This window comes from Rhizorhabdus wittichii, from assembly GCF_017607425.1.
Lineage (GTDB): Bacteria > Pseudomonadota > Alphaproteobacteria > Sphingomonadales > Sphingomonadaceae > Rhizorhabdus > Rhizorhabdus wittichii.
The window spans coordinates 2,644,073-2,758,103 of record NZ_CP059319.1 but is presented as its reverse complement, the minus strand read 5'-3'; the positions used below and the strand labels follow the sequence as shown (position 1 = coordinate 2,758,103).

Below are 114,031 nucleotides of genomic sequence, written 5' to 3'. Positions count from 1 at the left end.
CTCGGCCTCGCTCGCGACGAAGGCGTTGATGTCGAGATAGATGCGCTGGCGCTGCTCGACCGGCGCGTCCTCGGCGACGTCGGGCGCGGCGGCGACCGCGAACAGCACCTCGACGTCCTTGTCGAGCCGCGGGACGACGGTGTCCATGACCCGCGTGACCGCGTCGAGCTCGCCATAGGCGAAGGTGTAGCTCGCGCCCCAGATCACCTTGGGCGCGTCGAAGCATTGCAGGTGGAAGCGGACGACCACGCCGAACAGGCCGGGCCCGCCGCCGCGCGCGGCCCAGAACAGGTCGCGGTTCTCGGTCTCGCTGGCGCGCAGCAGCCGGCCGTCGGCGGTAACGATGTCGACCGCCTTGACCGCGAACACGCTCATCCCTTGCGACCAGGCGTTGGTGTTCAGCCCGACGCCGCCGCCGAGCAGGAAGCCGCTGATCGGCACGGTGCCGCAATGGGCGCCGGGAAAGGCGAGATCGTCCTCCGCCAGCCGCTCGGCCAGCCCGCGCGAGAAGACGCCGGGGCCGCCCACTGCGGTCTTCGCGGCCTTGTCGACCGCGATCCCGTCGAGCCGGCTGACGTCGATCAGCATGCCGCGGTCCCGCAGGAAGCAGGCGGCCATGCTGTGGCCGCCGCAGCGGGTGGTGACCTTCATCCCGTTGGCGGCGGCGAAGCGGACGGCCTCCTGCACGTCCTCGACCCGCTCGACCTGGACGATCATGTCGGGCCGCCGGTCGGCCTTCGCCCGCTGCCAGATCATCGCCTCGCGCCAGGTCTCGTAGCCGTCGTCGCCCTTGACGACGACGGTGCCGGCGATCCGCGCCTGGAGCGCCGCGGCGTCGCTGCCCTTCGCCGGCGCGGCGAAGCCCTCGGCGCCGGACAGGGCCGTCGCCACGGGGATCGAGACGGCGGTGGCCTGCAGGAAGCGGCGTCGCGACCAAAGAGCAAAGCGGGACATGAATACTCCGGTTGTTCCTTCGGAACCTATGAAGCCAGGGGGAAGGGCAATACAACGCCCGCCCTCCGTCCACTTGTTGCGCAAGTGGCAACATTTCGCCGACATGTTGCGCGTCGGCGCGCGGGGGATCGGGACCGGCGCGATGCCGGCCGGTCCCGATCCCCCGCCGGCGAAGGGTCAGAAGTTCGCCGAGAAACCGACCCGGAAACGGCGCCCGAGGACGTCGTAGAATTGCGGGTTGGTCGGCAGCACCGAGGCGGGCACCGCCGGCGGGTCCTTGTCGAGCAGATTGTCGACCGTCGCGAACAGCTTGTAGCGGCCCGGCTCCTCCGCGGGGCCGATCCGATACTGGGCGTTGAGGCTCAGATAGGTCGCGCTCGGCAGCGTGTTGTCGGCGATGTCGCGGCCTTCGACGAAGCTCCGGTCGTACTTGCCCGCGCTGATGAAGCGGGCCTGCAGCGTCGCCGAGATCCGGTTGATGTCATAGCCGACGATCGCGCTCGCCGCCCAGGACGGGGTGCCGGCGCCGTTGTTCTGCCCGGCCAGCCGGGTGATGAGCGCGCCGTTGACCAGCGTCGACTTGATCGTGTGGTTGGCGAAGACGCGGAAGTCGAGCTTGCCCTCGCCCAGGTCGGTCCGGTAGCCGAGCTCGAGATCGATGCCCTTGGTGCGCTGGGTGGCGATGTTGATGCCGGTGCTGCTGATCTGGGTGATCGTGCCCGATCCGTCGCGGACGATCTGGCTGCAGGCGTCGTTCTGGCCGCCGAAGCACAGGTTGACGATGTCCTGCGGCGCGACGGTCGCGATCGCGTCGTCGATCTTGATGTCGTAATAGTCGACCGAGAAGTTGAAGCCCGGGATGAAGGAGGGCTTCAGCACCGCGCCGAACGACAGCGTGTTCGCGGTCTCCGGCTTCAGGTTGGGATTGCCCTGGACGAAGGGGAAGACCAGCGTCGCGGCATTGCCCCGGAACGGATCGAGGATCGTCTGCGTCGCGAGGCCGCGCGCCGGGGTGAACAGCTCGGGGATGTTCGGCGCGCGCACGTCGCGGGAGCGGGTGACGCGGAAGCGCAGGTCGTCCGACACGTCCCAGGTGGCGCCCAGCTTCCACATGCTGATGCCGCCGCTCGAACTGTAGTCGGCATAGCGATAGGCGCCGTTCAGGGTCAGCGCCTCGACGAACGGAAGGTCGGCGAGCAGCGGCGCCTCCAGCTCGATATAGGCTTCCTTGACGTTGAACTTGCCGTCGACGTTGCGCGCATTGCCGAAGGTGAACACGCCGGCCCGCGACAGCGGGTCCGCGACCGCGTGGAGCGTCTCGCGGCGATATTCGCCGCCCATCGCGACGCCCCAGCGGCCGGCGCCGATGTCGAACAGCTTGCCGGTGATGCCTGCGCTGGCCGCGATCTCGCGCTGGGTCTGGCGCAGGTCCTGGTCCGCCCGGAAATAATTCTGGACGTCGGCGGTGTTGCGGTTGGTGCCGAACGGGTTGAACGGGCGGCAGGCGGTCGACGGGTTGGTCAGCGCCACGCGGCAGACGACCGAGCCGTCGGGCGCGCTTACCGCGTCGATCATCTCGGCCGCGCGCGCCGCCATGAACGCGCCCAGGATCTGCTGGCGATACTTGTTCTGGCCATATTCGAAATTGGCGGCCCAGTTCCAGCTCGGCGCGAGCGAGCCCTTGGCCCCCGTCACGCTGCGCCAGGTCTCGGTGGTCGAGACCGGCACCGGCCGGCCCACGTCGGTCCACAGCCGCCCGAAGCCGAAGGAGGAGACGCCCGCGGCGTCCATCTGCGCCGCGACCGACGCCGGCAGGAACGGATTCTCGCGCTGGATCGTCAGGTTGCCATAGTTGAAATAATAGGGGGTCGATGCGACGCCCTTCGACCAGCCATAGGAGAAGTCCTGGCTCAGCTCGAGCGCGTCGGAGACCTCGTAGCCGGTGCGCAGATAGGCCACTCGCCGGTCGAGCTCGGGAAGCAGCGCGTCGCCGAGATAGAGCCGGGTGCCCTGGCCCTCGCCGCCGATCATGAGCTGGGCGCCGGGAAGCTGGCCATAGGTGAACGGCCGCGGCGTGCCGTCGGCATTGAAGGTGGTGCCGCGCAGCGGGCCCGAGGTGATGATGCCGTTTGGCGTCATCGTCGCGTTCTGGACGTTCGAGGCGATGATCCGCACCGGCGTCGCGCCGGCGACGTTGGTGACGAGGCCGTAGGAGCGCCGGCCCCAGTCGCGCGAATAGGCGTCCTTGGCGCCGTCGCTGCGATAGACGTCGACCGCCAGCGTCGCATAGCCGCGCCCGCCGCCGAACTGCACGCCGCCCAGGAAGGCGCCGCGATATTCCTTGCCGTCCGAATGCTGCGTCATGCCGACGTCGCCGCGCACCTGGAAGCCTTCATATTTGCGGCGCAGCACCAGGTTGAGCACGCCCGCGACCGCGTCCGATCCATAGACCGCGGAGGCGCCGCCGGTGACGACCTCGACGCGCTCGACGAGCAGCGAGGGGATGAAGTTGAGGTCGACCTGGCCCAGGTCGGACGAGGGCACGTGGCGGACGCCGTCGACCAGGGTCAGCGTCCGGTTGGTGCCGAGGCTGCGGAGGTTGGCGTAGTTGGCGCCGACATTCTTGGTGTTGTTCGTGGTGCTGGCCGGCGTGGTGGAACCGCGGAAGGCCGGAAGCTCGTTGAGCACGTCGGCCACGTTCACCGCCTGGCGCTTGTCGAGCAGGTCCGCGCCGACCACGGTCAGCGGGCTCGGCGCCTCGGTGCCGTCGCGGATGATGCGCGAGCCGGTGACGGTGATCTCCTGGTCCGCCGCCGGCTCGTCGGCCGCGCTGGCGGGCAGCGCCTGCGCCGACGCCGCCATCGGCAGGCCGACGAGGAGCCCGGCCATCGCGGCCATGGCAAGCGAACTGACGCGTGTCCTGAAATGCATATGAGACATGATGACCCCCTTTGTTGTTCCCGTGATGGATTGTGTCCCAATCGGAGCGGGGCTCAATCGCCGCTCCAGGCGAAGTTGTTGCGCAGGCCGCAACACGACGGACGAACCCAGGTCGAAGGCGCCCTCCGGGAAGACGCGATGCGTCCTCCCTCCTGTCGTCAGGCGGTCGTTTCGGCGTCGGCGCGGCCGCACCTGACCGTCATTGCGGCCGGGCGTAGACCTCGCGTCCCTCGAAGACGGTCGACAGGACCTTGGTCTCGCCGATGTCGGCGGCGGGGATCTTGAACAGGTCGCGGTCGAGCACGATCATGTTGGCGAACTTGCCGACCTCGATCGATCCGTTGACCTTGTCCCAGCCGACCGACTTGGCGCCGTTGATCGTCGCGATCTCGATCGCGTCCTTGAGGCCGATCGATTCCGGGCCGTGATCGAGCATGCCGCCGATCGCCGGGAACAGGTTCGGCGCCGGCAGCACGACCCAGTCGCTGCCCAGCGTCATCAGCGTGCCGCGCGCGAGCAGCGACTTGAACGGCCAGGCCCCGGCCAGGTTCTTGGTCAGCGGCCCCTTGATCTGCCAGATCGCCGGCGACATCTCGCCGACCGCGCCGAGCCTGGCCGGGCGATCGATGTCCTGCGGCGAATAGCGCAGGCTGTGCGCGACATCGTGGAGGATGCCCGAATTGCCGTTGGCGGTGCGGGCGGCCTCGATCGCGTCGAGCGCGGTGCGGATCGCGCCCGATCCGACGGCGTGCATCTTCACCTTGATGCCCATCTTGTCGAACCGGGTCAGCGCGGCGTTGAGCACGGCGGGCTTCTCGTAGAGGCGCGCGACCGCGACCTCGCCGTGATCGTCGAGCTCGACGTCGGTCGAATGGGGCTGCAACGGGCTGCCGTCGACGTAGATCTTCACGAAATCGGTGAAGATGTGCGACGTCGCATAGTCCTTGCGATGGGCGATCACCTCCTCGGTCTCCTGCGGCGGCATCAGCGCGCTCGCCGGGTTGCCCCAGACGATGTGGGTGGCGGTGCGCAGCGTCCATTTGCCGGCGAGGTCGAGCTTGCGCATCTCCTCGAGCATCTGGCGCGACGCGGTCGCCTCCTGCGCGGAGGTGATGCCATATTCGGCGCAGAGCGCGGCGGTGCGCAGCAACGCCTCGTCGACCGTCGCGGCGGGCAATGCGGGGATGTGCTGGGTGATCAGCCAGGTCGCCTTGGAGAGGAACTCGCCGGTCGGCTCGCCGTCGGCGCGGTGCAGCACCCGGCCGCCCTCGGGATCGGCCGTGGCGCGGTCGACGCCCGCGATCTGGAGGGCCTTCGTGTTGGCGAGGCCGTGATGATAGGACCATTCGCGGATGTAGACGGGCGTGTCGGGAAAGGCCGCGTCGAGATATTTGCGGTCGGCATGGCCATCGGGGAACAGGTCGCCGCGATAGACGTCGGCGACGATCCAGCCGCCATATTGCCGGTCCTTCGAGCAGGATTGCAGGCTGGCGACGATCTGTTCGATCCGGCTTTCCGGCGCGATCTGGCAATAGATGTAGCGCGCCTCGCCCTTGAGCATGTGCTGGTGCGCGTCGTGGAGGCCCGGCATCGCGAATTTGCCGGCGAGGTCGACGACCCTGGTGCCAGTGCCGATATAGGCCTGCACGCCCTTGTCGGTGCCGACATAGGAGAATTTGCCGTCCTTGATCGCGACGGCGTCCGCCCAGGGATGCGCGCGATCGACGGTGTAGATCCGGCCATGGCGATAGACGGTGTCGGCGACGGGCTCCGCCGACAGCTTCGCGCCGCTCGCCAGAAGCACGGCCAGAAGGGCCATCGAACCGATTTTCATGCTGTCAGCTCCCCATGTCGCCTGTGCCGATGTTTCGGCCGGATAGGGATGCTGTTTGACGGGATGGGCGACGGAGTCGCAATCCCCCTGTGGGCGGCAGTTGTTGCGCATCGTGCAACAAGCCTCGGGCCGTGACCGGTCTATCCGGTCGCGCGCGGCACGGCGGCGCGCCGTTCCTCCCAGTCGAGGACAAGTTCGCGCCGGGTGAAGAGCCAGCGGCCGTCGATCCGGCGCAGCCTGTCCTGGTAGCGGATCGCCCAGCTCAGGATCGAGCGGGCGCCGTCGGCTGCCTCGGTCATATGGTCGGCGACGCAATAGGTCTCGCCGGTCGCGTCGTCGCCGTCGATGATGTGGTGTTGGTTGAGCACGCGGTGCTGGGTCGCGGCGAAGGCCGCCGCCAGCCTGGGAAGCGCGGCCAGCACCCGTGCGCGGCCCTCGATCCGGCCGCGCGGGGTGACCAGCACCATCTCCTCGGCCATGATCGCTGTCCAGATCGCCGGGTCGCGGCGGTCGGCGCCGATCGCGTAGAGCGTCGCCGCGCGGCGGATCGCCTGTTCGTCGAGCAGGCGCCGGACCTCGGCGTCCACCGCGTTCATCCCCGGCCGCGATAGAGCGCGACGATCTCCCCGACCGCGGTGGCGATGTCGTTGCGGCGATAGCCGAGCAGCGCGGCCTCGGCCGGGTCGGGATCGAAATAAATCTCCCCGCCATGACCGGCGAAGCTGCCGATCAGCGGGTGCGGCTTGTCGAGCAGCGGCACCTCGACGTCCTTGCCGAACGCCCGGAAATAGAGCTGGAAATAGTCGCGGAAGCTCAGATTCTCGTCGCCGACCAGATAGGCCTTGCCCGACTCGCCGCGCTCGATCGCGCCCGCCGTCGCCTCGGCCAGCGAGCGGATCGACATGAAGTTGACGCCGCCCGGCGGGGCGTAGACCGGGATGTCGGGGAATTTGCCCTCGGCATAGGCCGCGACCTTCTCGAAGCCGCGCGGGTCGAGGCCGGGCACCGCGCCGAGCATATAGGGCGGGTTGAGCGAGAGGACGCGGAAGCCGGGCCGGGCCAGCGCGCGTACCCGCTCGTCCGACGCCTTGCGCGATCGGATATAGGCATTGCCCTCCAGCAGGTGCGGCGCCGCCTGCGGGTAGAAGCTGCCGATGTTGATCGCGCAGCCGACCCCGGCGTCGCGCGCCCGTTCGAACAACTGCGGCACCAGCTCGGCGTTGGTGCGCTCCCAATAGGCGGCGGCATCGTCGTCTTTGCCGACATGGCGGGTGTCCTGCCCGGCCGCGAACACCATCGCGTCGAACCCGGCCAGTTCCTCGCGGCTGTAGCCGCCCGCGATATAGTCGCCGGCGAGGAAGGGCATCGCCGCCATCGGCGTCGTGGCGAGCGGCGGCTTGCGCGACCCGATCGTCACCTTGTGCCCCAGCGCGGCGAGGTGGATCGCGGCGTCGCCGCCGATCATCCCCGATCCGCCGATCACCAATATTTTCATGCTTCTCATCCCCTCCCGATAAGGTCGCCGGCCGCGTCAGCCCGACGGATAGCCGCCGCCCTCGTAGAGGCGGTCGAGCGCGGCATAGTCGATCGCGGCGCCCGCGCGCGGCAGGGCGTCGGCGAAGACGACGCTGCGCGGCTTCTTGTAGGAGGCGATCGTCCGGCGGCAGTGGTCGATGACGGCAGCCTCGTCGATCGCCATGCCCGGCTTGGCGACGACGATCGCGCGGACGCTCTGCATCCAGACGGGGTCGGGCGTGCCGATCACCGCCACCTCGGCGACGCCGTCGATCTGGGCGATGCAGCGCTCGACCTCGGCCGGATAGATGTTCTCGGCGGCCGACTTGATCAGCCGGCCCTTGGGCCCGATGAAGCTGAGCGTCCCGTCGCTCTCGCGGCGGCCGAGGTCGTTGGTGCGGCGCCAGCCGTCGGCGGTGTAGCGCTGCGCGTTGATCTCGGGCCGGCGCCAATAGCCCGGGCTGACCGTCCAGCCGCGCACCCCGATCTCGCCGACCTCGCCGTCGGGCAGCTCGCGGCCCTCCTCGTCGAGCATCGCCAGCCGCACCAGCGGCGAGGGGCGTCCCATGCCGCCCTTGCCGGGATCGCCCAGCGCGCTGAAGGTCGAATAGCCCATCGTCTCGGTCTGGCCGTAGCCATAGGGGCGCTTGCCCCACAGGCTGTCGTCGATCGTGACCAGCGCGTTCCATTCGGGCTTGTAGGGCTGCGAGCGGAGCGAACCGAGGTCGGGGCGCCCGTCGCCCAGTTCGAGGATCTTCTCCATCGTCGGCGGCAGGATGAAGGTGTCGCTGACCTTCTCCGCCGCGATGATCGCGCACATGTCGGCCGGATCGGCCTGCCGCACGAACAGGTTGCGCCCGCCGACGGCGAAGGTCGCGAGGCAGTCGAGCAGGGTCGCGACGTGGAAGAGCGGCGTCGCGCTGAGATAGGTGGTGGCGTGGTTCCAGCCGCGCAGCGCGGCATAGTGCAGTGCCTGGAGCACCAGCGCCTGGCGGGTCAGGATCGCCGCCGCCGGCCGGCCCGAGAAGGCGGCGGTGTAGAGCAGGAGCTGGGGCGCGTCGGAGGGCATGGCGGCGGCCTCGGCCTCGGGCGCGCCGGCGATCGCCGTCTCATAGGCGCAGGCGGGATCGAGCGAATCCTGCCGCAGCCAGGTGCAGCTCCGCTCCCGCCATTCGGCGCGCAGCGTGTCGGGCAGGCTGTCGGGCTGCCAGACGACGACCTGCGGGTCGAGATCGTCGAGGACGAAGCGCAGCTCGTCCTCCGACTGGCGCCAGTTGAGGATCGCGAGCGCCGCGCCCAGCCGCCCCGCCGCGATCAGCAGTTCGAGCACGCAATGGGAGTTCTGGCCGAGCCACACCACCCGGTCGCCCGGCTTCACCCCGGCCGCGTCGAGCCAGCCGGCGAGCCGCCGCACCCGTCCGGCGAAGGCGGCATAGTCGTGGCCCCGGCCGCTCTCCATCTCCAGCACGGCGGGGCGGTCGCGCCACCGCCGGGCATGTTCCTCGAGCATCGCCGCAAGATCGAGTCCCGACACCTTGTCCCTCCGCTTGGAGCCGCTTCCCTGAGCGGCCGCTTGTATCCGCCTTCCCAAGCTAAGCTGATCTTTATTCGCAGTTCAAGCTTATTGATCAAGCGATCGCTTGGTATTATCTTGAGTCGCACGGATCGAGAGGAAAGGTATAGGATATGGCCGTGCCGAGACTGGTCGCCGAAAGCGCCGACATCTCGCCGATCGAGGAGATCATCGCCGAGGCGCGGGCGGGGCGGCCGTTCATCCTGGTCGATTCGGAGGACCGCGAGAATGAGGGCGACCTGATCGTCCCTGCCCAGTTCGCGACGCCCGAGGCGGTCAACTTCATGGCGGTGCACGGGCGCGGGCTGATTTGCCTGTCGCTGACCGCCGACCGCATCGCGGCGCTGCGGCTGCCGCCGATGGCGCAGGACAACCGCACCCAGCACGGCACCGCCTTCACCGTGTCGATCGAGGCGCGCGAGGGGATCACCACCGGCATCTCCGCGCACGACCGGGCGCGCACCATCCAGGTCGCCGCCGATCCCGATCGCGGGCCGGCCGACATCGTCTCGCCCGGCCATGTCTTCCCGCTCGCCGCGCGCGACGGCGGCGTGCTCGTCCGCGCCGGGCATACCGAGGCGTCGATCGACATCGCCCGGCTCGCCGGCCTGCGCCCCGCCGCGGTGATCTGCGAGATCATGAACGACGACGGGACGATGGCGCGCCTGCCCGACCTGCTCGGCTTCGCCGCGCGCCACGGGCTGAAGATCGGCACGATCGCCGACCTGATCGCCTATCGCCGCCGCACCGAGCGCCATGTCGCGCGCGAGCTGGAGCGCGACTTCGACACGATCCACGGCCGCTTCCGGCTGGTCGCCTATCGCAACCTGCTCGACAACAGCCTCCACATCGCGCTGGCCAAGGGGGTGATCGACCCCGATGCGCCGGTGACGGTGCGCATGCACCGGCTGGAGTTCGGCCCCGACGTGCTGGGGATGAGCGGCGACCGGCATAGTTGCCTGAGCAACGCGATGAAGACGATCGCGGACGAGGACGGCCCCGGCGTGATCGTGCTGCTCAAGGACTGGGACCCCGACTGGCTGCTGCGCCAGCTCGGCCCCGCCGACGCCCATACCTGCCAGACGCGCGCGCTGCGCGACTATGGCATCGGCGCGCAGATCCTGATCGACCTGGGGGTGCGCAAGATGGTGCCGATCACCTCGGCCCGGCCCAATCCGGCGGCGCTGCCCGGCTATGGGCTGACGATCGTCGGCTGGCGGCTGTTCGGCAAGGACGGCGTTCCCGAGGACGAGGTGACTTTGTTCGACTGAGCCGGTTCGCCGGATGACGGCGCGCGCCGCCGACAGATCCTTGCTTATCCGCGATTTCCGAGGCGGCGGATGTTTCCATCCGCCTAGAAATCGCTCTATATCCGCCGCCATGACCGACATCGCAGAGATGACCAGCGTGCCCAGCGTCTCGCTGGCGACCAGCCATTCCGATCCGGACGGCTTCGCCCAGGCGATCGGCCGCTCGTTCGAGCGCTTCGGCTTCGCCGTCGTCGCCGATCACGGCATCCCGGCCGAGCTGATCGCGCGGGCGGAGGCCACCGCCCGCGCCTTCTTCGCGCTGCCCGAGGCGGTCAAGCGCGCCTATTGCGTCGAGGGCGGCGCCGGCCAGCGCGGCTACACCCCCTTCCGGGTCGAGACCGCCAAGGACGCGACCGAGGCCGACCTGAAGGAATTCTGGCATGTCGGCCGCGAGCTGCCGGCGGGGCACCGCTTCGCGGGCGAGATGCCTGCCAATATCTGGCCGGCCGAGGTGGAGGATTTCCGCCGGGTCACTTTGGAGCTGTTCGACGCGTTCGAGGCGACCGGGCGGCGCATCCTCTCGGCGATCGCGCGCTATCTGGGCCTCGCCCCCGATGTCTTCGACGATGCGATCGAGGACGGCAATTCGATCCTGCGCCTGCTCCATTATCCGCCGATCGGTCCCGACGCGCCCGGCATCCGCGCCGGCGCGCATGAGGACATCAACGCGATCACCCTGCTGCTCGGGGCCGAGGAGGGCGGCCTCCAGCTCCTCGACCGCGACGGCCGCTGGCTCGCGGTCGGCATCGCGCCGGGCGAGCTGGTGGTCAACATCGGCGACATGCTCCAGCGACTGACCAACCGCAAGCTGCCCTCGACCAGCCACCGGGTGATGAACCCGCCGCCCGAACGGCGCGGCTTCGCGCGCTATTCGATGCCCTTCTTCCTGCACTTCCGCCCCGATTACCTGATCGAGACGCTGCCGCAGACGATCGACGCCGCGCATCCCAACCAGTTCCCCGAACCGATCACCGCGAACGACTACCTCCTGCAGCGGCTGCGCGAGATAAAGCTGATCTGAACCCCAATTAAGCCCCTCCCTTTCAAGGGAGGGGGGACCTGTTTGTGTTCGGGACTTCCACTCCTGTCAGCAGTTGGTCTAGCCTGACCCCATCTGAAAGGGGTTCCATCATCATGCGCTTCACCACCAGCCTGGCCGCCCTCGCGCTGGCCCTCGCCCCGCTGTCCGCCCACGCCGCCGACGAGAAGAAGAAGGACGATGCCGCCGCCGCCGCGCCGGTGCCGCCGCCCAACGTCTCGGTGACGAAGCACAAGGGCAGCTTCGGCGGGCAGTCGATCGCCTATACCGCGACCACCGGCGAGACCTATCTGACCGACAAGGACGACAAGCCGGTCGCGGCGATCTTCGCGACCTCCTATGTCAAGGACGGCGGCGATCCGAAGACACGGCCGATCACCTTCCTCTACAATGGCGGCCCCGGCTCGGGCTCGCTGTGGCTGCACATGGGTGCGTTCGGGCCGAAACGGGTCGTGCTGCCCGACGCGAAGGACGACGGCGCGCCGCCCTATCCGGTGATCGACAATCCCGAAAGCCTGCTCGACGTCACCGACCTCGTCTTCATCGATCCGGTCGGCACCGGCTTCTCGCACACGCTGGGCGGCAAGGACCCCAAGGATTATTGGGGCGTCTCGGCCGACGCCAAGTCGATCGCCGAGTTCATCCGCATCTGGCTGAACGAGAACGGCCGCTGGGCCTCGCCCAAATATATCGGCGGCGAAAGCTACGGCACCACCCGCTCGATCGCGCTGATCAACGAGCTGGAGGGCAGCTACAACGACGTCGCGGTTAACGGGATCATCCTGATCTCGACGATCCTCGATTTCGGCGCGGCGGCCGAGGCGCAGGGCAATGAGATGCCCTATATCCTCAACCTGCCGTCGATGGCGACGACTGCCTGGTATCACCACAAGATCGCCAACCCGCCCGCGACCGTCGCCGAGGTCGCGGCGCAGGCGCGCGCCTTCGCGATCGGGCCCTATGCGGCGGCGCTGCTCAAGGGCAACCAGCTCGGCGCCGAGGAACGCGCCTCGGTCCGTGCCGAGCTCGCCCGGCTGACCGGCCTGTCCGAGGCGTTCGTCGACAACGCCAATCTGCGCGTCTCGCCGGGCCGCTTCTACAAGGAGCTGCTGCGCGACCGGGGGCAGGTGATCGGCCGGCTCGACACCCGCTATACCGGCGTCGACTATGACAAGGCGGGCGAGGAGCCCGACAACGACCCCAGCTTCTACGGCATCGACGCGGCCTACACCTCGGCGATCAACAGCTATGTGCGCGGCGACCTCAAGCTGAAGACCGACCGCCATTATGTGACGATCGGCGGGGTCAACAGCTGGGACTGGAAGCTGGCCGACCAGCGCGGCCGCGACGGGGAGGTCTATGTCAACGTCGCGCCCTATCTGGGCAAGGCACTGCGCGAGAATAGCGGCCTGCGCGTGTTCGTCGGCCAGGGCTGGTATGATTTCGCGACGCCCTTCTTCGGCGCCGAATATTCATTGAACCGGCCGGGTTTCGACCCGTCGCGGATCAGCTTCCATTATTATGACGCGGGCCACATGATGTACGTCCGCCCCGACGACCTCCGCAAGCTGAGCGCCGACGTCCGGGCGTTCATCCGGGGGTGACGAACAATTTCCCCCTCCCTTTCAAGGGAGGGGGGCAGTGGGTGGCGAGCGCAGCGAGCCCCTCGCTCGTCCCTACCCGCCAAGAGTTGACCCCCTTGGCTGCGTTCTGACCCCTCCCTTGAAAGGGAGGGGATTTTCGCGAAGTTACCCCGCCCGCGATAGCCGGGGACGCCCTGGTCGGGGACCCACAGACCCTCGGGCGCGGGGCCCGATTGCCAGAAGACGTCGATCGGGATGCCGCCGCGCGGATACCAGTAGCCGCCGATGCGCAGCCAGACCGGCTTCATCTCCTCGGCCAGCCGCTGGCCGATGCCGACGGTGCAATCCTCGTGGAAGCCGGCATGGTTGCGGAAGGAGGCGAGGAACAGCTTGAGCGACTTGGATTCGACGATCGTCTCGCCCGGCGCATAGTCGATCACCAGATGCGCGAAGTCGGGCTGGCCCGTCACCGGGCAGAGCGAGGTGAACTCCGGCGCGGCGAAGCGGACCAGATAAAGGGTGCCGGGGCGCGGATTGGGAACATAATCCAGCACCGCCTGTTCGGGGGAAGCGGGCAGGGTGCTGGTCTTGCCCAGGTGGAGAGTGGACGCGGACATGCCGCCGCCCTTAGACCAGTGACGCCGGCTACGCCACGTCGGGCAGAAAATTATGCCTGATGATATTTTTATGAAACATACTTGCAATCAAACCTATCTGTAGATAATTAAAAGTCTCCTCCCCCGGATAATCTGATTCGCCAACGCAGTGGCGCGTTGGTACATGTGCGTCCGTAACGAGGAGGAAATGATGGACATGCTGGTTTCGACCGAATGGCTTGCTGGCGAACTCGGGGCCAATGATCTCCGCGTCGTCGACGCGACCTATTTCGCGCTCGATCCTGCGCGCGACGCCCAGGCCGATTATGAGGCGGGGCATATTCCCGGCGCCGTCTATCTCGACCTCGCCAATCTGAAGGACGACATGTCGGAACTGCCCGGCATGCTGCCGACGGCGGAGAAATTCGCCAGCCGCATGCAGTCGCTGGGGCTCGGCGACGGCAGCCGCATCGTCCTCTATGACAACAGCCCGCACCGCACCGCCGCGCGCGCCTGGTTCATGTTCCGCATGTTCGGCGCCAACGAGGTGGCGATCCTCGACGGCGGTCTCCAGAAATGGGTCGCCGAGGGCCGGCCGCTCGAACAGGGCAAGGTCGCGCTGCGCCACCGCCACTTCACCGTGTGGCGCGATCCGGCGCAGGTCCGCGACCTCGGCCAGATGAAGGCCAATGTCGCGAGCGGCGCCGAGGAGGTGGTCGACGCGCGGTCCGAGAAGCGTTTCACCGGCGAGGAAGGCGATCCGCGCGGCCTCGCCGCCGGGCACATCCCGGGATCGAAGAACCTGCCCTTCGATCGGCTGCTCGACGCCGACGGCACCTTCAAGGACAAGGGCGAGCTCCAGGCCGCGTTCGATGCCGCCGGCATCGACGGGGCGAAGCCGCTGGTCACGACCTGCGGTTCGGGCGTCACCGCGTCGGTGGTGCTGTTCGCCGCCGCGCTGCTCGGCCGCGAGGATATCGCCCTCTATGACGGCTCGTGGAGCGAGTGGGGCTTGCGGCCCGATACCGAAAAGGCCATCGGTCCTGCGTGACCGACGATGAAGGTTCAGCCCTGAAGCCCGGCACTCGGCTGGTGACGGCCGGGCGCCACGCGAAGAATCGCCGGGGGATCGTCAATCCCCCGGTCTGGCGCGCGTCGACCATCTTGTTCGACAGCGTCGCCGAATTGCGCGCCGGCGTCCGCAAGCCCGACGACGGGCTCTATTATGGCCGTCGCGGCACCCCGACCCAATGGTCGCTCGCCGAGGCGCTGACCGAGCTGGAGCCGGGCGCGGCGGGCACCGTTCTCTATCCGTCGGGCGTGGCGGCGATCAGCGCGGTGCTGCTGTCGCTGCTCGCGCCGGGCGACGAGCTGCTGATGGTTGACAGCGCCTATGAGCCGAGCCGGGCGATCTGCAACGGCCTGCTCAGGCGCTTCGGCATCGAGACCCGCTTCTATGATCCGGCGATCGGCGCCGGCATCGCCGACCTGATCGGCGATCGGACCCGCGTCGTCTTCCTCGAAAGCCCCGGCAGCCTGACCTTCGAGGTGCAGGACGTCCCCGCGATCGCCGCCGCGGCGCGGGCGCGTGGGGTGACGACGGTGCTCGACAACACCTGGGCGACCCCGCTGCTCTTCCCCGCGCTCGCGCACGGCGTCGACATCAGCATCCTCGCCTGCACCAAATATATCGTCGGCCATTCGGACGTGATGATGGGATCGGCGACCGCCGTCCCCGGTCATTTCGAGAAGCTGCGGCGGACCAGCCATGCGCTGGGCCAGTGCGTCAGCCCCGACGACGCCTATCTCGCCGCGCGCGGCCTGCGCACCCTGCAGCTCCGCCTGCGCCAGCATGAGGAGGGCGCGCTCGCCGTGGCGCGCTGGCTGGCCGAACAGCCGCAGGTCGCGCGGGTGCTCCATCCGGCCCTGCCCGACTGCCCCGGCCATGAACTGTGGAAGCGCGATTTTTCGGGGGCGTCGGGGTTGTTCAGCATCGTCCTGGACGGCGGCGACGATGCGGCGCGGGCGGCGCTGATCGACGGACTCGACCTGTTCGGGATCGGCTTCTCCTGGGGCGGCTATGAGAGCCTGGCGCTGCCGGTCGATCCGGCGGGCCTGCGCACCGCCACCTCGTGGCAGGCGGAAGGGCCGGCCGTCCGCCTCCACATCGGAATCGAAGACCCGGCGGACCTGATCGCCGACCTCGGACGCGGGCTGGCCCGATTCGAATCGGCGCGGGGCTGACCCCCGCCAGCGGGGCAGCGTCGGTCCGGGAAGCGCCCGGCCGGTGTTTTTCAGGCGGCGCGGGGCAGGACCAGCGCTTCGAGCCGGCGGATCGAGCCGCCGAGCGAATTGCCTAAAAAACGGGCGGCGGCGATCGTGCCGGCATCGGCCCGGCCGCCACGGGCCGCCATGAGCGAGAGGCCCGTCGTGCCGACCGCTTCCGCCTCGCGCAGGATCGCCTCGAAGCGGCGCCGGACGATCGGGCTGGCGGCGGCATAGCCCGACGCCAGCGCGTCCGGCGATCCGGCTTCGCGCGCGGTTTGCGGCGGGAGGTGTCCCGTCGTCGAGCCGGCGAGATCGTCGAGCGCCCGCGCCATCAGGCGGAGGGCGGCGACCCCGTCCATCTCCTCGATCGCGCCGCCGTCGATGGTGGTCATCTTCGCCTGGAACATCGGTCGATCCCTTTGTGCAGCGCCCGTCGAACAGGCAGATCATTGCCGAAACTGCTTAATATTCAGTCAATGGCGGCGGTGATCTCCTCTTTGGAAAATCCCAGAAATCAGCCGATTTTTACCTGTGGCGCAACGGCAACAGTTCGCAGCAAAGGAGCAATGTTTCGACATGATCCGCATTGTGCGATGCGGAATCGTGCTGCACAAATATCGCACTCGCATGCAGTCGGCTCGGCCCTGAAGGGCAATCAGAGAAGTCCGGCGCGGCGAGGCAGGGGAACGGAAACGCTTGTCATAAGGGGATTAACTATGCGCGCTTCCTTCATCGGCCTTTCGGCGCTCGCGCTGGCCGCCACCGCCACGCCTGCTTTCGCCCAGGACGACAGCCAGGAGTTCACGCTGACCGGCAGCGCCGCGCTCGTGAGCGACTATCGTTTTCGCGGCATCTCGCAGTCGGGCAAGCACCTCGCGGTCCAGGCCGGCGCGACGCTGACCCACGCCTCGGGCTTCTACGTCAGCTTCTGGGGCAGCTCGATCGACGATTATGTCGCGGCGGGCGCCGATGCCGAGCTCGACCTGATCGCCGGCTATTCGACCACGGTCGGCGCGGTCACCCTCGACGGCGGGGCGCTCTATTACACCTATACCTCGGCTACCAAGGGCGTGCCGACCGACTTCCTCGAACTCTACGCTTCGGCAAAGACGGCGATCGGTCCGGCGACCGTCAAGGTCGGCGCCGCCTATGCGCCCAAGTCGAACGCGCTCAGCGTCGGCTTCGGCAAGGAAGACAATCTGTACGTCTACAGCGACGTCTCGGTCGCGGTTCCCGACACGCCGTTCGGCGTCGCCGCGCACCTCGGCTATTCGCCCGACACCACCCTGATCACCGGCGACAAATATCTCGATTGGAACCTGGGCGTGACCTACACGTGGAAGGCCGCAACCTTCGGTGTTTCCTATGTCGACACCGATCACAAGAAGGGTTTCCTGACCTCGCCGACGTCCGGCAGGGACATCGCCAAGGCCGGTGTCGTGGTCTCGGCGACCTACGCTTTCTGATCCTGCCATCTGGGGGAGGCAGGGAGGGGCCGCGGTTCGCCGCGGCCCCTTTTCCGTTCAGCGGCTCGCCGTCACCAGTTTCGCCGTGATGGGATGGGCCGGCGCCGCGATCAGGCGCTCGGCCGGTCCCTCCTCGACGATCCGGCCCGCATCCATCACGACGATGCGGTGGCAGAGCCGCCGGGCGACGGCGAGGTCGTGGGTGATCATCAATATGGCGAGGCCGCGCTGCTTCTGGAGCTCGGCGAGCAGGTCGAGGATCGTGCCCGCGACGAGCACGTCCAGCGCCGAGGTCGCCTCGTCGAGCAGCAGCATCGCCGGATCGGGGCCGAGCGCGCGGGCGATCGCGACGCGCTGCGCCTGGCCGCCCGACAGCGCGGCGGGCCGCCGGCCGGCGAGCGCGGGGTCGAGCCCGACCTCGGCCAGCGCCGCCTCGACCCGCGCGGCGACCGCCGCATCGTCGAGGTCGGGGCGCAGCCGGCGCAGCGGTTCGGCGACGATGTCGCGGACCTTCCACAGCGGATCGAGGCTGGCGACCGGGTCCTGGAACACCGGTTGGAGCCCGGCGCGGTCGCGCGGGCGCATCGCCTTGCGCGGCGGCAGCGGGGCGCCGCGCCAGCGGACCTCGCCCGCGTCGATCGGGCCGAGCCGGGCGATCGCGCGCGCCAGCGTCGACTTGCCCGATCCCGATCCGCCGACGATCGCCACGGCCTCCCCTTCGGCCACGTCGATGTCGACGGCGTCGACCGCCTGGAGACGGCCGCGCCGCCAGCCCGGCCGCGCGAAGGAGACCGACACTTGCCGCGCCTCGACCAGCGGCGCGCCGACCGGGCCGAGCGCGGGTGGGGGGCCGTCGAGGCGGGGGCTCGCGGCGATCAGCGCGCGGGCATAGTCGCTCTTCGGATCGCCCAGCACCGCGCGGCTCGGGCCGGTCTCGACGATCCGGCCGGCGTGCATCACCGCGACGGCGTCGGCAAGGTCGGCGACGGCGGCGAGATCGTGGCTGACGAGCAGCAGCGCCATCCCCTCCTCGTCGCACAGCCGGCCGAGCAGCGCCATGATCTCGGCGCGCAGCATCGCGTCGAGCGCGGTGGTCGGCTCGTCGGCGACGAGCAGCTTCGGGCGATGGGCGATCGCCATGGCGATCAGCGCGCGCTGCCGCTGCCCGCCCGACAGGCGGTGCGGATATTGGTCGAGCCGCTCGCGCGGGTCGTGGAGCCCGACGCGTTCGAGCGCGGCGGCCATCTCCGCCCGGCTCGGGCGCGGCGCCCCGGCCTGGGTCCAGGCCTCGCGGAGCTGGGCGCCGATCGTCAGGTGCGGGGTCAGCGCGGTCAGCGGCTGCTGGAAGACGAAGCCGACGTCGCAGCCGCGGACATGGCGCAGCCGTGCCTCGCGTGCGCCGACCAGTTCCTCGCCGTCGAGCCGGAAGGAGCCCTGGACGGTCGCGGGCGACAGGCCGAAGGGGGCGAGGCAGGTCTGGCTCTTGCCCGATCCCGACGCGCCGACCAGCGCCAGCGAGCGGCCCGCCGCGATCGCGAAGCTCGCGCCCTCGACGATCCGCCGGCCGCCGATCCGGATGTCGAGATTGTCGGCGGCGAGCAGGGTCATTGGACGAAACGGTCGCGCAGGCTCTCCCCGATCCGGGTCAGGCAGAGCAGCAGGGCGACGAGCATCGCCGCCGGCAGCAGCAGCGCATACGGGGCGATGTCCATGTCGTCGGCGCCGTCCTTGAGCAGGATGCCGAGCGACGTCATCGGTTCCTGCACGCCGAGGCCGAGGAAGGACAGGAAGCTCTCGATCATCACCACCTGCGGCACGGTGAGCAGCAGATAGGCGATCGCGACCCCGGCGATGTTGGGCAGCATGTGGCGCAGGACGATCGCGACCGGCGGCGCGCCGGCGGCCTCGGCGGCGGTGACGAAGGGGCGGTCGCGCAGCGCGATCATCTGGCCGCGCACCACCCGCGCCATGGTCAGCCACTCCACCGCGCCGATGCCGAGGAAGACGAGCAGGATCGAGCGGCCGAACACGACCATCAGCAGGATCACGACGAACATGAAGGGCAGAGCGTAGAGCGCGTCGACGATCCGCATCATCGCCTCGTCGACCTTGCCGCCGCGCCAGCCGGCGATGGCGCCCCAGGCGACGCCGACGACCAGCGACACCAGCGCGGCGGCGAAGGCGACGCCCAGCGTCACGCGGGTGCCGACCAGCGTCCGCGCGAGCAGGTCGCGGCCGACGCTGTCGGTGCCCATCGGGTGGCCGGCGGTGAAGGGCGCCGCGCGCACCGCGTCCCAGTCGATCATGTCGTAGCGCCAGTCGAGCGTCAGCGGGCCGGCCAGCGCGGCGACGACGATCAGCGCGATCAGGATCAGCGCGGGCCGCATCGCCCTAGCGCCTCGCCCGTGGGTCGAGCCAGCCATAGGCCAGGTCGGCGAGCAGGTTGAACAGGATGATCAGCGCCGCGTAGAGCGTGACCACGCCGAGCACGAGCGGATAGTCGCGGTTGAGCGCGCCCTGCACGAAATAGCGGCCGAGCCCCGGCAGTGCGAACACCGTCTCGATCACCACCGCGCCGGTCAGCAGCCCGGCGGCGGCCGGCCCGAGATAGGAGGCGACCGGCACCAGCGCGGGGCGCAGCGCGTGGACGATCAGGATGCGCGGCCGGCTCAGCCCGCGCGCGCGGGCCATGCGGACATGGTCCTGCGCCAGCACTTCGGCGAGTCCCGCGCGCGCCAGCTTGGCGATCGCGCCGGTCGCGGGCAGGGCGAGCGCGATGACCGGCAGGATCATGTGCGGCGGATCGCCGTCGCCCCAGCCCGACACCGGTAGCCACCCCGCCCACAGCCCGAAGATCAGCGCGAGCAACGGGCCGACGACGAAGCTGGGCAGCGCGGTGAGCAAGGTCGCGCCGAGCATCAGCCCGCGATCGACGCGGCCGCCCGGACGCGCGGCGGCGGTCATGCCGGCGCCGAGGCCGAGCAGCAGCGCGAGCAGCAGCGCCAGCCCGCCGAGCGTCAGCGAGATCGGCAGGCCGCGCGCGATCAGGTCGGTGACGCTGAAGTCGCGATAGACCAGCGACGGTCCGAAATCGCCGTGCAGCAGCCGCCAGACATAGCGGCCGACCTGCTCGGGCAACGGCCTGTCGAGCCCATAGGCGGCCATCAGCGCGGCGCGGGTCTGCGGATCGAGCGGCCGTTCGCCGTCGAACGGCCCGCCGGGCGCGACCCGCATCAGCACGAAGGACAGGATCACCACCGCCGCCAGGGTCGGCAGCGCGGTCAGCAGCCGGCGGCGGATCAGGTCGAGCATGCGGCGCGCGCCTCTGGTGCGGGGGCCGGCTCACCAACGATCGTCATTCCAGCGAAAGCTGGAATCTCACTGGCCTTGGCGACGTCGAGAAGAAGGGAGATCCCGGCTTTCGCCGGGATGACGCTTCGGGCGGCTGGCCGTTGCCGCCTCAGTTGCCGATCGTGACGCTGGCGTCCGCGCTGTTCGTCGCGGCGGCGGCGAGGATGGTGCGGGTGGCGGGGCCCTTGTCGACCGTGTTCTGGCCGACTTCGGCGACCGAGGAGCGGATGCCGGGCTCGGGCACCGTCTTGGTCAGGCCGATGATGTCCTTCTCGGTCTGGCTCTTCGGCGCCTGGGTGTTGGCGAACATCGCCGACAGCGCCTGCTGGCTCGAATCGGCCTCCTGCGGGCGCGAGGCGCCGGGCTTCGGCGGGACCAGCGCGAAATCGGGCGGGATGGTCAGCGGCGCGCGCTTCGACACGGCGAAGGCGTCGAGGTTCGACGAGCGGCCGGCCATCACGCCCGGGCGATCGCCCCGGCTGCACGCCGACACCAAGGTCATGGCGACCAGCGCCGAACCGACAAGCAACTTAGACCGCATCGACATTCTCCGCAGGAACCTTGGGCTCACGCACCAGCAGGGCGCGCAGCACCAAGATCAACACACCTATCGTAATCGCGGCGTCCGCGACATTGAAGACCAAAAAGGGATGCCAGTCGCCGATATGGGGATCGAGGAAGTCGGCGACATAGCCGAGCCGCGTCCGATCGGCGATGTTGCCGATCGCTCCGCCCAGCACCAGGCCGAGCGCGACCACGTCGCCCTTCGCCTTTTCCCGCCAGATCCAGGCGACGATCCCGGCCGCGATCAGCGCGGTGCCGGCGACCAGCAGCCAGCGCTCGCGATCCGACCCGGCGATCAGGAAGCCCATCGACACGCCGTAATTTTCCACCCAGCGCAGGTCGAAGAAGCTGGTGATCTCGATCAGCCCGCGTTCGCGCAGCGCGACCGGGCCCATGATCGCCCATTTGCTGATCTGGTCGAGCAGCAGCACGATCGCCGCGACGCCGAAGCCCAGCGGCCGGTGCAGGGAACGCGCGTCAGCCATTCACCACCGTGTCGCAGCGGTCGCACAGCGCGCCGTCGCTCGCGACCTCGGGCAGGTGGCGCCAGCAGCGGCCGCATTTCTCGGCCTCGGTCTTGCTCACTTCGAAGGCGATCGGGTCGCTGCCCTCGGCGAGGCTGGCGACCGCCGGGTCGCCGTCGACCACCTCGACCCTGGCGACGATGCCGATCTCGCTGAGGTCGACCGAGCGCAGCAGCGCGGCTTCGCCCGGATCATAGCTGATCGCGGCGACGTCGACCTCGAGGCTGGAGCCGATCACCTTGCCGCGGCGGAGCGGCTCGATCTCGCCGGTCAGCTTGGTGCGGTAGCGGCGCAGCAGCTCCCAGCGCATCCGCAGGTCGTCGTCCTTCCAGCCGGCGTCGACCTCGGGCCAGGTCAGCAGGTGGACCGATCCGCCGTCCGGATAGCGGGTGCCCCACACCTCCTCGGCGGTGAAGCAGAGGATCGGCGCGGCGTAGCGGACCAGCGCGTGGAACAGCGTGTCGAGCACGGTGCGATAGGCGCGCCGCTTCGGGTCCGACGGCGCGTCGCAGTAGAGCGAGTCCTTGCGGATGTCGAAGAAGAAGGCGGACAGGTCGTTGTTGGCGAAGTCGCTCAGCGCGCGGGCGTAGCGGTTGAACTCGAACGCCGCGGTCGCGTCCTTCAACTCGGCGTCGAGGGTCGCGAGCAGGTGGAGGACGTAGCGCTCCAGCTCGGGCATCGCCGCCGGCGCGACCTTCTCCGCGTCGCTGAAGCCGTCGAGCGCGCCGAGCAGGTAGCGGAAGGTGTTGCGCAGCTTGCGATAGGCGTCCGACGTGCCGGCGAGGATCTCCTTGCCGATGCGGACATCCTCGAAATAGTCGGTCGAGGCGACCCACAGGCGCAGGATGTCGGCGCCGCTCTCGTTGATGATCTTGAGCGGATCGACGACGTTGCCGACGCTCTTCGACATCTTGCGGCCCTGGCCGTCGAGCGCGAAGCCGTGGGTCAGCACCGCGTCATAGGGCGCGCGGCCGCGCGTGCCGCAGCTTTCGAGCAGCGACGACTGGAACCAGCCGCGATGCTGGTCCGACCCTTCGAGGTAGAGGTCGGCGCGGGTGCCGATGCCGTAGCGCGCCTCGACCGTGAAGGCGTGGGTGCAGCCCGAATCGAACCAGACGTCGAGGATGTCGTTGATCGGCTCGTAATGGGCCGCGTCGTAGCCGGGGCCGAGCAGGGCCTGATGGTCGGCGGTGAACCAGGCGTCGGCGCCGCCGGCCTCGAATGCCGCGATGATCCGCGCGTTGACCGCCGGATCGCGCAGATAGTCGCCGGTCTTGCGGTCGACATAGAGCGCGATCGGCACGCCCCAGGCGCGCTGGCGGCTGATCACCCAGTCGGGGCGGCCCGACACCATCGCATGGATGCGGTTGCGCGCCTTCTCGGGCACCCAGCGGGTCCGCTCGATCGCGTCGAGCGCGGTTTCGCGCAGCGTCGCGCCGTTGCCGCGTGCATGGCCGACGGGGTCGCTCGCATCGACGATCGGGGTCGCGGCGTCGGCGTCGATGCTCCGGTCCATGGGGATGAACCATTGCGGGGTGCAGCGGAAGATCACCTTGGCCTTGGAGCGCCAGCTATGCGGATAGCTGTGCTGGAAATCGGCGCTCGCCGCCAGCAGCGCGCCGGCCTCGCGCAGGTCGGCGCAGATCGGGCCTTCGGGGCCGTTGAACTTGGGATTGATCACCGATCCCTGGCCGCCGAGCCAGCCCCAGTCGGCGCGGTACTTGCCGTCGCCCTCGACCGCGAACACCGGTTCGATGCCGTGCGCCTTGCACAGGAAGAAGTCGTCCTCGCCATGGTCGGGCGCCATGTGGACGAGCCCGGTGCCGGCGTCGGTGGTGACGAAGTCGCCGGCCAGCAGCGGACGCGGCCGGGCGAAGAAGCCGCCGAGCCGGTGCATCGGGTGACGGGCGACGGTGCCGGCGAGGTCCTTGCCGATGAAGTGACGATCGGTCTTCGTCACGTTGCCGATGCGCGCGCTTACCGAGCCGACCAGATCGGCGGCGACCAGCAGGCGGCGGCCATCCTTCTCGACCAGCGTATATTCGACCTCCGGCCCATAAGCGAGCGCCTGGTTGACCGGGATCGTCCAGGGCGTGGTCGTCCAGATCACCGCATGGGCGCCGACCAGCTCGGGGACCTTGCTCTCGACGATCTCGAAGGCGACGTCGATCTGGGTCGAGACGATGTCCTCATATTCGACTTCGGCGTCGGCCAGCGCGGTCTTCTCGACCGGGGACCACATCACCGGCTTGGCGCCGCGATAGAGCTGGCCGCTCTCGGCGAACTTGAGCAGTTCGCCGACGATCGCCGCCTCGGCCGCGAAGTTCATCGTCAGATAGGGATCGCCCCAGTCGCCTTCGACGCCGAGCCGCTTGAACTGCTCGCGCTGCACGCCGACCCATTTCTCGGCATAGGCGCGGCATTCGGCGCGGAACAGGACAGGGTCGACCTCGTCCTTGTTCAGCTTCTTGGCGCGGTAGGCCTCCTCGACCTTCCACTCGATCGGCAGGCCGTGGCAGTCCCAGCCGGGGACATAGGGCGCATCCTTGCCGAGCAGCGACTGGCTGCGGACGATGATGTCCTTCAGCACCTTGTTCATCGCATGGCCCATATGGATGTCGCCATTGGCGTAGGGCGGGCCGTCATGCAGGATGAAGCGGGTCTTGCCCGCGCGGGTCTCGCGCAGCTTGCCGTAGAGATCCTCGGCCGCCCACTTCGCCAGAATCGCCGGTTCCTTCTGGGCCAGCCCGGCCTTCATCGGGAAATCGGTCTTCGGCAGGAAGACGGTGTCGCGGAAATCGGGTGCGTCGGTCATCAATATCATCTCAAATCCGCGCATCCTGAGGAGGGACTGAGCCTTGGCGAAGGCCCGTCTCGAAGGACCTTCGAGACGCCATTTCGCCTGCGCTCAATGGCTCCTCAGGATGAGCGGTGTAAACGGGCGGGTCAGGCCCTACGCGACCGGGCTTGAGGCGGCAAGTATGCGCTTCGCCTCGGCGCAGTCCTTGTCCATCTGCGCGGTCAGCGCCTCGAGGCTGTCGAACTTCGCCTCCGGGCGGATATAGGCGATCATCTCGACCTCGATGCACTGGTCGTAGAGGCTTTCCGCGAAGTCGAAGAAATAGGCCTCGAGCAGCTCCTTGGGCGGATCGAAGGTCGGCCGGACGCCGAGATTGGCGGCGCCGTCGAGCACCCGCCCGTCGGGCAGCCGGCCGCGCACCGCGTAGATGCCGTATTTCGGGCGGAGGTAGCGGCCCATCGCGATGTTGGCGGTCGGGAAGCCGATGGTGCGGCCCAGCTTGTCGCCATGCTGGACCTTGCCCTGGATGCGGAACGGGCGGGTCAGCAGGCGCGCCGCCTCGACCGGGTCGCCGGCGACCAGCGCCTCGCGGATGCGGCTCGACGAGACCGGGCCGCCTTCGTCGCTGACCGGTCCGATCGCCTGCGCGGTCAGCCCGTGGGCGCCGCCGATCTCGGCCAGCACGCGGACATTGCCGGCGCGGCCCTTGCCGAAGGTGAAGTCCTCGCCGGTGACGACATGGGCGGCGCCCGCGCGGCCGATCAGCCAGTCGGTGACGAAGTCGGGGGCGGAGACGCTGGCGAGCTGCCGGTTGAACTCGAACACCAGCATCGCGTCCGCGCCGGCCTGTTCGAACAGCGCGGCGCGCTGGTCGAGCGAGGTCAGCCGGAAGGGCGGCGCATCGGGGTGGAAGAAGCGGACCGGGTGCGGATCGAAGCTGGCGACGAGCACCGGGCGCCCGGTCGCGCGGCCATGCGCCACCGCCGCGCCGACGACCGCCTGATGCCCCCTATGGAAGCCGTCGAAATTCCCCAACGCCACCACGCTTCCGCGCAGATGCTCGGGAAGCGGGCGGTCGCACGTCAGCCGATCCATGGGGGCGCTATAGAAAGTGCGGCGGCTTCACGCAATTAGCGGACGGGGCGATCGGCGATAATCCGGATATCGGGCAACGCCGCAACATTTCCCGACGTCGCCCCTGCGAAGGCAGGGGTCCATGTCTCTCACCAGCCAGAAGACATCTGAGAAGGCAACAGACATGGATGCCAGCCTCCGCTGGCATGACGGGAATGGGGAAGGGCGCTACCGCCGCCGCAGCGTGACGAAGGCGAAGGCGGGCTTCCCGTCCGCCGCCGGATGCGCCTCGCGGGCGTCCTCGCGCCAGACGGCGGGGTCGAAGGCGGGGACGACGGTGTCGCCCGCGGGCGCGTCGTCGACCTCGGTCAGCTCGATCCGGTCGGCGCGCGGCAGCAACAGAGCGTAGATCTCGGCGCCGCCGACCACGGACAGGCGGTCGGCATCGGCCAGCGCGACCGCGGCGTCGACGCTGTGCGCCACCTCGGCGCCCTCGGCGCGCCAGTCTCGATCGCGGGTCAGGACGATGTGGCGGCGGCCGGGCAGCAGGCCGGGAAGGCTTTCGAAGGTCTTGCGCCCCATCAGCATCGGCGCGCCCTGGGTCAGCGCCTTGAAATGCCTGAGGTCGGCCGGGATGCGCCAGGGCAGGTCGCCGTCGCGCCCGATCACCCCGTTGCGCGCGCGGGCGAGGACGAAAACGATCTCGGGCCGGCTCACACCGCCACCTCGGCCTTGATGTGCGGGTGCGGATCGTAGCCCTCGATCACGAAGTCGTCGAGCGCATAGGAGAACATGTCCGCCGGCTTGCGGGCCAGGCTGAGCCGGGGGAAGGGGCGTGGGGAGCGGGAAAGCTGCTCCTCGACCAGATGGCCGTGGTTCGAATAGACATGGGTGTCGGCGCCCATCCACACCAGCTCGCCCGGCTCCAGGTCGGCCTGCTGCGCGAGCATGCGGATCAGCACCGCCGCCTCGAAGATGTTGAACGGGAAGCCGAGGCCGAGGTCGCACGAGCGCTGGTAGAGGATGCCCGACAGCCGCCCGCCCGCGACATGATATTGATAGGTCATGTGGCACGGCGGCAGCGCCATCCCCGGCAGCTCGGGCACGTTCCAGCCGGTGAAGATCAGCCGCCGCGAGCTGGGGTTGGCGCGCAGCATCCCGACCAGCTCGGCGATCTGGTTGACGCCTTTCTCCTCGCGCCGGAACAGCCCGTCGCCGGCCGGGGTGTAGCGCGGCCAGTCGACCCATTGCTTGCCGTAGACCGGGCCGAGGTCGCCCCACTCGGCGGCGAAGGCGGGGTCGTCGACGATCCGCTGCTCGAACGCGTCGCGATCGATCGCCTCGCCGGTCGCCTTGCGATATTTGTCGAGCGGCCAGTCGGTCCAGATATGGACGTTCTGCATCACCAGCGGACGGATGTTGGTGTCGCCCGACAGGAACCAGATCAGCTCCTTGATCGCCGACTTCCAGAAGATCTTCTTGGTGGTGATCAGCGGCACCGTGCCGTCCGACAGGTCGAACCGCATCGTCACCCCGAACAGCGACTTGGTCCCCACCCCGGTCCGGTCGACCCGCTCGTCGCCGCCATACCAGGCGCGCGCCATGGCATCGAGATATTGCTGTTCGGGATGTTCGGTCATGGCGGAGGGGTAGTGCTACCCCCTCCCTTTCAAGGGAGGGGTAGGGGTGGGTGGCAGCGTAGCGAGCCTCCCGATCGTCCTGCGGAACTCCGCCAGGGCATCGAGCCCTTAGCCCGTCACCCCCAGCCCCTCCCTTCAAGGGAGGGGATTTTCTGCCCCACTTTCGGCCCGCCCGCTCGCTACATCGCCCGCCTATGGCAAAGCTCAAGATCGCGTCCTGGAACATCAACTCGGTCCGCGCCCGCATCGATATCGTCAGGCAGTTCCTCGAGGAGCAGCAGATCGACATCCTCTGCCTGCAGGAGACCAAGGTCCGCGACGACACCTTCCCGTTCGGGATGTTCCGCGATCTCGGCTATGATCATTTCGAGATCAACGGCCAGCCGATGCACCATGGCGTCGCGATCATCTCGAAGCTGCCGCTGCATGACCATGGCCGGCACGACTGGCAGGACAATGGCGAGGCGCGCCATGTCGGGGTGCGGCTCGATTGCGGCATCCGGCTGGAGAATGTCTATGTGCCCGCGGGCGGCGACATCGCCGATCGCGAGGTCAATCCGAAGTTCGGGCAGAAGCTCGACTTCCTCGGCCGCATGATCCGCTGGTCGGAGGAACTGAGGGAGCCGACGCTGCTGGTCGGCGACTTCAACATCGCCCCGCTCGAATGCGACGTGTGGAGCCACAAGCAGCTGCTCGACGTCGTCAGCCACACGCCGATCGAGGTCGAGACGCTGGGCCGGCTCCAGGCGAGCCACGACTGGGTCGACCTCGGCCGCAGCTTCGTGCCGCCGCCGGCGCGGCTCTACACCTGGTGGAGCTATCGCGCGCAGGATTGGGCGGCGTCCGATCGCGGCCGGCGGCTCGACCATATGTGGGCCAGCCCCGAGGTCGCGAAGCTCGCCACCAACCATTATGTCTGCGAGCCGTGCCGGTCGTGGATCAGGCCGTCCGACCATATCCCCCTGATCACCGAGCTCGACGTGTGAGCGGCGCGCGGACGGCGGCGCGCGCGATCGACGCGCTCAAGCGGGGCTGGCCGGTCGCGGTGACGGCGGGCGACGGGCGGCTGGTCGTGCTCGCGATCGAGACCGCCAACGACGTGACCCTCGCCGATTTCGACGGCTCGGCTCCCGCCGACGTGCTGCTGTCGGCGGCGCGCGCGGTAACCCTCAACCTCGCCAACCAGCGCGAGGCGGCGAGCCCGGCCTGCCCGGCGCTGGTCGAGCGGGTGCCGTGGATCGACCTGCCGACCGCGGTCGCGCTCGCCGATCCGGTGCGCGACCTGGCGACGCCGCTCAAGGGGCCGTTCCGTGCCAAGGCGGTCGCGGCGCCGCAGGCCGCCGCCGCGGCGCTGCGCCTCGCCCGGCTCTCCGGGCTGCTGCCGGCGCTGTTCGTCCGCGATGACGGCCCGGTCGAGGCCGAGGTCGCGGCGGACGCGCTCGACGATTATGAGGACCCGGCGCACCTCGTCATCGCCTCGCAGGCGCGGCTGCCGGTCGCGGTCAGCGAGAAGGCCGAGATCGTCGCCTTCCGCCATGTCGCCGACGCCGCCGAGCATGTCGCGCTGATCATCGGCACGCCGGACGGCACCCCGCCGCTGGTCCGGCTGCACAGCGAATGCCTGACCGGCGACGTGCTCGGATCGCTCAAATGCGATTGCGGGCCGCAGCTCGCGGGCGCGCTGACCGCGATGACCCAGGCGAACTGGGGCATATTGCTCTACCTGCGCCAGGAAGGGCGCGGCATCGGCCTGATCAACAAGCTGCGCGCCTATGCCTTGCAGGACCAGGGCTTCGACACGGTCGACGCCAATCTCCGCCTCGGCTTCGGCGTCGACGAGCGCGACTTCCGGGTGGCGGCGCGGATGCTGTCGCTGCTCGGCCAGGCCGAGGTGCGGCTGATGACCAACAATCCGCAGAAGGTCGAGGGGCTCGAGGCGGCCGGCATCCGCGTCGCCGAGCGGGTGCCGCACCGGATGGGCGAGAACCCGCACAACAGCGCCTATCTGGCGACCAAGCGCGACCGCACCGGCCACAAGCTGTGAGCGGCGTCCGCGTCGATAGCGCGGCGCTGACCCTCATCGGGCCCGACGGACGGACGATCCCCTGCGCGATCGGCCGTTCGGGCGCCTGCCCGGCCGGGGAGAAGCGCGAAGGCGACGGCAGGACGCCGCTCGGCCGCTGGCCGATCCGAACCGTGCTGTTCCGCCCTGGCCATGCGGCGCCGCCCGCCGGGATGACGCTGCCGTGGCGCTGGGTACGGCCCGACGACGGCTGGTCGGACGATCCCGCCGATCCCGCGTACAACCGCCCGGTGCGGCACCCCCATGGATATTCGGCCGAGCGGCTGGTGCGCGACGACGGCGCCTATGACGTGATCGTCGTGCTGGGCCACAACGACGCGCCGCCGGTGCCGGGCATGGGCAGCGCGGTGTTCCTCCATTGCAGCGAGGGGCGTCTGACCGCCGGGTGCGTGGCGGTGGAGAAGGATGCGTTGCTGGCGGTGTTGCCGCAGCTTCGGCCGGGCGATGCGGTGGAGATCGTGTGAAGTGCTATAAGCCCCTCCCTGCAAGGGAGGGGGAAGGGGTGGGTGCGAGCGTAGCGAGCTTCCTCGTTTGTCGCGTTTAAACTCCGCCGAGGGGCGTCGAGCCCCTCGTCTCCGTACCCCACCCCTACGCCCCTCCCCTGAAGGGGAGGGGAAGCTATAGGCTTCAACCCGTGGCGGCGATGCGCTCCTCGCACTGGCGGACGATGTCCTGCAGCTCGTCGAGGGTCTGGTCGAGCGCCTTGCGTTGCAGTTCGAGCGCGTCGATCCGTGCGCCGACGCGGGTCAGGAGCTGCCGGGTCTGCGCGAGGTGGAGCGAATCGACGGTGTAGAGATCGAGGAACTCCTTGATCTCGCGCAGGCTGAAGCCGAGGCGCTTGCCGCGCAGGATGAGCTGGAGCCGCGCGACCTCCCGCCGCGAATAGACGCGCATCGTGCCGACCCGCTGCGGATCGAGCAGCCCCTTGTCCTCGTAGAAGCGGATGGCGCGGGTGGTGACGCCGAGCTCGTCGGCGACATCCTGGATGCCCTGGAGCGGCTGGCGCTCCCTGCCCGGTTCGATAGCGCGTCCCGGCATCGGCTCAGTTCGCCGCCTTCTTGGCTTCCTCGGCGACAAGCTCCTTTCTGGAGAGCTTGCCGATCAGCGTCTTGGGCAGGCTGGTGCGGATTTCGACCTCGCGCGGCATCTCGATCTTGGAGACTCGGCTTTTGAGGAATTCGAACAATTCGTCAACGCTGGCCTGCTGGCCGGGGCGCAGCACGACGAACGCCTTGGGCGCCTGCCCGCGATAGGCGTCGGGCACGCCGATCACCACCGCCTCCAGGATCGCGGGATGCTCGTAGAGCGCCTCCTCGATCACGCGCGGATAGATGTTGTAGCCGCCGGCGATGATGACGTCCTTGATCCGGTCGACCAGGAACAGATAGCCGTCCTCGTCGAGATAGCCGACGTCGCCGGTGCGGATCGCGCCGTCGACGAACACCTTCTCGGTCTCCTCGGGCTTGTTCCAATAGCCCTTCATGACCTGTGGCCCGCGCGCGCAGACCTCGCCGCGCTCGCCGGTCGGCAGGATGACGTGCGGATCGTCGAGGCTGCGGATCTCCAGCACGGTGCCGGGGAAGGCCGGGCCGGCGCTGTTGTCCTTCACCGCGCCCTCGACCGGGTTGCAGGTCAGGATCGGCGAGGTCTCCGACAGGCCATAGCCCTCGACGACGCGCGCGCCGGTCAGCCGCTCGAACTCGGTGCGGACGTCGAAGGGCAGGGGGGCGCCGCCCGACACGCAATAGTCGAGATCGTCGAAATGGATCGCCTGGCTGGCGGCCGCCTTGTTGATCGCGGTCAGCATGGTCGGCACCGCGAGCAGCTTGGTCGGCCGGGTGCGCTTCGCGGTCTTCAGGAACTGCTTCAGCTCGAAGCGCGGCAGCAGGATCATCTCCGCCGCGGTATCGACCGAATAGTTGAGCACCGTCGTCAGCGCGAAGACGTGGAACATCGGCAGCACGCCCATGATCCGGTCCTGCCGCGCGCCCGGCCGCTGCCCGACGTGGAGGATCATCTGGTAGCTGTTCGCGGTCAGGTTGGCGTGGCTCAGCATCGCCCCCTTGGGAACGCCGGTGGTGCCGCCGGTATATTGGAGCACCGCGACGTCGTCGGGCGACACCTCGACCGGGCGGAAGCCGCCGGAGGCGGCGCCGTCGGTCACGGTGGAGAAGGCGACGTGCCGGCCGTCGCGCGGCCATGCCGCGATCTCGCCGCGCTTGAACAGGCGATAGGCGATCGACAGCAGTGGCGGCAGGATATCGGCCATCGGGCAGACGATGATCGTCCGCAGCCCGCTCTCCTCGGCGACGGCGGCGACCTTGGCGTGGATCGAGGCGACGTCGATCACGGCCATCACGGTCGTGCCCGAATCCTGGATCTGGTGCTTCAGCTCATGCTCGACATAGAGCGGGTTGAAATTGACGATCGTCGCCCCGCAGCGCAGCGCCGCGAAATAGAGGATGACGAAATAGGGCGAGTTGGGCAGGCACAGGCCGAAGCGGATGCCCGGCCCGACGCCGATCGCCTGGAGGCCGGCCGCCGCGCGGTCGACCAGCGCGCCGATCTCGGCATAGGTCCAGTGGCGCCCGAGGAAGTCGATCGCCCGCCGCTCGCCATGGTCGCGCACCGCGGCGTCGATCAGGTCGGTGAGCAGCCGGGGCGGAATCGGCGGGGACGCTGGCACGTCCCCGCCGCCCGGGAAGGCGGCACCGCGACCGGGGGGGATGGGGTCCGTCACGGTGCCGCTGTTCGTCATGGTCTTGCCTTTTCCCTTCAGAAGCTCATCCGGCCGCCGACGGCCAGGACGATCGCGTGGGCCCCGGTCAGCCGGCCGTCGGGCCGGATGATCGTCTGTGCCGGGGTGCCGACATAGAAGCCGCCGAGCCGATCGATCGACGCGTTCTTGAAGTCGACGTAATTGGCCGCCGCGTCCAGCGTGATCGACTCGGTGATCGCATAGGAGGTGCCGAGCGCGAAGTTGATCCGGCTGGCGTCGGGAACGCGCGCGTCGCGGGAGCCGTCCTGGGTCGGCGTCTGGTCCCACTGCACGCCGCCGCGCATCGTCCATTGCGGGGTGACGGCATAGTCGACGCCGCCGGCCACGCTCCAGCTGTTCTTGTAGTTCTGGTCGAGCGCGGCGTTGACCGGCGCGCCGAGGCGGATCGCGTCGAACTTCTTCCAGCCGGCGCGGACGACCTGGCCGTTCAGGGTGAGCTGGTCGCTGACGTGGATGCGCGCGCTCGCCATCGCCTGCCACGGCGTGCGGAAGCTGGCGGTGATGTCCTCGATCCGGCCGTTCTGGCCGACGAGCGGGCCGAGCAGGCCGGCGGTGGTGATGCTGCCCTTCAGCTTGTGCTTGACCGACGACTTGTAGGAGAAGCCGAGGTCGATGATCTCGCTCGGATGGATCTGGACGCCGGCCGACCAGCCGAAGTCCCAGCCCTTGCCGCGCAGCGTCTGGTGCCCGTCGGGCAGCAGCGGCGACAGGTTGGGCAGCGAGTTGGACAGCGACGCCTTGCTGCGCTCGATGTTCAGGCCGACGCCGATGCCGATCAGCGGCGACGGCGCGAAGGCGATCGTCGGTTGCAGGTCGATCGTCGTCAGCTTGGTCTTGTCGGCGGTGTAGCGCGCCCAGCTGTTGTTCTCGTAATTGGTCGCGAAGCTATAGGGCGCGGTGAGCGCCAGGCCGACCGACCACTGGTCGTTGATCTTCCAGCCGACCGCGCCCGAGGGGAGGTAGCCCTTGTTGAGCGGATCGACCGAGACCTGGTTGCCGCCGACCGGCGCCGGGGCCTGTCCCGGCCGGGCGATGATCGTCCCGACGTTGCGGACCTTGCCCTTGGGCATGATCGCGCTGAAGCCGAGATAGGCGGTGCTCTTCTCGTTGCCGGCGATCGCGGCGGGATTCCACCACAGCGACTGGGCGCCCTGGTCGGCCGCCTCGCCGGAGAAGGCGCGGCCGGCGGCGACCACCGACTGTTCCTGCAGGTAGAAGGCGGATGCGTCGGCCGCGCCCGCGCCGAGCAGCGCGATCGTCGAGGCGGCGCCCGCGAGCGCGATGCGGCGGAGATTCGAAATGGTCATGGGATGTGTTCCTCTCTTCCCGTCCGGCGGCGCCTCAGCGCACGCGGGTCCAGGTCTGGTTCTTGCAAAGCGGCACGAAGATGCAGCCCCTCAGCTTCAACGTGTTCGCATCGACGGGCGTGATCCGCGCGCCGTAGGTCTTGCCGTCCTCGGCATTGTAGATGGTGCCCTTGTCCCAGACGCCATCCTCGAAGCTGAAGCCGCCAAGGATCTGCAGACCCTTGAGCGCGCGGCCGCGCAGCTTCTCGTCCTTGTTGTTGGTGTCCTTCAGCGCGGGGTTGGCAGTGAGGCCGTCCGAGCCCAGTATCTTCCCGCATAGCGAAGCGCCGCAGCGTGTGATCTCTACGATGCCGTTGCGCGTTTCGGTTTTCCAGCGGCCGACCACTGCATCGGGACTCGCAGTGGCCGCCATCGCCAAGGCCATCAGTATCATGCTCATCGCCTCAGTCATCCTCCTGCCAGATGCCCGATGCTGCGGCCGGGTCATCCATCACGATGCAGCATCGATTGCACAAAAAGCGGTTGACGTATAGGGTAATCTACATACCTTTAAGACAAATCATTCGCGGCTGTTGCATAAAGGTCGCGTCGGAGGAGAAGGTTCCATGCCGAATGCCGTGATCGCGGGTTATGCGCGCTCGCCTTTCCATCTCGCCAACAAGGGGGAGCTGGCCCGCGTCAGGCCCGACGACCTCGCCGCCCAGGTGATTCGCGGCCTGATCGACAGGAGCGGGGTGAAGGTCGAGGACATCGAGGACGTCATTCTCGGTTGCGCCTTCCCTGAAGCCGAACAGGGACTCAACGTCGCACGGCTGATCGGGTTGCTTGCCGACCTGCCGATCAAGGTCGGCGGCATGACGGTGAACCGCTTCTGCGGCTCGTCGATGAGCTCGGTCCACATCGCCGCCGGCCAGATCGCGATCGGCGCGGGCGAGGTGTTCGTCTGCGCCGGGGTCGAGAGCATGAGCCGGGTGCCGATGATGGGGTACAACCCGCTGCCCAGCCCCGATCTCGCGAAGAAGCGCCCCGGCGCCTATATGTCGATGGGCGAGACGGCGGAGAATGTCGCCGGGCAATATCAGGTCCCCCGCGCCGCGCAGGAGGCCTTCGCGGTCGAGAGCCAGAAGAAGGCCGGCGCCGCCCGCGAGGCCGGCCGGCTGAAGGACGAGATCGTGCCGATCAAGACGAAGAAGGGCGTCGTCGACGTCGACGGCACGCCGCGCCCCGACACCACCGCCGAGGCGCTCGCTTCGCTCAAGCCCGCCTTCGACCAGAACGGCATGGTGACCGCAGGCACCTCCTCGCCCCTGACCGACGGCGCGGCGGCGGTGCTGGTGACGAGCGAGGATTATGCCAGGGCCAACGGCCTCACCATCCTCGCGCGGATCAGGAGCGTCGCGGTGTCGGGCTGCGAGCCGGAGATCATGGGCATCGGCCCGGTCCAGGCGACGCGCAAGGCGCTCGAACGGGCGGGGCTCGCGGTCGGCGACCTCGACGTCGTCGAGATCAACGAGGCCTTCGCCAGCCAGGCGATCGCCTGCAGCAACGAGCTGGGTTTCAAGCCGGAGACGGTGAACCTCGACGGCGGCGCGATCGCGATCGGCCACCCGCTCGGCGCGACCGGCGCGCGGATCGTCGGCAAGGCGGCGGCGCTGCTCAAGCGCGAGGGAGGCAAATATGCCCTCGCCACCCAGTGCATCGGCGGCGGCCAGGGCATCGCCACCGTGCTGGAGGCGGTGTGACCATGGGCGCTGTCAGGAAAGTCTGTGTGATCGGCGCCGGAACGATGGGCGCCGGGATCGCGGCGCAGGTCGCCAATGCCGGCGTGCCCGTGCTGCTGCTGGACATCGTCCCCAAGGAGGGGAGCAACCGGAACGCCATCGCCGAGGGCGCGGTCGCGAAGATGCTCAAGGCCGATCCGGCGCCCTTCATGTCGAAGGCGGCGGCGAAGCTGATCGAGACCGGCAATATCGACGACGATCTCGGCCGCGTCGCCGAGTGCGACTGGATCGTCGAGGCGATCATCGAGCGGCTCGACATCAAGCAGGGCCTCTACGAGAAGCTGGAGAAGGTCCGCAAGCCGGGGACGGCGGTGTCGTCGAACACCTCGACCATCCCGCTGGCGAAGCTGGTCGAGGGGCGGTCGGACGCGTTCGCGGCCGACTTCATGATCACCCATTTCTTCAACCCGCCGCGCTACATGCGCCTGCTCGAACTGGTCACCGGTCCGAAGACCGACCGGGCGACCGCCGCCAAGGTCGCCGATTTCGGCGACCGTGCGCTCGGCAAGCGGGTCGTCGCGGCGAAGGACACGCCCGGTTTCATCGCCAACCGCATCGGCACCTACTGGATGCTGGTCGCGTACAACGCCGCGAGCGACCTGGGCCTGACGGTCGAGCAGGCCGACGCGATCGGCGGCAGGCCGATGGGCGTGCCCAAGACCGGCATCTTCGGCCTGATCGACCTGGTCGGCATCGACCTGATGCCGCTGCTGCTCAAGAGCCTCGGCTCGACCCTGCCCGAGGGCGACGCCTTCCACGCGGCGGTCCGGCCGATGCCGCTGGTCGATCGGATGATCGCCGACGGCTATACCGGCCGCAAGGGCAAGGGCGGCTTCTATCGTCTCAACCGCGAGGCCGGGAAGCGCAAGGAGGCGATCGACCTCGCCACCGGCGACTATCGGCCGGTGATCAAGGCCGACGTGCCGCGCGCCGCCCTGCTGCAACTCGTCGCGCTGCCGGGCAAGACCGGCCAGTTCGCCTGGGCGGTGCTGGGCCAGTTGCTCGCCTATGCCGCCGATCTGGTCGGCACGATCGCCGACGACGTCGTCGCGATCGATGACGCGATGAAGCTCGGCTACAACTGGAAATACGGCCCGTTCGAGCTGATCGACCAGCTTGGGGCCGCCGCTTTCGCGCAGCGGCTCGCCGACGAGGGGCGGCCGGTGCCGACGATCCTGAAGACCGCCGGCGACCGCAGCTTCTACCGGGTCGAGGGCGGCAAGCGCCAGTATCTCGGCCTCGACGGCGCCTATCACGACGTCGTCCGGCCCGAGGGCGTGCTGCTGCTGGAGGACGTCAAGCTCGCCGCCAAGCCGATCCTCAAGAATGGCTCGGCCGCGCTGTGGGACATCGGCGACGGCGTCGCCTGCTTCGAGTTCACCTCGAAGATGAATGCCCTGGACGGCGACACGCTCAAGCTGCTCGGCCAGGCGATCGAGCATGTCGGCAAGGGCATGAAGGCGCTGGTCGTCTACAATGAGGGGGCGAACTTCTCGGCGGGCGCCAATCTCGGCCTCGCGCTGTTCGCGGTGAACATCGCCGCCTGGGGCGAGATCGAGAAGCTCGTCGCCGGCGGGCAGCAGGCCTACAAGGCGCTCAAATATGCGCCCTTCCCGGTGGTCTCGGCCCCGTCCGGGCTGGCGCTCGGCGGCGGCTGCGAGATATTGCTCCACTCGGACGCGATCCAGGCGCATGCCGAAAGCTATATCGGCCTGGTCGAATGCGGCGTCGGCCTCGTCCCCGGCTGGGGCGGCTGCGGCGAATATATCGATCGCTGGGTCAAGTCGGGCCTGTTGCCCAAGGGGCCGATGCCCGCCGTCGCCAAGGCGTTCGAGACGATCTCGACCGCGACCGTCGCCAAGTCGGCGGCCGAGGCGAAGGAGCTGATGTTCCTGCGCAAGGACGATGCGATCACGATGAACCGCGACCGGCTGCTCGCCGACGCCAAGGCGAAGGCGCTCGCGCTGGTCGACGGCTATCAGCCGCCCAGGCCGCTCGAGTTCCGCCTGCCGGGACCGAGCGGCCGGGTCGCGCTGGCCATGGCGGCGGAGGGCTTCCACAAGCGCGGCATGGCGACCGACTATGACATGGTCGTCTCCGACGCGCTTGCGGGCGTGCTGACCGGCGGCGATACCGACCTCGTCGATGTGGTGGCCGAGGAGCAGATGCTCGCCCTCGAACGCGCGGCCTTCCTCGAGCGGGTCCGCGACCCGAGGACGGTGGCGCGGGTCGAGACGATGCTCGAAACCGGCAAGCCGCTGCGGAACTGACAGGTCCGACTGGAGAGTGACCAATGCAAGTCTATGAGGCCCCGCTGCGCGACATGCGCTTCGTCATCCACGAGCTGTTCGGCGACGACGGTTTCGGCAACCTGCCTGCGCATGAAGAGTTCACCCCCGACCTGATCGACGCGGTGATCGAGGAGGCGGCGAAGCTGGCGCAGGACGTGCTGCTGCCGATCAACGCCAGCGGCGATCTGGAGGGCTGCGTCTGGGAGAATGGCGTCGTCCGCACCCCGGCCGGCTTCAAGGAGGCCTATGCCCAGTTCCGCGACGGCGGCTGGTGCGCGCTCGCCAGCGATCCGAAATGGGGCGGGCAGGGCCTGCCCGAGACGGTCAACAAGCTGGTCGAGGAGATGATCAGCTCGGCCAATCTCTCCTTCGGCCTCTATCCCGGCCTCACCCATGGCGGCACCACCGCGCTCAAGGCGCATGCGTCGGCCGACCTCCAGGAGCGCTTCCTGCCCAAGATGGTCTCGGGCGTCTGGTCGGGGACGATGTGCCTGACCGAGCCGCATTGCGGCACCGACCTCGGCATGCTGCGCACCAAGGCGGTGCCGCAGGCGGATGGCAGCCACCGGATCACCGGCAACAAGATCTTCATCTCGGCCGGCGACCATGATCTGAGCGAGAACATCATCCACCTCGTCCTCGCCCGCCTGCCCGACGCGCCGCCGGGCGTGAAGGGGATCAGCCTGTTCGTCGTCCCCAAATATCTGCCGAAGGAGGACGGTTCGGTCGGCCCGTCGAACGGCGTGTCGTGCACCGGCATCGAGCACAAGATGGGCCTCAAGGCCTCGGCCACCTGCCAGATGAGCTTCGACGATTCGACCGGCTGGCTGGTCGGCGAGCCGAACAGCGGCCTCAATGCGATGTTCACGATGATGAACACCGAGCGCGTCTCGGTCGGCGTCCAGGGCCTCGGCGTCGCGACCGCCGCCTATCAGAGCGCGGTCGCCTATGCGAAGGACCGCATCCAGGGCCGGGCGCTGTCGGGCCCGAAGCGCCCCGACCTCGCCGCCGACCCGATCATCGTCCACCCCGACGTCCGCCGCATGCTGATGACGATGCGCGCCTATACCGAGGGCTGCCGCATGCTCAGCATCTGGGTCGCGCGCGCGCTCGATGCCGAGCGCCATTCGCCCGATGCCGAGGTGCGCCAGCGCGCCGAGGACATGACCGCGCTGATGACCCCGGTGGTCAAGGCGCTGCTCACCGACCTCGGCCATGAGACCGCGCAGATCGGTATCCAGGTCTATGGTGGCCACGGCTACATCCGCGAGCATGGCATGGAGCAATATGCCCGCGATGCCCGCATCACGATGATCTACGAGGGCACCAACGGCGTCCAGGCGCTCGACCTCGTCGGCCGCAAGATGCCGGCGCATGGCGGCCGCTACCTGCGCTCCTTCTTCCACCCGGTCGCCGCCTTCATCGAGCAGCACAAGGCGGTGCCGGGCATGGAGAAGATGATCGAGGCGCTGGAGAAGGCGTTCGGCGCGCTCCAGCTCTCGACCGCTACGATCGCGCAGAAGGGCCTCGCCGACCCGGAGGAGGCGGGCGCCGCCTCGTCCGACTATCTCCGCCTGCTCGGCCTCGTCGCCATGGCCTATCTGTTCGCCAGGGCGGCCAAGATCGCCGGCATGAAGAAGATGATGGGCCAGGACCCGGACGGCTTCTACGCCGCCAAGCTGGTGACGGTCCGCTTCTTCTACGAACGCATCCTGCCGCAGGTCGCCGGGCTGTTCCAGGCGATCAAGGCCGGCAAGCGATCGATGATGGAGCTGCCCGAAGAGGCGTTCTGACGGGCCGGGCCGGTCGAATGAAAAAAGGGGCGGCTCCCGCGGGACCGCCCCTTTTTTCATGATCGTTTCACGAAGGCTTACGACCGCCGCCCTTGAACGGCTTCGCGCCGTAGCGCTTCGGTCCGCCATGGCCGCGCGGGGCCCCGCCGAAGCCGCCGGGTCCGCCCGGAGCGCGGGGGCCGCGCGGGCCTCCCGGCGGCGGGCCGCGGCGGTCGCGGAGCTGGGCGGGGGGCGGGGTCGGCGCGTCGCCGGCGGGTTCGATGACGACGCCGTCCTCTTCCCCGGCGGTGCGCTTCAGCGCGTCGGTGAACTTGCCCGCGATGGCGCGCGGAATCTCGAAACGGGTCTCGGTCTGGAAGATGCGGATCGCGCCGACCTCGCGCTTGGTGATGTGGCCGCGACGGCAGAGCAGCGGCAGCAGCCAGCGCGGATCGGCGTTGGCGCCGCGCCCGACGTTCATGCGGAACCAGACCGTGTCCTCGAAACCGGGGCGCGGACCCTGCTCGCGGGTCGCCTGTTCGCGGTCGCCACGGGCGATCGGCGAGGCGTCGATCAGGTCTTCGGGCGCCGGCAGGCTCTGCCGCTGGGTGCGGACGAAGGCGGCGGCGATCTCCTCGGCGCTGCGCGTCTCGAGCAGCTTGCGCGCGACGTCCAGATCCTCGTCGGAGATTTCGCCGACCGACAGGCTTTCGAGCAGCCTTTCCTGGTCCCGCGCATAAATCTCGTCGGGCGTCGGCACCTTGTCCCAGGTGGCGTTGACGTTGGCGCCGCGCAGCAGCCGCTCGGCATGGCGGCGGCGCTGATAGGGGGTGATGAGGACGCAGGTGCCCTTCCGGCCCGCGCGGCCGGTGCGGCCGGAGCGGTGCTGGAGCGTCTCGGGATCGATCGGCAGCTCGGCATGGATCACCAGCTCGAGTCCCGGAAGGTCGATGCCGCGCGCCGCGACGTCGGTCGCGACGCAGACCCGCGCGCGGCGGTCGCGCAGCGCCTGGAGCGCGTGGTTGCGCTCGTTCTGGCTGAGCTCGCCCGACAGGGTGACGGCCGAGAAGCCGCGCTCGGTCAGCGTCGCCGACAGGCGGCGGACATTCTCGCGCGTGGCGCAGAACACCATCGCGCCCTTGGCTTCGTGGAAGCGCAGGACGTTGACGACGGCGTTCTGGATGTCGGCCGGGGCGACGGCCATCGCGCGATAGTCGATATCGGCATGGGATTCGCGCTCGCTGGTCGTCTGGATGCGCAGCGCGTCGCGCTGGTAGCGCTTGGCGAGCAGGGCGATCGGCTTGGGCATCGTCGCCGAGAAGAGCAGCGTGCGGCGCTCGGGCGGTGTCAGGTCGAGGATCTCCTCCAGATCCTCGCGGAAGCCCAGGTCGAGCATCTCGTCGGCCTCGTCGAGGATCACCGCGCGCAGCGATCCGGGCTGGAGCGCGCCGCGTTCGAGATGGTCCTTGAGCCGGCCCGGCGTGCCGACGACGATGTGGCAGCCATAGCTGAGCTGCCGCTGCTCGACGCGCACGTTCATGCCGCCGACGCAGCTCACCACCCGCGCGCCGAGCTTGGCGTAGAGCCATTGCAGCTCGCGCTGCACCTGGAGCGCGAGCTCGCGGGTCGGGGCGATGATCAGGGCGAGCGGCTCGCCGGCGCGGGGCAGGGCTTCGGCGCCCTGCAGCAGCGTCTCGGCGATGGCGAGGCCGTAGGCGACGGTCTTGCCCGACCCGGTCTGGGCGGAGACGAGCAGGTCGCGGTCGTGCGCCTCGGCGGCGATCACCTGCGCCTGGACGGGGGTAGGGGCGGTGTAGCCGCGCTCGGTGATAGCCTCGGCGACGGGCCGGGGCAGGGAGGAAAAGGGCATCTGATATCCGATAGCAGGGTCGCCGGCGCCTCTCCGCGCGGCATGTGATGCGGCCCTATACGCCCAAAGGCTGCGAAACGCCAGCAGCGCTGCTTGCATTTTCAACTATCGTCGCAGGCGTCGCGACGAAGGGCGCGATGGAAGAAAAGCGGCGCCTGCTTCGTATCGACCTCCATGGGCCCGTCCTGCGCGGCTCGAACGGCCGGGAGGGAGGACATGTCGGCGCGGGAAAACAACGGCCTGGGGCGGGGCGTGGCGAGGGCGCGACGGATGCGCCCGACATGCAGCTTGCGTTCATCTCCGCGTTGCCAGCAATGGGAGCGATGAGCCGCATGCTTCCTCCAGACGCGCCCGCGCGGCGGATGGCGCGACCACCATTTCCCCCCGTATCGCAGGCGATCGGCCTTGCGCGGCTGCTTTGCATCCTCGGCATCGTCTATGTCCATGCCTGGACCGGGCTCGGCGGCGACCAGATGGCGGCGCAGATGGGGTCGGCGCAGGATATCCTGCGCTGGACGGTGGTGGAGCTGTTCGGGCGCAGCGCGGTGCCGCTGCTCAGCATGGTGTCGGGCTGGCTGGTCGCCGGGTCGCTCGCGCGGCGCGGGGCGAAGCCCTTCCTCGACAGCAAGGCGCGCACCATCCTGCTGCCGATGATCCTGTGGAACGCGATCGCGATGGTGCTGGTGGTCGGCGCCGCCACGCTCGGCTGGGCGCGGGCGCCGCTGCTCGGCGACGCGCGCTGGATCGCCGACAATCTCCTCAACCTCACCCGTGCCGGCGACATCAACGTCCAGACCGCCTTCCTGCGCGACCTGTTCCTCTGCATGCTCGCCGCGCCGCTGCTGGTGCGGCTGCGCAGCCGCTGGCTGCTGCTGGTCGGCGCGCTGGCCGCGCTGTGGTGGGTGAGCCTGTTCAAATTCCCGCTGCTGCTGCTGCGCCCGACGATCCTGCTCTTCTTCGTCGGCGGCATCCTCGCCCGGCGTCACGGCCTGGCCGAGCGCGCGGCGCTGCTGCCGCCCTGGCAGGCGGTGCTGCCCTTCCTGCTGGTCGTGCCGGTCAAGATATGGCTGTCGATCGAGAATGGCGGGCTCGCCGATTTCCATCTCCACGCGACCGCGGCGGTCGACCTGCTGACGCGCAGCGCGGCCTCGCTGCTGGTCTGGCGCGGGGCGATCGCGCTGGCCGCGCGCCCGGTCGGTGTCCGGCTGCTCGAGTTCGAGCGCTACGCCTTCTTCCTGTTCTGCTGCCACCTGCTGTTCATGTGGCTGGTCGCGCCCGCGATCGGGGAACTGACGGGGACGATGGGAAGTCCGCTATGGCCGGCCTTCTTCCTGCTCCAGCCGGCGCTGGCCTTCGGCTTCGTGATCCTCCTGGCCAAGGCGGTCGAGGCGGTCTCGCCGAAGCTCGCCGAATTGTTGAGCGGCGGCCGGCTGGGCCGCGATCATACGACCTCGCCCGCTGCCCGTCCGCTCGCCCAGGCCCACTGAAAATTATAGCCGCCGAGCCAGCCGGTCACGTCGACCGCCTCGCCGATGAAATGCAGGCCCGGCGCCTTCTTCGCCATCAGGGTGCGCTGGTCGAGTCCGTCGGTCGAGACGCCGCCGATCGTCACCTCGGCCTTGGCGAAGCCCTCCGATCCGTTCGGCGTGAACGGCCAGCCGTTGAGCCTGCGCCCGGCGGTCGCCAGCGCCTGGTCCTTGTGACCCAGCATCGGCCCTGACAGCCCCAGCCGATCGGCCAGCACGTCGGCGAGCCGGTCGGGGAAATGCTCGCGCAAAATCGTGCGCGGCTCGGCCTTCGGGCGCGCCTGCTTCGCCGCGATCAGCAGGGCGGCCGCGTCGGCGCCCGGCAGCAGGTCGAGCGACAGCGTGTCGCCATGCCGCCAATAGCTGCTGATCTGGAGGATCGCCGGGCCCGACAGGCCGCGATGGGTGAACAGCGCCGCCTCGCGGAAGCGGGCCTTGCCGAGGCTGGCGACGACGTCGAGCGAGACGCCCGACAGCGTCTCGAACAATCGGTCGTCCTGGCCCAGCGTCAGCGGCACCAGCGCCGGGCGCGGTTCGACCACCTTCAGCCCGAACTGGCGCGCGACGTCATAGGCGAAGCCGGTCGCGCCCATCTTCGGGATCGACGGGCCGCCGGTCGCGATCACCAGCGACGGCGCGGCGTGGGTGCCGCCCGGCGTCTCGACCCGGAAGCGCTCGTCGGGTTTCGAGATGGCGGCGATGCGGGCGAGCAGCCTGGTCTCGACCCCGCCCGCCGCGCACTCCTCCTCCAGCATCGCGACGACCTGCCGCGCCGATCCGTCGCAGAAGAGCTGGCCGAGCGTCTTCTCGTGCCAGGCGATGCCGTGGCGGTCGACCAGGTCGATGACATCGGCGGGCGTGTAGCGGCCCAGCGCCGAGCGGGCGAAATGCGGATTGGCGGAGAGGTAGCGCTCGGCCAGCCCGCCATTGGCGTTGGTGAAGTTGCAGCGCCCGCCGCCCGAGATCAGGATTTTCGCCCCCGCCCGATCGAGATGATCGAGCAGCAGCACCCGCCGCCCGCGCTGCCCCGCCGTCAGCGCGCACATCAACCCGGCCGCGCCGGCGCCGATGATGATGACGTCGTGGGACATGGGGACTCCAGAAAAGCCCCTCCCTTTCAAGCGGGAGGGGAAGGGGGTGCGAGCGCAGCGAGCTTCCTCGTCCGCAGAACTCCGCCAAGGGGCATCGAGCCCCTTGCCTCCGTACCCCACTCCTACGCCCCTCCCCTGCGGGGGAGGGAAGCAAGCGGAAGGGAGGGGGTTAATTAGATGCGAGAAGGCTGCTATCGGCCCGCGCCATCATGAGCAAGCCGAACCGCCCCGACCGCCGCACCTTCGCGATCATCTCGCATCCCGACGCCGGCAAGACCACGCTGACCGAGAAGCTGCTCTATTTCGGCGGCGCGATCCATCTGGCCGGCGAGGTCAAGGCGCGCGGCCAGACGCGGCGGGCGCGGTCCGACTGGATGAAGATCGAGCAGCAGCGCGGCATTTCCGTCACCTCCTCGGTGATGACCTTCGAGCGCGACGGCATCACCTTCAACCTGCTCGACACGCCGGGCCACGAGGATTTCTCGGAGGATACCTATCGCACCCTGACCGCCGTCGACTCGGCGGTGATGGTGATCGACGCGGCCAAGGGCATCGAGCCGCAGACCCGCAAGCTGTTCGAGGTGTGCCGGCTCCGCTCGGTGCCGATCATCACCTTCGTCAACAAGGTCGACCGCGAGGGCCGCCCGGCGTTCGAGCTGCTCGACGAGATCGCCGACGCGCTGGCGCTCGACGTCGCGCCGATGAGCTGGCCGGTCGGCATGGGCGGCACCTTCGAAGGGATATACGACCTCGCCCGCGACCGGCTCTACCGCCCGGCGGCGGACGCGACCGGCGCCTATGAGGGCGATTCGGTCGCGGTCGCCGGCCTCGGCGATTCGCAGCTCGACGGCATGGTCTCGGCCGAGGGCGTGGCGTTGCTGCGCGAGGAGGCCGAGCTGGCGCAGGTCGGCTATGCGCCGTTCGACGAGGCCGCCTATCTCCATGGCGACCTGACCCCGGTCTATTTCGGATCGGCGCTCAAGGATTTCGGCGTCGAGCAGCTCATCGACGCGCTGGCCGACTTCGCGCCGAGCCCGCGTCCGCAGCCCGGCGAGCCGCGCGACGTCGACCCCGGCGAGCCCAACGTCGCCGGCTTCGTCTTCAAGGTGCAGGCGAACATGAACCCGCAGCACCGCGACCGCGTCGCCTTCATGCGGCTCTGCTCGGGCCGGTTCCGGCGCGGCATGAAGCTCGCCCAGGTCGGCACCGGCAAGCAGATCGCGATCCACAGCCCGATCCTGTTCTTCGCGCAGAATCGCGAGCTGGCCGAGGAGGCCTTCCCCGGCGACATCATCGGCATCCCCAACCATGGCACCCTGCGCGTCGGCGACACGCTGACCGAGGGCGAGATGATCCGCTTCACCGGCCTGCCCAATTTCGCGCCCGAGATCCTGCGCCGCGTGAAGCTCGCCGATCCGACCAAGACCAAGCAGCTCCGCAACGCGCTCAACGACATGGCGGAGGAGGGGATCATGCAGGTCTTCCACCCGCAGATCGGGTCGCAGCTCGTGATCGGCGTGGTCGGCCAGCTCCAGCTCGACGTGCTGATCTCCCGCCTCCAGGCCGAGTACAAGGTCGAGGCGGGCTTCGAACCGTCACCCTACGATACCGCGCGCTGGATCACGGCGGACGACGAGAAGGCGCTCGACGAGTTCATGGGTCTGCACCGCTCGGCGATGGCGCACGACCGCGACGAGGCGCCGGTGTTCATGGCCAAGGACGCCTGGGAGCTGAACTATATCCAGGGCAAGTTCCCCGGCCTGCGCTTCTCGGCGACCAAGGACCGCCGCTGATCGAAATATGCGGCTGACGAAATAATGCGCCGCCGGGCTCGTATAGGGCCCGGAGGTCGCCCTTGTTTATCGCACAGCATCACAAGCAGGACGGCGCGCCCGCTGCCGTGGCCGACCGGCCGCTGCGGGTTGCGCTGTTCTCGGGCAATTATAATTGCGTCCGCGACGGCGCGAACCAGGCGCTCAACCGGCTCGTCGCGCACCTGATCGATCGCGGCCACGCCGTCCGCGTCTATTCGCCGACGATCGCCCGGCCGGCCTTTCCCCCGGCCGGCGATCTCGTCTCGGTGCCGTCGGTGCCGATCCCGACCCGGCGCGAATATCGCGTCGCGCTGGGCCTGCCGCGCGCCACCCGCACCGACCTGGACGATTTCGCGCCCGACATCGTCCATCTCTCCGCGCCCGACTGGCTCGGCGGCGCGGCGCAGGCGCAGGCGCGGCGGCGCGGCATTCCCGTGGTCGCCAGCCTGCACACCCGCTTCGAGACCTATCTCTCCTATTATGGCCTGGGCCTGCTCCGCCGCCGGGCCGATGCCTGGCTCGACCGCTTCTACCGGCACAGCGACATGGTGCTGGTGCCCAATGCGCCGATCGCCGACGAGTTCGCCGCCAAGGGGCTCGGCGACCGGGTGCGCGTCTGGGGGCGGGGCGTCGACCGCGCCGTCTTCTCGCCCGCCCGCCGCGATCTCGGCTGGCGGCGGGGGCAGGGCTATGGCGACGAGGAGACGGTGGTGCTGTTCTTCGGACGGCTCGTCCTCGAAAAGGGTCTCGCCATCTTCGCGCAGGTGATCGCCGAGGCGCGGGCGCGGGGCCGGCGGCTGCGGCCGATGATCGTCGGCGACGGACCGGCGCGGGGCTGGCTGGCCGAGCGCCTGCCCAATGCGCGCTTCCTCGGGCACCTGACCGGCGCGTCGCTGGGCGCGGCGATCGCCGCCGCCGATATCCTGATCAATCCGAGCACGACCGAGGCGTTCGGCAACGTCAACCTGGAGGCGATGGCCGCCGGCGTCGCGGTGGTCAGCGCCGAGGTCGCCAGCGCGACGGCGCTGATCGCCGACCGGATCTCGGGCTGGCTGGTGCCGCCGGTCGAGGTCGGCGCCTATGTCGATGCGATCGAGGCGCTGATCGACCGGCCCGAGCTGCGCGCGTCGATCGCCGACGCCGGCCTGGCCGCCGCCGATGCCTTCCGATGGCCGTCGATCCTCGACGGCGTGATCGCCGACTATCGCTGGCTGCTGGCGGGATAGAAAGCGCGGGACGCACGTTCTCCTCACGGTACGAGGAGAGGAGTTGCCTGTGCGTCCGATGCCGTTGCTTGTCCTGACCGCCGCCCTGTTTCCCGCCATAGCCGCCGCCCAGGCCACGCCCCCCGATCCACGGGTGATGGGCGTGCAGGTGCTGCTCGATCGGCTCGGCTTCGGGCCCGGCGTGATCGACGGGGCGAGCGGCATGAGCCTGACCAAGGCGCTGCGCGGCTGGCAGCAGGCGAAGGGGTTGCCGGTCACCGGCCGGCTCGACGACGCGACGGTCGGGAGCTTCGAGCCCTATCGCGCCATGCCCACGATGATCGACGTCACGCTGACCCCCGACATCCTCGAAGGCCCCTTCGTCGGGCCGATCCCGGCCAGGGAGAGCGAGCAGGCGAAGATGGCGTCGCTCGGCTATTCGGACGCGATGGAGAAGCTGGCCGAGCGCTATCACACGACGCCGGCGACGCTGGTCGCGCTCAACGCCCAGCAGACCAAGCTCGCGCCGGGTGTCGTCATCAAGGTGCCCAACGTCATCCCGCCGGCCTCGAATTTCCCCGCCGATCTCAATCCCGCGTGGCGCAAGACGCTGTGGACGCTCAACGTCGGATCGGACCAGCCGGAGGTGGCGAAGGTCGTGGTCGACAAGTCGGACGGCGTGCTCCGCGCCTTCGACGGTGCCGGCAAGCTGGTAGCGCAGTTCCCCGCGACGATGGGCAGCCGGCACGATCCGCTGCCGATCGGCCAATGGAAGATCCAGGGCCGCTCCTACAATCCGCCCTTCCACTATAACCCCAAGCTGTTCTGGGACGCCGGCAGCAAGGACCGCAAGGCGCTGCTGCCGCCGGGCCCCAACGGGCCGGTCGGCGTCGTCTGGATCGACCTCGACAAGCAGCATTACGGCATCCACGGCACCCCCAATCCCGAGAAGATCGGCAGGACCGAAAGCCATGGCTGCATCCGCCTGACCAACTGGGACGCGGCGCGGCTGGCGATGATGGTGAAGCCGGGCACGCCGGCCGTCTTCCAGCCATGAGGAGAGCCCGATGATCCGGAAGGTCGCGATCCTGCTGTTGCTGCTGGCGATCGGCTATGTCGGCTGGGTCGTCTTCCTCAACCTGCCGGGCCGGGAAGGTGCTCCGCCCATGGCCGCCGCCGACAATGGCGCTCCCGCGCCGGTTGCGCCTTCGACGCCTCCCGTCGCGCCGCCGCGAGGGGCGCTCGTCATCCCCGTCGCCGGCGTCCGCGCCGATCAGCTCGGCGACACCTTCGCCGATGCGCGGGGCCAGGGGCGGGTGCACGACGCGATCGACATCATGGCGCCGCGCGGCACGCCGGTGATCGCGGCGGCGGCGGGCACGGTCGAGAAGCTGTTCGACAGCCGGCTGGGCGGCCGCACCATCTATATCCGCCGCCCGGACGGGCAGTGGATCGACTATTACGCCCATCTCGACGGCTATGCGCCGGATCTCAGCGAGGGCAAGCGGATCGCGCAGGGCGAGATGATCGGCACGGTCGGCTCGACCGGCGACGCCAGCGCCGAAGCGCCGCATCTCCATTATGCGATCAACGCGATGGCCCCCGGCGAAGGCTGGTGGCAGGGCAGGCCGGTCAACCCCTATCCGCTGCTGACGGCGGGGCATTGAGGGCGCGGGAGGATGACATTTGCGGCCGCCATGCCAATATCGCGGCCATGATGATCCTTCGCCCGCTGCTCGCGTTTCTCGCCCTCGTCGCCCTGCCCGTCGCCGCCCAGGCGGCCGACAAGCTCGTCCTCGCCTTCGGCGACAGCCTGACGGCGGGCTATAGGCTGCCGCCGGGCCAAGGGTTCGCGCCGCAGCTCGAAGCGGCGCTGCGCGCGTCGGGCGTACCGGCGCGGGTGCACAATGCCGGCGTGTCGGGCGACACCACCGCGCAAGGGAAAGCCCGGCTCGCCTGGGTGCTCGCCTCGCTCAAGGCGAAGCCCGACCTTGTGATCGTCGAGCTTGGCGCCAACGACATGCTGCGCGGACTCGATCCCGCCCGGGCCGAGGCGAATCTCGACGCGATTCTTGCTGAATTGTCGAAGCGCCGTATCAGGATATTGCTGGCCGGCATGGTCGCGGCGCCGAATCTGGGTCCCGACTATGCCAAGCGCTTCAATCCGATCTATCGCAGGCTCGCCGACAAATATCGCGCGGGCCTCTATCCCTTCTTCCTCCAGGGCATCGTCGGCGATCGTTCGCTGCACATCGGCGATGCGATTCACCCCAATGAACAAGGGGTTAGGGTGATTGTGCGCGGCATATTGCCGCACGTCCGGCGGCAGCTCGCGGGGCGATAATCAGTCCGTTGCAGCCGATCCCAACTCGCCCTAAGCTCGCTTCCGTAACGGGCCGCGGGGGAGGGCTTGGATGCAATGGGCGGGGTCGTCATCGGCGCGGGGACCGGTTGGGCGGCCGGCAGGCGTCATCGATGACGGCGCGCGCGATGCCTTTCTCGATCATCTGCGCTCGGGCGTGGCGGATGCCGCCGCGTCGGGCGGCGACTTCCTCCTCGACCTCGCGGCGGTCGACCATATGTCGGCGGGCGCGCTGATGGCGTTGACGATCGCGCGCAAGGAAGCGATCACCAGCGACGTGACGATCGTGCTCGCCCGGCCCAGCCCGGCGCTGCGCGAAGTGCTGGAGATCAGCCGCTACCAGCTGATCTTCGACATCGTCGACGACCTCGACGGCGGAAGGGACTGAGAATTTGGGGATGCTGGTCCGCTTCTGGGGGACGCGGGGATCGCTGCCGGTCGCGCCCAGGGCGCGCGCGATCGAGGACAAGCTGGTCGGCGCGCTGATGCGCGCGTCCGGACGCTCCTTCGCCGACGAGGACGCCGCGCGCCGCTTCGTCAACGAGGAACTGAGCTTCGGCGAGGGCCATAGCTATGGCGGCGCCACCACCTGCCTCGAGATCGAGGGCGCCGACGACAGCTTCTTCATCCTCGACATGGGATCGGGCCTGCGCGAGCTGGGCAACGACGCCTTCCGCCGGATCGCGCAGCAGGGCCGTTCGCGGACCTACAACTTCTTCATGTCCCACCTGCACTGGGACCATATCATGGGCTTCCCCTTCTTCGGGCCGGCCTTCGATCCCGACGCGCGCATCGTCATCCATTCGGGCCATGCCGATTGCGAGGCGGCGCTGCGCCGCCAGCAGGAGGAGATCAGCTTCCCGGTCGCCTTCGACTGGCTGCGCGCGAAGATCGAGTTCAAGGTGCTGGCGCCGGGCGAGGTCCACCATGTCGACGGGATCGACGTCGAACTGATGCCGCAGGATCACAGCCATGTCTCCTACGCCTGGAAGTTCCGGCGCGACGGCAAGACCTTCGTCTTCTCGACCGACGCCGAGCACCGGATGGACGACGTCGACGACAAGCAGGCGTTCGAAACCTTCTTCCACCAGGCCGACCTCGTCGTCTGCGACACCATGTACTCGCTCGCCGAAAGCATCACGCTGAAGGCCGACTGGGGCCATTCGAGCAACGTCATGGCGGTCAACCTCTGCCACGGCGCCGGGGCGCGGAAGCTGGTGCTGTTCCACCACGAGCCGACCAGCAGCGACGCCGACATCGACGCGCTGCTCGCGGAGACGATCCGCTACGAGGCGCTCAACCGGCGCGACTATCCGCCGCTCGAAGTGGTCTGTTCCTACGACAGCCTCGAACTCGAGGTCTGAGGGGAGACCCGCCGAGTGGCGTCATCCTGGCGAAAGCCAGGATCTCACTTCCTCTTCGGCATCGCCGGCGGGTCGAAGGCAGGGAGATTCCGGCTTTCGCCGGAATGACGGTTGGGAATGGTTCGGCATGCTCGACATGGCCCGGCCGGACGCCTACAGCCGCGCGCCATGGATGGCTGGATCATCATCGACAAGCCGGTCGGCCCCGGCTCGACCCAGATCGTCTCAGCGGTCAAGCGCGCGCTCCGGACCGGCGGCTACGGCAAGGTCAAGGTCGGCCATGGCGGGACGCTCGATCCGCTGGCGTCGGGCGTGCTGCCCGTCGCGCTGGGCGAGGCGACCAAGCTGTCGGGGCGGATGCTCGACGCCGACAAGGCCTATGACTTCACCATCGGCTTCGGGGTCGAGACCGACACGCTCGACGCCGAGGGCAAGGCGGTGGCGGTATCCGGCGTCTGCCCGACGTTCGACGCGATCGAGGCGGTGCTGCCGCGCTTCACCGGAGCGATCGAGCAGGTGCCGCCGGCCTATTCCGCGCTGAAGATCGACGGCCAGCGCGCCTATGACCGCGCCCGCGCCGGGGAAAGCTTCGAGATGAAGACGCGGGCGGTGACGATCCATTCGCTCACCATTCCGTCATCGTCCGCGCCCCTTCGCGGCAATGAAGGCCTGAACGAGATCACCCTGTCCTGCTCGGTGTCGAAGGGCACCTACATAAGGAGCCTGGCGCGGGACATCGCGCGGGCGCTCGGCACGGTCGGCCATGTGACCATGCTCCGCCGCACCAAGGCGGGCCCGTTCACCCTGTCCCAGGCGATTTCGCTGGACAAACTGGATGAACTCGCTAAGGGCCGGCAGCTTGAAAAAGCACTCTTGCCGCTGACGGCAGGGCTGGACGACATCCCGGCTCTATCCGTCACCCCCGATCAGGCAAGGGCGCTCCGCGAGGGGCGCAGATTGATCGGGATTGCCGCACCCACCGGCCTCAACCTTGCGATCGACGGCGACATGCCCGTTGCGCTGGTCGAGGTCGAGGACCGCGAGGTTCGCGTGGTGCGGGGCTTCAATATGATGTCGAAGGAAGACAGATGACCGTTACCGCCGAACGCAAGACCGCGATCATTGCCGACAACGCCCGTGCCAACGGCGACACCGGCAGCCCCGAAGTCCAGGTCGCGATCCTGACCGAGCGCATCAACAACCTGACCGAGCATTTCAAGAGCCATGCGAAGGACAACCATTCGCGCCGCGGCCTTCTGATGCTGGTCAACAAGCGCCGCCGCCTTCTCGACTATCTCAAGCGGAAGGACGCGGAGCGCTACACCGCACTGATCGGCAAGCTCGGCCTGCGCAAGTAAGCCAGCTTCTGAACGGCCCCGCAAAACGGGGCCGTTCGCTTATTCCGCCAGGGGCAATCCGGCACCGGGCGGGACGGCGGGCACAAGGTCCCGCCACGGCAGGCCGAAGGCGGCCTGCCCCACGCGGCGGCTTCCAGCCGCCGGCATAGGCCCCGGGCGCATAGGGCGTCCGGAGACAAGGAACACAGATGTTCGATACGAAGAAAGTTGAAATCCAGTGGGGCGGGCAGACCCTCACCCTGGAAACGGGCCGCGTTGCCCGTCAGGCCGACGGCGCGGTGCTCGCGACCCTCGGCGAGACCGTCGTCCTCTGCGCCGTCACCGCGGCGCGCAGCGTCAAGGAAGGGCAGGACTTCTTCCCGCTGACCGTCCATTATCAGGAGAAGTATTTCTCGTCGGGTCGCATTCCCGGCGGCTTCTTCAAGCGCGAGCGCGGCGCGACCGAGAAGGAGACGCTGGTCTCCCGCCTCATCGATCGCCCGATCCGTCCGCTCTTCCCGGAAGGCTTCTACAACGAGATCAACGTCATCGCCCAGGTGCTGAGCTATGACGGCGAGAACGAGCCCGACATCCTGGCGATGATCGCCGCCTCGGCCGCGCTCACCATCTCGGGCGTTCCCTTCATGGGCCCGATCGGCGCCGCCCGCGTCGGCTACAAGGACGGCGAGTATCTGCTCAACCCGACCGACGCCGACGTCGCCGCCGGCGATCTCGACCTGGTCGTCGCCGCCACCCACGACGCGGTGATGATGGTCGAATCCGAAGCCAAGGAGCTGTCGGAAGAGGTCATGCTCGGCGCCGTCATGTTCGCCCACAAGGCGAGCCAGGACGTCATCAAGGCGATCATCAAGCTCGCCGAGAAGTCGGCCAAGGATCCGTGGGAGATGGCGCCGCAGGCCGATCTGTCCGCCGCCAAGACCAAGCTCAAGAAGCTGGTCGGCAAGGACATCACCGCCGCCTACAAGCTGACCAACAAGTCGGCCCGCTCGAGCGCCCTGAACGAGGCGCGCGCCAAGGCCAAGGAAGCCTTCGCCGACGCGACCCCGCAGGACCAGATGGCCGCGATCAAGCTCGTCAAGAAGCTCGAGGCCGAGATCGTCCGCACGGCGATCCTCAAGGACGGCCGCCGCATCGATGGCCGCGACACCAGGACGGTCCGTCCGATCGTCGCGGAAGCGCACTTCCTGCCGCGGGCCCATGGTTCGGCGCTGTTCACCCGCGGCGAGACGCAGAGCATCTCGACCTGCACCTTGGGCACCAAGGAAAGCGAGCAGATGATCGACGGCCTGAACGGGCTGCGCTACGAGCATTTCATGCTCCACTACAACTTCCCGCCCTATTCGGTCGGTGAAGTGGGCCGCTTCGGCGCGCCGGGCCGTCGCGAAGTCGGCCATGGCAAGCTGGCGTGGCGCGCGCTGCACGCGGTGCTGCCGACCAAGGAGGAGTTCCCCTACACCATCCGCCTGACCTCGGACATCACCGAGTCGAACGGTTCGTCGTCGATGGCGACGGTGTGCGGCGGCAGCCTCGCGATGATGGACGCCGGCGTGCCGATCAAGCGTCCGGTCTCGGGCATCGCGATGGGCCTGATCCTCGAAGGCAAGGACTTCGCGGTGATCAGCGACATCCTCGGCGACGAGGATCATCTCGGCGACATGGACTTCAAGGTTGCGGGCACGTCCGAAGGCATCACCACGATGCAGATGGACATCAAGATCGCCGGCATCACCGAGGAGATCTTCAAGACCGCGCTGCTCCAGGCGAAGGAAGGCCGCGCCCATATCCTGGGCGAGATGGCCAAGGCGCTCGACCACACCCGCACCGAGCTGTCGGCGCACGCGCCGCGGATCGAGACGATGTCGGTTCCCAAGGACAAGATCCGCGACATCATCGGCACCGGCGGCAAGATCATCCGCGAGATCGTCGCCACCACCGGCGCGAAGGTCGACATCGACGATGACGGCACCGTCAAGATCTCGTCGTCCGACACCGCGCAGATCGAGGCCGCCAGGAACTGGATCATCGGCATCGTCGCCGAGCCGGAAGTGGGCAAGATCTACACCGGCAAGGTCGTCAACCTCGTCGACTTCGGCGCGTTCGTGAACTTCATGGGCGGCAAGGACGGCCTCGTCCACGTCTCCGAGATCAAGAACGAGCGCGTCGAGAAGGTCGCGGATGCCCTGTCCGAAGGCCAGGAAGTCAAGGTCAAGGTCCTCGAGATCGACAATCGCGGCAAGGTCCGCCTGTCGATGCGCGTCGTCGACCAGGAGACCGCGCGAGGAACTGCCCGACACCGCCCGCCCCGCGAGCGTCCGCGCGGTGACCGTGGCGACTGCGGCGACCGTGGCCCCGCCGCGACGGCGACCGCCGTCGCGAAGGCGGCGATCGCGGCCCGCGCCGCGACCGTGGCGACCGGGGCGACCGTCCCCGCCGCGAGCGTTCGGAAGGCGGCGACGAGGGCCCCGCGCCCGACTTCGCGCCGGCCTTCCTGACCCGCGACGACGACTGATCGGTCGGCGTTTCGAAGACAGGAAAAGGGGAGCGGAAACGCTCCCCTTTTTCTTTATGCTCGTTCGATGGCCAACGAAGATCTTCTCCGTTACGTCCTGATCGGCGCGGCGATCGTGGTCGCGCTGCTGATCCGCCTGCGCCGCATCGGGCGGTGGCAGCGGCTGCGGGCGGGGGCGCTGTGGATCGTCCCCGCGATCTTCACGGCGCTCGCCGCGATGATCCTCTGGCAATTTCCGCCGCATGGGCTGGAATGGCTGTGGGTGGCGTTCGGCCTCGCGGCGGGCGGCTTCTTCGGCTGGCAGCGCGGACGGCTGGTCGAGATCAGGATCGACCCCGACAGCGGCTTCCTGCTCCAGCGCAGTTCGCCCACGGCCTTCCTCTTCCTCGGCCTGCTCATCGTCGTCCGCTGGGTGCTGCACGGCGCGGTCGGGCTGGCCGACGCGCGCTGGCACCTCGGCGCGATGCTGGTCAGCGACATCTTCATCGCCTTCGCGACCGGCGTCCTCGGCGCCTACCGGCTCGAACTCTACCTGCGCGCGCGCCGCCTGCCGGCGGACGGGGAGGGTCCTTGAGGAAGCGCTTCCACGCCGGCTGATCACTCTCTAAGAAGCGTGGCGGGCAGTTGGGGAGATGCGTTTGGCAAGGCAAGGCGCCACGGTGCTCGAGCGCTTTCCCTTATGGCGCGACCGGCCGCTTCTCGGCTATGGCGCCGCCGCCGCCATTGCGATCCTGTCGTTGCTGATCCGCCTGCTCGTCGACGCGGTGATGCCGATGGGCTATCCCTATGTCGCCTTCTTCCCGGCGGTGATCCTCTCGACCTTCCTGTTCGGCGTCGGGCCGGGCGTGATGGTGGCGGCCATCTGCGGCGCGATGGCATGGTATGTCTTCATACCCCCCGAATTCAGCGTCAAGCTGTCCGGCGCGATCGTCTTCGCGCTGTTCTTCTACGCGATCGTCGTCACCATCGACATCCTGCTGATCAGTTGGATGCAGCGCGCCAACCGCCGCCTGGTCGAGGAGCGCGAGCGCAGCCGGCAGCTCGCGGAGCGCGGCGAGATATTGTTCCGCGAGCTGCAGCATCGCGTCTCGAACAATCTCCAGGTGGTCGGCGGCCTGCTGGCGCTGCAGATGAAGAGCGTCTCCGACGCCGCCGCGCGGCTGGCGCTGGAGGAGGCGTCGCGCCGCCTCGCGCTGATCGGGCGCATCCATCGGCAGCTCTACGATCCGCATGGCGAGCAGCTCGATCTCGGGCGGTTCCTCGAACAGCTCGGCGCCGACCTGGTCGATGCCGGCGGCAGGGCCGGCATCGTCTGCCGCGTCGATGCCCATGCCGGAATCCGCCTGTCCGCCGACGCGGCGGTGCCGATCGCGCTGATCGTCGCCGAAGCGGTGGCCAATGCGATCGAGCACGGCTTTGCCGGGCGCGAGGCGGGCGAGATCGTCATCCGGGCGTCGCGGGACGGCGACGGGGCGCTCGACCTGCGCGTGATCGACGATGGCGCGGGGCTACCGCCAGGCTTCGATCCGGCGACGTCGGACAGCCTCGGGCTCAAGCTGGCGCAGATGCTGGCGCGCCAGATCGGCGGGAGCTTCCGCCTGTTCGTCGACGGCCGCACGACGGCGATGCTGCGCATCGGCTGAGCGGCCGGCGATCGCCTCAGCCGTGCTTGTGGGCCTTCTTCGGCGGCGCCCCGCTCTTGACGACGCTCTGCACCGGGCAGCGCTGGCCGCGGACGACGATCGTCGAGAAGCGGTCGAAATCGCTGGTGCCGCGTGTCTCGAAGCCGATCGCGTTGGCGAAGGGCAGGTCCTGGCATGGCGCCATCAGCCTGGCATGATACCATTGCCGGCCCGGGCCCTGGACGTAGAGTGCGTCGCGCCCGTCGGCCTGCCAATTGTCGATCGAGCCATGGTTGGCGAAGGGGATGCTTGCCTCGGGCGGGCCCTTGGCGGCGGCGGCGTCGGCCATGGCCGCGCCCGTCAGGAGCGCGCCGGCCAGTGCGAGGATGAGGGGCTTTTTCATGATGCCACCCTGCCATGGCGGCCCTGAACGGAGGCTGAGCGAAGCCGCTATTCGATATGCGCGCCGTGCCGCCAGCCCATCTGCTCGGCATAATGGCGGCGGCACAGGGCGACATAGCGCTCGTTCCCGCCGACCTCGATCTGGGCGCCCTGCTTGACCGCGAAGCCGTCGGCGTCGATCCGCAGGTTCATCGTCGCCTTGCGGCCGCAGGCGCAGATGCCCTTCAGCTCGATCAGGTTGTCGGCGATGGCGAGCAGCGCCGCGCTGCCGGGGAACAGCTTCGCCTGGAAATCGCTGCGCAGCCCATAAGCGAGCACCGGGATGTCGAGTTCGTCGCACACCGCGGCGAGCTGGAACACCTGCGCGCGGGTCAGCCATTGCGCCTCGTCGACCAGGACGCAGTCGATCGGCCCCTCGGCGCGCTCGATCGATATCTCCTCGAACAGGTCGGTTTCCTCGTCGATCGCGGTGGCGTGGCTGGCGAGGCCGATGCGCGAGGTGATCCGGCCCGGCTCGAACCGGTCGTCGAACGCCGCGGTGAACAGCAGCGTGCGCATGCCGCGCTCGCGATAGTTGAAGTCGGCCTGGAGCAGCGTGGTCGACTTCCCCGCGTTCATCGCCGCATAATAGAAATAGAGCTTGGCCATCGGCCTCTATCCTAGCGCGTCGCGGGCCGGCGGCAATCCATCCGGCGCGGCCGGATGGTGAACAATCCTTGCGTCAGTCGGCGTCCTGGTCGAGATCGCGGGCGATCGACGGATCGCGCAGCAGCCGGTCGATATGGCTGCCCTCGTCGAAGCTCTCGTCGGCGAGGAATTTCAGCTTGGCCGCATATTTGGTGTTCACCCGCCGCGCCACCTCGCTCTGGAGGAAGGCGGTGTTGGTGCGCAGCGCCTTGATGACGATATCCTCGTCGCCGCCCAGCAGCGGCTTCACGAACACCGTCGCGTGGCGCAGGTCGGGCGACATGCGCACCTCGGTCACCGACACCATGTGGCTGGCCAGCACGTCGTCATGCACCTCGCCGCGCATCAATATGTCGGACAGGGCATGGCGCACCTGCTCGCCGACGCGGAGCAGGCGGACCGAGCGGCCTTCGGGGGTTTCGTTACGGCGCATGGCGCGGCCTCTCTAAAGGGGCGCGACATCCCGGCCTCCGCCGGGATGTCGCCTGTCTCCTACAGCGTCCGCTCGCGCTCCTCGACCTCGAACGTCTCGACGATGTCGCCGGGCTTGATGTCGGTCGTGGCTTCGAGCGTGATGCCGCACTCCAGGCCGGCGCGGACCTCGGGGACGTCGTCCTTGAAGCGGCGCAGCGACGAGATCGAGCCATTGTAGATGATGACGTCGTCGCGCATGATGCGGGCGCGCAGCTTCTGGCGGATATAGCCCTCGAGCACGAGCAGGCCCGCGGCCTTGCCGTGCTTGCCCGCCGAGAAGACCTCGCGGATTTCGGCGCGGCCGACGACATGCTCCAGATATTCGGGGCCGAGCTGGCCGGCCATCGCGGCGCGGATCTCGTCGAGCAGGTCGTAGATCACGTCATAATATTTGAGCGCGACCCCGTCCCGCGTGGCGATCTCGCGCGCCTTGGCGTTGGCGCGGACGTTGAAGCCGATGATCGGCGCCTTCGAGGCGGCCGCCAGGCTGACGTCGCTCTCGGTGATGCCGCCGACGCCCGCATGCAGGATGCGGACCTGGATCAGGTCGGTCGAGATCTTGTTGAGCGAGCCCACGATCGCTTCGACCGAGCCCTGGGCATCGGCCTTCACGACCACCGGATATTGCTGGGCCTTCTGCTCGCGCAGCGCCGAGAACATCGATTCGAGGCTGGCCGGGGCGGCGGTGGTCCGCTTCTGGTGGATCACGCCGGCGCGATAGGCCGCGACCTCGCGGGCGCGCGCCTCGTTCTCGACGACCGAGAGCTGGTCGCCCGCGCTCGGGACGCCCGACAGGCCGAGGATCTCGACCGGCAGCGACGGGCCCGCTTCCTTGATGTTGCGGCCCTTGTCGTCGATCAGCGCGCGGACCTTGCCGCTTTCGGCGCCGACCACGAAGATGTCGCCGACCTTGAGCGTGCCGCGACCGACCAGGATCGTCGCGACGGCGCCGCGGCCCTTGTCGAGGGTGGCCTCGACCACGGTGCCTTCGGCGGGGCGGTCGGGATTGGCCTTGAGCTCGAGCAGTTCGGCCTGCAGCTCGATCTTCTCGATCAGTTCGTCGAGGCCGGTCTTCTTGAGGGCCGAGACCTCGACCTCCTGCACGTCGCCGCCCATGCTTTCGACCTGGACGTCGTGCTGGAGCAGCGCTTCGCGGACGCGCTGGGCGTTGGAGCCGGGCTTGTCCATCTTGTTGATCGCGATGATCATCGGGACGCCCGCCGCGCGGGTGTGGCTGATCGCCTCGATCGTCTGCGGGCGCAGGCCGTCGTCGCCCGCGACCACGATCACGACGATGTCGGTGATGTTCGCGCCGCGCGCGCGCATCTCGCTGAACGCCTCGTGGCCCGGGGTGTCGAGGAAGGTGATCTTGGCACCGCTCTTCACCTGCACCTGATAGGCGCCGATATGCTGGGTGATGCCGCCGGCCTCGCCGCTGGCGACGTCGGTGCCGCGCAGCGCGTCGAGCAGGCTGGTCTTGCCGTGGTCGACATGGCCCATGATCGTGACGACCGGCGGACGCGGCTGCAGCGTCTCCGCGGCATCGACGTCGTCGGAGGTGATCAGGTCGACGTCCGAATCCGACACGCGCTTGATGTTGTGGCCGAACTCGGTGACGAGCAGCTCGGCGGTGTCCTGGTCGATCGACTGGTTGACGGTGACGGGCATGCCCATCTTGAACAGCGCCTTGACCAGGTCGGCGCCGCGCTCGGCCATGCGGTTGGCGAGCTCGCCGACGGTGATCGTCTCGGGCACCGCGACGTCGCGGACCTGCTTCTGCTGGACGGTGCCGGCCTGATGGGCGCGCTTGTCCTTCTCGCGGGCGCGCTTGAGCGCGGCGAGCGAGCGGGCGCGGGCGCCGCTGTCGTCGTCGAGCGCGCGGGTGACGGTCAGCTTGCCCGACTGGCGGCGATCGTCGCCCTTGCGGTCGCGCTGCTGCGGACGCGGCGGCTCGGGCCGCTTCGGGCTCGGAACCGGCGTGAAGCGGCGCGGCGGCGGCATGGTGCTGCTGCTCGTGCGCGGGGCCTCCTCGGCGGTCCCGGCCGCGGCCGGGGCTTCCTCGCGCGGGGCGGCGGCGGCGGTTTCGGCCTCCGCCGTGGCGGCAGCGGCAGCCGCTGCGGCAGCGCGCTCGGCCTCTTCCTCGGCACGGCGATTCTCTTCGGCGCGACGGCGTTCCTCTTCGGTCGCCTCGGCCTTGGCGCGCTCCTCGCGGCGGCGCGTCTCTTCGAGCGCCGCCATGCGCGCTTCCTCGGCCTCGCAGCAGGCGCCCTGCGGCGCCGACGCATCGGCCGGCCGGTATCGGGCCTGTGCCGCGCGGCGCTCGACCGGCTCGGCCTGGAGCTGCGCGGCGGGCGCGGGGGCCGGGGCGGGCGCCACGGGCGCGGCCGCGGTCTCCTCGGTCACCTGCGGCTCCGCCTCGCCCGGCCGGCCGGGCACGATGCGGCGGCGCTTGACCTCGACGACCACGGTGTTGGAGCGGCCATGGCTGAAGCTCTGCTTCACCTGGCCCGTCTCCACCGTGCGCTTGAGGCCCAGCGGTGCGCGCATTCCCAGTTTCGGCTTGTCGTTGTCGCTCATCTGGTAACCGAACCCTTCACTTCAAATTTCCGTAGCGCCGATGGACCCTGCGGATCGGTTCCGCAAGGCTGAAGCGCTCTCCGAACGTCCTATGAAACCGCACCAGCGGCCCAAAGCGTCAGCAACGCGCGCGGCGGCAGCCGGCACGGTCACGCCGATATGTACCACATTGTCCCGCCCCAGCGCCATCGACAATATGGTGCGATCCGCCGGGATTACCACCCCGCGCAGGTCGCTGCCCTCCGCATCGAGGCCGACGCGGAGCGCCTGGTCGAGCTTGCGGTTGCCGTCCTCGGAGGCGTCCGCGGCGTGGAGCAGCAGCTGGACCTGTCCCCGGCGCGCGCCCTCGGCGATGCGGTCCGATCCGGTCAGCACCGCGCCGCCGCGCAGCTCCAGGCCGAGCCGGTCGAGCGCCGCGCGGCACAGGCCCTGCTCGATCCGCTCGGGCAGGTCAGCGGGGATGGTGATGTCGCCGGTCTTGAAGGCGCGGGCGAGCGCGCCCTTGAGCTTGCCCTTGGCGATCGCCGTCTCCAGCGCCGCGCGGTCGACGCCGATCCAGGCGCCGCGCCCCGGCGCCTTGGCGCGCAGGTCGGGCAGCACCGAACCGTCGGGGGCGAGCGCGAGCCGGATCAGCTCGGCGCGCGCGCCATGCGCGCCCGACAGGATGCATTTCCGCTCGGGAACATGCTTGCCCGGCCGCCCCGTGTCGGGGGCGGGCCCGGAAACCGGCGCTACCGCGTGCCGTTGCTCATCGTTTGCCATCCGCAGAAGCGACCTCCTGCGCAGGACTTGCCGGGCGGTCGGCGATCAGGATGCCGCCGGCTCCGTAATTCTCGGTCGAGACTTCGATGATGTTCACCTGCACCGCGCTCGCCGGCTTGCCGAGATGCGCGCCGAGGGCCTTCGTCACGTCGGCGACGATGGCGGACTTCTGCGCACGGGTGGCGGTGCCGGCGATGCGGATGTCGACGAACGGCATCTGGGGTCAGGCCTCGTCGGTGAACCAGTGGGCGCGGGCGGCCATGATGATCTCGTTGCCCTGCTCCTCGCTCAGCCCATATTCGGCCAGGACGCCGCCCTTGTTCTCCTCGCGGTCGCCGCGCTCGGGGCGGTCGCTGTTCTGGCGGCGGCGCTGCTCGGGCCGCTTCTTCTGGATCAGCTCGTCGGTCGCCAGGTCGGCGAGGTCGTCGAGCGTCTTGATCCCGGCCTTGCCGAGCGTGACCAGCATCGCCTCGGTCAGATAGGGCAGCTCGGCCAGCGCGTCCTCGACGCCCAGCGAGCGGCGCTCCTCGCGGGCGGCGGCTTCGCGGCGCTCCAGCGCTTCCTGCGCGCGGCTCTGCAGCTCGGCGCCGAGCTCCTCGTCGAAGCCCTCGATCGAGGCGAGCTCGTCGAGCTCGACATAGGCGACCTCCTCGAGCGCGCCGAAGCCCTCGGCGACGAGCAGCTGGGCCAGCGTCTCGTCGACGTCGAGCTCGTTCTGGAACATCTCGCTGTTCTGGAGGAATTCCTTCTGGCGCTTCTCGCTGGCGTCGGCCTCGGTCAGGATGTCGATCGCCTTGCCGGTGAGCTGGCTGGCGAGGCGGACGTTCTGGCCGCGGCGGCCGATGGCGAGGCTGAGCTGATCGTCGGGGACGACCACCTCGATGCGCTCCTCCTCCTCGTCGATGACGACGCGCGAGACCTGGGCGGGCTGCAGCGCGTTGACGACGAAGGTCGCGGTGTCGGGCGACCAGGGGATGATGTCGATCTTCTCGCCCTGCATCTCCTGGACGACCGCCTGGACGCGGCTGCCCTTCATGCCGACGCAGGCGCCGACCGGATCGATCGAGCCGTCATGGCTGATCACGCCGATCTTGGCGCGGCTGCCCGGGTCGCGGGCGGCGGCCTTGATCTCGATGATGCCGTCGTAGATCTCGGGCACTTCCTGCGCGAACAGCTTCTTCATGAACTCGGGATGCGCGCGGCTCAGGAAGATCTGCGGCCCGCGATTCTCGCGGCGGACGCTCAGGATCAGGCTGCGGACGCGATCGCCGACGCGGACCACCTCGCGCGGGATCTGCTGGTCGCGGCGGATGACGCCCTCGGCGCGGCCCAGGTCGACGACGACATGGCCGAACTCGACCCGCTTGACGACGCCGGTGATGATCTCGTTGGCGCGGTCCTTGAACTCTTCATACTGGCGCTCGCGCTCGGCGTCGCGGACCTTCTGGAAGATCACCTGCTTGGCGGCCTGGGCGGCGATGCGGCCGAACTCGATCGGGGGCAGCGGATCGACGATGAAGTCGCCGATCGCGGCGTCCTTCTGCAACTTCTGCGCGTCGGCGACCGAGACCTGCTTGAAATAGTCGTCGACCTGCTCGACCACCTCGACGACGCGCCACAGCCGCATGTCGCCGGTCTTGCCGTCGATCTTCGCGCGGATGTCGTTCTCGGCGCCGTAGCGCGCGCGGGCGGCGCGCTGGATCGCGTCCTCCATCGCCTCGATCACGATCTCGCGATCGATCAGCTTTTCGCGCGCGACGGCGTCGGCGATCGCGAGCAGCTCGGCGCGGTTGGCGGAAATGGCGGTGGCCATGGCGACTTTATCCTTCCAGTTGAATCTTGCCGGCGCCGCGATGCGGCGCATCTTCCACAATCTGATCGACGCCCTCGGTGGAGAGCGGCGCGGTGGCCTTGATGAGAGCGTCGGTCAGGATCAGCTTCGCGCTCGCGATCTGCGCCAGCGGCACCGTCACCTCACCCAGCTTGTTTACACCCAGCGTCACCGAGTCGCCATCGCTGGCGACGATGCGCCCGTCGAACTGCTTGCGGCCGTCGAGCGGCGCGGCCAGCTTGACCCGGGCGTCGAAGCCCGACCAGTCGGCCCAGTCCTTGACGCGGGTCAGCGGCCGGTCGATCCCCGGCGAGCTGACCTCCAGCCGATAGGCGTCCTCGATCGGGTCGAGCTCGTCGAACTTGTCGGAGATGCGCCGCGACAGCGCCTCGCAATCGGCGATGTCGAGCTGGCGGGTGTCTGGCCTCTCGGCCATCACCTGCAGCGTCGGATCGCTCTTGCCCCCGAAGAAGGCGACGCGCACGAGGTCGAGGCCGAGGGCCTTGGCCTCCGGCTCGATCAGCTTCGTCAGCGCGGCGATGTCCGCCATTCCAGCTCCTGTTCGAAACGCAGCACTTCTTGTGCCGGAAGCTTTCGCAACCAGCCTCGGCAAAGTTTCCAATGTCGAGAAGTAGGCGCGATATAGGCGAAGACTCCGGGCAGGGCAATATCCGATCGGCCGGCAGCGGCGGTCGGATGCCTCCTCCGTTGAATCCCCGATTTGACGCGGTCGAATTCGGCCATCGGTTAGGCTTTCGATAACCAATGCCGATCTACGCCGCGCGGCATGGATGGTCGCAGGCCCATGACCCTGGTCCAGATCGGCGCGGTCGTTGCCGCGATGGCCGGTCTCGCCTTCGCGCCGCCGGCGCGGGGGCGGATGCTGCTGGTTCCGCTGGCGCCGGGGGCGGCGGCGAAGCTGCCCGCTGCGGCGGTCGCGGGCGGGGCGAAGCTGCTCGGGACGGGGCCCGTTCCCGGATCGCTGGTCGTCGTCGCCGATCGGGCGCGGCTCGGCGGCGTTTCGCTGGCCGACGGCATGGTCATCCTGTCGGCTCCGCCGCTGTTGTGCGGCGGTGGCGTGTTTGGGGAGTAGCGTGGCATGAGGATAGTCGAGCTGGACGAGCTGCGCAGGCGTGGCATCCGGTTGATCGCCTGGTGCGGTCTGGGTTTCACCGCGCTGCTGGGGCTGGCGATGCTCGCCGGGGTGATTCGTCCCAACCCGCCGGCGCTCCTCCTCTCGATGCTCGTCAATATCCTGCCGATCTGGGTCGTGCTGCGCCGCCGCTTCGACGGCGACGCGCGGATGATCATCGGTGCGCTCGCCGCCGCCCAGCCGGCGATCCTCGTCTACGCGCTGCAAGGCCATCAGTGGCAGATGGACATGCACATGTATTTCTTCGTCGCGCTCGCGGCGCTGACGATCATGTGCGACTGGCGCCCCATCGTGCTCGCCTCCGGCCTGATCGCCGTCCACCACCTGCTGCTCGACTATATGGCGCCGCACTGGGTGTTCGCGGGCGGCGGCGACCTGATGCGCGTCGTCGTCCATGCCGTTGCCGTGCTGCTGCAATGCGCGATGCTGATCTACATCAGCAACCAGCTCCGCGGCCTGCTGCTCGACCAGGGACGCGCGCGCGTCGACAGCGATCGCTTCGCCCGCGACGCCGAGGCCGCGATGATCGAGGCGCGCGCCGCCCAGCAGGCGGCCGAGGAGGCGCTGGCCACCGCCGCCGCCGAGCGCAGCCTGCGCCAGGACAGCGAGAAGGCGGCGAGCGCGGCGCGGACCCGCGACCTGCTGGCGCTGGCCGAACAGTTCGAGGGATCGGTCCAGCTCGTGGTCAGCTCGGTCGGCTCGGCGGCGTCGCAGCTCGAGACGACAGCCGCCTCGCTCAGCGACCTCGCCAATGACAGCGGCCGGCAGAGCGCCGCCGTGGCCGAGCGCGCCGCGCGCGCGTCGGACGCCGCGCGCGCCGTCGCGGGCAGCGTCGCCCAGCTCTCCACCTCGATCGCCGGCATCGCCGCGAGCGTCGACCAGCAGGCCGAACTGGGCGCCCGCGCGCGCAGCAATTCGGCGACCGGCGACCAGGCGGTGCGCGCCCTGTCGGGCCGCGCCACCGACATCGGCGAATTCACCGGCCGTATCCAGGCGATCGCCCAGCACACCAACCTGCTCGCGCTGAACGCCACGATCGAGGCGGCCCGGGCCGGCGTCGCGGGGCAGGGCTTCGCGGTCGTCGCGACCGAGGTGAAGACGCTCGCCGGGCAATGCGCCCGCGCCACGGCCGAGATCAGCGCGCTCATCGACGGCGTCCATGCCGGCGCCCGCATCGCCGAAGGCTCGCTGGGCGACGTTTCGCGCGTCGTCGAGGAACTCGCCGCCGCGGCGATGCAGATTCGCGAGATGCTGTCCGAACAGCGGCGCACCGCCGAGATGCTCGAAGCCAATGCGCAGAGCACGGCCGAGGGCGCCGACGAGATGGCGGACCGCATCGGCAAGGTCGCCGAGGTCGCCAACGAGGCCGGCAAGCTGTCGAGCCAGGTGCGCGGCGCGGCGGGCGACCTGCTCGGCCAGGCGGTGAGCCTGAAGCAGGCGACGCAGCGGTTCGTCCAGCAGCTACGGGTGGGGTGATCGGTGGTGTGGGACGCGTCCCGCCCCGCCCCACCACGAGGGCTGCGCAGCAACCATGCCGTCATCCCGGCGAAAGCCGGGATCTCGCTTCTTTTTTTCGAAGGTACGCAAAAGGCACTGAGATCCCGGCTTTCGCCAGGATGACGGTAAATGGATCAACCAGCCCGCTTGACGCTTCGCTTCAAGCGGCCAGCTTCATCTCCATGCGGTCCCAGATCTCCAGGAGCGCCTGGGTCAGCTCGCGCATCATCTCCTCGCTGTGCGCCGGGCCTGGCGTGAAGCGCAGCCGCTCGGTGCCGCGCGGCACGGTCGGATAATTGATCGGCTGCACATAGACGCCATATTCGGCGAGGAGGATGTCCGAGACCTTCTTGGCCTTGACCGGATCGCCGACCATCAGCGGGACGATGTGCGTCGTCGTTTCCATCACCGGCAGCCCGGCGTCGGCGAACATCTTCTTGAGGGTCGCGGCGGCGGCCTGCTGGCCGTCGCGCTCCGCCGAGGACTGCTTGAGATGCTTGACGCTGGCGAGCGCGCCCGCGACCAGCACCGGCGACAGCGAGGTGGTGAAGATGAACCCCGGCGCATAGGAGCGGATCACGTCGATGATCATCTGGTCGGCGGCGATATAGCCGCCCATCACGCCGAACGCCTTGCCGAGCGTGCCTTCGATCACCGTCAGCCGCTTCGCCGCCGCGTCGCGGTCGGAGATGCCGCCGCCGCGCGGGCCGTACATGCCGACGGCATGGACCTCGTCGAGATAGGTCAGCGCGTTGTACTTGTCGGCCAGGTCGCAGATCGCGTGGATCGGGGCGATGTCGCCGTCCATCGAATAGACGCTCTCGAAGGCGATCAGCTTGGGCGCCTCGGGGTCCTCGGCGGCCAGCAGCTCCTCGAGATGCTCGAGGTCGTTGTGGCGGAAGACGCGCTTCTCGCAGCCAGAATTGCGGATGCCCGCGATCATCGAGGCGTGGTTGAGCTCGTCCGAGAAGATGATGCAGCCGGGCAGCACCTTGGCGAGCGTCGACAGCGTCGCTTCGTTGGAGACATAGCCCGAGGTGAAGAGCAGAGCGCCCTCCTTCTCGTGCAGGTCGGCCAGCTCATGTTCGAGGTCGACGTGATAATGGGTGTTGCCGCCGATGTTGCGGGTGCCGCCCGAACCGGCGCCGACGTCGTGGAGGGCTTCCTCCATCGCCGCGATCACCTTGGGGTGCTGGCCCATCGCCAGATAGTCGTTCGAGCACCAGACGGTGACCGGCTTCGGCCCGTTATGGCCGGCAAAACAGCGCGCGTTGGGGAACATGCCCTTGTTGCGGAGGATGTCGATGAAAACCCGGTAACGGCCTTCGGCGTGCAGGCGGTCGATCGCCTGGGTGAATACGCGCTGGTAATCCAAGAGCCTTGCTCCACAGTGCCCCGCTTTGCCAAGGGGCTGAATCGGGTGCCTTTTACGGCCTGGCCTCGTCAAAAGCCAGTGCGAACGATTCCCAATAGTCGCGGCCGGAAATTCGTGCCCGGCCGGTCACAGGATCGAGATGGTGGCGAGCCCGCGCGCGGCAAGCCCGGCCCGCAGCGCGTCGCCGACGTCGAGCGGGGCGGTGAACACCGCTTCGCCCTTCGGCGCGGCCGGCCAGTCCTGTCCCTCGGTCAGATGGGCGACGCGCCGGGCGATGCCGGGACCACCGTCGACGAAGCGCAGCGGGCGCGGCGCGGCGGCGGCGAGTTCGGCCTCGACCAGCGGGAAATGGGTGCAGGCGAGCACCACCATGTCGATCCGGTCGCCGCCCGGCTGGCCGAGCAGGCCGTCGAGCACGGCGCGATAGTCGGCCGGGTCGGTCGGCTCGCCGCGCAGCTTCGCCTCGGCCAGCTCGACCAGCCGCGCCGAGCCGTGGCGTAGCACCAGGCAATCGGCGGCGAAGCGGGCCGACAGGTCGTCGACATAGGGCTGGCGGACGGTGGCGTCGGTGCCGAGCACGCCGATCGCGCGCGCCGCCGATCGTTCGGCGGCGGGCTTGATCGCGGGCACCGTTCCGACGATCGGCAGGTCGAGCGCGGCGCGCACCGCCGCCAGCGCGATCGTCGAGGCGGTGTTGCAGGCGATCACCACCAGCCGGGGACGGTAGCGCTCGACCAGCCGGCCGAGCAGCGCGGGGACGCGCGCTGCGATCTCCGCCTCGCTGCGGATGCCGTAGGGGAAGCCGCCATTGTCGGCGACATAGACATAGGAGGCCTGCGGCAGCAGCGCGCGGGTCGGGGCGAGCACGGAAAGCCCGCCCACGCCGGAATCGAACATCAGGATCGGGCGGTCGTCGGCCATCGCGCCCCTCACTTAGGATGCCGCACGGGCCCCCGCAACAGCGACGCGAATCGGGGGCGGATATCGTGCCGTGCCCGTAACTTTGTGCATTAGTGCGTGTTGCGCGGGGGACGGCTTCGACTATGGTGCGCGCGCCATCAGGGGAGACACCGTCCTTCATGCCGTCCACGACCACCATCCTGCTGCTGATCGGGGCGTATCTGCTGGGTTCGATTCCGTTCGGGGTCGTGCTGACGCGGCTCGGCGGCGCCGGCGACCTGCGCCAGATCGGCTCGGGCAATATCGGCGCGACCAACGTCCTGCGCACCGGCCGCAAGGGGCTGGCGGCGGCGACGCTGCTGCTCGATGGCGGCAAGGGCGCGGCGGCGGTGCTGATCGCGCAGATGGTGCAGCCGGACATGGCGCTGTGGGCGGGCGCGGCGGCGTTCATCGGCCATCTCTATCCGGTCTGGCTGAAGTTCAACGGCGGCAAGGGGGTGGCGACGATGCTCGGCGTCTCGCTGGCTGCCTGGTGGCCGGCCGGCATCGCCTTCGCGATCGTCTGGCTGGCGATGCTGGCGTTGACGCGGCGCTCCTCTGTCGGCGGCCTCTCGGGCGCCGTGACCGCGCCGATCGCGGCGGCGGCGGGCGGGCAGTCCGACGCGGTGCTGGTGATGCTCGCCATGGCGCTGTTCGTCGTCTGGAAGCATCGCGGCAACATCACCCGCCTGCTCGACGGCACCGAGCCGAGGGTCGGCGAGCGCTGATCGGGACGGCCGATCTGGACGGGAACGAACGCCTTGCCCGGCTGCGGCTGATCCGCACGCCCCGCATCGGCCCCGTCGCCTATTCGCAGCTCATCCGCCGCTTCGGCAGCGGCGTCGAGGCGCTGGCCGCCTTGCCCACGCTCGCCCGGCGCGGCGGCGGTGCGTTGCCCGCCATCCCGCCGCCGGCCGCCGCCGAGGCGGAGGCCGATCGCGTCGCCCGGCTGGGCGCGCGCCATCTGTTTCGCGGCGAGGCCGGGTATCCGGCGCTGCTCGACCGGATCGACACCGCGCCGCCCGTGCTGATCGTCCGCGGCGACATCGCGCTGCTCGATCGCCGCATCGTCGCGATCGTCGGCGCGCGCAACGCCAGCGGCGCGGCGGTCCGCTTCGCGCGGACCCTGGCGCATGGCCTGGGGGAGGCGGGGTGGCTGGTCGTCTCGGGCCTGGCGCGGGGGATCGACACCGCGGCGCATGCCGGGTCGATCGCGACCGGCACGGCGGCGGTGATCGCCGGCGGCATCGATATCGTCTACCCTCCGGAGAATGCGGCGTTGCAGGAGGCGATCGCCGAGCGCTGCCTGCTGATCGCCGAGCAGCCGCCGGCGTCGCCGCGCGCGGCACTCCCCTATCGCAACCGGATCATCGCCGGGCTGGCGGCGGGGACGGTGGTGGTCGAGCAGCGCCCAATCGGGATCGCTGATCACCGCGCGGCTCGCCGCCGAGTTTGGACGCGAGGTGATGGCGGTGCCCGGATCGCCGCTCGACCCGCGCGCGCAGGGTTGCAACCTGCTGATCCGGGAGGGCGCCACCCTGATCCAGTCGGCCGCCGACATCGCCGAGGCGCTGAGCCCGATCGCCGGCGTCGCCGCCCGGCCCGCCGACAACTTCGCGTCCGCGCCCGCGCCGGCCGAGGCGGACGAGCCGGCGCGCGCCGCGCTGACCGGCCTGCTGGGTCCCGTGCCGCTGGCGGTCGACGAACTGATCCGGCAGAGCGGCGTCTCCGCCGCGATGGTGCAGATGGTGCTGCTCGAACTCGAACTGGGCGGCCGGCTCGATCGCCATGCCGGCGGGCGGGTCAGCCTGATCGCCTCTTGACGACTCTCCGGCACCCTATCCACCCTCGTACGTGTACGCATGCGTAAGAGGACAGCCTGAATCCATGAAGCTCGTCGTCGTCGAATCCCCCGCCAAGGCCAAGACCATCGAAAAATATCTGGGGCCGGGCCATCGCGTCCTCGCCTCCTATGGTCATGTCCGCGACCTGCCCGCCAAGGACGGCTCGGTCGATCCCGACAACGGCTTCGCGATGGAGTGGGAGGCCTATGCCGACAAGAGCCGCCAGCTCAAGGCGATCGCCGACGAGGCGAAGGGCGCCGATACGCTGATCCTCGCCACCGACCCCGACCGCGAGGGGGAGGCGATCAGCTGGCACGTCAAGGAAGTGCTGGGCAAGCGTCGCGTGCTGCCCAAGGACGTTCGCCGCGTCACCTTCAACGCGATCACCAAGGCCGCGGTCACCGAGGCGATGGCGAATCCCCGCGACCTCGACGAGGATCTGATCGACGCCTATCGCGCCCGCCGCGCGCTCGACTATCTGGTCGGCTTCACCCTGTCGCCGGTGCTGTGGCGCAAGCTGCCCGGCGCCAAGTCGGCCGGCCGCGTCCAGTCGGTGGCGCTGCGCCTGGTCGTCGACCGCGAGCGCGAGATCGAGCTGTTCAAGGCCCAGGAATATTGGTCGGTCACCGCCGACATGGAGTATGACGGCATCGGTTTCCTGACCCGGCTGGTCCGCTGGAAGGGGCAGAAGATCGACCGGCTGACGATCGGCAACGGCAAGGATGCCGAGGCCGCCAAGGCCGATGTCGAGGCGGGCCGCTTCACCGTCGCCAGCGTCGAGACCAAGCCGCTCACCCGCAACCCGCCGCCGCCCTTCACCACCTCGACGCTGCAGCAGGAGGCGGCGCGCAAGCTCGGCTTCTCGGCCAGCCACACGATGCGGATCGCCCAGGCGCTCTACGAGGACGGCGCGATCACCTATATGCGGACCGACGGCGTGCAGATGGACGGCAGCGCCATCTCCGCCGCGCGCGGCGCGATCGCCAACCGCTACGACGCCTCCTATGTGCCCGACAAGCCGCGCCAGTACAGCGCCAAGGCCAAGAACGCGCAGGAAGCGCATGAAGCGATCCGCCCGACCGACTTCTCGCGCGATCGCGCCGGCAGCGGCGACCATGGCCGGCTCTACGACCTGATCTTCAAGCGCGCGCTGGCCAGCCAGATGGCGTCGGCGCGGCTCGAGCGCACCACCGTCGACCTGGTCGACGGCACCGGCCAGAACGCCCTGCGCGCGACCGGCCAGGTCGTCCTCTTCCCCGGCTATCTCGCGCTCTACGAGGAAGGCCGCGACGACCCGAATCCCCAAGGCCAGCAGGCCGGGGGCGGGGAGGCCGACGAGGACAGCCGCCGCCTGCCGCGGATGAAGGAGGGCGACAGCCCGGCGAAGAAGAAGGTCGACGCCGAGCAGCATTTCACTCAGCCGCCGCCGCGCTATTCGGAGGCCAGCCTGGTCAAGAAGATGGAGGAGCTCGGCATCGGCCGGCCGTCGACCTATGCGTCGATCCTCCAGACGCTCAAGGACCGCGACTATGTCACGGTCGAGAAGAACCGCTTCACCCCGAACGAGAGCGGGCGGCTCGTCACCAGCTTCCTCGAACGCTTCTTCGAGCGCTATGTCAGCTACGACTATACCGCGCATCTGGAGGAGGAACTCGACGACGTCTCGGGCGGCCGCGCCGGCTGGCAGCAGGTGCTCGAGGCCTTCTGGAAGGACTTCAAGCCCAAGACCGCCGAGGTGATGGACCAGAAGCCGTCGGAGGTCACCGCGGCGCTCGACGAATTCCTCGCGCCCTATCTCTTCCCCGACAAGGGCGACGGCACCGATCCGCGGCTCTGCCCGGTCTGCCAGGAGGGGCGGCTGTCGCTGCGCGGCGGGCGTTTCGGCGCGTTCATCGCCTGCTCCAACTATCCGGAGTGCAAGTTCACCCGCCGCTTCGCGCAGGCGGGCGCCGCGAACGACGGCGCCGATACGGGGCCGGTCGTGATCGGCACCGATCCGGCGACCGGGCTCGAAGTGTCGAAGCGGGCGGGGCGGTTCGGGCCCTATATCCAGCTCGGCGACGGCAAGGACGCCAAGCGCTCGTCGATCCCGAAGGACGTGCCGGGCGAGGATCTCGATCTCGGCTGGGCGCTCAAGCTGCTGTCGCTGCCGCGCCTGATCGGCCCGCACCCGGAGACGGGGCACCCGATCACCGCCTCGATCGGCCGCTTCGGGCCCTATCTGGCGCATGACGGCAAATATGCCCGGCTGGGATCGACCGCCGAGGTGTTCGAGACCGGCATGAACGCCGCCGTCGTCAAGCTCGCCGAGGCCGCCAATGGCGGCGGGCGCCAGCGCGGCAAGGCCGAGCCGCTCAAGACCTTCGGCGCCAGCCCGGTGACGGGGAGCGAGGTCAAGCTGATGGCGGGCCGCTTCGGCCCCTATGTCACCGACGGCGAGACCAACGCGACCCTGCCCAAGACCGCGAACCCCGACGAACTGACCGCCGAAGCCGCGCTCGAACTGCTCGCCGCCCGCGCGGCGAAGGGCCCGCCGGCCAAGGGCAAGAAGAAGGCGCCGGCGAAGAAGGCCGCGCCCAAGAAGGCGGCGGCGAAGAAGGCAAAAGGTTGAACGTCACCCCAGCGCAGGCTGGGGGATCGTCTCAGCGCCGGCGGCGGAGCTGGCCCTTGAGCGTCGCCAGCGAATAGGCGCCGAGGGCGAAGACCAGGCCGAAATAGACGGTCACCGCCGCCGCGATCATCGCGCCCAGCGCGGCGACCCGCTCGATCAGGCTGCGGCCGGTCCACGGGTCGATCCACGGATTGAGCAGGAACAGCAGCGCCGCCATCGCCAGCGTCGCCGCGATCAGGCGGATGCCGGTGCGGCGCAGCCGGTCGTCGACCGCGAAATGGTCGCGGCGGCGGAGCGTGACGTAGAGCAGCACCGCGTTGACCCAGGCCGAGATCGCCGTCGACAGCGCCAGGCCGACATGCGCGAGCGGCCAGATCAGGACGAGGTTGAGGACGAGGTTGACCAGCATCGCCACCAGCGCGATCCGCACCGGCGTCCGCGTGTCGGCGCGCGCGTAGAAGCCGGGGGTCAGCACCTTGATCAGCACATAGGCGGGCAGGCCGAGCGAGAAGGCGGCGAGCGCGCGGGCGCTGGCGATCGTGTCGTAGGGGGTGAACACGCCGTGCTGGAGCAGCGCGCGGATCAGCGGGGTCGCCGACACCATCAGCGCGGCGGTGGCGGGCAGGGTGAGCAGCAGCACCAGCTCGATCGCGCGGTTCTGCGTGTCGAGCGCGGCCTTGGCGTCGCCGCCGCCCAGCTGGCGCGACAGGCTGGGCAGCATCGCGGTGCCGACGCCGATGCCGATCAGGCCGAGCGGAAGCTGGTTCAGCCGGTCGGCATAATAGAGGTAGGAGACCGACCCCTGCGGCAGGAAGCGGGCGGCGAGCGTGGTCGAGATCAGCAGGTTGAACTGGACCGCCCCGGCGCCGATCGCGGCCGGGCCGATCAGCGCGAGCAGCTTGCGCACCTCGGGGCTGAGGCGCGGCAGGCGGACGCGCAGCCGGACGCCGGCCTGCCAGCAGGCGAGCACCAGCCAGGCGAGTTGCAGCGCGCCCGACACGGTGACCGCGATCGCCTGGGTCCGCGCGGTCTCCACCTCGCTATGGCCGCGGAAGAACAGCAGGCCGACGATCAGGCAGATGTTGAGCAGGATCGGCGCGGCGGCGTTGACCCAGAAGCGGTTGAGCGAATTGAGGATGCCGCCGAGCAGCGACACCAGCGAGATCAGCATCAGATAGGGAAAGGTGATCCGCGTATATTGCGTCGCCAGCGCGAATTTCTCGGGTCCCCCGTCGGGGAAGCCGCCGGTCATCGCCCAGACGATCGGTCCGGCCGCCAGCATCATGGCGACGGTGAAGACGATCAGGAAGGGGAGGAGGACCGACAGCACGTCCTCGGCGAAGCGCAGCGCGATGGCGAGGCCGTTGCCCGGCTCCTTCGCCTCGGCCTCGGCGACGGTGCGGTTGAACATCGGCACGAAGGCGGCGGAGAAGGCCCCTTCGGCGAACAGCGCGCGGAACAGGTTGGGCAGGCGCCAGGCGATCAGGAAGGCGTCCGACGCGAAGCCCGCGCCGACGAAGCGCGCCATCAGCATGTCGCGCAGGAAGCCGAGCACCCGGCTGACCAGCGTCAGCCCGCCGATCGTCGCGCTGGCGCGCAGCAGGCTCATGCCAATAATCCTCCCTGTCCGCAGGACGGGGAGGGGGACCACCCGCAGGGTGGCGGAGGGGGCGGCGACCCCGCCTCCTGCCTTACGAAGATGATGTCGTGGCGCATTACCCCTCCGCCGGCTTCGCCGGTCCCCCTCCCCGAGCTTCGCTCAGGGAGGAATGGGGGAGGGACATCCGCTGTCAGGCTTCGCCCGCCGGCTGCGATTCGGCGAGGGCGGTCTGCTGCTCGGCCTGCTGCATGTAGAGCGCGCCGAAGTCGATCGGCTCGAGCACCAGCGACGGGAAGTTGCCGTCGCGAATCGCGTCGGCGGCGACGCGGCGCGCGAACGGGAAGAGCAGGCGGGGCGCCTCGGCCAGCAGGAAGGGCGGCAGATGCTCTTCCGGCACGTTGCGGATGCCGAACAGGCCGGCATAGACCAGTTCGACGGCATAGGCGGTCAGGTCGCCCTGGGTCGCCTTGATCTCGATCTTGAGCGCGACCTCATAGACGTCCTCGCCCGCCTGCTGCGACCCGATGTTGAACTGGACGTCGATCTTCGGCTGCTCGGGCGCCTGGTAGATGCCGGGCGCGCTCGGATTCTCGAACGACAGGTCCTTCACATATTGGGCGATCAGCGCGACCTGCGGCAGATGGTCCTCGCCGTTGGTCAGCGTGTCGGCGGCGCCCGTCTCTTCACTCATTGTCTGTCTTTCCGTCGAAAGTGGGAGCCGGGAGGCGGGCTTCCGACCGCTTCCGGCAATGCGTCCCGCGCCTAGCAGGCGGGACGGGGCGGAGCAATGGGCCGATCCCCGCGAAGGCGGGGAACCTCCGCCGCGCCCGCGAGTCATTTGAATATTGCCGCCATTGTCCCTATGTTGGGAGCCCGGCAGTGTTTTGGCGGCAGCGTATTGGAGGCCCGGTGACCACGATTGTCATTCTTGCGATGGTGTTTCTCTTCGTCGCGTTCCGCCTGTGGAGCGTGCTGGGCCGTCGCACTGGGCATGAGCAGACGATCGCGCGTCCGGCCGAGGCCGCTCCCGCGCCGATCGGCGCCGGCCGGTCGCTGCCCGAGAACGCCACCCCCGTCCTGCCGGCCAAGCCCGCCGTGGTCGAGCCGCGCGCCGAAGCCGGCGTCCGCGCGATCCAGTCGGCCGACGGCGGCTTCGATGCCGCCCAGTTCCTCGAAGGCGCGCGGTCGGCCTATCGCATGATCCTCGAAGCCTATTGGCGCGGGGACGAGGAGGCGCTGCGCCGCCTGACCGACGACGATGTCTACGAGGCGTTCGCCGCCGCGATCGCCGAACGCCGCGAGGCTAACGAGGTGCTCGACAACCGGCTGGTGTCGATCGAGAGCGCCGTGATCGAGCAGGCGCGGATGAACGGGCAGACCGCCAACGTCACCGTCCGCTTCGACGCCGACATCGCCGCCGTCACCCGTGACGGCGAGGGCAATGTCGTCGCCGGCTCGCTGACCGACGCGGTCCCGACGCACGACGTCTGGACCTTCAGCCGGCACGTCCGTTCCGACGATCCGAACTGGACCCTGGTCGAAACCGACGAGGCGGCGTGATCCGCCGTCTTTGCGCGGGGCTCGCCGGCGCGGCGATGCTCTCCGCCTGCACCGTCGTCCCGACCCCCGGCCCGCAGCATCGGCCTCCGGCGCATCATCCCGAGCGCCCGGAACCCGCGCCGCCGCCCGTCGTCACGCCCCCACCGGCCAAGCCGGCCACTGCGGTGGACAGCGGCGTGCAGTCGGGGCCGGCCTTCGCCAGCTTCGCGATCAACCAGGATGCCGCGCGCGCGGCGCTCACCGCCTTCCGCCTGTCCTGCCCCGGCCTGCAACGCCGCGCCGACCAGAGCGGGCTGACCCGCTCGGGCGACTGGTCGCAGGCCTGCGCGCAGGCGAGCGGCTGGCCCGACGGCGATGCCGTCGCCTTCTTCGCCAACCAGCTCGCGGTGGTGCGGGTCGGTGACGGCCACGCCTATGCGACCGGCTATTACGAGCCCGAGATCGCCGGCGCGCGCGCACCCGCGCCCGGTTACGACACCCCGATCTACAAGCGCCCGCCCGACCTGGTCGAAGGCGATCTCGGCGATTTCTTCCCCGAGCTGAAGGGCAAGAAGATCCGCGGCAAGGTGCAGGGCGGCAAGCTGCTCCCCTATCCCGATCGCGGCCAGATCGAGGACGGCGCGCTCAAGGGGCGCGGGCTGGAGATCGGCTATGCCGCCGATCCGGTCGAGTTCTTCTTCCTCCAGGTCCAGGGTTCGGGACGGCTGCGCCTCCCCGACGGATCGGTGATGCGGATCGGCTATGACGGGCAGAACGGCCGCGAATATGTCGGCATCGGCAAGCTGATGCGCGATCGCGGGCTGCTCGGCCCCGGCCAGCTCTCGATGCAGGGCGTGATGGCCTGGCTGCGCGCCAACCCGGCCGAGGGCGACGCGATCATGCGCGAGAACAAGAGCTGGGTGTTCTTCCGCGAGCTGACCGGGCCCGGCCCGATCGGGGCGATGAACGTCGCCGTCACCGGACGGGTGACGGTGGCCGCCGACCCGGCGTTCGTGCCGCTGGGCGCGCCGGTGATCCTCCAGCTCGACCGGCCCGAGGCCAGCGGCCTGTGGGTCGCGCAGGACACGGGCGGCGCGATCAAGGGCGCCAACCGCTTCGACACCTTCTGGGGCGCCGGCGAACAGGCGCGGACCATCGCCGGCGGCATGAGCGGGCGCGGCCAGGCCTGGCTGCTGATCCCGCGCGCGGCGGCGGCGCGGCTGGCGGAGCAGCGTGACCCGGCGGCTCGATCCTGACGAAGCCGCGCTCTGGCAGCGCGTGACCGCGACGGTCCGGCCGATCGCCCGCAGGACATCCAAGCCATCTTCCGCCGATAGCGGGGCCGGCAATGCGCCGGTTCCTCCTCCGCCGCCGTCCGCCGCGAAGAAGGGGCGCGTGCCGCCGCTGCGCGTGCCGGCGGCGACGCCCGTCACCCAGCAGAAGCCGCTCGCCGACAGCCTCGACGGCGGCTGGGACCGGCGGCTGCGGCGCGGCGTGACCCAGCCCGACTGGACGATCGACCTGCACGGCCACACGCTCGACAGCGCCCAGCGCCTGCTCGACCGGGTGCTCGACCAGGCGGTGGCGGAGGGCATCCGCGTCCTGTTGCTGATCACCGGCAAGCCGCCGCGCGACGACGATCGCGGGCTCGACGGCCGGCCGCGCCGGGGACTGATCCGCGCGTCGATCGGAAGCTGGCTGCAAAGCTCGCGCCACGCCGTCCGCATCGCCGCCGTCCGCAACGCGCACCCGCGCCATGGCGGCACGGGCGCGCTCTACCTGATCCTCCGCCGCGACCGGGAGGCTTAGCTCAGCGGCACGGCCGAGGCGTCGATCGACGACAGCTCGCCTCGAGCCTGGCGCATGATCTGCCAGCCGCCGCTGACGCCGAGCCCCGCCAGGATCACGGCGACGATCAGGTCGGGCCAGGCGGTCCCGGTGCCGAACACGCCGAATGCCGCCGCGACCACGGCGACGTTGCCGATCGCGTCGTTGCGCGAGCAGATCCAGACCGATCGCCGGTTGGCGTCGCCGTCGCGATGGCGCCAGAGCAGCAGCGCGCAGACGAGGTTGGCGACCAGCGCGATCCCGCCGACGATCCCCATCGTCTCCGCGCGCGGCAGGGTGCCCGTCAGCGCCATCCAGACGGTGGACCCCAATACCCAGAGGCCGAGCAGGAACAGCGAGGCGCCCTTCAGCAGCGCGGCGCGCGCCCGCCATTGCAGGGCGAGGCCCGCCACGCCGAGGCTGATCGCGTAATTGGCGCTGTCGCCCAGGAAGTCGAGGGCGTCGGCCCTGAGCGCGGCGGAGGATGCCGCGACCCCGGCGACGATCTCGACCGCGAACATGGTCGCGTTGATCGCCAGCGCGATCCACAGCACCCGTCGCCAGGCCTTGTCCTGTCGCGCCGGCGGCGCCTCGCATGCGCCGCAACATCCACCCGCCATGCCGTCACCTTGGTTCCAGGGTCGTGGCGGCAATATGCACCCGCTAGCTGCCGCGGGGTCAAGCGATGATGCCGATCAACGGGAAAGGCCGTGCCGCCTCCAGGTCGGCACGGCCTCCTCGGACCTGATGGACAGGGCCGATGGCGCGGGACTTCGGGGGGCGCGTCCCGCGTGTTCCTTCCCCTTTCGCGGCGCCCGTCAGTTCTTCGACGCGTTGGCCGACCGGTTCTGGTCCTTGGCGGTCTTCTTGACCTCGCTCTTGCCCATGGCGGAGACGAGGACGTTGCCCGATCCGTTGAAATTGGCGGCGGGCAGCGTCGCGGTCGCGTCGCCGACCTGCATCACCACCGACTGGACGGTTCCGCGCGCGGTCGAACGGACGTCCTGCACCGTGCCGATCACCCGGCCGCGCGCGTCCTGCACGATCATGCCGGGGGCGACGTCGAAGCTGCCCGCCGCATTGGCGGCGGCGCTGCCGGCGAGCGCGAGCTGGCCGAGGCCGCCCGAGGCGTTGCCGGCGACGTTGCCCGATCCGGTGGCGCTGGCGGAGCTTGCGGCGCCCGCGGCATTGCCGGTCGCATTGCCGGCGAGGCCGGCGGCCTGACCGGCGGTCGATCGCGCGGTCGAGGCGACGCCGCCGACCGCGCCGCGCACCGCATCGGTGCCGACGAGTTGGGCATCGGCGCTGCCGCCGGCCGATCCGGTGGCGCCGGCGGTGGCGTTGTTGATCGTGCCGCCCAGGCTGCCGTCGGCATTGCCGCTGCCCGAAACCTTGCCGCTGCGGCGGTCGACCTTGCCGTTGCCGCGCGCCGAGACGGCGCTGTCGGCGCTGCCGGTCACGTCGGAGCCGAGCCGGCCGACGCTGCCGCCCAGGCTGCCCGAGCCGCCCAGCGTGCCGCCGACCATGCCGCCTATCCCGCCAAGGCCGCCACCCAGGCCACCGCCGAGTCCGCCGCCGCCCAGAAGCTGGGCCGGGGCCGGAGCGGCCATGATCGCGAGCGCGGTGATCGCGCTGCCCCAGAACATCGTCTTCATCGCACTATCCTTTCCGTTGTGGGCGGCGTCCGGCGCCGCTCGAAAAGGCAACGGGAGGCGTGGGACTTTTCATCCCGGCCGGGGAAGAAAAATTTATTCCGTCACGATCTCAACGCGTTGCGCAGTCAGCACAGACGATGCCGCGCCCGGTCAGCCGACCCTTGCCGCGCGCCTCGGCCGCCAGCAGCGCGATCGCGCGGGTGCGCGCTGGCCGCTCCGCGGACGCCAGCCGGGCGAGCCGGCCGGCGACGAACGGAGCTGCATAGGATGTGCCGCGCACCGTCCCCGTCCCGCCGGCCGCCGTCGCCGCGCGCAGGCCGGCGCCGGGCGCGGCGAAGTCGAGATGGCGCGCCTTGCCCGCCTCGATCAGCGGCCGCCCGCGCGCGTCGACTCCGGTGACGGCGATCACCTGCGGATAGGAGGCCGGGTAGGCGGGCGGGGCAGCTGCCCCGTCATTGCCGACCGCCGCGACGATCAGCATGCCGCGCCGGTCGGCGGCGGCGATCGCGCGGGCGAGCAGCGGATTGTCGGGGCCGGCGAGGCTGATGTTGACGATCGCGACGTCGCTGGTCGCGAACCAGCCGAGCGCGCGGGCGATGGCGAGCGCGCTGCCGCCCTTCGGGTCGCGCCCGAAGATGTCGGCGACGAACAGGCGGCTCTGCGGGGAGACGCCGCGCACCGCGCCGCGCCCGACGAGGATCGAGGCGATCGCGGCGGCGTGGTCGCCGGGCGCGGGCGCGCCGGCCGCGAAACCGCGCTGGACGATGCCGGCGGGCAGTACCGGATGCGCCGCGACGCCGCCGTCGATCAGGCCGATCGGCGCGCCGGGGCCGCTGGGTGCAGCCGGGCCGCCGCCGCCCGCCCGGACCGGCGCGCCGCCGCTCGGCTGATAGATGGGGTTGGACTGGACCTCGGCGCCGGGCGCGAGCTGGCGGAGGCGGCGCTCGGCGCGGGCGAGGCTCATGCCCTCGGGCGTGCGCAGCCGCGCGGCGCGGATGTCGAGGCCGTCGATCGCCTCCTGTCCGGTCAGGGTGAAGCCGGCGGCGGCGGCGGCCCGCAACGCCTCGGGCGCGGGATCGACCAGGATCAGTTCGCCCCTCACCGCCGGATCGCCGCGCGCGTCGATGTCCAGCGCTTCGGGATGCTGCCGCACCAGCGCGTCGAGCCGCACGGTCCGCTGGCGCGCCAGCCGGTCGACCAGTCCGCCGGTGCGGTCGACCGTGTCGGACAGCGTGTCGCCGACCGTCTCGCCGAGCCGGCCGAGGCCCTGCGTCGCCTGGCCGATCGCGCCGCCGACCGGGGGCAGCAGTTGCGCGACGGCGGTGCCGGCCATCGCGGCCAGCGCCGCCGCCACTATCGCCTTGCCGAAACGCATCGGGATCGACTTCCTTTCATGGCCGTTATGATCAACGGATGTCGTCGCATCGGGTTGCATGGGATGAAACGGGCGAGGTCATCCGTTTCATCCTCGAGGCGGTCGATGGGACGGAACAAGGGACCAGCGATGTGACCGAGTTCGAACGTGCGTTGCTCGATCTGCTGCCGCGATTGCGACGGTTCGCGCGCGCGCTCGCCATCGACGCGGTCGACGCTGACGATCTCTGCCAGATCGCGCTCGAACGCGCGCTCAAGGCGGAGGCGCAGTGGGAAAAGGGCAGCAGGCTGGATTCGTGGATGTACAGGATCATGCGCAATTGCTGGATCGACGAGGTCCGCGCGCGCAAGCGCCGGTCGGAGACTTTCGTCGCCGAGGAGGAAGGGCTTGCGGTGGGCGAGGCCGACGATCGCCGGATCGAGGCGCGGGTCGAACTGGGCCATGTCGACCGCGCGATGGCGGCGCTGCCGCCCGAGCAGCGCGAGGTGATCGCGCTGATCCTGGTCGAGGGGCTGGCCTACAGGGAAGCGGCCGAGCTGCTCGACCTGCCGATGGGGACGATCACCTCGCGGCTGGTGCGCGGGCGGCAGGCGCTGATGGAGATGCTGGGAGAAGCGGCATGACCGAGGATCAGATCATCGCCTATGTCGACGGCGAACTCGGCCCGATCGAGGCGCTGCGCTTCGAACGGGCGATGGAGGCCGACGCGGCGCTGGCCGCCGCGGTCGGGCGGCATCGCACGCTGCGCGACCGGATCGCCGGCCATTTCGCGCCGGTCGCCGAGGAGCCGGTCCCCGCGCGCCTCGCGGCGACGCTCGACCCGTCGTCCAATGTCGTCGCCTTTCCGGCCCGGCCGCGCCGCTGGTCCGACGCGGGCGGGCGCTACGCCGCGATCGCGGCGACGCTGGTGGCGGGGCTGGTGCTGGGACAGTTGCTGCCGCGCGGGCCCGCCGCGCCGATCGGCGAGCGGGGCGGCGCGATCATGGCGCAGGGCGGGCTCGCCGCCGCGCTCGACAGGGACCTTGCCGCCGCGCCGGGGGAGGGAAGCTACCGGATCGGCGTCAGCTTCGTCAGCCGCGACCGGCGCTATTGCCGGACCTTCAGCGGCGATGCCGGCGCGGGGCTGGGTTGCCATGGGCCGGAGGGCTGGACGCTGGTCCGCTTCGTCGCCGGGACCGGCGGCGAGGGGCAAGGCGCCTATCGCCAGGCGGGCAGCGCCTCGGTCGACATACTCGAGGCGGCCCAGGCGATGATGGCGGGCGACCCGCTCGACGCCGATGGCGAGCGGCGCGCGCGCGACTCGGGCTGGCGCCTGCGATGAACCCAGGCTGACATATCGGGCCGACATTCGTTGCAATGCTGAAATATGGCGGCAAGGAAAAGGCGCGAGGGAGGCGCGACGTCCCTCTTGCGGAAGGATATCGCGCATGCCGCTCCAGCCGGCTCGCGCCGCCTCTAAAGGCGCTGTCCCGTTCAAGGCCAGCGCGATCGGTTGCGAGAATGGTCGCCATTCGGCGGTCAGCGCCAGCAAGGTCGAGATCAACGGCGTCGTCCACGCCGTCTGCCGCCATTGCGGCTGCGAGCTGATGCGCCTCGGCGCCTCGCGCCGCTGGTTCCGCACCGGGCAGATGGGCGGCTGACGGCATCTGTTCCTTGGAGGAACAGATGTTTCAAATATTATCCCAATAGTGTGGAATGGCGGCTTGCGCTAAGCCCCGCCCATCCATTTTTCGACAACGAGGCGGCGATGAGCGACATGATCGACAGGGCAGGACTCATGGTGGCGGACGCGCTGGTCCGGTTCATCGAGGATCGCGCGCTGCCCGGCACCGGGCTGGACGCCGCTGCCTTCTGGACCGGCGCGGCGGCGATCTTCGCGCGCTTCGTTCCGGAGAATCGCGCGCTGCTCGCCACCCGCGACGATCTCCAGGCGAAGATCGACGCCTGGCACCAGGCGCGCGCCGGCAAGCCGGTCGACCCGGCCGAGTACCGGGCGTTCCTGACCGAGATCGGCTATCTCGTCCCCGAGCCCGCGCCGTTCGCGGTCGGCACCGCCAATGTCGATGCCGAGCTGGCGACGATGGCGGGCCCGCAGCTCGTCGTGCCGATCCTCAACGCCCGCTTCCTGCTCAACGCCGCCAATGCGCGCTGGGGCAGCCTCTATGATGCGCTCTACGGCACCGATGCGATCCCGGGCGCGGCCGCCGGCAAGGGCTATGACGCCGCGCGCGGCGCGCAGGTGATCGCCTGGGCCAAGGGCTTCCTCGACCAGGCGGTGCCGCTGGCGTCGGGGCGCTGGGCCGACTGGACGGGCGGCGACCTCGCGCTCGCCGATCCGGCGCAGCTTGCCGGCCGCGCGGGCGACAATCTGCTGTTCCGCCACAACGGCCTGCATATCGAGGTGGTGATCGACCGTGGCCATGCGATCGGCAAGGACGATCCCGCCGGGATCGCCGACGTCATCCTCGAATCGGCGCTGACGACGATCTGCGACCTTGAGGATTCGATCGCGGCGGTCGACGCCGAGGACAAGGTCGCCGCCTATGCCAACTGGCTCGGCCTGATGAAGGGCGACCTGGAGGACACGTTCGAGAAGGGCGGGGCGATGATGACCCGCCGCCTCAACGGGGACCGCGGCTACACTGCGCCCGACGGCGCCGGCTTCACCCTGCCGGGCCGCAGCCTGTTGTTCGTCCGCAATGTCGGCCATCTGATGACGACTCCGGCGGTGCTGCTCGCCGACGGATCGGAGGCGCCGGAGGGCATCCTCGACGGCATCGTCACCAGCCTGATCGCGCTGCATGACCTGAAGGGCCTCGGCAGCCACCGCAACAGCGCCAGGGGCTCGGTCTACATCGTCAAGCCGAAGATGCACGGGCCGGACGAGGCGGCCTTCACCAACCGCCTGTTCGATGCGATCGAGGACCTGCTCGGCATGGCGCGCCACACGCTGAAGGTCGGCGTGATGGACGAGGAACGCCGCACCTCGGCCAACCTCGCCGCCTGCATCGCGGCGGTGAAGGACCGGATCATGTTCATCAACACCGGCTTCCTCGATCGCACCGGCGACGAGATGCACACCTCGATGCGGGCCGGTCCGATGATCCGCAAGGGCGACATGAAGGCCAGCGACTGGATCGCCGCCTATGAGGACCGCAACGTCCAGATCGGCCTCGCCTGCGGACTGTCGGGCAAGGCGCAGATCGGCAAGGGCATGTGGGCCGCGCCCGACAAGATGGCCGACATGCTCGCCCAGAAGATCGGCCATCCGAAGACCGGCGCCAACACCGCCTGGGTGCCGTCCCCGACCGCCGCGACGCTGCACGCGACCCATTATCACGCGGTCGACGTGTTCGGCCGGCAGGCGGAACGCAAGGCCGAGCCGGTCGCGAGCATCGACCGGCTGCTGGCCATCCCGGTCGCGGCGGGCAAGAACTGGAGCCCCGACGAGGTCCGCGCCGAGCTCGACAACAACGCCCAGGGCATCCTCGGCTATGTCGTCCGCTGGGTCGACCAGGGCGTCGGCTGCTCGAAGGTGCCCGACATCCACGACGTCGGCCTGATGGAGGACCGCGCCACGCTGCGCATCTCGTCGCAGCACATGGCGAACTGGATGCTGCACGGCGTCGCCACCGCCGAGGAGATCGACGCCGCGCTGAAGCGCATGGCCGCCAAGGTCGACGCGCAGAACGCCGGCGATCCGCTCTATCGGCCGATGGCCGGGAACGAGGACCGCAGCCTCGCCTATCAGGCCGCTCGCGCGCTGGTGTTCGAGGGCGTCGAGCAGCCCAACGGCTATACCGAGCCGCTGCTCCACAGCTTCCGGCAAAAGGTGAAGGCGGCGGCCTGAGCGCCGTTCGCCCGCTTTCCTTCTCTTCCGTCATTCCCGCGAAAGCTGGAATGTGGAGTCACGTTTGAAGTGCACCGGTTGAGATTTTGAGGAATGCCTCGGCGGGGGTTAGGAAGCCAAGGCATTTTCTGGGTGTGTTGTTGAGCTGGTCGACGTGCGCGCGCAGCTGTTTGGCGGTGAGCGTTTCGAGGTTGGTTTTGCGTGGCAGGGGGCGGCGGAGCCTGCCGATGGTGTTTTCGACGCCGCCCTTTTGCCAAGGGCTTCGGACATCGCAAAAGAAGGTGGTGACACCGAGTGATTGGTGCAGCCGATAATGCTCGGCGAACTCGGTGCCGTTGTCGAAGCTGATAGTTTTTCGCAGATGCTGGGGGATATGCCGGAGGTTTCCGGCGATCCGGCATGCGGTCAGCCTGGCCCGGCGATGGGGCAATTTTTCGACGATGGTGAAGCGGGTCTGCCGTTCATGAAGGACGAGCAGGTTGTGGCCATATTTGGCGAAGAGCATGTAGTCGGCTTCCCAATGGCCTGGCTGGGTCCGTGTGTCGGCTTCGGTCGGCCTCTCCTGGATCGGCCGGCGCTGCTTGATGAAGCTGGCGGAGCTGCCGCCGCGCTTGCCGAAATGTCCGCGCCGACTCTTTCGGCGAGGCAGGAGCCGGTGCCAATAATCCTTCTGCGCCGAGCGGTGGTAGATGAACCGATAGATTGACTCATGGCTGACGGTGGGACCATTTAAGAGGGTCAGTCGGCCTGCGATCTGTTCGGGAGAGCTTCCCATCGCAAGGCCGTTTTCCACGATCTTTCGCAGGTCCGGCTGGCGCTCCAGCTTGAAGCGGCAATCCCATTCCCGCCGCCTGGCGGCCAGTTCATGGGCGCGACGCGGGTTGTAGCCACCCAGCCAGATCTTGGTCTGCCGGCTATTACGCTTGAGTTCACGGCCAACCGTCGTGTGATGCCGGCCAATCGCGTCCCCGATCTCACGCGAAGATTTACCGTCTGCATGCAGACGGTAAATCTCGATACGCTCGTCAAGGCCGAGCTGCCTGTAGCTTCTTCCCATCGCGCTTCCACCTTACCAGGTGGTGCACTTCATCTGTGAGTCCGCCGAATCCATGGACGGCGGCACCTCGTATCAAATAGCGTTCCGTGACCGTGGATTCCCGTTTTCACGGGAATGACGATGAGGGCGGGCCAGGGGAGGAAGGGTCCCCAGGCTCACTTCATGAACAGCATCGCCACCGACTGCTCGGCGACGCTGGCGACGCCGTCGCGGTTGGCGTCGGCCATGTCGAAGAGGCCGAGCGGGCGGGCCAGTGCTTCGGCCTGGCTGACCTTGCCGTCGCCGTTGGTGTCGCATTTGTCGAACCAGCTCCGCCCGATATGGGTCAGGCCGCGGCCCTGGTCGGGCTGGGCGTTCTGGATCTCGCGATAGCGCTCGAACTCGGCGGGGCTGACGAAGCCGTTCCTGTCGGCGTCCATCTCGGCGAACTGCTTCTTGGCGACGGCGGCGACCTCGGCGCGGGTGATCGGCCGCTGGCCGAGCTCGAGCCCGGCATGGGCCGCGCTCGCGGCGGACAGCGAAAGCAAGGCAACGAACATCAAGCGGGTCATGGTTTCGATCCCATGGTGACAACGTGGTTTCGCCTAGTCGGGATCAACTGACCGGGGCCTGAATGGGTTGCCCGGTGGGGGCTATTTCACCACGCCGACCTGGAAATCGAACAGGATGCGGACCCAGACGCCCATCTGCGGCTTGCCGCCGATCCGGGGCGGGCGGATCTTGAACTGCCACGCCGCCTGCCGCAGCGCGCGCGCCAGCCCCGATCCGCGCGGCGATTCGCCCAGCTCCTGGCAATCCTCGACCCGGTAGTTGGGCACCGTCCGGCAGGCGATCATGCCCCAGCCGGCCTGCCGCTGCTCCGATATAGAAGGCCATCTCGGCCGTGGTCGGCTCATACCAGTCGGCGGGGTAGAGCTTCTCGCCGCCGGGGCCCTCGCCAGCCCCTCGCCCTCGCCGCTGCCGGCGTCGGCGGCGCCGGGCGCGCTAATCGGCGCCTGCGGATGGATCTTGGAGATGTCGCTCGCCCGGAACACCTCCGGGCTGACGATCATCATCTTGAGCGGGGTCGGGGGAGGCGGCGGCAACGGCGGCGAGGCGGCGTCTTCTCGGTTTCCCGGCGCTGGGCGCGCGCCGACACCGCGGGCTTGGGCGCGGGATTCTCGGAAAAGGACAGCAGCGGGAAGCTCTTCAGCTCGGGCGTCAGCTTCCGCAGGGTCGCCGGGGTCAGCGACATCAGCAGCAGGAAGCCCAATATGTGGACGATGATCGCCAGCACGATGCCGGTCGCCCGCCGCCCCAGCAGGTCGTGGCGTCTCATCCATGCGGGGGAGGGGATGGGCAGGCGCATAGGCTGGTCCTGCACGGCGGGTCGAGGGCCGGCGGCGAGAGGGTCGGTTGGCGGCCTCGGGCCGGGCGCGGTCACGCCTTTACCCGGCAGTCCTGTGTCGATCAACCGGCCGCCGTTCCGCGTCCGATCGAGCGTCGCCATCCTCGTTTAGGCTGCGAAACTGACGACAGGCTGAATGAATCGCCACGCGTTTCGCTTGCCGGCTATTGCACGTCTTCCGGCTTTGCCCGATCGCCGCCGGGGCCGGGCGGCACCGCGTCGATCAACTGGTCCCCGCCCAGCGCCTGGTAGAGCGTCACCAGATTCTGCGCCTTGAGCAGCCGCGCCTGGGCCAGCGTGCGCGCGGCGCCATAGGCGGTGCGCTGCGCATCGAGCATGTTCAGATAGGGATCGATGCCCTCGCGGTAGCGGGCATTGGCGAGGAACAGCGAATCGCGGGCCGACGCGTCGAGCTTGGTGCTGGCGGCGAGCTGCCGGTCGATCGTCGCGCGCCGCGCCAGCGCGTCGGCGACGTCGCGGAAGGCCGACTGGATCGCCTTATGGTAATTGGCGAGCGCCAGGTCGCGCTGCGCCTTCGAGTAGCGCAGATTGCCGAGATTGGCGCCGCCGTCGAAGATCGGCAGCGTCGCCGAGGGGGCGACGCTCCAGGTGAAGGCGCTGCCCTGGAAGAGGCTCGACAGCGCGCTGCTGGCGAAGCCGGCGAGCGCGGTCAGGCCGATGCGCGGGAAGAAGGCGGCCCGCGCCGCGCCGATCCGGGCATTGGCCGCCCGCAGCGCATATTCGCTTTCGACCACGTCCGGCCGGCGCAGCAGGATCGACGAGTCGAGTCCGGCCGGCACCTCGGCGAGCTGGCCGTCGAGGCTCTCGATCGAGGCGGGCAGCAGATCGTCCTCGATCGCCGCGCCGACGAGGAGCTGGAGCGCGTTGCGGTCCTGCGCGACGGCGGTCTCCAGGCTGGCCTCGTCGGCCTCGGCCTGGGCCAGCACGGTTTCGGCCTGCCGCAGGTCGGTGCGCGGGGCGACGCCGCCCTTGAGCAGCGCCTGGGTCAGCTCGACGCTCCTGGCCGCGCTGGTGCGGGTCTCGGTGGCGATGGCGAGCAGGCTGCGGTCGGCGGCGAGCGCCAGATAGGCGTTGGCGACCCCGGCGACGAGGCTGAGGCGGGCGCCGCGTTGGGCCGCCTCGCTGCCGAGATAGGTGTCGAACGCGGCGTTGTTCAGGCTGCGGAGCCGGCCGAACAGGTCGATCTCCCAGCTTACCCCCAGGTCGGCATTGTAGGTGGTGCGCCGGCCGCCGGTGCTCGCGCCGTTGCCGCTTCCGCCCGTCGCGCCGCTGCCCGTGCCGCCGCGCGTCTCGTTCGAGCTGTCGCCGGTGGTGAGGCCGGCCGATCCGTCGAGCTGGGGCAGGAGGTCGGCGCGCGCGACCGTGACCAGCGCGCGGGCGGACCGGACGTTGGCGAGCGCGGCCTTGAGGTCCTGGTTGTTGGCGAGCGCCCGGTCGATCAGCGTGACCAGCCGGGGGTCGCGGAATATCTCGCGATAGTCGAGCCTGGCGGGCGCCTCGCCCTGGCCGGCGTCGGGCAGGGCGGCGGGGACGGCGGGCGCCGGCCGGTGATAGGCCGGCTCGAAGCTGCACGCCGCGAGCGCGGTCATCGTCAGCAGCGCGGCGGCGCGGCGGATCATGCGGCGACATCCCCGTTGCGCTTGCGCGGGAAGAGCTTGCGGACCAGCACGAAGAACAGCGGCACGAAGAACAGCGCGAGCAGGGTGGCGGTGAACATGCCGCCCAGCACGGCGGTGCCGATCGCGACGCGCGCCTTGGCGCCCGCGCCGGTCGAGATGGCGAGCGGCAGCACGCCGAACATGAAGGCGAAGCTGGTCATCAGGATCGGGCGCAGGCGGATGCGCGCGCCCTCGATCGCCGCCTGCAACGGCGTCTTGCCGTCATTCTCCGCCATCACCGCGAATTCGACGATCAGGATCGCGTTCTTGGCGCTCAACCCCATGGTGGTGACGAGGCCGACCTGGAAGAAGACGTCATTCTCCAGCCCGCGCGCCAGCACCGCCAGCGTCGCGCCGATCAGGCCGAGCGGGATGACCATGACGACCGCGATCGGGATCGACCAGCTTTCGTAGAGCGCGGCCAGGCACAGGAAGACGACGAGCACCGACAGGCCATAGAGGATCGGTGCCTGCCCGCCTGACAGCCGTTCCTGATAGCTGAGCCCCGACCAGTCGACCGAGACCCCCGGAACCTGCGCCGCCAGTTCGGTGATCCGCTTCATCGCGTCGCCCGAGCTCTTGCCCGGCGCGCCCTGTCCCTGGAAGGTGAAGTTCGACACGCCGTTGAAGCGGGTCAGCAGATTCGGGGTCTGCGCCCAATGGATCGTGGAGAAGGCCGAGAAGGGCACCATCTGCCCCGATGCGGAGCGGACGTGCCAGGCGGCAAGGTCCTCCGGCCGGCTGCGGAACGGAGCGTCGCCCTGGACGAAGACGCGCTTGACGCGGCCGCGGTCGACGAAATCGTTGACGTACAATCCGCCCCACGCCGCCGCGAGCGTCTGGTTGACCGCGGACTGGCTGACGCCGAGGGCGCCGACCTTCTCCGAATCGATGTCGACGGCGAGCGTCGGCGTGTCTTCGAGCGTGTTGAGGCGGACATTGGCAAGCTCGGGGTCGGCGGACGCCAGCGCGAGCAACTGGTCGCGCCGCTGCTTGAATTCCTCGCGGCTGAGATCGCCGGTGTTGAGCAGCTCCATCGAGAAGCCGGTCGACTGGCCGAGGCCGGGGATCGACGGCGGCGTCAGGATGAAGATCTGCGCGTCGCGGACCTTGGACAGCGCCTGGGTGGCGCGGCGGGCGATGGCCTCCGAACTGTTCTCGGGCCCCTTGCGCTCGTCCCAGGGGGCGAGCGCGATGAAGCCGCGGCCGGCATTCTGGCCCTGGCCGGCGGCGCTGGTGCCGCTGACGGTGTAGAAGGTCAGGATGTTGTGCGGCTCGTTCTTGGCCAGATAGGCCTCGATCTCGCGCGCGACCGCGACGGTCCGGCTCATCGTCGCGCCGGGCGCCAGCGTATATTGGGTCTGGGCGATCCCCTGGTCCTCGGTCGGCACGAAGCCGGTGGGCAGGCGGAAGAAGACCAGCACCAGCGCCGCGATCACCAGCACGAAGACGATCATCGCGGTCCGCATATGGCCGAACAGCTTCGAGACGGTGTCGCGATAGCGGTCCGACATCCGCTTGAACCATTCGTTGAAGCGATCGCCCTGATGATAGGCGCGCCCGACGATGCCGCCTTGCGCGGCGCGCTTCTCCTTGTCGGGGCGCTTGAGCACCGTCGCCGCCAGCGCCGGCGACAGGACCAGCGCGACGAACACCGACAGCGCCATCGACGCGACGATGGTGATCGAGAACTGGCGGTAGATCACGCCGGTCGAACCGCCGAAGAAGGCCATCGGCAGGAACACCGCCGACAGCACCAGCGCGATCGCGATCAGCGCGGTGTTGATCTCCGCCATCGACTTGATCGTCGCTTCGCGCGGGCTGATGTCGGGGTCTTCCTCCATCACGCGCTCGACATTCTCGACCACGACGATGGCGTCGTCGACGAGCAGGCCGATGGCGAGGACGAGGCTGAACAATGTCAGCGTGTTGATCGAGAAGCCCGCCGCCGCGAGCACGCCGAAGGTGCCGAGCAGCACGACCGGGACCGCCACCGCGGGAATCAGCGTCGCCCGCCAGCTCTGCAGGAAGACGAACATGACGAGGACGACCAGCAGGATCGCCTCGAACAGCGTCTTGACCACCTCCTCGATCGACAGCTTGATGAAGGCGGTCGCGTCGTTGACGAAGACGTGGCGATAGCCGCGCGGGAAGCGTTCGGCCGCCTTGTCGACATAGTTCCGGACGATCTCGGACGTCTTGAGCGCGTCCGCGCCGGGGGCGAGGAGGATCGCGATGCCGGCCCCCGGATGGCCGTTGAGGCGGCCGACGACATTGTAGGATTCGCTGCCCAGCTCGACCCGCGCGACGTCCTGCAGCATGACCTTCGATCCGTCGGTCTGCGTCTTGACGATGATCTTCTTGAACTCGTCGACGTTGGTCAGCCGCGACCGCGAGGTGACGATCGCGTTGAGCATCTGCGAGTCGGGCGACGGCACGCCGCCGATCTGTCCCGCCGCGACCTGCGCGTTCTGCGCCTGGAGCGCGGACGTCACGTCGTCGGGGGTCAGCCCGAAGCTGGCCAGCCGGTACGGGTCGAGCCAGATGCGCATCGCATAGGGCGCGCCGAACACGTTGACGTCGCCGACGCCGGGCAGGCGGCCGATGCCGTCCTGGAGGGTCGAGGTCAGATAGTCGGCGACGTCGAGATTGCTCGCCCGATCGCTCTCGTCATAGACCGACACCACCATCAGGAAGTCGGGGTTCGACTTGGTGACGACCAGCCCTTGCTGCTGGACCTGCTGCGGCAGGCGCGGCAGGGCCTGCTGCACCTTGTTCTGCACCTGGACCTGGGCGATGTCCGCGTCGACGCTCTTGTCGAAGGTGACGGTGATCTGGGCCCGGCCCGCCGAACTGGACGAGGACGAGAAATAGAGCAGCCCGTCGATGCCCGAGAGCTGCTGCTCGATGATCTGGGTGATGTTCGATTCGACAGTCTCTGCCGATGCGCCGGGATAATTGGCCCGGATGTTGACCGATGGCGGGGCGATGTTCGGATATTGCGACACCGGCAGGCTGAGCAGCCCGCCCGCGCCGAGCAGCATGATCACGATCGCGATCACCCAGGCGAAGATCGGGCGATCGATGAAGATGCGCGATATCATCGGCGAGGGCTCATCCGGCCTTGGCCCGCCCGCCCGTTGCGGGCGGCAGCGGCGGCGAACCGGCGGGGACCGGGCGGATCGCCTGGCCGGGCCGGATATTGCCGAGGCCTTCGACGATCACCTTGTCGCCGGGCTTCAGGCCCGACGTCACCAGCCATTTGTCGCCCACCGTCCGGTCGGCGACGACCTCGCGCAGCTCGGCCTTGTCGCCCGCGCCGACCAGAACCACGGTGGCCTGGCCCTTGGGATCGCGGCTGACCCCGGTCTGGGGCACGAGGATCGCGTTGCGCGCGGTGATCTGCGACAGGTTGGCGCGGACGAACATGCCGGGCAGCAGCAGGCCGTTGGGATTGGCGAAGCGCGCGCGCAGCGTGACGGTGCCGGTCTGCGGATCGACCATCGCCTCGGCGAATTCGAGCCGGCCCTTGATCGGATAGTCACTGCCGTCCTCCAGCTTCAGCCCCACCGTCGCCGACGAGGCGGCGCCGCTCCCGGCGGCGAGCTGGCGGCGCAGCGCGAGCAGGTCGGCGCTCGATTGCTGGATGTCGACGAAGATCGGGTCGAGCCGCTGGATCGTCGTCATCGCCTCCGCCTGGCCGGCGGTGACGAGCGCGCCGGTGGTGACCAGCGACCGGCCGATCCGTCCGCTGATCGGTGCCGGCACGTTGGTGAAGCGCAGGTTGATCCGCGCGGTGTCGAGCTGCGCGGCGGTCTGCGCGACCGCGGCCTCGGCCTGGCGCGCGGCGGCCTCGGCGTCGGTATAGTCCTGCTTGCTGACCGCCTCGATCTGGGCGAGCGGCTTCAGCCGCTGGGCCCGCGCGGCGGCGGCCTGGCGCTGCGCGCGCGCATTGTCGAGATTGGCGGCAGCCTGGTTGACCGAGGCCCGGAACAGGCTCGGGTCGATCTGGTAGAGCGTCTGCCCGGCGCGGACGATGCCGCCTTCCTCGAACAGCCGCGCCTTGAGGACGCCGGTCACCTGCGGGCGGACCTCGGATGTCTCGAAGGCGGCGGTGCGGCCGGGCAGCTCGATGAACAGCGGCACCGATTCGGTGCGCATCACGACGAAGCCCGCTTCGGGCGCTGGCGGCGTCGGCTTCTGCTTGGAGCAGCCGGCGACCAGCGCGCAGACGAGGAGAAGGAGCCCGTTACGGCGGCCCACCGTGTTGGAAATCATCGAGCAACCTTCGCGAACTGCGGCGGGCATCCTGCCCTGCTAGACGCAGCCGGAACCCAAAACAATCATCGGACCATGCGGTTGCGAAGTTTTTTCCGTGTCTGATGCGGTTAATTTACCGTATCCCTCCCCCCGCCGGGGGGAGGGAATGTTGCTGCAATGCAGCGGTAAATGACGCCGTTCGGCCGCGATCAGCGACAGATTCGCACCCGGTGGTTCCGGCGCCATTCGGTCCAGCAGCGACGGCCGTGATGGCGGCGATCCCAGCGGGCGTCACGGTGCCAGCGGCGATCGCGATTCCAGTGGCGGTTGCGTTCCCAGCGACGATCATTGTCCCAGCGCCGGTTGCTCTCCCACCGGCGGTCATTGTCCCAGCGGCGGTCGTGCGACCAACTGCGATCGCCGCGGTGATCCCTGGCTTCGGCCGCGCCGCTCATGCCGAAGGCCGCGACGGCGATGCCGATGGCGGCGAAGATGGCTTTCATCTGCATGGCTCAACTCCTCTCATGCCCAATCCCCGTCGGCGGCGATGATAGAGGGGAGGAGTCGTCGCTTCGCTGAACGGCCGCTTCATCCGCCGTACAGGAAAGGCCGGATCAGCCCGCGTCGAAGGCGGGGTGGTAGCTCACCTGGCCGCGTGCGGCCGGGCCGGCGAGCGGCAGGTTCTGGAAATAGGGCGACGGCGTGTCGCCATAGTGGAGCGTCGGATCGCTGGTGAAGCCGAAACGGCGATAATAGGCCGGATCGCCGAGCAGCACGCAGCCCGCGGCGCCCGATGCGCGGAGCCGGGCGATGGCCGCCTCGACCAGCCCGGCGCCGATGCCGCGCCGCTGCCGGGCCGGATCGACCGACAGCGGGCCGAGGCCGAACCAGCCGCCGGCCGCGCCGTCGATCCGCACGGGGGAGAGCGCGACATGGCCGACGATCGCGCCGTCCTCGGCCGCGACCAGCGACAGGGTGAGCGCGCCCGCCGCGCGCAGGGCGTCGACGATCGCCGCCTCGGTGCCGCTCGCATGCTCGGCGAGGGCGAAGGCGCGGGTGGTCAGCGCGGCGATCGCCGCCGCGTCGCCGTCACGCTCGTCGCGGATCGCGGCGGGGATCAGTCGACGTCCTCGACCTCGACCGTCTCGCCGGTCACGCGCTGCGACAGCGCGGCAGCCATGAAGCGGTCGAGATCGCCGTCGAGCACGTCCGACGGCGCCGTCGAGGTGGTGCCGGTCCTGAGATCCTTCACCATCTGATAGGGCTGGAGGACGTAGGAGCGGATCTGGTGGCCCCAGCCGATCTCGGTCTTGGCGGCATAGCCCGCCATCGCTTCGGCCTCGCGCTTCTGCAACTCCTGCTCGTAGAGGCGCGCCTTGAGCTGCTTCATCGCCTCGGCGCGGTTCTTGTGCTGCGACCGCTGGTTCTGGCAGGCGACGATGATCCCGGTCGGGACATGGGTGATGCGCACCGCCGAATCGGTGGTGTTGACGTGCTGGCCGCCCGCGCCCGACGACCGGTAGGTGTCGATCTTCAGGTCCTTCTCGAGCACCTCGATGTCGATGTCGTCGTCGACCTCGGGATAGACCCAGACCGACGCGAAGCTGGTGTGCCGGCGCGCCGCCGAGTCATAGGGGCTGATGCGGACCAGGCGGTGGACGCCGCTCTCGGTCTTGGCATAGCCATAGGCGTTCTCGCCGCGCACCAGCAGGGTCGCGGACTTGATGCCGGCCTGCTCGCCCGCGTGGAAATCGATCAGCTCGACCTTGTAGCCGTGGCGCTCGGCCCAGCGGGCGTACATGCGCTGGAGCATGCCGGCCCAGTCCTGGCTCTCGGTGCCGCCGGCGCCCGAATTGACCTCGATATAGGTGTTGTTGGCGTCGGCCTCGCCCGCCAGCAGCGCGCCGATCTTGTCCTTCTCGGCCCGCTCGGCGAGCGCGGCGAGCGCCTGGACGCCGTCGTCGACCAGCGCCGTGTCGTCCTCGGCCTCGGCCAGCTCGATCAGCTCGATCGTGTCGTCGCGCTCCTGCTCGATCGCCTTGACCGCCGAGACCGCCTCGTCGAGCCGGCGACGCTCGCGCATCACCTCCTGCGCGGCCTTGGCGTCGTCCCACAGCTTCGGGTCCTCGACCCGGTTGTTGAGCTCGTCGAGCCGGCGGAGCGCGCGGTCCCAATCCAGGAAGCGGCGGACGAGCGCCATCGCCTGGTTGATCTGATCGACACTGGCTTGCGCTTCGGCGCGCATAATCGGAACTCCGGATCGAAGGACGTCATCCCGGCGGCGGCCGGAATCTCGGGAGGCATATAGGCACGGTGGCCCTGTCTCGCGAGATGCCGCCCCTAGTAGATGCCGTCCTGGCTTTGCAAGAACTCGCTGTCGGTCGTCGCCCGCGCGGCGGGGGCGGCGCGCTTGGCGATCTCGTCGCGGCGGATGGTGCGGCGCGGCTCGCTCTCGGGCTTGAACGCCTCCCAGATCACCGGGCTGTAATAGCTGCCGTCGGGCCAGGCGCCGAACACGCGGCGGCCGGTCTTGCGGTCGATGCGGATCATGCGGATGCCGGGCGGCGCGCGGAACGGGACGACCGGCATGTCCTTCATCGCCTTGGCGGCGAAGGCCCGGAAGATCGGCGCGGCGATCGTGCCGCCCTGGGCATAGCCGCCCATCGAGCGCGGATTGTCGTAGCCGAGGTAGAGGCCGCCCACCATGTCGGCCGACCCGCCGACGAACCAGACGTTGGTCGGGCCCGACGAGGTGCCGGTCTTGCCGAACATCGGCCGGCCCAGGTCGCGCAGCACCGTCGCGGTGCCGCGCTCGACCACGCCCTGCATGATGTAGAGCATCTGATAGGCGGTCATCGCGTCGATCACCTGCTTCGATCGCAGGCGCGGGCGCGGCATCGGCCGGCCGTCATATTGCGCCATGTTGCAGCCCTCGCAGGCCCGCTTGTCGGCGCGCCAGATCAGCTTGCCGTTGCGATCCTGGACATAGTCGACGACGGTCGGCGTCACCGCGCGGCCCTGGTTGGCGAAGATCGAATAGCCGTTGACGATCTGCTGCACGGTCGTCTCGCCCGCGCCCAGCGCATAGGCGAGATAGGGCGGATAGTCGCCGATCCCCATGATCTTGGCGGTGTGGACGACCTTGTCCATGCCGATCTGGCTGGCGGTGCGGACGGTCATCAGGTTGCGCGACTGCTCGACGCCCCAGCGCATCGTCTGCTGGCCGGCATTGGCGCCCGAGAAATTCTTGAAGCATTTCTGGCCGAGCCGCGCCGACTGGTAGACGCAGAAGGGGCCGTCGATGATGATCGAGGCCGGGGTCATGCCGTTGTCGAGCGCGGCGGCGTAGACGAACGGCTTGAAGGTCGAGCCCGGCTGGCGCTTCGCCTGGGTGGCGCGGTTGAACGACGAGCCGCGCGAATCGAAGCCGCCCTGCATCGCCAATATCTGCCCGGTGTGCGGGTTCTGCACCACCATGCCCCCCGAGATGCTGGGGATGCTGCGCAGCGTCCAGCCGCCATTGCCCTCGCGCCGCACGACGATCACGTCGCCGACCTTGAGGAAGTCGAAGGCGCGGCCGCCGACCCCGGCCTTGGGCATCGTCGCGCCCGAGCTCGGCAGGGTGCCGCGCGTTCCGTTCTCGAAGCCGATCTCGGCCTCCGATCCCTGTTTGGCCAGGACCACGGCGGGGAACCAGTTCGAATAGCCCGCGCCGACGTTGAGGTTGGCCAGGCTGCGTGCCCAATTGTCGTCGATGTCGATCCGGGCGATCCGGCCCCGCCAGCCGGCGGCGGCCTCGAAGCGGACCAGGCCGTCGCGCAGCGAGTCCTCGGCCGCCTCCTGGACCTTGCCGTCATAGGAGGTGCGCACCCAAAGGCCGCCCGAATAGACCGAATTGGGTCCGTCATCGGCGGTCTCGCCATAGCGCTCGATGAGCTGGCGACGGACCTCCTCCATGAAATAGCCGCCGACGCTCGGACGCGGCGAATAGCGCGGCAGGACGCCCAGCGGCGCGGCGGTGGCGGCCTGGCGTTGCTCGGCGGTGATAAAGCCGTTCTCCTGCATCTGCTGCAGGACATAGTTGCGCCGCTCGATCGCGCGGTCGGCGTTGCGCTCGACGGTATAGTTGGACGGCGCCTTGGGCAGGATCGCCAGATAGGCCGCCTCGGGCAGGGTCAGCGCGCCGACGTCCTTGCGGAAATAGGCGCGGCTGGCCGACTGGACGCCATAGGCGTTGCGGCCGAGGAAGATCTGGTTGAGGTAGATTTCGAGGATCTGCTGCTTGGTCAGCGCGCCTTCGATGCGGAAGGCGAGGATCGCCTCGCGGATCTTGCGCGAGATCGAATAGTCGTCGCCGACGATCAGGTTCTTCGCGACCTGCTGGGTGATCGTCGATCCGCCCTTGGCGCGCCGGCCGCTGCCCAGCTTGGTGGTATAGTCCCACACCGCGCCGGCGAGGCCGCCGACGTCGATGCCCGGATGGCTGAAGAAGGTCTTGTCCTCGGCCGAGATGAAGGCGTCGATCAGGACCGGGGGATATTCCGCATAGGAAAGCTGCACGCGCCGCTCGCGCGCGAAATCGGCGATCGGCTCCCCGTCATAGCCGCGGACGTTGGTCGGCAGCGGCGGCTGATAGGCGAGCAGCGCGTCCGCCGAGGGCAGGCCGCGCGCGAACAGGAACCAGATCAGCACCCACAGGAACGCCGCCGACCACAGGACATAGCCCGACCAGCGCCAGGTCCGGAACGTGCGGAGGTGACGCACCTGGTCGCGCCAGCCGGGGAACGGGTTGTGGAAGGCGGGTAGCTTCGGCACCGGCGCGCTCTAGCAGGTTTGAGGGGGTTTGGAAGTGTCGGGAGTGTTTGTTGTTTGGCCCTCAGACGCCGGGCGCCGGGCATCCGCCCGGCTTGGCTTCCTCGCATAAGCTCGGGCGGCCATTCGGCCTTGCGGGACGCTGGCGCGTCCCGACGCAGAGCTGATCGTCGGAGCTTTCACTCCCCCGCCAGCCGCCGCGCGAAGTGGATCTCGACGGCCTTCCTCACCCCGATCGCGATGTTGCGGCGATATTGGGAGGAGAGCAGCAGGCCGAGATCGTCCTGGTTCGAGATATAGCCGGTCTCGAGCAGCACCGAGGGGACGTCGGGCGCCTTGAGCACGATCAGCCCGGCGAAGCGGTGGGCGTCGTCCTTGAAATGGATGGTCGGCGACATCTCGCGCTGGAGCAGCGTCGCGAATTGCGAGGAGATGTTCATCGTCTCGCGCTGGGCGAGGTCGAGCAGGATCGAGGAGACCTCGTTGTTCTCGCCGCCCAGGTCGATGCCGTTGAGGATGTCGGCGCGGTTCTCCTTGGCGGCGAGCTGCGCCGCGACCCGGTCGGAGGCGACCTCCGACAGCGTGTAGATGCTCGCGCCGCGCGCGGCGGTGTTGACCGCGCTGTCGGCATGGACCGAGATGAACAGGTCGGCCTTGAGCCGGCGGGCGATCTCGCGCCGCTCGCCGAGCACGAGGAAGCGGTCGTCGCCGCGGGTCAGCGCGACCCGCACCCGGCCCGATTCCGCCAGTTCGTCGCGGATCGCCCGGGCGATCTGGAGCGCGATGTCCTTTTCCTTGTAGCGGCCGTCGGTCGATTGCGACCCCGGATCATGGCCGCCATGGCCGGCGTCGATCACCACCAGCGGACGCTTCGTGCCGCGCGCGCCCGTGATCGCCGGGACCGGCAGCGGGCGGGGCGGATCGAGCGGCACGGTGATGCCGCCGCGCTGCGCCGAGCGCGTGTCGACCGGCTTGTCGTCGAGCCCGAAGAGCTGGCGGCCCTTGCGCACCGCCCGCGCGAACAGGCTCTCGTCGACGGGCTTGAGGGTAAGGGTCAGCGCCCGGTGATCGGTCGAGAAGGTCGCATCGGACACGATCGCCGCGCGGCTCAGCTCGAACACCACCCGGGCGGTGTCGGGGTCATATTGGCCGTGCCGGGTCGCGGCGATCAGCCCGCCCGATGCGGTGACCCGCCCCATTCGCGCGCCGGGCAGGTCGACGGCGATCCGTCGCGGCCCCGAAAGCATGAAGGCGGAGGCGGTCGCGACCGGCTGATCGAACCGCAGCGTCACGCTCGTCGCGCCGATCTCGACCCCCGAAACCGTCGCCGCGGCGTGCAGCGCCGTGGGCAGGAACGACAGCAGCAGGGCGCACAAAGCGAGGACGAGACGCTGGCTGAAACCTGTTTCTGGCAAGATGGCCCCGCGATACCCGGCCGGTCCCGAAATGCCGACGTCCAAATAGTTTAACCAAAGCTGGCCCATGCTTGTCCAGTACGGTGAATGCTTGCTCCGTCTCCGATCGGATGCTAGCAGTTTTTATCCGGATGTCGGCCGGTCCCCGTAAGAGGCGGGGCGATAGGCGCCGCTCCGGCCTAACCGTCGCCCTGTGGCGACGGCGTAACAGGTTGACGATCGCATGAGTCATTTTTCGCCCCGTTCCCTAGGCTGCCAGACTTCTGGCGGCGCATGGAACGGTGCCTTTCTTTCGGCGCATCGCGCCGGAAATGACGATGCGACGGCTGCGAACACCCATTTTTCACCTTCGATGACGCTTCCGGGAACGATACGGCTTGCCGCTCCTCCCGGCCGCGCATCCTCAGCATATCGCGCGTCGAGGCCCGGCCACGCTGCCGGCTCCCGCGCCTGGAGAGCTTTGAATGACAACCCGCATGCTTATCGACGCACGCCACCGGGAGGAAACCCGCGTGGCGGTCGTCCAGGGGAACCGGATCGAGGAATTTGACTTTGAGTCTGCCGAGCGCAAGCAGCTCAAGGGGAATATCTATCTCGCCAAGGTAACGAGGGTCGAACCGTCGCTTCAGGCGGCGTTCGTCGACTATGGCGGCAACCGCCACGGCTTCCTCGCCTTCTCGGAAATCCACCCCGATTATTATCAGATCCCCAAGGAGGACCGCGAGGCGCTGCTCCGCGAGGAGGCCGAGCACGCCGCCGAGGAAGAGGCGCTGCGCGCCCGCGAGGCGGAGCATGACGACGACGGCGAGGAGATCGAGGACGACGGCCACGATCACCATGACGACCATGATCATGACGAAGACGGCGAAGGTGGCGAGGAACGCCCCCGCGCGCGCCGCGAATCGGTCGGCGGCGGTTCCGACGACGGCGCCGTGGAGAATCTGCGCCAGCGCCGGATGAACCTGCGCCGCCGCTACAAGATCCAGGACGTGATCCGCCGGCGGCAGGTGCTGCTGGTCCAGGTCGTCAAGGAGGAGCGCGGCAACAAGGGTGCGGCGCTGACCACCTATTTGTCGCTGGCCGGCCGCTATTGCGTGCTGATGCCGAACACCAGCCATGGCGGCGGCATCAGCCGCAAGATATCGAACGCGGCCGACCGCAAGCGGCTCAAGTCGATCATGGCCGAGCTGAACCTGCCGAAGACGATGGGCTGCATCGTCCGCACCGCCGGCCTCCAGCGCACCAAGACCGAGATCAAGCGCGACTTCGACTATCTCGCCCGGCTGTGGGACGAGATTCGCGAGAACACGCTCGGCTCGCAGGCACCGGCGCTGATCTACGGCGACAGCGACCTGATCAAGCGCGCGATCCGCGACATCTACAACCGCGACATCGACGAGGTCGTGGTCGAGGGCGAGGAGGGCTATCGACAGGCCCGCGCCTTCATGAAGCTGCTGATGCCGAGCCACGCCAAGAAGGTCGGGCTCTATGCCGACGCGGTGCCGCTGTTCCAGCGCTTCGGCGTCGAGGACCAGCTCGCGGCGATGTACCAGCCGATCGTCCAGCTCAAGTCGGGCGGCTATCTGGTGATCAACCCGACCGAGGCGCTGGTGTCGATCGACATCAACTCGGGCCGGTCGACCCGCGAGCATAATATCGAGCAGACCGCGACCGCGACCAACCTCGAGGCCGCGCACGAGATCGCCCGCCAGCTCCGCCTGCGCGACATGGCGGGCCTGATCGTCATCGACTTCATCGACATGGAGAACAACTCCAACATCCGCAAGGTCGAGAAGGCGATGAAGGAGGCGCTCAAGAACGATCGCGCCCGCATCCAGGTCGGCCGCATCTCCAGCTTCGGCCTGTTCGAGATGAGCCGCCAGCGCCTGCGCACCGGCGTGCTCGAGGCCTCGACCCGGCAGTGTCCGCATTGCGAAGGCACCGGCCTGATCCGCACCGCCTCCTCGGCGGGCCTGTCGGCGCTGCGCATGCTCGAGGACGAGGCCGCGCGCGGCCGCGGCTCGCGCCTGCTGCTGCGCGCCAGCCAGGAAGCCGCCTTCTACGTCCTCAACCGCAAGCGCGCCGAGCTGGCCGAGATCGAGGAGCGCTACGGCGTCGTCATCGAGATCGTCTCCGACGGCACGCTCGAAGGCGCGCGGATGAGCGTCGAGGCCGGCGGTCCGCCGCCGAGCCATGCGCCGCGCCTGCCCGCGCCGCTCCCGATCGAGGCCGATGACGACATCGAGGAGGAGATCGAGGACGAAGAGGAGGAGGAGATCGCCGCCGAGGACGAAGGCCAGGAGGATGGCGAGCGTGGCGACGGCAATCGTCGCCGTCGCCGTCGTCGCCGTCGTCGTGGCGGTCGCGGTCGCGATCAGGATGGCCAGGGCGAGGCCGGCCAGGCCGATGAGGCCGGCGAGACCGACGAAGCCGACGAGCCTTCCGAGGAGGCCGAGGAGGCCGCCGCCGAGGATGGCTCCGCCGAGCCGCGCGGCCGTCGCCGCCGTGGCCGTCGCTCGGGCCGTCGCCGTGGCGGTGAAGGCGCCGAGACCGAGGGTGAGGCGATCGAACAGGCCGAGGCTCCGGTGAGCGAGCCGGTGGCCGAGGACGCGCCGGTCGCGGCCGAGTCCGAAGCCGTCGCCGAGGAAGCGGCCCCCGCCGAGCCGGCACCGAAGACGCGCCGCCGGCCGCGTGCCCGCAAGGCCGATGCCGCCCCCGTCGAGGCTGTCGAGACGCCGGCCGAGGAGGCAGCGCCCGTCGCCGCCGAGCCCGAGGCCGAACCGGTCGCCGAGGCGCCCAAGCCGCGCCGTGGCGGTCGCCGCAAGAAGGCCGAGGTCGAGGCGGAAGCCGCTGCGGCCCCCGCCGCCGTGGAAGCTGCGTCGGTCGAAGCCGCTCCGGCCGAGCCGGAAGCCGAGCCTGCCGCGGAAGCCGCGCCCAAGCGCCGCACCCGTTCGCGGGCCAAGGCCGCCGCTGCCGCGCCGGCCGAGACCGTCGAGGCCGTGGCTGAAGTCTCCGAGCCTGCCGGCGAAGCCGCCTCCGCCGAAGAGGCGGAGGAGGACGGCGGTTCGCCGCGCCGCGGCTGGTGGCAGCGGACCTTCGGCGCCTGAGCATGCGGGGCAGGCCTTCGCCGGAGGGCCTGCCCCGTCGCTTCACGCCCGGTTCAGCCGATCCGCGCCAGGAAGGGCGGACATGAGCCTCGTTGCCCTATCGACCCGCCGGCTCGGCCGGATGCTGCGGGCGCTGCTGGCCGCGTCGCTCGCGCTGGCGCTCACGGCCCAGCCGGTCATGGCCCAGTCGATCCTGCGCGACGCCGAGACCGAGGCCTATCTCAAGGAAATCTCCGCGCCGATCGTCGCGGCGGCCGGGCTCCAGCCCGGCAATGTCGACATCGTCCTGGTCGGCGACAAGGAGATCAACGCCTTCGTCGCCGGCGGCCAGGCGGTCTACATCCATAGCGGCTTGATCGAGGCCGCCGACAACACCAACGAGATCCAGGGCGTGATCGCCCATGAGATCGGCCATATCACCGGCGGCCATGTCATCCGCTTCGGCGAGGGCGCGCGTGGCGCGACCGGCATCACCCTGCTGTCGCTGCTGCTTGGCGCGGCGGCGATGGCGGCGGGCTCGGCCGAGGCGGGCATGGGCGTGATGATGGCGGGGCAGCAGGCCGCGCTCGGCAAGTTCCTCGCCTTCAACCGGGTGCAGGAATCGAGCGCCGATGCCGCGGGCGTCGGCTTTCTCAACAAGGCCGGCATCTCGGGCAAGGGGATGCTCAGCTTCTTCCTGAAGCTGCGCAAGGAGGAGTATCGCTACGCCTCGACCTATGCCGAGGTCGACCCGTTCATGCAGACCCACCCGATGTCGGGCGAGCGCGAGGCGACGCTGACCGGCGACGTGATGAAGTCGCCGGCTTATGAGAACAAGACCGATCCCGCGCTCGACGCGAAGTTCAAGCGGATCAAGGCCAAGCTGATCGGCTATATGGACGATCCGACCACGGCGCTGCGCAAATATCCCGAAAGCGACCAGAGCGCCGCCGCCCATTATGCGCGTGCCTATGCCTGGCATCGCGGCGCCTATCCCGACAAGGCGGTCGAGGAGGTCGAGAAGCTCGTCGCCTCCGATCCCAAGGACCCCTATTTCCGCGAGCTTCAGGGCCAGATATTGCTCGAATCGGGCAAGCCGAAGGAGGCGATCGGGCCACTCAGGATCGCGGTGCAGGGATCGCGCTCCTCGCCGTTGATCTCGTCGCTGCTCGGCCATGCGCTGCTCGCCACCGAGGACCCCGCGCTGGTGCCGGAGGCGCGCGACGTGCTCAAGGTCGCGGTCGCGCGCGATCGCGATAACCCCTTCGCCTGGTACACGCTCGGCATGGCCTATTCGCGGCTGGGCGACGAGCCGCGCGCGCAGCTCGCCACGGCGGAGCGCTATGCGCTGCTCGGCAACGACCGGCTGGCGATGGCCAGCGCCGAGGCGGCGATGTCCCGCATCCCGCGCGGGACGCCCGACTATATCCGGGCGGAGGATATCGCCTTGTCGGCACGGGCCGCGGCAAGCCAACGGAAGAAATGATGATTCGCGATTTCATGACCCGTCACCGGCGCATCGCCGCGACGATCGGCGCGGGCTCCGCCGTGCTGATCGGCGTCGGCGCCGCCATGCTGGCCCACAGCCGCCGCGCGCCCGAGCCGCCCGCCGACAAGGCGCGGATCGAGATGGTGGTGCGCGACTATATCCTCGCCCATCCCGAGATCATCCCGCAGGCGATCGAGAAGCTGCGCGAGAAGCAGGGCAAGGACGCCTATGCCGCCAACAAGGCGGCGCTCGAGACGCCCTATGAATCGGCCTGGGCCGGCGACCGCGACGGCGACGTCACCCTCGTCATGTTCACCGATTATGCCTGCGGCTATTGCCGGTCGAGTCTGCCCGACATCGACCGGCTGCTGGCCGACGACCCGAAGCTGAAGGTCGTGTGGCGCGAGATTCCGATCCTCGGCCCCGGCAGCGAGATCGCCGCCAAGGCGAGCCTGGCGGCGGCGCGGCAGGGCGCCTTTCGGACCTTCCACGAACGGATGTTCGCGGCGGGGCGGCCGGACGGCGCCAAGGTGTCGGAGGTGCTCCGCTCGATGAAGCTCGACCTGGCGAAGGTGCAGCACGACGTCGACAGCCCCGAGGTGATGGCCGAGCTGCGCAAGAACCTGGAGCTCGCCGGCCGGATCGACGAGTCGCTCGCGACGCCGACCTTCCTGGTGAACGGACGGATGCTCAAGGGCGCGGTCGGCTATGACGCCCTTCGCGAGGCGATCGCCGAGGCGCGCAAGCGGGCTTGATCGGCGCGGTCAGCGCCGCCCTACCACCCCGCCTTCGATCGTCGCGGTCGCCGGATGGTGGCGGTCGAGGTGGCGCTTGAGCAGCTTGAGGTTGCGGCTGTTCGACCGGAAGAAGAAGTCGGGGATCGCGCCGACCCAGGGGATCGCGCCGAGCACCAGGTCGATCCCGACATTGCCGAACATCCGCGTCATCTGCCATTTCGACAGGCCGAGGTTGCGGGCCTCCCACACCAGCCAGCTTCCCATCACCGCGGCGATCGTCGGGCCGACCACGGGGATCAGGTCGAGCAGCACGTCGAGGCCGACCGGCTTGTTGATTCCCGGCACGACGAACATCCGCTCGAGCAGGCCTTCCATGGCCTCGACCCGGCGGCGCACCGATGCGGGATCGGTGCTGACGCCGGGCAGCTTGTCGGCCAGGCTGTCGAAATCGGCCATGGTGGGGCGTTTCATCCGATCATCTCCGCAATCCGTGAAGGCTGATCGCATCAGCGGCCATTTTGGTTCCCCAGCAGCGGCGCCAGCGGGTGGACCGCGCGGGCGTTGAGCTGGAAGCCGGTCAGGTCGGGCGCGGCCAGCGACCAGCGCAACGGCTGCGCGATCGGAATGAACGGGGCGATCGCGGCGAGCCGCTGCTCGACCTCGGCGATCAGGTGCGCCCGGCGCGCCGGATCGGTCGCCCCGCGCGCGAGGTCGAACGCCTTGTCGGCCTCCTCGCTGCACGGCCGGCCCTCGGCACAGAGGAAATGGGCGAGATACCAGTCGGCCTGGTCGGCGGGGGCGACCTCGTCGATCAGCCGCAGGTCGGCGGCGTCGCGCGGGCCGACCCGGGTGGCGTCGACGTCGATCGCCCGCCATTGCCGGCGGATCGCCGCGAACAGGATCGCCGATCCCGGGCCTTCGGGCATTGCCACGGCGATCCGCACCGGCTCGTCGCCGCCATGCTGGGCGCGCCAGATGCCGACGATCCGCCGCGCGGTCTGGACCCGGCTGTCGAACGCCTGCCGGTCCGACCCGCGGACATTGGCGAAGGCCTGCACCCAGAAGGGCCGGCTCGGTTCGGCGAGGTCGGTCAGGCCGGGCGGCAGGATCGCCTGGGCCGGCCGCCAGCCCGTCGCCCCCAGCGCGGCGCCGAGCGCGTCGCGGTCGAGCGCCATCGACAGCGCCTGGCGGATCTCGGGCGCCATCGCCGCGGAGGAGGCGCGCGCGACCCGGAAGCCGAACAGGCCGTTGGCGGGATCGACCTGCACGTTGCGCGGCGGGATGCCCGCGAGCCGGGTGTAGATGAAGTCGTTATAGCCGCCGCCGGTGACGAGCTGGATATCGCCCCGAGCGAAGCGCGCGACCGCCAGCGCGGCCCGCTCGCCGCGCAGGTGGATGCGTCGCTTGGCGAAGGCCTTCAACCGGTCGTCGTCGATCGCGTCGGCGACCGGCTTGGGGCGCAGGATCGTGTGGCGACCGACGGACCCGTCGACCAGCAGCGGGCCGGTGCCGCCGCCGGCCGGCAGCGCATAAGCGGGCCGCGCCAGCAGCGCGAGCAGCTCGGGGCGGGGCGCCGACAGGCGGATCTCGATGACCTCGGGCGTCACCGCCACGATCTCGCGCACGGCGTCGATGCGGACGCCGGGCCCGGCGTCGCGATAGCGGCGGATCAGGCGGCGGAGCTGGACGGCGACGCGGTCGGCATCGGCCAGCTCATGGTCGAGCCGGAAGGTGTAGTAGAGCCCGTCGTCGGAGATCGCCCAGCGGATCGCCAGCCCCGGTTCGACCTGGGCCGTCGCATCGAGCCGCACCAGCCCTTGCGCCACCGCGCCGAGCAGCGCGGCGTCGGCCTGGCGCGGCAGCCCCGACGCCGGATCGCGCAGCCGCGTCTCGCGCCCTATCACGCTGACCGAGACCTGTCCGCCACGGTCGCTGCCGCCGCAACCGGCGAGCAGCAGCGCGGTCGAAAGCGCGATCAGGAGGGGCCGGGTCATTTCAGGCTCAACGTCCAGCTCGGATGGGTGTTCGGTGCATTGTCGTGCCAGCCCGCGACCCGCGGGGCAACCAGCGCGCGGCTGACATAATGATAAAGCGGGACCAGCGGCGCGTCGGCGACCAGGATCGCTTCGGCCGCGCGCATCGCCCGGGCGCGGGCGGCGGGGTCGGCGATCGCCATCGCCCGGTCGAGCGCGCGGTCGAAGGCGGGGCTGGCATAGCCCGAATAGTTGAGCATCCCGGCATCCGAGCGATGGACGGCGAGATAATTCTCGGGCGCGGCGACGTCGCCGATCCAGCCCGACCGGGCGAAGGCGAAGTCGCGGCGGCGCAGGCTGGCGAAGTGGAGCGAGGATTCGCTGTTGAGCAGATGCGCGCTGACGCCCAGCGGCCGCCACATCGCCGCCATCGCCACCGCGACCCGGCGATGATCGGTGTCGCTGTTGAAGCGGATGTCGAAGCTGAGCGGGTGGCGCGGGCCATAGCCGGCCTCGGCAAGCAGGCGCCGCGCTTCCGCGAACCGCCGTTCGGGGCTCCACGCCGCCCAGGCGGGGCGATAGGCGCCGGGCTCGCCCGCCACCGCCGGCGGGACCACGCCCCAGGCCGGCCGGGTACCGAGCCCGATCAGCCGCTCGGCGATCCATCGGCGATCGACCGCCAGCGACAGCGCGCGGCGGACGCGGGCGTCGTCGAACGGCGGACGGGTGGTGTTGAACACGAAATAATAGCTGCCGTTGAACTGGGCGACATGCGCGGCCCCCGGACGCCGCGCCGCGATCCAGGCGGCGCGCGTCGGCGGGAAGTCGTTGGCGACGTCGGCCTCGCCCGCGGCGAAGCTGCGCAGCGCGGTCAGCCGGTCGGTGACCGGGCGCCATTCGACCCCGGCGATCGGCGCCGCGCCGCCATGCCAATGGGGATTGCGATCGAGCCGAAGCCGCTCGTTGAGCCGCCATTCGGTCAGCCGATAGGGGCCCGACGTCACCAGCGGCCGCTCGCCGGTCCAGCCGTCGCCCGCCCGCGCGATCCGGTGCATCGGCAGCGCCGCGAGCGAGGGCAGCGCGAGCAGCTGGGGCAGCGCCGGCATCGGCGCGCGGAGATGGACGACCACGGTTCGTCCCTCGGCCTCGATGCGGTCGATATTAGCGAACAGGGCGGCGTTGGGGGAGGCGGTCGCGGGCGCGCGCAGCCGCGCGAAGACCTGGACGAAGGTGCCGGCATCGATCGGCGTCCCGTCCGAGAATCGCAGGCCGGGCCGCAATGGGAAGCGCCAGGCGAGTCCGTCGGCGGAGACGCTCCAGCCGCTCGCCAGTCCCGGCTCGGCCTCGCCCAGGCCGTTGATCCGGGTCAGCCCCTCGAACTGGTCCTGCGCGATCCTGATGGTGGCGAGGTCCGACGATTTCTGGGGATCGAGCGTCTTCACCTCGTCGTCGGCGAGCCGGATCAACCGATCCGGCGGCAGCGGCGCGCGGGGCCCGTCATGGCAGGCGGCGAGCAGCAGGAGCAGGGGGAGGATCAGGCGGCGCATGGGCGAGGGGATTTGGCCCGATGGGTGGGCAAGGCTCAACCTTTTTCCGCATGTCATCCCGGCGAAAGCCGGGATCTCACTGCCTTGCGACCTGCTTCCGTCTCGAAGCCAGGAAGGTGAAGGGAGATTCCAGCTTTCGCTGGAATGACGACGGAGAGGCGGTCGGCACATTCCCGTGCTGGCATGGTGATCGGGGATTTGCCACAATCCCGCCATGCACAAGCTCATGATCATCGCCGCTGCGGTGTCGCTCGTAACCGCTCCCGCCTTCGCCAATCCCGCCGACGACCGCTTCGACGCGCTGAGCGCGAAGGAGTGGGCCTGGCGGCAGCAGAGTTTCCAGAGCGAGGAGTCGAACAAGGGCGGCATCCCCAGGCACTTGCCCGACGAGAGCCTCGCGACCCAGCAGGCGCGGCTCGCCACCTGGACCGACACGCTGAAGCAGCTCGACGCGATCCGCCCCGCCGATCTGTCGCCTAGCAAGCAGGAGGATTACGGGGTCTACCGCGCGCAGATCGAGACGCTGCTCGACGCGCAGCGCTTCCGCGATTTCGAGAAGCCGCTGAACTCGGACAGCAGTTTCTGGGCCGACCTCGGCTATTATGCGCGCCAGCCGATCCGCACCGAGGCCGATGCGCGGGCGATGCTGTCGATGATGGCCGACATCCCGCGCTATTTCGGCCAGAACACCGCCAATATGCGCGCCGGCCTGAAGCGCGGCTTCACCCCGCCCAGGGTGATCATGAAGGATCGCGAGCAGTCGATCGCGCTGGTCGCCGAGGCGACGTCGCCGCGCGACACCTTGTGGTTCGAGCCGTTCGCGAACCTGCCCGCCGCGATCCCGGCGGCGCGGCAGGAGGCGTTGCGCGGCGAGGCCGAGGCGCTGATCCGCGAGCGGATCATCCCCGCCTATGCCGGCCTGCTCGCCTTCATGCGCAAGGATTATCTGCCGCACCTGCGCGAGGGGCTGGCGGCCGAGGGCTGGCCCGACGGCAAGGCCTATTACCGCGCGCAGATCCGCGCCTATACCACGCTCGATCTGCCGCCCGAGGAGATCCATCGCATCGGCCTGGCCGAGGTCGCGAAGATCCGCGCGCAGATGGACGCGATCATGAAGGAGGTGAAGTTCCAGGGTGATTTCCCGGCCTTCCTCCACTTCCTGCGCACCGATCCGCAATTCTACGTCACGACGCCGCAGGCGCTGCTCGACCGCGCCGCCTGGACCGCCAAGCGCTTCGACGGCGTGGCGGCGCGCTGGTTCGGGCGGATGCCGCGCGGGCGCTTCGGGATCGTGCCGGTGCCGGCCGACATCGCGCCCTATTACACCGCCGGGCGCGGCGGGCAGGACCGCTATCTGCTCAACACCTACGACCTGCCGTCGCGCCCGCTGTTCCAGCTCACCGCGCTGACCCTCCACGAATCGGCGCCGGGGCACAGCTGGCAGACGTCGATGGCGGCGGAGAACGAGGACCGGCCCGACTGGCGGCGCTACACCTATGTCTCGGCCTATGGCGAGGGCTGGGCGCTCTATTGCGAGAAGCTGGGCGTCGAGATGGGGCTGTACGACACGCCCTATGAGCGCTTCGGCATGCTGAGCTACCAGATGTGGCGCGCGGCGCGGCTGGTGATCGACACCGGCATCCACGCCAAGGGCTGGACCCGCGAGCAGGGGATCGCCTTCCTCAGGGACAACAGCGCGCTCAGCGAACATGAGATCACCACCGAGGTCGACCGCTATATCGGCTGGCCGGGGCAGGCGCTGTCCTATTATCTCGGCCAGCTCCAGATCGAGAAGGAGCGCGCCCGCGCCGAGGCCGCGCTGGGCGAGCGGTTCGACATCCGCGCCTTCCACGACATGGTGCTGTCGCTGGGATCGGTGCCGCTGCCGGTCCTCACCACGCGCACCGACCGCTTCATCGCCGAGGGCGGCAAGGGCCCCTGGCCGTTGCCCAATTGAGCGCGCGGGACGGGACGGCCGAAAAATCCGTCGAAATCCGCGAAGGTCGGCTGCCGTTCAGAAGGATCGTGGTAGCGGGGCCCCGGTTTTCTGAGCGGAGGAAAGATTGAAGCGCATCATCTGGGCGGCGGTGGCCCTGTCGGCCGGCAGTCCCGCGGCGGCCGCGCCCCTTCCCGATCCGGTGCGGGCGATGATCGAGACGGCGCTCGCCACCGACGAGCCGCAGACCATCGCCGCGGTGATCGCCGTCGCGAAGCGCGCCAACCCCGACAGCGTCGCCGAGATCGAGGCGATGACCGCCGACCATGAGCGCGACCTGGCCGCCAGGGCCCGGGCGAAGGCCGATGCCGATCGCGAGCGGCTCGCCTCGGCCGGGGTCTTCTCTTTGTGGACCGGGCAGGTCGAGCTCGGCGGAAGCTGGTCGACCGGCAATTCGCGGACGCTGGGCCTCTATGGCGGGGCGAAGCTGAAGCGGTCCGGACTCGACTGGCAGCACGACCTGTCGCTGCGGGTCGACTATCAGGAGACCGACGGGCAGACCACCACCGAGCGCGCCGTCGCCGCCTGGCAGCCGCGCTACAAGATCAGCCCGAGCTATTATGCCTATGGCCTGACCCAATATGAGCATGACCGCTTCCTCGGCTATCAGCATCGTCTGACCGCCGGCGCCGGCCTGGGCGTGGTGGCGGTGAACAATCCCAGGCTGCGGCTCGAATTCGATGCCGGCCCCGCCGTCCGCTATACGAGCTTCTATGACGGCGCGCCCGACGAGCAGCGACTGGCGGGACGCGGCGGCCTCAACATGAAATGGACGCCCTGGCCGCGGTTGACGCTGGCGCAGGAGCTGGCCGTCTATGTCGAGAAGGAGAACACCACGGCGGCCTCGACCACCTCGGTCGAGACGCTGCTGTTCGGGCCGCTCAAGGGTCGGCTGTCCTACGCCGTCCAGTACGAGCGCGACGCGCCGCCGGACCAGAAGCGGACCGACACCGTGTCGCGCGCCTCGCTGGTCTACAGCTTCTGATTCAGCCCTGGTGCCAGTCGCGCGGCAGGCGCCAGGCAGCGAGCAGCAGGAACAGGGTGGCGAGGACGTAGAAGCCGGTGCCCGACAGGATCGCGTAGCGCAGCGCCTCCTCGCCGTACTGCGCCTTGAGGTGATCGGAGATCCAGCCGATCGCCGGGGTGCCGATGCCGATGCCGATCAGGTTGTTGACGAACAGGAAGATCGCCGAGGCGGTCGAGCGCATCGACGCCGGCACCACCGCCTGCACCGCCGCGATGACCGGACCGAGCCAGACGAGGCCGAGCGCGGTCGGCACCAGCAGCAGCGCGAGGCTGAGCAGCAGCGACTGGGCCGAGATGCCGAGCGCGTAGAAGGGGAGGGTGCCGACGAAGGCGAGCGCGGGCACGAGCGCATAATAGGCCTTCGACCGGCTGGCGAGCCGGTCCGACAGCGCACCGCCCATCCAGATGCCGGCGAGCCCCGCGACCAGCAGGATCGCGCCATAGCCCAATGAGGCTTCGAGCAGGCTGATCCCGAAGCTGCGCACGAAGAAGCTCGGCAGCCAGAAGAACAGGCCATAGCCCATCATCGACGAACAGGCCGCGCCGACGCTGAGCAGCCAGAAGCTCGGTTTGGTCAGCAGCGTGGCGATGACGGTGCGGAGGCCGACCGCCGTCGCGCCCGCGGCCGGGCGGTCGCCGCGCGGGTCGCGGACGACGCGGCGGAACAGCGGGGCGAGCAGCAGCCCGGCCGCGCCGACGATGAAGAAGGCCGATCGCCAGTCGATCAGCGTCGCGATCACCCCGCCGAAGACGATGCCGGTGGCGCTGCCGATCGGGATGCCGAACGAATAGAGCGCCAGCGCGCGGGCGCGCCGCTCGGGCGGGAAGAGGTCGGCGATCAGCGTGTAGGCGGGGGCGACGCCGCCCGCCTCGCCGATGCCGACGCCCAATCGCGCGGCGAAGAGCTGCCAGAAATTCTGGGCGAAGCCGCACAGCGCGGTCATCAGGCTCCAGATTGCGAGCGCGGCCGTCATGATCGTCGAGCGGTCGCGCCGGTCGGCGAGCATCGCGATCGGGATGCCGAGCCCGGTGTAGAACAGCGCGAAGGCGAGCCCGCCCATCAGGCCGAGCTGCGCGTCGCTGAGCGACAGGTCGGCCTTGATCGGCACCGCGAGGATGCCGATGATCTGCCGGTCGATGAAGTTGAGCGTATAGGCGAGCAGCAGCATCGCCATCATCAGGGTGGGCGAGGCGGCCCTGGCCGCCCCGCCCCCCGATGCCGTCGCGGTGCCGCTCAGAAACGCACCTCGCCGGTGACGGTGAAGGTGCGCGGCGGGCCGTAGAAGCCGATCACCGAATTGCCGGTCAGCGCGCCCGGGAAATTATAGCCGCCGACGCGGTACTTGCGGTCGAACAGGTTGCGGCCATGGCCGGAGAGCGAGAAGCGCTTGTCGGGCGAGGTCCAGACGATCGACAGGTCGACCAGCTCATAGGCCTTCTGGTCGAGCACCGGGTTCGACACCTCGAACAGCGAATAGCCGCTGCGGAAGGAGAGCGCCGGGGTGATCGTGACGCGGCCGAGCCCGTCGAAATCATGGCCCAGCGTCGCCGAGACGTTGGCGGTGTATTTCGGCGTGTTCTGGAACACCCGCTCGTCGGCGAAGTCGCGGACCTTGAGGGTCAGCGGATCGAGGGTCAGGAACTCCTTGAACTTGGCGTTGGTGTAGCCGACCGACGCCTGCACCTGGAAGTTGCGGTCGGGCACGGCGCGCAGCTCGAGCTCCCAGCCGTAGATGCGCGACTTGCCGACATTGTCGACCGACGAGACGACCGTGGTGCCCGACAGGAACTGGGTCGTGACCTGCTGGTCCTTATAGTCGGAATAGAAGCCCGCGACGTTGACGAACAGGGTGCGGTTCAGGAAGGCGCCCTTCATGCCGGCCTCATAGGCGGTGACGGTCTCGGGCTTGTAGCCGTCGACGGTGCCCGGCGTGAAGATGGCGTCGCCGCGCGGATCGAAGCCGCCCGACTTGTAGCCGCGCGACCAGGACGCATAGAGGTTGACGTCCTCGACCGGCTTGTAGCTGAGCGACAGGCGCGGCGTGAACTTCTTGTCGGTGCGGCTGTTGGTGTAGTCGGTGCGGATGCGGAACGGCACCGCCGTCGGCCGGCCGAACAGCGGCGAGCGCAGGCCGAGATAGTCGGCGCGGAACACGGTGCCCTCGCGCTTGTCGCTGGTGTAGCGGCCGCCGACCGAGACCGAGAACTGGTCGCTGAGCTTGACCGAGACGTCGGCGAAGGCGGCATAGGACTTGGTGTCGACGTCGCCCGAGGTCAGCGTCGTCAGGTTGGCGTTGCCGATCACCGTGTCGAACGCGCCCGAGGCCGAGCCGTTGAGATAATAGAGGCCGAACACGCCCTGCACCCGGTCGCTTTGCAGCAGCGCCTGGAATTCCTGGGTGAACTGGTGGTCCTTGTAGAAGGACGGGATGTCGAGCACCGGGCCCGGCGTGCCGTCGAAATCGATCACCGTGTCGGTATGGCCCTTGCGATAGGCGGTGATCGACTTGAGGGTCAGCAGGTCCGACGCCTCATATTCGATCGTGCCCGAGACGCCCTTGGTCACGACCTTGTTGTCGTCGCCGACGCCCGCGCGGGTGTCGTAGACGTCGCCGATCGGGTTGAAATCGGGCAGCCCGCCATTGGGCAGCAGGCGATAGCCGTGGCGCGGGTTCGAATTGTCGCGGGTCTCGTCGGCGGCGAGGCGGACCGAGAGCTGGTCGGTCGGCGTCCATTCGGCCGAGACGCGGCCGGCGAGCACGTCCTTGTTGTAATGCTCGGCGCCGGTGAACAGGTTCTTGCCGAAGCCGTCGCGCTTGTAATAGGCGACCGCGCCGCCGATCGAGAAGGTGTCGGTGAGCGGCACCGTCACCGACGCGACGACCTCGCGCTGGTTGTAGCTGCCATAGGAGGCGCGGACCTTCGCCTCGAAATCATGGCCGAGGCGGCGGGTGACGTACTTGATCGCGCCGCCGATCGTGTTGCGGCCGTAGAGCGTGCCCTGCGGCCCGCGCAGCACCTCGACCCGGTCGATGTCGAAGATGTCGAGCACCGCGCCCTGCGGGCGGGCGATGTAGACGTCGTCGACATAGAGGCCGACGCCGGGCTCGAAGCCCCACACCGGGTCCTGCTGGCCGATGCCGCGGATGAAGGCGATCAGCGTGCTGTTCGATCCGCGCGCGACCTGCAGGGTCATGTTCGGGGTCTTGTCCTGCAACGTGGTGATGTCGATCGCGCCGGTGCGCGACAGCGCCTCGCCGCTGATCGCCGACACCGAGATCGGCACGTCGATCAGGCTTTCCTCGCGGCGCCGGGCGGTGACGACGATCTCGCCCATGTCGCCGGCGTCGGCCGCGTCGGCGGCGGTCTCCGCGGCCTGGGCGAAGCCGGCCTGCGGCAGCGCGACGGTGGTGAGGGCGGTTGCGGCGGCGAGGAGCCGCAGGGCCTTGGTCCTCTGGATCATGATGGTCTCCCTGTTCATTTGCTGTCGTTCAGAAAAGCGCGGACGTCGGCGATGCTGGCGGCGCTGGCCTCCTCCTGCGGGGCGTGGCCGACATCGTCGTAGATGATGAGCTTCGATCCCTTGATCGCGGCGGCGAGCTGATCGGCCTGGGCGACCGGGATCACCTTGTCGGCGCGGCCCCAGAGGATCAGCGTCGGCGCCGTGATCCGGCCGAGCGGGCCCTGCGGATCTGGCAGGGTGAACTGTTCGAGATGCGCGACCAGCGCCGGGCCGTTGCGGGCGATCATGGTCTGCATCAGCACCAGCCGGTCGGGCGTCAGCCGCTCGGGATGGGCGAAGAT

Annotated in this window: 96 protein-coding genes and 3 pseudogenes (2 of these 99 cut by a window edge); 42 read left to right on the top strand and 57 right to left on the bottom strand. The window is 69.4% G+C overall.

The window, feature by feature from the left end; all coding sequences use genetic code 11:
* From HRJ34_RS12935 to HRJ34_RS12910, 6 genes are all read right to left on the bottom strand, one after another.
* Positions 1-954, bottom strand: partial view of an FAD-binding oxidoreductase gene (locus tag HRJ34_RS12935; RefSeq protein ID WP_226949182.1) — the 5' portion only. It extends 534 nt beyond the left edge of the window; only the first 954 of its 1,488 coding nucleotides appear in the window; it begins with the start codon at positions 952-954; its stop codon lies beyond the left edge, outside the window.
* A gap of 177 nt (positions 955-1,131) precedes the next feature.
* Positions 1,132-3,843 carry a TonB-dependent receptor gene (locus tag HRJ34_RS12930; RefSeq protein ID WP_226949181.1) on the bottom strand — a complete coding sequence of 904 codons (2,712 nt, stop codon included), beginning with the start codon at positions 3,841-3,843 and terminating at the stop codon, positions 1,132-1,134.
* A gap of 250 nt (positions 3,844-4,093) precedes the next feature.
* Positions 4,094-5,728 (bottom strand): amidohydrolase, encoded by a 1,635-nt coding sequence (locus HRJ34_RS12925; protein WP_208634279.1) that lies wholly within the window; start codon positions 5,726-5,728, stop codon positions 4,094-4,096.
* 140 nt (positions 5,729-5,868) lie between these two features.
* Positions 5,869-6,324, bottom strand: a complete 456-nt coding sequence (locus tag HRJ34_RS12920) for a nuclear transport factor 2 family protein (RefSeq protein WP_208634278.1) — start codon at positions 6,322-6,324, stop codon at positions 5,869-5,871.
* On the bottom strand, positions 6,321-7,223 hold the full coding sequence (locus HRJ34_RS12915) for an NAD-dependent epimerase/dehydratase family protein (RefSeq protein ID WP_208634277.1): 903 nt from the start codon (positions 7,221-7,223) through the stop codon (positions 6,321-6,323). Before HRJ34_RS12915 ends, HRJ34_RS12920 begins: the two co-directional genes overlap by 4 nt.
* 36 nt (positions 7,224-7,259) lie before the next feature.
* The gene (locus HRJ34_RS12910; RefSeq protein WP_226949180.1) at positions 7,260-8,777 is read right to left on the bottom strand and encodes an AMP-binding protein; all 1,518 of its coding nucleotides are present in this window, start codon (positions 8,775-8,777) and stop codon (positions 7,260-7,262) included.
* A gap of 152 nt (positions 8,778-8,929) precedes the next feature.
* Between HRJ34_RS12910 and ribB the strand changes: the two genes are divergently transcribed.
* The 3 genes from ribB to HRJ34_RS12895 all read left to right on the top strand — a co-directional run bounded on the left by ribB (position 8,930) and on the right by HRJ34_RS12895 (position 12,769).
* Positions 8,930-10,087, top strand: coding sequence for a 3,4-dihydroxy-2-butanone-4-phosphate synthase (ribB, locus tag HRJ34_RS12905; protein ID WP_029994096.1), 1,158 nt, complete (start codon positions 8,930-8,932; stop codon positions 10,085-10,087).
* 109 nt (positions 10,088-10,196) lie between these two features.
* Positions 10,197-11,147 (top strand): isopenicillin N synthase family dioxygenase, encoded by a 951-nt coding sequence (locus HRJ34_RS12900; RefSeq protein WP_208634276.1) that lies wholly within the window; start codon positions 10,197-10,199, stop codon positions 11,145-11,147.
* Positions 11,148-11,260: 113 nt separating this feature from the next.
* Positions 11,261-12,769 (top strand): S10 family peptidase, encoded by a 1,509-nt coding sequence (locus HRJ34_RS12895; RefSeq protein ID WP_208634275.1) that lies wholly within the window; start codon positions 11,261-11,263, stop codon positions 12,767-12,769.
* A 146-nt stretch (positions 12,770-12,915) separates the two neighbouring features.
* Here HRJ34_RS12895 and queF read toward each other — a convergent pair.
* Positions 12,916-13,365 (bottom strand): annotated as a pseudogene (queF, locus tag HRJ34_RS12890) (preQ(1) synthase); the annotation flags it as partial.
* Between the two features lie 190 nt (positions 13,366-13,555).
* Here queF and sseA point away from each other — a divergent pair.
* Positions 13,556-14,395: a 3-mercaptopyruvate sulfurtransferase gene (sseA, locus tag HRJ34_RS12885; RefSeq protein ID WP_029548540.1), complete on the top strand. Its 840-nt coding sequence runs from the start codon at positions 13,556-13,558 to the stop codon at positions 14,393-14,395.
* Positions 14,392-15,588 carry a cystathionine beta-lyase gene (gene metC / locus HRJ34_RS12880; protein ID WP_208634274.1) on the top strand — a complete coding sequence of 399 codons (1,197 nt, stop codon included), beginning with the start codon at positions 14,392-14,394 and terminating at the stop codon, positions 15,586-15,588. Before sseA ends, metC begins: the two co-directional genes overlap by 4 nt.
* A gap of 50 nt (positions 15,589-15,638) precedes the next feature.
* On the opposite strand, the gene HRJ34_RS12875 is transcribed toward metC, so the two are convergent.
* Positions 15,639-16,019, bottom strand: coding sequence for a hypothetical protein (locus HRJ34_RS12875; protein WP_029994102.1), 381 nt, complete (start codon positions 16,017-16,019; stop codon positions 15,639-15,641).
* 309 nt (positions 16,020-16,328) lie between these two features.
* Between HRJ34_RS12875 and HRJ34_RS12870 the strand changes: the two genes are divergently transcribed.
* A complete protein-coding gene (locus HRJ34_RS12870) occupies positions 16,329-17,078 on the top strand; it encodes a TorF family putative porin (protein WP_012049962.1) in 750 nt (249 codons plus the stop codon).
* Positions 17,079-17,135: 57 nt separating this feature from the next.
* Here HRJ34_RS12870 and HRJ34_RS12865 read toward each other — a convergent pair whose 3' ends face one another.
* The 9 genes from HRJ34_RS12865 to thyA form a co-directional block, all read right to left on the bottom strand.
* Positions 17,136-18,686: an ATP-binding cassette domain-containing protein gene (locus HRJ34_RS12865; protein WP_208634273.1), complete on the bottom strand. Its 1,551-nt coding sequence runs from the start codon at positions 18,684-18,686 to the stop codon at positions 17,136-17,138.
* Positions 18,683-19,465 carry an ABC transporter permease gene (locus HRJ34_RS12860; protein WP_208634272.1) on the bottom strand — a complete coding sequence of 261 codons (783 nt, stop codon included), beginning with the start codon at positions 19,463-19,465 and terminating at the stop codon, positions 18,683-18,685. The genes HRJ34_RS12865 and HRJ34_RS12860 overlap by 4 nt, the downstream gene beginning before the upstream one ends.
* Positions 19,466-19,469: 4 nt before the next feature.
* Entirely contained in the window at positions 19,470-20,390 is a 921-nt protein-coding gene (locus HRJ34_RS12855) for an ABC transporter permease (RefSeq protein WP_012049965.1), read from the bottom strand.
* Between the two features lie 148 nt (positions 20,391-20,538).
* Complete coding sequence (locus tag HRJ34_RS12850; RefSeq protein ID WP_012049966.1) at positions 20,539-20,970, bottom strand: DUF3035 domain-containing protein; 432 nt, start codon at positions 20,968-20,970, stop codon at positions 20,539-20,541.
* Complete coding sequence (gene lspA / locus HRJ34_RS12845) at positions 20,960-21,478, bottom strand: signal peptidase II (RefSeq protein ID WP_016744475.1); 519 nt, start codon at positions 21,476-21,478, stop codon at positions 20,960-20,962. The genes HRJ34_RS12850 and lspA overlap by 11 nt, the downstream gene beginning before the upstream one ends.
* Positions 21,471-24,332, bottom strand: a complete 2,862-nt coding sequence (gene ileS / locus HRJ34_RS12840; RefSeq protein WP_208634271.1) for an isoleucine--tRNA ligase — start codon at positions 24,330-24,332, stop codon at positions 21,471-21,473. The genes lspA and ileS overlap by 8 nt, the downstream gene beginning before the upstream one ends.
* 138 nt (positions 24,333-24,470) lie before the next feature.
* Positions 24,471-25,412 (bottom strand): bifunctional riboflavin kinase/FAD synthetase, encoded by a 942-nt coding sequence (locus tag HRJ34_RS12835; protein ID WP_029995425.1) that lies wholly within the window; start codon positions 25,410-25,412, stop codon positions 24,471-24,473.
* Between the two features lie 207 nt (positions 25,413-25,619).
* The gene (locus tag HRJ34_RS12830; protein WP_208634270.1) at positions 25,620-26,108 is read right to left on the bottom strand and encodes a dihydrofolate reductase; all 489 of its coding nucleotides are present in this window, start codon (positions 26,106-26,108) and stop codon (positions 25,620-25,622) included.
* On the bottom strand, positions 26,105-27,031 hold the full coding sequence (thyA, locus tag HRJ34_RS12825; protein ID WP_208634269.1) for a thymidylate synthase: 927 nt from the start codon (positions 27,029-27,031) through the stop codon (positions 26,105-26,107). The genes HRJ34_RS12830 and thyA overlap by 4 nt, the downstream gene beginning before the upstream one ends.
* 194 nt (positions 27,032-27,225) lie before the next feature.
* Here thyA and HRJ34_RS12820 point away from each other — a divergent pair, with 194 nt between their 5' ends.
* The 3 genes from HRJ34_RS12820 to HRJ34_RS12810 are packed head-to-tail and all read left to right on the top strand — an operon-like array spanning position 27,226 to position 29,578.
* Entirely contained in the window at positions 27,226-28,017 is a 792-nt protein-coding gene (locus tag HRJ34_RS12820) for an exodeoxyribonuclease III (RefSeq protein WP_029548515.1), read from the top strand.
* Positions 28,014-29,075: a GTP cyclohydrolase II gene (ribA, locus tag HRJ34_RS12815; RefSeq protein WP_208634268.1), complete on the top strand. Its 1,062-nt coding sequence runs from the start codon at positions 28,014-28,016 to the stop codon at positions 29,073-29,075. Before HRJ34_RS12820 ends, ribA begins: the two co-directional genes overlap by 4 nt.
* Positions 29,072-29,578 carry a L,D-transpeptidase family protein gene (locus tag HRJ34_RS12810; protein WP_208634267.1) on the top strand — a complete coding sequence of 169 codons (507 nt, stop codon included), beginning with the start codon at positions 29,072-29,074 and terminating at the stop codon, positions 29,576-29,578. Before ribA ends, HRJ34_RS12810 begins: the two co-directional genes overlap by 4 nt.
* A 163-nt stretch (positions 29,579-29,741) precedes the next feature.
* On the opposite strand, the gene HRJ34_RS12805 is transcribed toward HRJ34_RS12810, so the two are convergent.
* Genes HRJ34_RS12805 through HRJ34_RS12790 form a run of 4 tightly spaced genes read right to left on the bottom strand, consistent with a single transcriptional unit; the run spans position 29,742 to position 33,639 of the window.
* Positions 29,742-30,152, bottom strand: a complete 411-nt coding sequence (locus HRJ34_RS12805) for a MerR family transcriptional regulator (protein WP_226949179.1) — start codon at positions 30,150-30,152, stop codon at positions 29,742-29,744.
* A 4-nt stretch (positions 30,153-30,156) separates the two neighbouring features.
* Complete coding sequence (locus HRJ34_RS12800; RefSeq protein ID WP_016744467.1) at positions 30,157-31,872, bottom strand: long-chain-fatty-acid--CoA ligase; 1,716 nt, start codon at positions 31,870-31,872, stop codon at positions 30,157-30,159.
* A gap of 17 nt (positions 31,873-31,889) precedes the next feature.
* Positions 31,890-33,200 (bottom strand): OmpP1/FadL family transporter, encoded by a 1,311-nt coding sequence (locus tag HRJ34_RS12795; protein WP_208634266.1) that lies wholly within the window; start codon positions 33,198-33,200, stop codon positions 31,890-31,892.
* 34 nt (positions 33,201-33,234) lie between these two features.
* A complete protein-coding gene (locus tag HRJ34_RS12790; RefSeq protein WP_012049978.1) occupies positions 33,235-33,639 on the bottom strand; it encodes a DUF2147 domain-containing protein in 405 nt (134 codons plus the stop codon).
* Between the two features lie 166 nt (positions 33,640-33,805).
* Between HRJ34_RS12790 and HRJ34_RS12785 the strand changes: the two genes are divergently transcribed.
* The 3 genes from HRJ34_RS12785 to HRJ34_RS12775 are packed head-to-tail and all read left to right on the top strand — an operon-like array spanning position 33,806 to position 39,065.
* The gene (locus HRJ34_RS12785) at positions 33,806-34,942 is read left to right on the top strand and encodes a thiolase family protein (protein ID WP_208634265.1); all 1,137 of its coding nucleotides are present in this window, start codon (positions 33,806-33,808) and stop codon (positions 34,940-34,942) included.
* 2 nt (positions 34,943-34,944) lie between these two features.
* On the top strand, positions 34,945-37,251 hold the full coding sequence (locus HRJ34_RS12780) for a 3-hydroxyacyl-CoA dehydrogenase/enoyl-CoA hydratase family protein (protein ID WP_208634361.1): 2,307 nt from the start codon (positions 34,945-34,947) through the stop codon (positions 37,249-37,251).
* Positions 37,252-37,274: 23 nt separating this feature from the next.
* Positions 37,275-39,065, top strand: coding sequence for an acyl-CoA dehydrogenase C-terminal domain-containing protein (locus tag HRJ34_RS12775; RefSeq protein ID WP_208634264.1), 1,791 nt, complete (start codon positions 37,275-37,277; stop codon positions 39,063-39,065).
* A gap of 67 nt (positions 39,066-39,132) precedes the next feature.
* Here the strand turns inward: HRJ34_RS12775 and HRJ34_RS12770 are convergent, their stop codons facing one another.
* Positions 39,133-40,914 (bottom strand): DEAD/DEAH box helicase, encoded by a 1,782-nt coding sequence (locus tag HRJ34_RS12770; RefSeq protein ID WP_012049982.1) that lies wholly within the window; start codon positions 40,912-40,914, stop codon positions 39,133-39,135.
* 332 nt (positions 40,915-41,246) lie between these two features.
* Between HRJ34_RS12770 and HRJ34_RS12765 the strand changes: the two genes are divergently transcribed.
* Entirely contained in the window at positions 41,247-42,401 is a 1,155-nt protein-coding gene (locus HRJ34_RS12765) for an acyltransferase family protein (protein WP_226949203.1), read from the top strand.
* Here HRJ34_RS12765 and HRJ34_RS12760 read toward each other — a convergent pair.
* The gene (locus HRJ34_RS12760; RefSeq protein ID WP_208634263.1) at positions 42,356-43,531 is read right to left on the bottom strand and encodes a BaiN/RdsA family NAD(P)/FAD-dependent oxidoreductase; all 1,176 of its coding nucleotides are present in this window, start codon (positions 43,529-43,531) and stop codon (positions 42,356-42,358) included. The genes HRJ34_RS12765 and HRJ34_RS12760 overlap by 46 nt on opposite strands.
* 209 nt (positions 43,532-43,740) lie before the next feature.
* Here HRJ34_RS12760 and HRJ34_RS12755 point away from each other — a divergent pair, with 209 nt between their 5' ends.
* The 12 genes and pseudogenes from HRJ34_RS12755 to HRJ34_RS12700 all read left to right on the top strand — a co-directional run bounded on the left by HRJ34_RS12755 (position 43,741) and on the right by HRJ34_RS12700 (position 55,786).
* Positions 43,741-45,324: a peptide chain release factor 3 gene (locus tag HRJ34_RS12755; protein WP_208634262.1), complete on the top strand. Its 1,584-nt coding sequence runs from the start codon at positions 43,741-43,743 to the stop codon at positions 45,322-45,324.
* 62 nt (positions 45,325-45,386) lie between these two features.
* A complete protein-coding gene (locus HRJ34_RS12750; protein WP_030092282.1) occupies positions 45,387-46,571 on the top strand; it encodes a glycosyltransferase family 4 protein in 1,185 nt (394 codons plus the stop codon).
* A 49-nt stretch (positions 46,572-46,620) separates the two neighbouring features.
* On the top strand, positions 46,621-47,607 hold the full coding sequence (locus HRJ34_RS12745; RefSeq protein WP_208634359.1) for a L,D-transpeptidase family protein: 987 nt from the start codon (positions 46,621-46,623) through the stop codon (positions 47,605-47,607).
* Positions 47,608-47,617: 10 nt separating this feature from the next.
* On the top strand, positions 47,618-48,217 hold the full coding sequence (locus tag HRJ34_RS12740; RefSeq protein ID WP_016747114.1) for a M23 family metallopeptidase: 600 nt from the start codon (positions 47,618-47,620) through the stop codon (positions 48,215-48,217).
* Positions 48,218-48,264: 47 nt separating this feature from the next.
* The gene (locus HRJ34_RS12735) at positions 48,265-48,894 is read left to right on the top strand and encodes an arylesterase (protein ID WP_012049989.1); all 630 of its coding nucleotides are present in this window, start codon (positions 48,265-48,267) and stop codon (positions 48,892-48,894) included.
* Positions 48,895-48,964: 70 nt separating this feature from the next.
* Complete coding sequence (locus HRJ34_RS12730; protein WP_012049990.1) at positions 48,965-49,300, top strand: STAS domain-containing protein; 336 nt, start codon at positions 48,965-48,967, stop codon at positions 49,298-49,300.
* A gap of 10 nt (positions 49,301-49,310) precedes the next feature.
* The gene (locus HRJ34_RS12725) at positions 49,311-50,276 is read left to right on the top strand and encodes an MBL fold metallo-hydrolase (protein WP_041379789.1); all 966 of its coding nucleotides are present in this window, start codon (positions 49,311-49,313) and stop codon (positions 50,274-50,276) included.
* 168 nt (positions 50,277-50,444) lie between these two features.
* Positions 50,445-51,368: a tRNA pseudouridine(55) synthase TruB gene (gene truB, locus HRJ34_RS12720; protein WP_208634261.1), complete on the top strand. Its 924-nt coding sequence runs from the start codon at positions 50,445-50,447 to the stop codon at positions 51,366-51,368.
* A complete protein-coding gene (rpsO, locus tag HRJ34_RS12715) occupies positions 51,365-51,634 on the top strand; it encodes a 30S ribosomal protein S15 (protein ID WP_012049993.1) in 270 nt (89 codons plus the stop codon). Before truB ends, rpsO begins: the two co-directional genes overlap by 4 nt.
* 188 nt (positions 51,635-51,822) lie before the next feature.
* A pseudogene (pnp, locus tag HRJ34_RS12710) lies at positions 51,823-54,143 on the top strand (polyribonucleotide nucleotidyltransferase).
* Positions 54,144-54,210: 67 nt separating this feature from the next.
* A complete protein-coding gene (locus HRJ34_RS12705; protein ID WP_208634260.1) occupies positions 54,211-54,717 on the top strand; it encodes a cytochrome c biogenesis protein CcdC in 507 nt (168 codons plus the stop codon).
* Positions 54,718-54,775: 58 nt separating this feature from the next.
* Positions 54,776-55,786 (top strand): sensor histidine kinase, encoded by a 1,011-nt coding sequence (locus tag HRJ34_RS12700; RefSeq protein WP_041379335.1) that lies wholly within the window; start codon positions 54,776-54,778, stop codon positions 55,784-55,786.
* A gap of 16 nt (positions 55,787-55,802) precedes the next feature.
* On the opposite strand, the gene HRJ34_RS12695 is transcribed toward HRJ34_RS12700, so the two are convergent.
* The 9 genes from HRJ34_RS12695 to HRJ34_RS12655 form a co-directional block, all read right to left on the bottom strand.
* Complete coding sequence (locus HRJ34_RS12695; protein ID WP_016745411.1) at positions 55,803-56,168, bottom strand: DUF6491 family protein; 366 nt, start codon at positions 56,166-56,168, stop codon at positions 55,803-55,805.
* Between the two features lie 47 nt (positions 56,169-56,215).
* Entirely contained in the window at positions 56,216-56,815 is a 600-nt protein-coding gene (locus HRJ34_RS12690; protein WP_012049998.1) for a thymidine kinase, read from the bottom strand.
* A 73-nt stretch (positions 56,816-56,888) separates the two neighbouring features.
* On the bottom strand, positions 56,889-57,287 hold the full coding sequence (rbfA, locus tag HRJ34_RS12685; protein WP_012049999.1) for a 30S ribosome-binding factor RbfA: 399 nt from the start codon (positions 57,285-57,287) through the stop codon (positions 56,889-56,891).
* A gap of 59 nt (positions 57,288-57,346) precedes the next feature.
* A complete protein-coding gene (infB, locus tag HRJ34_RS12680) occupies positions 57,347-59,905 on the bottom strand; it encodes a translation initiation factor IF-2 (protein WP_208634259.1) in 2,559 nt (852 codons plus the stop codon).
* A gap of 21 nt (positions 59,906-59,926) precedes the next feature.
* Complete coding sequence (locus HRJ34_RS12675) at positions 59,927-60,667, bottom strand: DUF448 domain-containing protein (protein ID WP_030093098.1); 741 nt, start codon at positions 60,665-60,667, stop codon at positions 59,927-59,929.
* Positions 60,654-60,884 carry a tautomerase family protein gene (locus tag HRJ34_RS12670; RefSeq protein WP_012050002.1) on the bottom strand — a complete coding sequence of 77 codons (231 nt, stop codon included), beginning with the start codon at positions 60,882-60,884 and terminating at the stop codon, positions 60,654-60,656. The genes HRJ34_RS12675 and HRJ34_RS12670 overlap by 14 nt, the downstream gene beginning before the upstream one ends.
* Before the next feature lie 6 nt (positions 60,885-60,890).
* Positions 60,891-62,480 (bottom strand): transcription termination factor NusA, encoded by a 1,590-nt coding sequence (gene nusA, locus HRJ34_RS12665; protein ID WP_012050003.1) that lies wholly within the window; start codon positions 62,478-62,480, stop codon positions 60,891-60,893.
* A 7-nt stretch (positions 62,481-62,487) separates the two neighbouring features.
* Complete coding sequence (gene rimP, locus HRJ34_RS12660) at positions 62,488-63,048, bottom strand: ribosome maturation protein RimP (RefSeq protein WP_012050004.1); 561 nt, start codon at positions 63,046-63,048, stop codon at positions 62,488-62,490.
* Positions 63,027-63,242 carry a hypothetical protein gene (locus tag HRJ34_RS12655; protein ID WP_208634258.1) on the bottom strand — a complete coding sequence of 72 codons (216 nt, stop codon included), beginning with the start codon at positions 63,240-63,242 and terminating at the stop codon, positions 63,027-63,029. Before HRJ34_RS12655 ends, rimP begins: the two co-directional genes overlap by 22 nt.
* A gap of 61 nt (positions 63,243-63,303) precedes the next feature.
* Here HRJ34_RS12655 and HRJ34_RS12650 point away from each other — a divergent pair, with 61 nt between their 5' ends.
* Both HRJ34_RS12650 and HRJ34_RS12645 read left to right on the top strand, forming a co-directional pair.
* Positions 63,304-63,591, top strand: coding sequence for a hypothetical protein (locus HRJ34_RS12650; RefSeq protein ID WP_016745000.1), 288 nt, complete (start codon positions 63,304-63,306; stop codon positions 63,589-63,591).
* Positions 63,592-63,597: 6 nt separating this feature from the next.
* Complete coding sequence (locus HRJ34_RS12645) at positions 63,598-65,127, top strand: methyl-accepting chemotaxis protein (RefSeq protein ID WP_012050006.1); 1,530 nt, start codon at positions 63,598-63,600, stop codon at positions 65,125-65,127.
* Between the two features lie 181 nt (positions 65,128-65,308).
* Here HRJ34_RS12645 and hemA read toward each other — a convergent pair whose 3' ends face one another.
* The gene (gene hemA / locus HRJ34_RS12640) at positions 65,309-66,523 is read right to left on the bottom strand and encodes a 5-aminolevulinate synthase (protein ID WP_012050007.1); all 1,215 of its coding nucleotides are present in this window, start codon (positions 66,521-66,523) and stop codon (positions 65,309-65,311) included.
* A 126-nt stretch (positions 66,524-66,649) separates the two neighbouring features.
* A complete protein-coding gene (gene murI / locus HRJ34_RS12635) occupies positions 66,650-67,444 on the bottom strand; it encodes a glutamate racemase (protein ID WP_012050008.1) in 795 nt (264 codons plus the stop codon).
* Between the two features lie 158 nt (positions 67,445-67,602).
* Between murI and plsY the strand changes: the two genes are divergently transcribed.
* The 3 genes and pseudogenes from plsY (at position 67,603) to topA (ending at position 71,917) form a co-directional block, all read left to right on the top strand.
* Positions 67,603-68,190, top strand: coding sequence for a glycerol-3-phosphate 1-O-acyltransferase PlsY (plsY, locus tag HRJ34_RS12630; protein ID WP_016745003.1), 588 nt, complete (start codon positions 67,603-67,605; stop codon positions 68,188-68,190).
* A 14-nt stretch (positions 68,191-68,204) separates the two neighbouring features.
* Positions 68,205-69,285, top strand: a pseudogene (gene dprA / locus HRJ34_RS12625) (DNA-processing protein DprA).
* A gap of 64 nt (positions 69,286-69,349) precedes the next feature.
* Positions 69,350-71,917, top strand: coding sequence for a type I DNA topoisomerase (topA, locus tag HRJ34_RS12620; RefSeq protein ID WP_208634257.1), 2,568 nt, complete (start codon positions 69,350-69,352; stop codon positions 71,915-71,917).
* 31 nt (positions 71,918-71,948) lie between these two features.
* Here the strand turns inward: topA and murJ are convergent, their stop codons facing one another.
* A complete protein-coding gene (gene murJ, locus HRJ34_RS12615; RefSeq protein WP_208634256.1) occupies positions 71,949-73,526 on the bottom strand; it encodes a murein biosynthesis integral membrane protein MurJ in 1,578 nt (525 codons plus the stop codon).
* A gap of 181 nt (positions 73,527-73,707) precedes the next feature.
* Entirely contained in the window at positions 73,708-74,208 is a 501-nt protein-coding gene (gene secB, locus HRJ34_RS12610; protein ID WP_016745009.1) for a protein-export chaperone SecB, read from the bottom strand.
* A 218-nt stretch (positions 74,209-74,426) separates the two neighbouring features.
* Between secB and HRJ34_RS12605 the strand changes: the two genes are divergently transcribed.
* The 3 genes from HRJ34_RS12605 to HRJ34_RS12595 are packed head-to-tail and all read left to right on the top strand — an operon-like array spanning position 74,427 to position 76,865.
* Positions 74,427-75,077, top strand: coding sequence for a Tim44/TimA family putative adaptor protein (locus tag HRJ34_RS12605; protein WP_029548631.1), 651 nt, complete (start codon positions 74,427-74,429; stop codon positions 75,075-75,077).
* Positions 75,074-76,312, top strand: a complete 1,239-nt coding sequence (gene mltA / locus HRJ34_RS12600) for a murein transglycosylase A (protein WP_208634255.1) — start codon at positions 75,074-75,076, stop codon at positions 76,310-76,312. The genes HRJ34_RS12605 and mltA overlap by 4 nt, the downstream gene beginning before the upstream one ends.
* The gene (locus tag HRJ34_RS12595; protein ID WP_016745012.1) at positions 76,290-76,865 is read left to right on the top strand and encodes a Smr/MutS family protein; all 576 of its coding nucleotides are present in this window, start codon (positions 76,290-76,292) and stop codon (positions 76,863-76,865) included. Before mltA ends, HRJ34_RS12595 begins: the two co-directional genes overlap by 23 nt.
* Here HRJ34_RS12595 and HRJ34_RS12590 read toward each other — a convergent pair.
* The 3 genes from HRJ34_RS12590 to HRJ34_RS12580 form a co-directional block, all read right to left on the bottom strand.
* Complete coding sequence (locus tag HRJ34_RS12590) at positions 76,862-77,503, bottom strand: cation transporter (protein WP_208634254.1); 642 nt, start codon at positions 77,501-77,503, stop codon at positions 76,862-76,864. The genes HRJ34_RS12595 and HRJ34_RS12590 overlap by 4 nt on opposite strands.
* Before the next feature lie 198 nt (positions 77,504-77,701).
* Positions 77,702-78,538, bottom strand: a complete 837-nt coding sequence (locus HRJ34_RS12585; RefSeq protein ID WP_208634253.1) for a hypothetical protein — start codon at positions 78,536-78,538, stop codon at positions 77,702-77,704.
* 109 nt (positions 78,539-78,647) lie between these two features.
* Positions 78,648-79,913 (bottom strand): S8 family serine peptidase, encoded by a 1,266-nt coding sequence (locus HRJ34_RS12580; RefSeq protein WP_226949178.1) that lies wholly within the window; start codon positions 79,911-79,913, stop codon positions 78,648-78,650.
* Between the two features lie 131 nt (positions 79,914-80,044).
* Here HRJ34_RS12580 and HRJ34_RS12575 point away from each other — a divergent pair, with 131 nt between their 5' ends.
* The 4 genes from HRJ34_RS12575 to HRJ34_RS12560 all read left to right on the top strand — a co-directional run bounded on the left by HRJ34_RS12575 (position 80,045) and on the right by HRJ34_RS12560 (position 83,763).
* A complete protein-coding gene (locus HRJ34_RS12575) occupies positions 80,045-80,536 on the top strand; it encodes an RNA polymerase sigma factor (protein WP_208634251.1) in 492 nt (163 codons plus the stop codon).
* A complete protein-coding gene (locus tag HRJ34_RS12570; protein ID WP_208634250.1) occupies positions 80,533-81,234 on the top strand; it encodes an anti-sigma factor family protein in 702 nt (233 codons plus the stop codon). Before HRJ34_RS12575 ends, HRJ34_RS12570 begins: the two co-directional genes overlap by 4 nt.
* A 106-nt stretch (positions 81,235-81,340) precedes the next feature.
* Entirely contained in the window at positions 81,341-81,553 is a 213-nt protein-coding gene (locus HRJ34_RS12565) for a hypothetical protein (protein WP_016745922.1), read from the top strand.
* Positions 81,554-81,660: 107 nt separating this feature from the next.
* Positions 81,661-83,763: a malate synthase G gene (locus tag HRJ34_RS12560; RefSeq protein ID WP_208634249.1), complete on the top strand. Its 2,103-nt coding sequence runs from the start codon at positions 81,661-81,663 to the stop codon at positions 83,761-83,763.
* Between the two features lie 58 nt (positions 83,764-83,821).
* On the opposite strand, the gene HRJ34_RS12555 is transcribed toward HRJ34_RS12560, so the two are convergent.
* The 12 genes from HRJ34_RS12555 to HRJ34_RS12505 all read right to left on the bottom strand — a co-directional run bounded on the left by HRJ34_RS12555 (position 83,822) and on the right by HRJ34_RS12505 (position 98,373).
* Complete coding sequence (locus HRJ34_RS12555; RefSeq protein WP_208632066.1) at positions 83,822-84,820, bottom strand: IS30 family transposase; 999 nt, start codon at positions 84,818-84,820, stop codon at positions 83,822-83,824.
* Between the two features lie 155 nt (positions 84,821-84,975).
* Complete coding sequence (locus HRJ34_RS12550; protein WP_208634248.1) at positions 84,976-85,371, bottom strand: EF-hand domain-containing protein; 396 nt, start codon at positions 85,369-85,371, stop codon at positions 84,976-84,978.
* Between the two features lie 81 nt (positions 85,372-85,452).
* On the bottom strand, positions 85,453-85,875 hold the full coding sequence (locus HRJ34_RS29210; protein ID WP_226949177.1) for a hypothetical protein: 423 nt from the start codon (positions 85,873-85,875) through the stop codon (positions 85,453-85,455).
* Entirely contained in the window at positions 85,872-86,138 is a 267-nt protein-coding gene (locus HRJ34_RS29205; protein WP_226949176.1) for a hypothetical protein, read from the bottom strand. Before HRJ34_RS29205 ends, HRJ34_RS29210 begins: the two co-directional genes overlap by 4 nt.
* A gap of 233 nt (positions 86,139-86,371) precedes the next feature.
* Positions 86,372-87,847 (bottom strand): efflux transporter outer membrane subunit, encoded by a 1,476-nt coding sequence (locus HRJ34_RS12540; protein ID WP_208634247.1) that lies wholly within the window; start codon positions 87,845-87,847, stop codon positions 86,372-86,374.
* Complete coding sequence (locus HRJ34_RS12535; RefSeq protein ID WP_319025640.1) at positions 87,844-90,990, bottom strand: efflux RND transporter permease subunit; 3,147 nt, start codon at positions 90,988-90,990, stop codon at positions 87,844-87,846. Before HRJ34_RS12535 ends, HRJ34_RS12540 begins: the two co-directional genes overlap by 4 nt.
* A gap of 10 nt (positions 90,991-91,000) precedes the next feature.
* Positions 91,001-92,194 (bottom strand): efflux RND transporter periplasmic adaptor subunit, encoded by a 1,194-nt coding sequence (locus HRJ34_RS12530; RefSeq protein ID WP_208634246.1) that lies wholly within the window; start codon positions 92,192-92,194, stop codon positions 91,001-91,003.
* Positions 92,195-92,355: 161 nt separating this feature from the next.
* The gene (locus HRJ34_RS12525) at positions 92,356-92,655 is read right to left on the bottom strand and encodes a hypothetical protein (protein ID WP_049771265.1); all 300 of its coding nucleotides are present in this window, start codon (positions 92,653-92,655) and stop codon (positions 92,356-92,358) included.
* Positions 92,656-92,760: 105 nt separating this feature from the next.
* Complete coding sequence (locus HRJ34_RS12520; RefSeq protein WP_404947171.1) at positions 92,761-93,252, bottom strand: GNAT family N-acetyltransferase; 492 nt, start codon at positions 93,250-93,252, stop codon at positions 92,761-92,763.
* An 11-nt stretch (positions 93,253-93,263) separates the two neighbouring features.
* Entirely contained in the window at positions 93,264-94,391 is a 1,128-nt protein-coding gene (prfB, locus tag HRJ34_RS12515; protein WP_012050029.1) for a peptide chain release factor 2, read from the bottom strand.
* A 95-nt stretch (positions 94,392-94,486) separates the two neighbouring features.
* Positions 94,487-96,961: a penicillin-binding protein 1A gene (locus tag HRJ34_RS12510; protein ID WP_208634245.1), complete on the bottom strand. Its 2,475-nt coding sequence runs from the start codon at positions 96,959-96,961 to the stop codon at positions 94,487-94,489.
* Between the two features lie 176 nt (positions 96,962-97,137).
* Positions 97,138-98,373, bottom strand: a complete 1,236-nt coding sequence (locus HRJ34_RS12505) for an N-acetylmuramoyl-L-alanine amidase (RefSeq protein WP_012050031.1) — start codon at positions 98,371-98,373, stop codon at positions 97,138-97,140.
* A 476-nt stretch (positions 98,374-98,849) separates the two neighbouring features.
* Here HRJ34_RS12505 and HRJ34_RS12500 point away from each other — a divergent pair, with 476 nt between their 5' ends.
* The 3 genes from HRJ34_RS12500 to HRJ34_RS12490 all read left to right on the top strand — a co-directional run bounded on the left by HRJ34_RS12500 (position 98,850) and on the right by HRJ34_RS12490 (position 103,703).
* Complete coding sequence (locus HRJ34_RS12500) at positions 98,850-101,480, top strand: Rne/Rng family ribonuclease (RefSeq protein WP_208634244.1); 2,631 nt, start codon at positions 98,850-98,852, stop codon at positions 101,478-101,480.
* An 82-nt stretch (positions 101,481-101,562) separates the two neighbouring features.
* Positions 101,563-102,945, top strand: a complete 1,383-nt coding sequence (locus HRJ34_RS12495) for a M48 family metalloprotease (protein WP_029994565.1) — start codon at positions 101,563-101,565, stop codon at positions 102,943-102,945.
* Positions 102,945-103,703 (top strand): DsbA family protein, encoded by a 759-nt coding sequence (locus HRJ34_RS12490; RefSeq protein WP_226949175.1) that lies wholly within the window; start codon positions 102,945-102,947, stop codon positions 103,701-103,703. Before HRJ34_RS12495 ends, HRJ34_RS12490 begins: the two co-directional genes overlap by 1 nt.
* Before the next feature lie 9 nt (positions 103,704-103,712).
* Here HRJ34_RS12490 and HRJ34_RS12485 read toward each other — a convergent pair whose 3' ends face one another.
* The 3 genes from HRJ34_RS12485 to HRJ34_RS12475 are packed head-to-tail and all read right to left on the bottom strand — an operon-like array spanning position 103,713 to position 107,205.
* Positions 103,713-104,156 (bottom strand): DUF4112 domain-containing protein, encoded by a 444-nt coding sequence (locus HRJ34_RS12485; RefSeq protein WP_208634243.1) that lies wholly within the window; start codon positions 104,154-104,156, stop codon positions 103,713-103,715.
* A gap of 35 nt (positions 104,157-104,191) precedes the next feature.
* Positions 104,192-105,679 carry an ABC transporter substrate-binding protein gene (locus HRJ34_RS12480; RefSeq protein WP_208634242.1) on the bottom strand — a complete coding sequence of 496 codons (1,488 nt, stop codon included), beginning with the start codon at positions 105,677-105,679 and terminating at the stop codon, positions 104,192-104,194.
* Positions 105,676-107,205, bottom strand: a complete 1,530-nt coding sequence (locus HRJ34_RS12475) for a peptide ABC transporter substrate-binding protein (protein ID WP_226949174.1) — start codon at positions 107,203-107,205, stop codon at positions 105,676-105,678. The genes HRJ34_RS12480 and HRJ34_RS12475 overlap by 4 nt, the downstream gene beginning before the upstream one ends.
* Before the next feature lie 214 nt (positions 107,206-107,419).
* Between HRJ34_RS12475 and HRJ34_RS12470 the strand changes: the two genes are divergently transcribed.
* The gene (locus tag HRJ34_RS12470) at positions 107,420-109,162 is read left to right on the top strand and encodes a DUF885 domain-containing protein (protein WP_208634240.1); all 1,743 of its coding nucleotides are present in this window, start codon (positions 107,420-107,422) and stop codon (positions 109,160-109,162) included.
* 106 nt (positions 109,163-109,268) lie between these two features.
* A complete protein-coding gene (locus HRJ34_RS12465) occupies positions 109,269-110,186 on the top strand; it encodes a DUF481 domain-containing protein (RefSeq protein ID WP_016745906.1) in 918 nt (305 codons plus the stop codon).
* 1 nt (position 110,187) lies between these two features.
* Here HRJ34_RS12465 and HRJ34_RS12460 read toward each other — a convergent pair whose 3' ends face one another.
* The 3 genes in view from HRJ34_RS12460 to HRJ34_RS12450 are tightly spaced (at most 56 nt apart) and all read right to left on the bottom strand, a layout consistent with a single transcriptional unit that may run on beyond the window.
* On the bottom strand, positions 110,188-111,405 hold the full coding sequence (locus HRJ34_RS12460) for a spinster family MFS transporter (RefSeq protein ID WP_016745905.1): 1,218 nt from the start codon (positions 111,403-111,405) through the stop codon (positions 110,188-110,190).
* A gap of 56 nt (positions 111,406-111,461) precedes the next feature.
* Positions 111,462-113,690, bottom strand: coding sequence for a TonB-dependent receptor (locus HRJ34_RS12455; RefSeq protein ID WP_208634239.1), 2,229 nt, complete (start codon positions 113,688-113,690; stop codon positions 111,462-111,464).
* Between the two features lie 14 nt (positions 113,691-113,704).
* A protein-coding gene (locus HRJ34_RS12450) for an alpha/beta fold hydrolase (protein WP_208634238.1) crosses the window boundary here: on the bottom strand, positions 113,705-114,031 show its 3' end. Its footprint extends 588 nt past the window's final position; the window shows 327 of its 915 coding nt (coding positions 589-915); the start codon falls outside the window, past its right edge; its stop codon occupies positions 113,705-113,707.

Excerpts from the sequence above, each read along its gene's own strand:
- HRJ34_RS12930 (WP_226949181.1), bottom strand. The coding sequence starts at position 3,843 with ATGGCCGGGCTCCTCGTCGGCCTGCCGATGGCGGCGTCGGCGCAGGCG.
- HRJ34_RS12925 (WP_208634279.1), bottom strand. The coding sequence starts at position 5,728 with ATGAAAATCGGTTCGATGGCCCTTCTGGCCGTGCTTCTGGCGAGCGGC.
- HRJ34_RS12920 (WP_208634278.1), bottom strand. The coding sequence starts at position 6,324 with ATGAACGCGGTGGACGCCGAGGTCCGGCGCCTGCTCGACGAACAGGCG.
- HRJ34_RS12915 (WP_208634277.1), bottom strand. The coding sequence starts at position 7,223 with ATGAAAATATTGGTGATCGGCGGATCGGGGATGATCGGCGGCGACGCC.
- ribB (WP_029994096.1), top strand. The coding sequence starts at position 8,930 with ATGGCCGTGCCGAGACTGGTCGCCGAAAGCGCCGACATCTCGCCGATC.
- HRJ34_RS12900 (WP_208634276.1), top strand. The coding sequence starts at position 10,197 with ATGACCGACATCGCAGAGATGACCAGCGTGCCCAGCGTCTCGCTGGCG.
- HRJ34_RS12895 (WP_208634275.1), top strand. The coding sequence starts at position 11,261 with ATGCGCTTCACCACCAGCCTGGCCGCCCTCGCGCTGGCCCTCGCCCCG.
- sseA (WP_029548540.1), top strand. The coding sequence starts at position 13,556 with ATGGACATGCTGGTTTCGACCGAATGGCTTGCTGGCGAACTCGGGGCC.
- HRJ34_RS12875 (WP_029994102.1), bottom strand. The coding sequence starts at position 16,019 with ATGTTCCAGGCGAAGATGACCACCATCGACGGCGGCGCGATCGAGGAG.
- HRJ34_RS12870 (WP_012049962.1), top strand. The coding sequence starts at position 16,329 with ATGCGCGCTTCCTTCATCGGCCTTTCGGCGCTCGCGCTGGCCGCCACC.
- HRJ34_RS12865 (WP_208634273.1), bottom strand. The coding sequence starts at position 18,686 with ATGACCCTGCTCGCCGCCGACAATCTCGACATCCGGATCGGCGGCCGG.
- HRJ34_RS12860 (WP_208634272.1), bottom strand. The coding sequence starts at position 19,465 with ATGCGGCCCGCGCTGATCCTGATCGCGCTGATCGTCGTCGCCGCGCTG.
- HRJ34_RS12855 (WP_012049965.1), bottom strand. The coding sequence starts at position 20,390 with ATGCTCGACCTGATCCGCCGCCGGCTGCTGACCGCGCTGCCGACCCTG.
- HRJ34_RS12850 (WP_012049966.1), bottom strand. The coding sequence starts at position 20,970 with ATGCGGTCTAAGTTGCTTGTCGGTTCGGCGCTGGTCGCCATGACCTTG.
- lspA (WP_016744475.1), bottom strand. The coding sequence starts at position 21,478 with ATGGCTGACGCGCGTTCCCTGCACCGGCCGCTGGGCTTCGGCGTCGCG.
- ileS (WP_208634271.1), bottom strand. The coding sequence starts at position 24,332 with ATGACCGACGCACCCGATTTCCGCGACACCGTCTTCCTGCCGAAGACC.
- HRJ34_RS12835 (WP_029995425.1), bottom strand. The coding sequence starts at position 25,412 with ATGGATCGGCTGACGTGCGACCGCCCGCTTCCCGAGCATCTGCGCGGA.
- thyA (WP_208634269.1), bottom strand. The coding sequence starts at position 27,031 with ATGACCGAACATCCCGAACAGCAATATCTCGATGCCATGGCGCGCGCC.
- HRJ34_RS12820 (WP_029548515.1), top strand. The coding sequence starts at position 27,226 with ATGGCAAAGCTCAAGATCGCGTCCTGGAACATCAACTCGGTCCGCGCC.
- HRJ34_RS12805 (WP_226949179.1), bottom strand. The coding sequence starts at position 30,152 with ATGCCGGGACGCGCTATCGAACCGGGCAGGGAGCGCCAGCCGCTCCAG.
- HRJ34_RS12800 (WP_016744467.1), bottom strand. The coding sequence starts at position 31,872 with ATGACGAACAGCGGCACCGTGACGGACCCCATCCCCCCCGGTCGCGGT.
- HRJ34_RS12795 (WP_208634266.1), bottom strand. The coding sequence starts at position 33,200 with ATGACCATTTCGAATCTCCGCCGCATCGCGCTCGCGGGCGCCGCCTCG.
- HRJ34_RS12790 (WP_012049978.1), bottom strand. The coding sequence starts at position 33,639 with ATGAGCATGATACTGATGGCCTTGGCGATGGCGGCCACTGCGAGTCCC.
- HRJ34_RS12785 (WP_208634265.1), top strand. The coding sequence starts at position 33,806 with ATGCCGAATGCCGTGATCGCGGGTTATGCGCGCTCGCCTTTCCATCTC.
- HRJ34_RS12780 (WP_208634361.1), top strand. The coding sequence starts at position 34,945 with ATGGGCGCTGTCAGGAAAGTCTGTGTGATCGGCGCCGGAACGATGGGC.
- HRJ34_RS12775 (WP_208634264.1), top strand. The coding sequence starts at position 37,275 with ATGCAAGTCTATGAGGCCCCGCTGCGCGACATGCGCTTCGTCATCCAC.
- HRJ34_RS12770 (WP_012049982.1), bottom strand. The coding sequence starts at position 40,914 with ATGCCCTTTTCCTCCCTGCCCCGGCCCGTCGCCGAGGCTATCACCGAG.
- HRJ34_RS12765 (WP_226949203.1), top strand. The coding sequence starts at position 41,247 with ATGCTTCCTCCAGACGCGCCCGCGCGGCGGATGGCGCGACCACCATTT.
- HRJ34_RS12760 (WP_208634263.1), bottom strand. The coding sequence starts at position 43,531 with ATGTCCCACGACGTCATCATCATCGGCGCCGGCGCGGCCGGGTTGATG.
- HRJ34_RS12755 (WP_208634262.1), top strand. The coding sequence starts at position 43,741 with ATGAGCAAGCCGAACCGCCCCGACCGCCGCACCTTCGCGATCATCTCG.
- HRJ34_RS12740 (WP_016747114.1), top strand. The coding sequence starts at position 47,618 with ATGATCCGGAAGGTCGCGATCCTGCTGTTGCTGCTGGCGATCGGCTAT.
- HRJ34_RS12735 (WP_012049989.1), top strand. The coding sequence starts at position 48,265 with ATGATGATCCTTCGCCCGCTGCTCGCGTTTCTCGCCCTCGTCGCCCTG.
- HRJ34_RS12730 (WP_012049990.1), top strand. The coding sequence starts at position 48,965 with ATGCAATGGGCGGGGTCGTCATCGGCGCGGGGACCGGTTGGGCGGCCG.
- HRJ34_RS12725 (WP_041379789.1), top strand. The coding sequence starts at position 49,311 with ATGCTGGTCCGCTTCTGGGGGACGCGGGGATCGCTGCCGGTCGCGCCC.
- truB (WP_208634261.1), top strand. The coding sequence starts at position 50,445 with ATGGATGGCTGGATCATCATCGACAAGCCGGTCGGCCCCGGCTCGACC.
- rpsO (WP_012049993.1), top strand. The coding sequence starts at position 51,365 with ATGACCGTTACCGCCGAACGCAAGACCGCGATCATTGCCGACAACGCC.
- HRJ34_RS12705 (WP_208634260.1), top strand. The coding sequence starts at position 54,211 with ATGGCCAACGAAGATCTTCTCCGTTACGTCCTGATCGGCGCGGCGATC.
- HRJ34_RS12700 (WP_041379335.1), top strand. The coding sequence starts at position 54,776 with ATGCGTTTGGCAAGGCAAGGCGCCACGGTGCTCGAGCGCTTTCCCTTA.
- HRJ34_RS12695 (WP_016745411.1), bottom strand. The coding sequence starts at position 56,168 with ATGAAAAAGCCCCTCATCCTCGCACTGGCCGGCGCGCTCCTGACGGGC.
- HRJ34_RS12690 (WP_012049998.1), bottom strand. The coding sequence starts at position 56,815 with ATGGCCAAGCTCTATTTCTATTATGCGGCGATGAACGCGGGGAAGTCG.
- rbfA (WP_012049999.1), bottom strand. The coding sequence starts at position 57,287 with ATGCGCCGTAACGAAACCCCCGAAGGCCGCTCGGTCCGCCTGCTCCGC.
- infB (WP_208634259.1), bottom strand. The coding sequence starts at position 59,905 with ATGAGCGACAACGACAAGCCGAAACTGGGAATGCGCGCACCGCTGGGC.
- HRJ34_RS12675 (WP_030093098.1), bottom strand. The coding sequence starts at position 60,667 with ATGGCAAACGATGAGCAACGGCACGCGGTAGCGCCGGTTTCCGGGCCC.
- HRJ34_RS12670 (WP_012050002.1), bottom strand. The coding sequence starts at position 60,884 with ATGCCGTTCGTCGACATCCGCATCGCCGGCACCGCCACCCGTGCGCAG.
- nusA (WP_012050003.1), bottom strand. The coding sequence starts at position 62,480 with ATGGCCACCGCCATTTCCGCCAACCGCGCCGAGCTGCTCGCGATCGCC.
- rimP (WP_012050004.1), bottom strand. The coding sequence starts at position 63,048 with ATGGCGGACATCGCCGCGCTGACGAAGCTGATCGAGCCGGAGGCCAAG.
- HRJ34_RS12655 (WP_208634258.1), bottom strand. The coding sequence starts at position 63,242 with ATGGCCGAATTCGACCGCGTCAAATCGGGGATTCAACGGAGGAGGCAT.
- HRJ34_RS12650 (WP_016745000.1), top strand. The coding sequence starts at position 63,304 with ATGACCCTGGTCCAGATCGGCGCGGTCGTTGCCGCGATGGCCGGTCTC.
- HRJ34_RS12645 (WP_012050006.1), top strand. The coding sequence starts at position 63,598 with ATGAGGATAGTCGAGCTGGACGAGCTGCGCAGGCGTGGCATCCGGTTG.
- murI (WP_012050008.1), bottom strand. The coding sequence starts at position 67,444 with ATGGCCGACGACCGCCCGATCCTGATGTTCGATTCCGGCGTGGGCGGG.
- plsY (WP_016745003.1), top strand. The coding sequence starts at position 67,603 with ATGCCGTCCACGACCACCATCCTGCTGCTGATCGGGGCGTATCTGCTG.
- topA (WP_208634257.1), top strand. The coding sequence starts at position 69,350 with ATGAAGCTCGTCGTCGTCGAATCCCCCGCCAAGGCCAAGACCATCGAA.
- murJ (WP_208634256.1), bottom strand. The coding sequence starts at position 73,526 with ATGAGCCTGCTGCGCGCCAGCGCGACGATCGGCGGGCTGACGCTGGTC.
- secB (WP_016745009.1), bottom strand. The coding sequence starts at position 74,208 with ATGAGTGAAGAGACGGGCGCCGCCGACACGCTGACCAACGGCGAGGAC.
- HRJ34_RS12590 (WP_208634254.1), bottom strand. The coding sequence starts at position 77,503 with ATGGCGGGTGGATGTTGCGGCGCATGCGAGGCGCCGCCGGCGCGACAG.
- HRJ34_RS12585 (WP_208634253.1), bottom strand. The coding sequence starts at position 78,538 with ATGAAGACGATGTTCTGGGGCAGCGCGATCACCGCGCTCGCGATCATG.
- HRJ34_RS12580 (WP_226949178.1), bottom strand. The coding sequence starts at position 79,913 with ATGCGTTTCGGCAAGGCGATAGTGGCGGCGGCGCTGGCCGCGATGGCC.
- HRJ34_RS12570 (WP_208634250.1), top strand. The coding sequence starts at position 80,533 with ATGACCGAGGATCAGATCATCGCCTATGTCGACGGCGAACTCGGCCCG.
- HRJ34_RS12565 (WP_016745922.1), top strand. The coding sequence starts at position 81,341 with ATGCCGCTCCAGCCGGCTCGCGCCGCCTCTAAAGGCGCTGTCCCGTTC.
- HRJ34_RS12560 (WP_208634249.1), top strand. The coding sequence starts at position 81,661 with ATGAGCGACATGATCGACAGGGCAGGACTCATGGTGGCGGACGCGCTG.
- HRJ34_RS12555 (WP_208632066.1), bottom strand. The coding sequence starts at position 84,820 with ATGGGAAGAAGCTACAGGCAGCTCGGCCTTGACGAGCGTATCGAGATT.
- HRJ34_RS12550 (WP_208634248.1), bottom strand. The coding sequence starts at position 85,371 with ATGACCCGCTTGATGTTCGTTGCCTTGCTTTCGCTGTCCGCCGCGAGC.
- HRJ34_RS29210 (WP_226949177.1), bottom strand. The coding sequence starts at position 85,875 with ATGATGATCGTCAGCCCGGAGGTGTTCCGGGCGAGCGACATCTCCAAG.
- HRJ34_RS29205 (WP_226949176.1), bottom strand. The coding sequence starts at position 86,138 with ATGAGACGCCACGACCTGCTGGGGCGGCGGGCGACCGGCATCGTGCTG.
- HRJ34_RS12540 (WP_208634247.1), bottom strand. The coding sequence starts at position 87,847 with ATGATCCGCCGCGCCGCCGCGCTGCTGACGATGACCGCGCTCGCGGCG.
- HRJ34_RS12535 (WP_319025640.1), bottom strand. The coding sequence starts at position 90,990 with ATGATATCGCGCATCTTCATCGATCGCCCGATCTTCGCCTGGGTGATC.
- HRJ34_RS12530 (WP_208634246.1), bottom strand. The coding sequence starts at position 92,194 with ATGCCCGCCGCAGTTCGCGAAGGTTGCTCGATGATTTCCAACACGGTG.
- HRJ34_RS12525 (WP_049771265.1), bottom strand. The coding sequence starts at position 92,655 with ATGCAGATGAAAGCCATCTTCGCCGCCATCGGCATCGCCGTCGCGGCC.
- prfB (WP_012050029.1), bottom strand. The coding sequence starts at position 94,391 with ATGCGCGCCGAAGCGCAAGCCAGTGTCGATCAGATCAACCAGGCGATG.
- HRJ34_RS12500 (WP_208634244.1), top strand. The coding sequence starts at position 98,850 with ATGCTTATCGACGCACGCCACCGGGAGGAAACCCGCGTGGCGGTCGTC.
- HRJ34_RS12495 (WP_029994565.1), top strand. The coding sequence starts at position 101,563 with ATGAGCCTCGTTGCCCTATCGACCCGCCGGCTCGGCCGGATGCTGCGG.
- HRJ34_RS12490 (WP_226949175.1), top strand. The coding sequence starts at position 102,945 with ATGATTCGCGATTTCATGACCCGTCACCGGCGCATCGCCGCGACGATC.
- HRJ34_RS12485 (WP_208634243.1), bottom strand. The coding sequence starts at position 104,156 with ATGAAACGCCCCACCATGGCCGATTTCGACAGCCTGGCCGACAAGCTG.
- HRJ34_RS12480 (WP_208634242.1), bottom strand. The coding sequence starts at position 105,679 with ATGACCCGGCCCCTCCTGATCGCGCTTTCGACCGCGCTGCTGCTCGCC.
- HRJ34_RS12475 (WP_226949174.1), bottom strand. The coding sequence starts at position 107,205 with ATGCGCCGCCTGATCCTCCCCCTGCTCCTGCTGCTCGCCGCCTGCCAT.
- HRJ34_RS12470 (WP_208634240.1), top strand. The coding sequence starts at position 107,420 with ATGCACAAGCTCATGATCATCGCCGCTGCGGTGTCGCTCGTAACCGCT.
- HRJ34_RS12460 (WP_016745905.1), bottom strand. The coding sequence starts at position 111,405 with ATGATGGCGATGCTGCTGCTCGCCTATACGCTCAACTTCATCGACCGG.
- HRJ34_RS12455 (WP_208634239.1), bottom strand. The coding sequence starts at position 113,690 with ATGATCCAGAGGACCAAGGCCCTGCGGCTCCTCGCCGCCGCAACCGCC.